The sequence below is a fragment of the Bernardetia sp. Wsw4-3y2 genome, from assembly GCF_037126295.1.
GTDB lineage: Bacteria > Bacteroidota > Bacteroidia > Cytophagales > Bernardetiaceae > Bernardetia.
The window spans coordinates 3281759-3397101 of record NZ_CP147017.1 but is presented as its reverse complement, the minus strand read 5'-3'; the positions used below and the strand labels follow the sequence as shown (position 1 = coordinate 3397101).

The 115343-nt window shown below is 31.9% G+C and carries 80 protein-coding genes, 1 tRNA gene and 1 riboswitch (2 of these 82 running past the window's edge); of the genes, 36 read left to right on the top strand and 45 right to left on the bottom strand.

The genetic code is table 11. From position 1 onward, the window contains the following. The 3 genes from V9L05_RS13775 to V9L05_RS13765 form a co-directional block, all read left to right on the top strand. Positions 1-581, top strand: partial view of an OmpA family protein gene (locus V9L05_RS13775; RefSeq protein ID WP_338792672.1) — the 3' portion only. Its footprint begins 112 nt before the window's first position; the window shows 581 of its 693 coding nt (coding positions 113-693); its start codon lies off the left edge, out of view; its stop codon occupies positions 579-581. A 146-nt stretch (positions 582-727) separates the two neighbouring features. Next, the gene (locus tag V9L05_RS13770) at positions 728-1252 is read left to right on the top strand and encodes a hypothetical protein (protein ID WP_338812477.1); all 525 of its coding nucleotides are present in this window, start codon (positions 728-730) and stop codon (positions 1250-1252) included. A 74-nt stretch (positions 1253-1326) separates the two neighbouring features. Further along, positions 1327-2436, top strand: coding sequence for a DUF6688 family protein (locus V9L05_RS13765; RefSeq protein ID WP_338812476.1), 1110 nt, complete (start codon positions 1327-1329; stop codon positions 2434-2436). Positions 2437-2520: 84 nt separating this feature from the next. Here V9L05_RS13765 and V9L05_RS13760 read toward each other — a convergent pair whose 3' ends face one another. From V9L05_RS13760 to V9L05_RS13750, 3 genes are all read right to left on the bottom strand, one after another. Next, positions 2521-4200, bottom strand: a complete 1680-nt coding sequence (locus tag V9L05_RS13760) for an AMP-binding protein (protein WP_338812475.1) — start codon at positions 4198-4200, stop codon at positions 2521-2523. A gap of 227 nt (positions 4201-4427) precedes the next feature. Continuing rightward, complete coding sequence (locus V9L05_RS13755; protein WP_338812474.1) at positions 4428-4955, bottom strand: phosphoribosyltransferase family protein; 528 nt, start codon at positions 4953-4955, stop codon at positions 4428-4430. Between the two features lie 63 nt (positions 4956-5018). Then, positions 5019-5342: a hypothetical protein gene (locus tag V9L05_RS13750; protein WP_338812472.1), complete on the bottom strand. Its 324-nt coding sequence runs from the start codon at positions 5340-5342 to the stop codon at positions 5019-5021. A gap of 333 nt (positions 5343-5675) precedes the next feature. Here V9L05_RS13750 and V9L05_RS13745 point away from each other — a divergent pair, with 333 nt between their 5' ends. Continuing rightward, on the top strand, positions 5676-6485 hold the full coding sequence (locus V9L05_RS13745) for a prohibitin family protein (RefSeq protein WP_338812470.1): 810 nt from the start codon (positions 5676-5678) through the stop codon (positions 6483-6485). A 208-nt stretch (positions 6486-6693) separates the two neighbouring features. On the opposite strand, the gene V9L05_RS13740 is transcribed toward V9L05_RS13745, so the two are convergent. From V9L05_RS13740 to V9L05_RS13720, 5 genes are all read right to left on the bottom strand, one after another. Next, complete coding sequence (locus tag V9L05_RS13740) at positions 6694-10644, bottom strand: DNA methyltransferase (RefSeq protein WP_338812469.1); 3951 nt, start codon at positions 10642-10644, stop codon at positions 6694-6696. A 416-nt stretch (positions 10645-11060) separates the two neighbouring features. Next, positions 11061-11621: a TerD family protein gene (locus V9L05_RS13735; protein ID WP_338812468.1), complete on the bottom strand. Its 561-nt coding sequence runs from the start codon at positions 11619-11621 to the stop codon at positions 11061-11063. A 100-nt stretch (positions 11622-11721) separates the two neighbouring features. Then, positions 11722-12357: a TerD family protein gene (locus tag V9L05_RS13730; protein WP_338812467.1), complete on the bottom strand. Its 636-nt coding sequence runs from the start codon at positions 12355-12357 to the stop codon at positions 11722-11724. 131 nt (positions 12358-12488) lie between these two features. After that, positions 12489-13049, bottom strand: a complete 561-nt coding sequence (locus V9L05_RS13725) for a TerD family protein (protein WP_338792682.1) — start codon at positions 13047-13049, stop codon at positions 12489-12491. A gap of 108 nt (positions 13050-13157) precedes the next feature. Continuing rightward, positions 13158-14261: a hypothetical protein gene (locus V9L05_RS13720; protein WP_338812466.1), complete on the bottom strand. Its 1104-nt coding sequence runs from the start codon at positions 14259-14261 to the stop codon at positions 13158-13160. 793 nt (positions 14262-15054) lie between these two features. Here V9L05_RS13720 and V9L05_RS13715 point away from each other — a divergent pair. Further along, the gene (locus V9L05_RS13715; RefSeq protein ID WP_338792684.1) at positions 15055-15333 is read left to right on the top strand and encodes a co-chaperone GroES; all 279 of its coding nucleotides are present in this window, start codon (positions 15055-15057) and stop codon (positions 15331-15333) included. 179 nt (positions 15334-15512) lie between these two features. Beyond that, positions 15513-17159 (top strand): chaperonin GroEL, encoded by a 1647-nt coding sequence (gene groL / locus V9L05_RS13710; protein WP_338792685.1) that lies wholly within the window; start codon positions 15513-15515, stop codon positions 17157-17159. 122 nt (positions 17160-17281) lie between these two features. Here the strand turns inward: groL and V9L05_RS13705 are convergent, their stop codons facing one another. The 3 genes from V9L05_RS13705 to dnaN form a co-directional block, all read right to left on the bottom strand. Next, entirely contained in the window at positions 17282-18613 is a 1332-nt protein-coding gene (locus V9L05_RS13705) for a DUF2254 domain-containing protein (protein WP_338812464.1), read from the bottom strand. A gap of 77 nt (positions 18614-18690) precedes the next feature. After that, complete coding sequence (locus V9L05_RS13700; RefSeq protein ID WP_338812462.1) at positions 18691-19638, bottom strand: hypothetical protein; 948 nt, start codon at positions 19636-19638, stop codon at positions 18691-18693. 321 nt (positions 19639-19959) lie between these two features. Next, positions 19960-21081, bottom strand: coding sequence for a DNA polymerase III subunit beta (dnaN, locus tag V9L05_RS13695; RefSeq protein ID WP_338812460.1), 1122 nt, complete (start codon positions 21079-21081; stop codon positions 19960-19962). Between the two features lie 253 nt (positions 21082-21334). Between dnaN and V9L05_RS13690 the strand changes: the two genes are divergently transcribed. After that, positions 21335-21715, top strand: a complete 381-nt coding sequence (locus tag V9L05_RS13690; RefSeq protein ID WP_338792690.1) for a hypothetical protein — start codon at positions 21335-21337, stop codon at positions 21713-21715. An 86-nt stretch (positions 21716-21801) separates the two neighbouring features. Further along, positions 21802-22683, top strand: coding sequence for an HAEPLYID family protein (locus tag V9L05_RS13685; protein WP_338792691.1), 882 nt, complete (start codon positions 21802-21804; stop codon positions 22681-22683). 94 nt (positions 22684-22777) lie between these two features. Here V9L05_RS13685 and V9L05_RS13680 read toward each other — a convergent pair whose 3' ends face one another. From V9L05_RS13680 to V9L05_RS13645, 8 genes are all read right to left on the bottom strand, one after another. Continuing rightward, entirely contained in the window at positions 22778-23299 is a 522-nt protein-coding gene (locus V9L05_RS13680) for a GNAT family N-acetyltransferase (protein WP_338812457.1), read from the bottom strand. Between the two features lie 81 nt (positions 23300-23380). Beyond that, a complete protein-coding gene (gene carA / locus V9L05_RS13675; RefSeq protein WP_338812455.1) occupies positions 23381-24490 on the bottom strand; it encodes a glutamine-hydrolyzing carbamoyl-phosphate synthase small subunit in 1110 nt (369 codons plus the stop codon). Between the two features lie 142 nt (positions 24491-24632). Next, positions 24633-25541: an alpha/beta hydrolase gene (locus V9L05_RS13670; RefSeq protein ID WP_338792694.1), complete on the bottom strand. Its 909-nt coding sequence runs from the start codon at positions 25539-25541 to the stop codon at positions 24633-24635. Positions 25542-25849: 308 nt separating this feature from the next. After that, positions 25850-27226, bottom strand: a complete 1377-nt coding sequence (locus V9L05_RS13665) for a cystathionine beta-synthase (RefSeq protein ID WP_338812453.1) — start codon at positions 27224-27226, stop codon at positions 25850-25852. 200 nt (positions 27227-27426) lie between these two features. Continuing rightward, positions 27427-27816 carry an acyl-CoA thioesterase gene (locus V9L05_RS13660; protein WP_338792697.1) on the bottom strand — a complete coding sequence of 130 codons (390 nt, stop codon included), beginning with the start codon at positions 27814-27816 and terminating at the stop codon, positions 27427-27429. Beyond that, entirely contained in the window at positions 27816-28169 is a 354-nt protein-coding gene (locus V9L05_RS13655; RefSeq protein ID WP_338812450.1) for a cysteine-rich CWC family protein, read from the bottom strand. The genes V9L05_RS13660 and V9L05_RS13655 overlap by 1 nt, the downstream gene beginning before the upstream one ends. A 61-nt stretch (positions 28170-28230) precedes the next feature. Further along, complete coding sequence (metE, locus tag V9L05_RS13650; protein ID WP_338812448.1) at positions 28231-30558, bottom strand: 5-methyltetrahydropteroyltriglutamate--homocysteine S-methyltransferase; 2328 nt, start codon at positions 30556-30558, stop codon at positions 28231-28233. A 202-nt stretch (positions 30559-30760) separates the two neighbouring features. Then, positions 30761-30942: riboswitch (cobalamin riboswitch) on the bottom strand. Between the two features lie 68 nt (positions 30943-31010). Beyond that, positions 31011-31604 carry a C40 family peptidase gene (locus V9L05_RS13645; RefSeq protein ID WP_338812447.1) on the bottom strand — a complete coding sequence of 198 codons (594 nt, stop codon included), beginning with the start codon at positions 31602-31604 and terminating at the stop codon, positions 31011-31013. Positions 31605-31871: 267 nt separating this feature from the next. On the opposite strand from V9L05_RS13645, the gene V9L05_RS13640 reads away from it, so the two are divergent. Further along, a complete protein-coding gene (locus V9L05_RS13640) occupies positions 31872-33197 on the top strand; it encodes an AarF/ABC1/UbiB kinase family protein (RefSeq protein WP_338792701.1) in 1326 nt (441 codons plus the stop codon). 230 nt (positions 33198-33427) lie between these two features. Here the strand turns inward: V9L05_RS13640 and V9L05_RS13635 are convergent, their stop codons facing one another. Next, a complete protein-coding gene (locus V9L05_RS13635; RefSeq protein WP_338812446.1) occupies positions 33428-36745 on the bottom strand; it encodes a leucine-rich repeat domain-containing protein in 3318 nt (1105 codons plus the stop codon). 544 nt (positions 36746-37289) lie between these two features. On the opposite strand from V9L05_RS13635, the gene hutU reads away from it, so the two are divergent. Together hutU and V9L05_RS13625 are read left to right on the top strand one after the other, a co-directional pair. Continuing rightward, on the top strand, positions 37290-38960 hold the full coding sequence (gene hutU, locus V9L05_RS13630; protein ID WP_338812445.1) for a urocanate hydratase: 1671 nt from the start codon (positions 37290-37292) through the stop codon (positions 38958-38960). Between the two features lie 59 nt (positions 38961-39019). Further along, on the top strand, positions 39020-39466 hold the full coding sequence (locus tag V9L05_RS13625) for a hypothetical protein (RefSeq protein ID WP_338812444.1): 447 nt from the start codon (positions 39020-39022) through the stop codon (positions 39464-39466). A gap of 195 nt (positions 39467-39661) precedes the next feature. On the opposite strand, the gene V9L05_RS13620 is transcribed toward V9L05_RS13625, so the two are convergent. The 8 genes from V9L05_RS13620 to crtI all read right to left on the bottom strand — a co-directional run bounded on the left by V9L05_RS13620 (position 39662) and on the right by crtI (position 48869). Continuing rightward, complete coding sequence (locus V9L05_RS13620) at positions 39662-40417, bottom strand: Uma2 family endonuclease (RefSeq protein WP_338812442.1); 756 nt, start codon at positions 40415-40417, stop codon at positions 39662-39664. 265 nt (positions 40418-40682) lie between these two features. After that, a complete protein-coding gene (gene alaS, locus V9L05_RS13615; RefSeq protein ID WP_338815424.1) occupies positions 40683-43613 on the bottom strand; it encodes an alanine--tRNA ligase in 2931 nt (976 codons plus the stop codon). Between the two features lie 103 nt (positions 43614-43716). After that, positions 43717-45255, bottom strand: a complete 1539-nt coding sequence (locus tag V9L05_RS13610) for a hypothetical protein (protein ID WP_338812440.1) — start codon at positions 45253-45255, stop codon at positions 43717-43719. Between the two features lie 11 nt (positions 45256-45266). Beyond that, positions 45267-45611, bottom strand: coding sequence for an STM3941 family protein (locus tag V9L05_RS13605; RefSeq protein ID WP_338812438.1), 345 nt, complete (start codon positions 45609-45611; stop codon positions 45267-45269). Next, on the bottom strand, positions 45581-45841 hold the full coding sequence (locus V9L05_RS13600; RefSeq protein ID WP_338812436.1) for a hypothetical protein: 261 nt from the start codon (positions 45839-45841) through the stop codon (positions 45581-45583). Before V9L05_RS13600 ends, V9L05_RS13605 begins: the two co-directional genes overlap by 31 nt. Before the next feature lie 28 nt (positions 45842-45869). After that, the gene (locus tag V9L05_RS13595) at positions 45870-46394 is read right to left on the bottom strand and encodes a hypothetical protein (protein ID WP_338792709.1); all 525 of its coding nucleotides are present in this window, start codon (positions 46392-46394) and stop codon (positions 45870-45872) included. 55 nt (positions 46395-46449) lie between these two features. Continuing rightward, positions 46450-47250 (bottom strand): IS5 family transposase, encoded by an 801-nt coding sequence (locus tag V9L05_RS13590; protein ID WP_338811837.1) that lies wholly within the window; start codon positions 47248-47250, stop codon positions 46450-46452. A 131-nt stretch (positions 47251-47381) separates the two neighbouring features. Then, a complete protein-coding gene (crtI, locus tag V9L05_RS13585; RefSeq protein ID WP_338792711.1) occupies positions 47382-48869 on the bottom strand; it encodes a phytoene desaturase family protein in 1488 nt (495 codons plus the stop codon). A gap of 209 nt (positions 48870-49078) precedes the next feature. On the opposite strand from crtI, the gene aroQ reads away from it, so the two are divergent. Genes aroQ through V9L05_RS13570 form a run of 3 tightly spaced genes read left to right on the top strand, consistent with a single transcriptional unit; the run spans position 49079 to position 50447 of the window. Next, on the top strand, positions 49079-49525 hold the full coding sequence (gene aroQ, locus V9L05_RS13580; RefSeq protein ID WP_338812433.1) for a type II 3-dehydroquinate dehydratase: 447 nt from the start codon (positions 49079-49081) through the stop codon (positions 49523-49525). Between the two features lie 52 nt (positions 49526-49577). After that, positions 49578-50015: a DoxX family membrane protein gene (locus V9L05_RS13575; RefSeq protein ID WP_338812432.1), complete on the top strand. Its 438-nt coding sequence runs from the start codon at positions 49578-49580 to the stop codon at positions 50013-50015. A gap of 18 nt (positions 50016-50033) precedes the next feature. After that, the gene (locus V9L05_RS13570; RefSeq protein ID WP_338812431.1) at positions 50034-50447 is read left to right on the top strand and encodes a DUF2752 domain-containing protein; all 414 of its coding nucleotides are present in this window, start codon (positions 50034-50036) and stop codon (positions 50445-50447) included. 2 nt (positions 50448-50449) lie between these two features. Here V9L05_RS13570 and V9L05_RS13565 read toward each other — a convergent pair whose 3' ends face one another. After that, a complete protein-coding gene (locus V9L05_RS13565; RefSeq protein ID WP_338812430.1) occupies positions 50450-51256 on the bottom strand; it encodes an SDR family oxidoreductase in 807 nt (268 codons plus the stop codon). A 207-nt stretch (positions 51257-51463) separates the two neighbouring features. Between V9L05_RS13565 and V9L05_RS13560 the strand changes: the two genes are divergently transcribed. From V9L05_RS13560 to V9L05_RS13540, 5 genes are all read left to right on the top strand, one after another. Beyond that, on the top strand, positions 51464-52819 hold the full coding sequence (locus V9L05_RS13560; RefSeq protein WP_338812428.1) for an NAD(P)/FAD-dependent oxidoreductase: 1356 nt from the start codon (positions 51464-51466) through the stop codon (positions 52817-52819). Between the two features lie 216 nt (positions 52820-53035). Next, positions 53036-53848, top strand: a complete 813-nt coding sequence (gene rsmA / locus V9L05_RS13555) for a 16S rRNA (adenine(1518)-N(6)/adenine(1519)-N(6))-dimethyltransferase RsmA (protein ID WP_338792716.1) — start codon at positions 53036-53038, stop codon at positions 53846-53848. Between the two features lie 232 nt (positions 53849-54080). Beyond that, a complete protein-coding gene (locus V9L05_RS13550) occupies positions 54081-54497 on the top strand; it encodes an START-like domain-containing protein (RefSeq protein ID WP_338812427.1) in 417 nt (138 codons plus the stop codon). Positions 54498-54900: 403 nt separating this feature from the next. Next, entirely contained in the window at positions 54901-55875 is a 975-nt protein-coding gene (locus V9L05_RS13545; RefSeq protein WP_338812426.1) for a hypothetical protein, read from the top strand. 121 nt (positions 55876-55996) lie between these two features. Beyond that, positions 55997-56773, top strand: coding sequence for a DUF4382 domain-containing protein (locus tag V9L05_RS13540; RefSeq protein ID WP_338812425.1), 777 nt, complete (start codon positions 55997-55999; stop codon positions 56771-56773). A gap of 92 nt (positions 56774-56865) precedes the next feature. On the opposite strand, the gene pfkA is transcribed toward V9L05_RS13540, so the two are convergent. The 4 genes from pfkA to mtaB form a co-directional block, all read right to left on the bottom strand. Further along, positions 56866-57834 (bottom strand): 6-phosphofructokinase, encoded by a 969-nt coding sequence (gene pfkA, locus V9L05_RS13535; RefSeq protein WP_338792720.1) that lies wholly within the window; start codon positions 57832-57834, stop codon positions 56866-56868. Between the two features lie 57 nt (positions 57835-57891). Continuing rightward, positions 57892-58797 (bottom strand): DUF2167 domain-containing protein, encoded by a 906-nt coding sequence (locus tag V9L05_RS13530; protein WP_338812424.1) that lies wholly within the window; start codon positions 58795-58797, stop codon positions 57892-57894. Between the two features lie 138 nt (positions 58798-58935). Further along, the gene (locus tag V9L05_RS13525) at positions 58936-62046 is read right to left on the bottom strand and encodes a hypothetical protein (protein ID WP_338812422.1); all 3111 of its coding nucleotides are present in this window, start codon (positions 62044-62046) and stop codon (positions 58936-58938) included. A gap of 479 nt (positions 62047-62525) precedes the next feature. Next, positions 62526-63845: a tRNA (N(6)-L-threonylcarbamoyladenosine(37)-C(2))-methylthiotransferase MtaB gene (gene mtaB / locus V9L05_RS13520; RefSeq protein WP_338812420.1), complete on the bottom strand. Its 1320-nt coding sequence runs from the start codon at positions 63843-63845 to the stop codon at positions 62526-62528. Positions 63846-64087: 242 nt separating this feature from the next. Here mtaB and V9L05_RS13515 point away from each other — a divergent pair. Continuing rightward, positions 64088-64161, top strand: a tRNA-Ala gene (locus V9L05_RS13515). A 118-nt stretch (positions 64162-64279) separates the two neighbouring features. On the opposite strand, the gene V9L05_RS13510 is transcribed toward V9L05_RS13515, so the two are convergent. Both V9L05_RS13510 and apaG read right to left on the bottom strand, forming a co-directional pair. Then, positions 64280-64738, bottom strand: coding sequence for a hypothetical protein (locus V9L05_RS13510; RefSeq protein ID WP_338812418.1), 459 nt, complete (start codon positions 64736-64738; stop codon positions 64280-64282). 57 nt (positions 64739-64795) lie between these two features. Next, the gene (gene apaG / locus V9L05_RS13505) at positions 64796-65200 is read right to left on the bottom strand and encodes a Co2+/Mg2+ efflux protein ApaG (RefSeq protein ID WP_338812416.1); all 405 of its coding nucleotides are present in this window, start codon (positions 65198-65200) and stop codon (positions 64796-64798) included. Between the two features lie 183 nt (positions 65201-65383). Between apaG and ung the strand changes: the two genes are divergently transcribed. From ung to V9L05_RS13465, 8 genes are all read left to right on the top strand, one after another. Beyond that, entirely contained in the window at positions 65384-66046 is a 663-nt protein-coding gene (ung, locus tag V9L05_RS13500; protein ID WP_338792726.1) for a uracil-DNA glycosylase, read from the top strand. A 92-nt stretch (positions 66047-66138) separates the two neighbouring features. Continuing rightward, positions 66139-67092: a hypothetical protein gene (locus tag V9L05_RS13495; RefSeq protein WP_338792727.1), complete on the top strand. Its 954-nt coding sequence runs from the start codon at positions 66139-66141 to the stop codon at positions 67090-67092. A 28-nt stretch (positions 67093-67120) separates the two neighbouring features. Further along, positions 67121-67807 (top strand): hypothetical protein, encoded by a 687-nt coding sequence (locus V9L05_RS13490; protein WP_338812414.1) that lies wholly within the window; start codon positions 67121-67123, stop codon positions 67805-67807. A 29-nt stretch (positions 67808-67836) separates the two neighbouring features. Further along, complete coding sequence (locus V9L05_RS13485; protein ID WP_338812412.1) at positions 67837-68541, top strand: hypothetical protein; 705 nt, start codon at positions 67837-67839, stop codon at positions 68539-68541. A 37-nt stretch (positions 68542-68578) separates the two neighbouring features. Beyond that, positions 68579-69157, top strand: a complete 579-nt coding sequence (locus V9L05_RS13480; protein ID WP_338812411.1) for a DUF1684 domain-containing protein — start codon at positions 68579-68581, stop codon at positions 69155-69157. Between the two features lie 396 nt (positions 69158-69553). After that, positions 69554-69994 (top strand): T9SS type A sorting domain-containing protein, encoded by a 441-nt coding sequence (locus V9L05_RS13475; protein WP_338792731.1) that lies wholly within the window; start codon positions 69554-69556, stop codon positions 69992-69994. A 227-nt stretch (positions 69995-70221) separates the two neighbouring features. Beyond that, positions 70222-71127, top strand: coding sequence for a PhzF family phenazine biosynthesis isomerase (locus V9L05_RS13470; RefSeq protein ID WP_338812410.1), 906 nt, complete (start codon positions 70222-70224; stop codon positions 71125-71127). 163 nt (positions 71128-71290) lie between these two features. Beyond that, on the top strand, positions 71291-71923 hold the full coding sequence (locus tag V9L05_RS13465) for a thymidine kinase (protein ID WP_338792733.1): 633 nt from the start codon (positions 71291-71293) through the stop codon (positions 71921-71923). 13 nt (positions 71924-71936) lie between these two features. On the opposite strand, the gene V9L05_RS13460 is transcribed toward V9L05_RS13465, so the two are convergent. Continuing rightward, positions 71937-72596, bottom strand: a complete 660-nt coding sequence (locus V9L05_RS13460) for a hypothetical protein (RefSeq protein ID WP_338812407.1) — start codon at positions 72594-72596, stop codon at positions 71937-71939. A gap of 93 nt (positions 72597-72689) precedes the next feature. Next, positions 72690-73151, bottom strand: coding sequence for a thioesterase family protein (locus V9L05_RS13455; RefSeq protein WP_338812406.1), 462 nt, complete (start codon positions 73149-73151; stop codon positions 72690-72692). A gap of 570 nt (positions 73152-73721) precedes the next feature. Here V9L05_RS13455 and V9L05_RS13450 point away from each other — a divergent pair. The 3 genes from V9L05_RS13450 (at position 73722) to V9L05_RS13440 (ending at position 79099) form a co-directional block, all read left to right on the top strand. After that, positions 73722-76436 carry a tetratricopeptide repeat protein gene (locus V9L05_RS13450; protein WP_338812405.1) on the top strand — a complete coding sequence of 905 codons (2715 nt, stop codon included), beginning with the start codon at positions 73722-73724 and terminating at the stop codon, positions 76434-76436. A 128-nt stretch (positions 76437-76564) separates the two neighbouring features. Then, positions 76565-78100, top strand: coding sequence for a bifunctional metallophosphatase/5'-nucleotidase (locus V9L05_RS13445; RefSeq protein ID WP_338812404.1), 1536 nt, complete (start codon positions 76565-76567; stop codon positions 78098-78100). A gap of 72 nt (positions 78101-78172) precedes the next feature. Then, a complete protein-coding gene (locus V9L05_RS13440) occupies positions 78173-79099 on the top strand; it encodes a diacylglycerol kinase family protein (protein WP_338792738.1) in 927 nt (308 codons plus the stop codon). A 159-nt stretch (positions 79100-79258) separates the two neighbouring features. Here V9L05_RS13440 and V9L05_RS13435 read toward each other — a convergent pair whose 3' ends face one another. The 3 genes from V9L05_RS13435 to V9L05_RS13425 all read right to left on the bottom strand — a co-directional run bounded on the left by V9L05_RS13435 (position 79259) and on the right by V9L05_RS13425 (position 84839). Further along, positions 79259-83338: a WG repeat-containing protein gene (locus tag V9L05_RS13435; RefSeq protein WP_338812403.1), complete on the bottom strand. Its 4080-nt coding sequence runs from the start codon at positions 83336-83338 to the stop codon at positions 79259-79261. 765 nt (positions 83339-84103) lie between these two features. After that, a complete protein-coding gene (locus V9L05_RS13430) occupies positions 84104-84580 on the bottom strand; it encodes an ISAs1 family transposase (protein WP_338815423.1) in 477 nt (158 codons plus the stop codon). A gap of 7 nt (positions 84581-84587) precedes the next feature. After that, on the bottom strand, positions 84588-84839 hold the full coding sequence (locus V9L05_RS13425; protein ID WP_338812402.1) for a transposase family protein: 252 nt from the start codon (positions 84837-84839) through the stop codon (positions 84588-84590). A 252-nt stretch (positions 84840-85091) separates the two neighbouring features. Between V9L05_RS13425 and V9L05_RS13420 the strand changes: the two genes are divergently transcribed. From V9L05_RS13420 to V9L05_RS13405, 4 genes are all read left to right on the top strand, one after another. Then, on the top strand, positions 85092-92147 hold the full coding sequence (locus V9L05_RS13420) for a T9SS type A sorting domain-containing protein (protein WP_338812401.1): 7056 nt from the start codon (positions 85092-85094) through the stop codon (positions 92145-92147). Between the two features lie 705 nt (positions 92148-92852). Then, positions 92853-96050: a two-component regulator propeller domain-containing protein gene (locus tag V9L05_RS13415; RefSeq protein WP_338812400.1), complete on the top strand. Its 3198-nt coding sequence runs from the start codon at positions 92853-92855 to the stop codon at positions 96048-96050. A 267-nt stretch (positions 96051-96317) separates the two neighbouring features. After that, positions 96318-97061, top strand: coding sequence for a response regulator (locus tag V9L05_RS13410; RefSeq protein WP_338812398.1), 744 nt, complete (start codon positions 96318-96320; stop codon positions 97059-97061). A gap of 146 nt (positions 97062-97207) precedes the next feature. Next, positions 97208-102892 carry an HYR domain-containing protein gene (locus V9L05_RS13405; protein WP_338812396.1) on the top strand — a complete coding sequence of 1895 codons (5685 nt, stop codon included), beginning with the start codon at positions 97208-97210 and terminating at the stop codon, positions 102890-102892. A 141-nt stretch (positions 102893-103033) separates the two neighbouring features. Here the strand turns inward: V9L05_RS13405 and V9L05_RS13400 are convergent, their stop codons facing one another. After that, the gene (locus tag V9L05_RS13400; RefSeq protein WP_338812395.1) at positions 103034-104110 is read right to left on the bottom strand and encodes a MoxR family ATPase; all 1077 of its coding nucleotides are present in this window, start codon (positions 104108-104110) and stop codon (positions 103034-103036) included. Positions 104111-104180: 70 nt separating this feature from the next. Next, on the bottom strand, positions 104181-105611 hold the full coding sequence (locus V9L05_RS13395) for a DUF4350 domain-containing protein (RefSeq protein ID WP_338812393.1): 1431 nt from the start codon (positions 105609-105611) through the stop codon (positions 104181-104183). Between the two features lie 244 nt (positions 105612-105855). Between V9L05_RS13395 and V9L05_RS13390 the strand changes: the two genes are divergently transcribed. Further along, positions 105856-106374, top strand: a complete 519-nt coding sequence (locus V9L05_RS13390) for a YqiA/YcfP family alpha/beta fold hydrolase (protein ID WP_338792747.1) — start codon at positions 105856-105858, stop codon at positions 106372-106374. A gap of 91 nt (positions 106375-106465) precedes the next feature. On the opposite strand, the gene V9L05_RS13385 is transcribed toward V9L05_RS13390, so the two are convergent. From V9L05_RS13385 to V9L05_RS13375, 3 genes are all read right to left on the bottom strand, one after another. Next, positions 106466-112354, bottom strand: coding sequence for an HYR domain-containing protein (locus V9L05_RS13385; RefSeq protein ID WP_338812391.1), 5889 nt, complete (start codon positions 112352-112354; stop codon positions 106466-106468). Between the two features lie 16 nt (positions 112355-112370). Further along, complete coding sequence (locus tag V9L05_RS13380; protein ID WP_338812389.1) at positions 112371-112805, bottom strand: hypothetical protein; 435 nt, start codon at positions 112803-112805, stop codon at positions 112371-112373. A 1335-nt stretch (positions 112806-114140) separates the two neighbouring features. Next, positions 114141-115343, bottom strand: the 3' portion of a protein-coding gene (locus V9L05_RS13375) for a SpoIIE family protein phosphatase (RefSeq protein ID WP_338812388.1). The gene runs 2658 nt beyond the window's last position; 1203 of the gene's 3861 nt are visible here — the last part of the coding sequence; the start codon falls outside the window, past its right edge; it ends in the stop codon at positions 114141-114143.

The window sequence follows — 115343 nt, the reverse complement described above, 5'->3', positions numbered from 1 at the left end:
TAGATTTCAAACAAAAAGTAAGACCTGGTGAAACTGTCATGTTTGTTAATACCCAAACTGGTGAAGTTTTCTCCAAAATTAGTGACAAAGAAGGAAAGTGTTTTTTTGTTTTGATAAAGGGCAGTGAATATCTTATCAAATATAAAAATTTTGGGAAAGATGTAGAATACCAAAAAGTTCAAATTCCTGATGTAGCACGTCTTAAGGAATTGAAAGTATTAGTGAAATTTCAACCAGCAACAGCTTATACACTTGATAATGTACTCTTCGAAACTGGAAAAGCAAATCTAAAAGGTTCTTCTTTTAAAGCTATTGACGAACTAGCATCAGCTATGACAGCTAAATCAACGATGGAAATAGAAATTGCAGGTCATACAGATAATGTAGGAGACAAAGATGCCAACCTAAAACTTTCACAAGAACGAGCTGAAGCAGTCCGTGATTATCTGATAAAAAAAGGAATTAATGCCAACCGTATTACAGCAAAAGGCTATGGAGACACCAAACCTGTTGCCGATAATAGTACAGACGCTGGGAAGCAGCAAAATCGCCGTACAGAAGTTAAAATAATTAAAGAATAAAATCATCTTCTAATTTTTATTTTAGAAAAATATATATTTAAACTGACTATTTTTTATTAAGTAGTCAGTTTTTTTGCTTATTTTATTTTTGATGATAACTTTGAATTTTATTTTCAATACTACCTTAAAAACAATTATTATTTTATATGAAATTAATCACACCTTTTACTCACTTTTATTCAATTCTATTTTTGCTCTCTTTCTCATTCTTGGCTTTTAGTTGTGAGAGTACAAAACAACCTGAAAATACGTATGCAGTACGGATAAAGCCTGCCTTTTTGAGTATTGATGAATCGCCTACAAATGCCAAAAATTGGGATCCTGTAAATATGTTTTCTTACGACCACAAACCAGATGTATATTATGAAATTTGGCTAGGGCAAGACCGTTTGTTTGAATCTGAATCTATAAAAGATGAATTTACACCAAAATGGGATAAAGTAAAACCTTTTTATATTCCAGATACCAAACCAAATGCAGAACTCACTATCAAATTCTATGATTTTGATAAAAAAATGGGTGTAAAAACAGGTCGTTTTTATAATAATGATGACCTTATTGGAGAGATTAAAATTTCAATTGATGAGATTCGAAAAAAAGCTCAAAGTTTTGATACACTTCGTTTTGGCAATGTAAAGGCTTGTGTTTTTGCAGAACCTGTTATGAAGTAAAATCAGTTATCAAAAATAAAATTGATTATGAATGGTTTGTTTTGAGTTTCTTACATTTTGTAATAACGAATCTAATGAAAATTATAATAATATTGCTAGTAGTAGGTTGCTTACTATCTGCTTTACTTGTCTGTATTGAGTTTTTAATTTATCTTTTCATAAATAAAAGAGTATTTAATAAAAACTTAGAAAAAACTATTGATGTTTTGGTAATTGTAGGATTACCTTTTTTGTATTTCATACTTCTAGAAAAAAGCACAAATGACTGTTGTAGTGAAAGTGCTACTTTTTCTCCAGAACACAGACTTACAATTTACGTTCTGATGGGTATTTCTATTTTAGCAGGTATTTATTCTATTTTTAAACAGAAAATACTAAGTCCTGTTTTAGAAGTTTTTGTCAATGCTACTTTATTGCTTGGATTTGTACTTAATATTTTTGTAGCCATTCAAGTAAAAGAAATAGCCATTTTAGGGAATCTACCAATAAGTATTGTATTTGTTTTCCAACTTATAAAAAGTCAAAATCAATTCCTAGAATCTAATTTTATTCAGCTTTCAGAAGTACAAAAATTGACTAATCCAATAGAAAAAATGGCTTGGAGAATCTTGCGTCTTGAGCCTATTATAAAATATCCTATTTTGCTGATTTTGGCTTTGCCTATCTTGGTAATTATTGTTTGTTTTCTATTGTTGTTCGGTCAAAAGCCAGATTCTATAATTCGTGCTTTTACAGATACCTATAAACACGGTTTTTCTCAGCTTGACTATATGTGCGATAATGTAAATTGTGGAGGACATTTCTTGTGTTCGGTAGCTGCAAATGGTCATTCAGACGTTGTAAAGCCTGTTAGATATGGAGAAAGAGGTGGAAACAAAATTATTTGTAATCGCCAGCTTTTGGTAGCAAATGCTTTTGAAGAATTGCTAGAAGAAAACTTTCCAAAACTACATCATCTAATAAGACGAAATTATAATAAAGTTGGAAATGTAGTCCACAAATATTATAGCATTTTTAATAATAAATTTGTAGCTGATTCTGTCTATTTTCTAATGAAACCTTTGGAGCTTATTTTTATTATTATGCTCTATACTTTTGATAGAAAACCTGAAAATAGAATTGCAAAACAGTATTTGAATAAGAATGATAGGAGGGAATTGCAGGGAATAGAGAATAGAGAGTAAAAATACATTAAGAAAAAAGGTTTCAAAAAGACATAATGCTTTTTGAAACCTTTTTTAGTTATGAAATATTTTTTTATCTAAAAACTATACTTTTTCTGTACCCAACTCTTGTTCTTTCAAAACACGTCTAAGAATTTTACCCACATTAGATTTTGGCAATTCATCTTTAAAAACTACGTGTTTTGGTACTTTGTAACCTGTCAAATGTTCTTTACAGAAAGCTCTTATTTCTTCTTTTGTAAGGCTGTCATCTTTCTTTACGATACAAGCCATAATTGCCTCATGTGACTTTTCATCTGGAATTCCGATTACTCCTACTTCCAAAACTTTATCATTAAGCGCAATTACACCTTCAATTTCGTTTGGATAAACATTGAATCCTGAGACCAAAATCATTTCTTTCTTTCTATCAACAATTTTGAAATAGCCTTCTTCATCCATTATTCCAATATCTCCAGTTTTGAAGTAATCACCTATCATTACATTTGCTGTTTCTTCAGGGCGTTGCCAATAACCTTTCATAATTTGAGGTCCTTTTCCACAAATCTCTCCTGGTTGTCCGAGTTCTACATCGTTGCCTGCATCATCCAAAATGCGTACTTCTGTACTTGGAAGAGGAAGCCCAATCCAACCAATACGAACATCTCCTGATAAAGGATTTACGATAAGTCCTGGTGAAGTTTCTGTCAAGCCATACGCTTCTGCAATTGGCTGTCCTGTTACCTCTTTCCAACGATTATTTACAGCTTCTTGTACTGCCATTCCACCACCTAGAGCTACTTTAAGATGAGAAAAATCTACATTTTTAAATTCTGGCTGATTCAAAAGACCATTGAAAAGTGTATTTACACCACTAATAAGACCCATTTTGTGTTTTTTGAGTTCTTCTACAAAACCTGCCATATCTCTAGGGTTTGTAATCAGAACATTTTTCACTCCGTAACGCAAAAATCCAAAGCAGTTGAAGGTAAGCGCAAAAATATGATAGAGTGGAAGTGCCGTAATTCCAGTTTCTACTCCTTCTTTAATCGGACTAGCATTTATCCAAGCAACAAGTTGTTGCATATTGGCTAAAATATTTCTGTGAGTTAGCATTGCTCCCTTCGAAACACCTGTCGTTCCTCCTGTATATTGCAAAAATGCTACATCGCCAGAATCAAATTTTGGTTTGCTATAATTATATTTTTTTCCTTCATAAAGCGCATCTTTAAAAGAAATTTCTTGTGGAAGAGAATAAGAAGGAACCATTTTCTTCAAATATTTAATAGCCATATTCATAGCCCAACCTTTCAAACCACCTACCATATCAGCTACTTCTGTAACAATTACATGCTCTATACTTGTATGCTTAATAATTTTTTCAAGATTAGAAGCAAAGTTTGCCAAAATCAAAATGCCTTTTGCACCAGAATCTTTAAACTGATGTTCCATTTCTTTTGGCGTATAAAGAGGATTTGTGTTTACGACAATCAATCCTGCACGCAATATGCCAAAAATAGCAATTGGATACTGAATTAAATTAGGCGATTGAATAACAAAACGGTCGCCTTTCTGTAATCCTTTTCTTTGTAGATAGGCTGCAAAGGCTGCACTTTTTTCATCTAATTCATTAAATGTAAGTGTTGCACCCATGTTTTCATAAGCGATTTTATCGCCATATTTTGCAATGCTTTCTTCGAATAATTCCAAAAGTGAAGAATATTCATCAGGATTTATTTCTGCTGGAATGCCTTCTGGGTATGATTTGAGCCAAATTTTGTCCATAATATATGTTGAAGAGTAAGAGTGAGTTAGGTTTTTTTGTGAGAATAGACTTTACAGTTTGCTATCAGAATCCTTGATTGAAACAAAGCAATTATAAATGTATCTACTAAACTATAGTAATGCTATTAGTGATACAAGATATTACTTTTACAGGTCATTTTCAAACTAATTCAGAATCAAAAATAGATTTATTTTGAAATATCCTTTAAAATCAGAATTTTTTTAGGCTAATGCAAATAAACACCATATTTTTTTTCATTATCTAAGATAACTTCAATTCGTTCCTGCAAAGTAGTAGATAATCGAAGCCCAGCAAAATCGGCTGCAATAGGAAAAGAATGATGTCCTCTATCTATCAAAACTGCTGTATGAAGTTCCTTAATTCTTACTTTTAAAAACGGACGAAGACTATAGGCAAGGGTTCTGCCTGTATTCAAAACATCATCTATCAAAACAATAGATTGGTTTTCGAAAACAGAAGTTTCGCAATCTAAGACTACTTCGCTTTGAGTAGGTTGAAGTTTATCCAATCGAATACAGATTTGTGTTATCTCTAATGGCGATATTTGTTCTAGTTCTTTGGCTAGTTCTTTTGTCAGAAGCATTCCCATTCCTTCAATTCCTGCCAAAATGAGCGTTTTTTCTTCAAAATTTTCTTCATAAATCTCAAAGGCTAGTCTGCGTATTTTTTGCTTTGTTTGTTCAGAATTAAGGATTTGACCTTCTGTTTGATTTAATTTAGTTGAGGATTGCAAAATCAGTTATTTTTTAATTGAGAATAGTTTTGATTTGGATAGACTAAGATACTATTTTTTTTATTACAACATTTTACCAAGCGCATCTAATTTGTCAAAAAAAGAGGATAAAATTTCAAACAAATAACCAACTGCTATTATAAGAGCTACAAAAGCTAAAAATGAAAGCACTAAAAACAAAATCAAAGAGAGTAATGAACCATAAAACAAAGCCCAAATAAAGATTCTATTTTTACTTTTTTTACTAGATATAGCAAAGGTAATTCCGAAGGCTAAAGTTGAGCAAACAAGTATTTCTACAATCAAGAAAAAATTGTGTACTGGTTCTATATAAGAAATCCACAAAGCATTGAAAACAATGACTAAAACTAATCTAAGATATTTCATTTTTTCTACGTCTTTAGTTACAAATACGGATTGACTAAAAGCTAAATGTAACAGAAAATGATTGCAAACAAGAATTCTGATAATTTTTACAAAAGTTGGTTTTAAAATCATAAAACACTTATTTAAGTCTATTTATTGATTAAATAAAAATTATTAAAAGTCAGTTTTTCAAAAATAAGTTATTCGTTGCACATACTTTTCTACGTTTTTGCCGTATTAGAAAATATAGAAAACTTAATTGTTCTGTTTATCTCTCAACCTTCAATGAGGTATAAAGCCGTTGTTGAGGAAACAAAAACTCTAATTCCATTTTACCAATAAAATTCTACTACAATGAACTATCACAAACTCAATTCAAAATTTATTTTATCTCTTTTATTTCTTATTATTTTTTCCTTTTCTCTTTCTTCTTGTGGCATTGTCCGACCGGGAGAAGTGGGAGTAAAACAGCGTTTTGGAAAAATAATTGGAGGAGTTCGACAACCTGGGATGTATTTGCATAATCCTTTTTTTAGTAAGATTGTTAAAGTTCCGACCCGAACAATAAATATGTATGCTTCTCTTACTTCCTTACCTACAAAAGAGGGTCTGAATATTAGTTGTGATTTGTCGGTATTGTTTCATATTGAAGAAAAATATGCCTTACAAGTAGTGCAAACAGTAGGAGTAAAAAATGGCGAAAATATAATTATGAGTGTACTTCGCTCATCAGTAGCTGATGTAACAGCACAGTTTGCAGCCAAAGATTTATATACTTCAGAACGCCACCAAATAGAAACTGCTATTGCTGAAAAAATGACAGAGCGTTTGGGAGATAGAGGTTTTAAGGTAGAGTCTATTCTTTTAAAAAGTATTATTTTACCTGCTCAACTTTCTAGAACCATAGAAGAGAAATTACAAGCCGAACAACAATCTCAAACTATGAAATTTGTTTTGGAACGTCAAAGGCAAGAAGCCGAACGAATGAAAATTGAAGCCGAAGGAATTCGTGATGCTCAAAAAATTATTAGTGAATCACTTAATGAAATAGCTCTAAAATATTTGAGTATAGAAGCATTTAAAGACCTTTCAAAATCTAATAATGCAAAAGTAATTATCACAAACGGAAAAACTCCTTTTTTGATAAATGAAGATGGAGATTAATCATTCTCAGTTTAATATACAATATTTCAAAAGTAAGTTATTTTTGAAATACTAAACGTTATCACGGTTAATTTAGTAATGTTTATTTTTCCATAACGACAGGTTTGCAAACCTGTCGTTATGGAAAAATAAGAGTGTTTTGCTTTTTTCTAACTAATTGATTATTAGACCTGTAAATAACCGTGATAACGTTTACTGTATTTAGTCTTTAAAACAACAAAGACAAATAAGACTTATTTTTATCATTCAGAATCTTGAAATAAGCTGGAGAAGTCAAATGTTTGATTTGTTCTTTTGTAAGTCCATAGAGTTCTGCAATTAGTAAATCATTTTCAGCTTGTAGCTTATCTTTTTGTTTTTGAGTAGTTGGAATTTCTGTTTTTTTGACTTCAAAATTTACTTTATCTTTTAGCTCTTCTAAGTTTGTAGTATTCGAAAGATTCAATAAAAGCGCATTTTTGATAAGTGTTTGATAGGTTTTATTTTCTGAAAGCTCGGCATCACTTGGCTGTGGAATAGGAAGACGCATTAAAATTGATTTTACCACATTAATATCAACCATAAAACGAATTATAAAATCAACAATTAGACTATTCAGAATAGCTTGAACAAATAAAACTCGCTCTAAAGGAATTTCATCAATTACTACTTTTTCATTTTTAAAAGCATACTTTTTTGCGATATGACCAAACATAGAGTGCCCAAAAGTATGATTTGATGGAATAATTCCTGTAATCAAAGTTCTTGAATCTGTATTTCTAGCTATTCCCCTATACATTAATCTAGGAAAATCTTTATCAAAAACTACAAACTGTTCTAATTCTTCTTCTTCATTCAATCCTAAGAACTTCAAAACACTGCTTTTCTTACTAGATTTATTACTCGTTTTGTTTGCACTTCCTACGCTCTGTTTTTCTACTGGAATAAACTCATAAATATCTTTTATCAGTCTATTGACTTCTGTTTTGATAAGTTTTGCTTCAAACTCGTCTTTCTTTATCCAATAATTGGGCTGCGCTAAATTATTGGTGTATTGATGAATCATTTTTCCTTCATACAAAATCATTTCGTCCTTTTGTTCTTGAAACAAATCCCTATCACTTGTCATATGAAGTTCATTTCTAAAATCAATATAATCTGGATTTATTACATCAAAACGCTTATAGGCATTTCGAATAATGTCCAAATCTTTTTGGTCTTTGATTTCGAAAAGAGCGTGATGCAATGATGAAAGCGTATAAATATCTTCGTACGGATATTCTAAAATTCCTTTTCTGCCATCGTAAGTTTCTGTTTTGTAGAGAATTTCTGTATCCGTTTGCATAAAACGAACAGGCAAAGTTTTTCGTTTTTCTTTACTTTTATCTAATTGCGTAATCTGAAAAACAGCAAATTTGTAACTACGATGAACGTCAGGAAAAATGGCTTTTTTATTTTCAAATTGATAGAAAAATTCTAATTGATAGTTTTCAAAAATATGCTTTCTGATATTGATAGAAGAGTCTTCATAAATCCAAGCTGACGGAGTAATATAAGTCAGTGTTCCGTCTTTGGTTAGCAAACCTAGATTTTGTTCGATGAAAAAACGAAATAAATTATTATCTCCCACACCTGCATTATGAGGATAATAATTTTTATAATATTCATTTGCAAAAACTACAAAATCCTTTTTTGTATCGTATTCGTTCTGAATTCCTTTATAATCCAAAACATTTTGGCGAGTGGCTGCCTTTTCTTTGTTTTTCATTGTTCTGTACGAACTTCTCCACATAGAGAAAAAATCAGCATCACTAAATTTTGTTTTGTCCCAAGGTGGATTTCCGATAATCAAATCAAAACCTCTATGTCCATTTTGGAACACTTCGGCAAAACTAATTTCATAATTGAAGAAACTAAATTTTTCGGCTGTTTTTTCGATGCGTTCTACTAAATCAGCATTCTTTTTATTGAATATTTTTTCTTCAAAATCAGTCAAAGTGGCATTTAGCAAATCCAATTCTTTTTGTGCTTCGGCTTTACTCTCAAAAATGAAAGGAACAAAACGCTTGTAGGTATGAAAATTCATAGCCAAATTGAGCTGTTGCAAAGAAGGTTCTAGCTTTTTATAAATTGCTTTGGATTGTGCTATTTCTTCGGCTGTCGTATCTTTTAGATTAGAAAGCTGCGATAAATCTTCAATAATTTTGGCTACTTTGTTTTTAAAAGAGTCTGCAAACAGATTATTGTCAGTCTGCAAACTTTTATATAATTCTTCTTTTCTTGCTCCAACAAGCGCATTTCCTTTCTTGATATGATGCTCAATAAAACTAAGAGGTGTTCCCAAAATAAATGTATCTAGCCAAAGTGAAAGGCGAGTAAGTTCGATAGCAAACTCATTCAAATCTACTCCAAAAATGATTTTTTTGAGCAGTATTCTTTTCAAAATTCTGAGTTCGTCTATTTGGTGATATTCAATTGGATTGAGCTGAGAAAGTGTTTGGAGAATAGTTACTTTCTCAGTTTCTATGGTTTGTTCTAGTTTTTTATCTGTTCCATTTTCTATTCGTTTGAGTGCTTCACTGGTCAGAACATCTAAAGAAGCAATCAAAAAATGTCCACTTCCACAAGCGTTATCCATCAAACGCAAATCTAAAATACTTTTCTTTTTTTCTTCATTTTCTTTTAGTAATTTTTGGATAGATTCTTCAGCCATAAAATGTGTAATATCTTGTGGCGTATAATAAGAAGCTGTCGTTTTTCGGTTTCCAGACTGATTGGAAAGATAGAGTTCATCGTTTTTATAAAAACGCTCTTCCAAAATCGTAATTTTCTTATTTTTCTTTTTTTCTTGATAATCATAACTATCAAAATAGCCTTCTTTTTCTGTTTTGCCATCTAAAAAAGTAAGGTAATATGTTCCTTCAAACGCCTGTCTAAATTCGGATTCTAAAAGCCCTTCATAAATATTTCCTAAATGTGTAACCGAAAGCGTTTTGTAATCTCTATATGCTTGAAACAATTCATCGCCTTTATGATACAAAAGTAAAGTCAGAATTTGTTCTATATCTTTATTGCTCAGTACCAAAGGAAGTTTGAGTAGTGGAGCTTTATGTTCTGCAAACAAACCACCATTTAGAAGAGGCATTTCCAGATCGATATTTCCATAATTGAGATAATCAAAAAAGTGTTTCATCATATTCCAACCATTGTGCTTTTCAGGCAAGTGTTTATCCATTTTGACAAACGCTAATAAATTTCGTAGAGGGTGAAACTCATCTACTGCCTCCATACCAAAGACAGGATTTCGAAACTGCCCTTCAAAATAAGCTACAAATAAAAGACGAAATCCAAAAGTGAGAGAGTTAGCATAAATTTCTTTGATAGAATACTCATTGCCATAACGAGCAAAAAGTCGCTGTCCAATCATTTCAATAATAGAATCTTTACCATAGATAAGCTCTTTGAGGTCTTTTTCTACTTCCAAGATGTATTCTTGATTTAGCTCTGAAAATGTTTTTTCTTTTGTAGCAATTCCTCTTTCTTTGTTGTAAAGTTTGAGTATTTGTTCTTTGTGAAAATTATAATAAAAATACTCAAAAGCTCTGTAATCGTCATTCTGAATAATCCATTCTAAGTCAATTTCGAAATAAATTTTGTCTTGTTTTGGATTTGTAATATCATAAAAACGCCATTTTTGTCCATTTGTAAGAAACCCATAATTGATTCTCAAATCAGATTGATAACGCAGAAGCTGAAAATGTGGATTTTTAGTTGTTGTTTCTCTGTTATCCAAATTCACTTTATAGGCTTTAGATTCACATAAAGCCAAAATATTTTCTATACTAGATTTGTCTTTTCCTCCACTTATTCGTTCTACTTCCTCACTTTCAAAAAGGGCAAAATCAGGTTTATGAATTTTTCCAAATACTTTTTTTGTGATTTGATAGGTATAACCATATCCAATTTCTATCAAAATCGCTTTTACAAATTTGTCTTCCAGTTGTGCTTCTGAAAGCTCTACAATATTTAATTTGTTGTAAAGAATTTTTATATTTTCAAATGCTTTTTGGCAGTCTTTTTTATAGTCTCTATCAAAATAATTCTTCATTTCGTATTCTAAAAAATACGCATTGAAATAGGTGTTATCTGTAAATTGTGCGAAATAAGTAGTATTATCCATTCTGTGTATAGCTCTATATATATCGGAAAATTCTTTTTTTTAATATAGATTCAAAGTGCATAATAAATTAGCTACGCTGCTCCTTCGCATAAACAGGGTTAAAACCCTGTTCAATTAAAAAAAGTAACAACAATTTGTTATGACCCGATTCAAAGATAGTGAATTTTGCTATTGGTCTTTTATTATAACAAAAAAAGTTGGAACAAATTTACAAAAACAATATAGTCTATTTTTAGTCTTTTTGTGGTTGTTGGTGTCGCTGTCGCTAAAACACCAACAACGGCATTTTGATATAAAAAAACAGCTTGAAGTAAAAACTTACTGAAGCTGTTTTGTGATTAATAAAAATCTTGCTGTTGTCGGTATCTCACCGACGAAACAGACATAAACTAAAAGACATTATTTCTAAACTTGCTCTAAGCATATTTATCTACATAGCCTTGCAAACCTTCTTTGCTTCCTATTCCAGAAGCTACAAAAGACCATTCATTATTTTGTTTTACAAGTCTTCCAAACTCTACATCAGTATCATTTGGAAATTCTTCGTCTAGGTCATAAATCAGTATTTGTCTATCCGTTTTGACATCTACAATACGAATATAAGCATCCTTTAAAAGTCCAAAATGATGACGACGGGTCGCAGCTTCGTGAATAGTGACAGCCAAAATAAGTTCTGTTACTTCAGGATTTATGGTAGCAAGATTGACCAAAATCATTTCATCATCTCCATCGCCGTCGCCTGTTCGATTGTCGCCCAAATGTTGAGCAGAGCCATCAGGAGATTTCAAATTATTATAAAAAACTAAATATTCATCCGAAATAAGTTTTCCATTTTTTCCAATCATAAACATAGATACATCCAAATCTAGTTTGTTAGATGTTTTCATATCCCAGCCTAATCCTATCATTATTTTTTCTAAGCTAGGTTCTTTTTTTGTTAAATTAAGTGTACTTCCTTTTGTGAGTTTGATTGACATATTTTAATAAATTTAGATTTTAGAAGTATGAATTTAGAATTCTAAATTGAAGGGTATTGAAATTAGTTCTACCTTCTAAATTCAGAACTCTAAATTGGTTTTATAAATATTCATCAGCAATAATATCTAATGTTTGGCTCATCTGAGGTGCAGCAATAGCTTCTCCAATGGCTTTAAACTCCCATTTTCCAGAAGCATGTCGTATCATTTTTCCCATAACCATTGAGGTATGCCCTGCAAATTTTGGTTCAGATGACAGATTAAATGTAGCTAAAACTTCTCTTACTTCTCTTCTATTTCCTTCAAAAATTCGAATCTTAGAATAAGGAATTTCTGCAAAATCTTGTCCTTTGTATGAGTTTAAAAAGAAGATAAGTTGGGTTGCTTCTACATTAATTTTGTTGAGTTCGATTTCAATGATTTCATTGTCAAAATCATCTGTTTTGCTATCACCTTCTCTATCATCGCCACTATGAACGATAGCTTTATCTTTAGAAACAAGTGAAGAATAATAAACTAAATCAATTCGGTTTCCGTCTTTATCAAAAATGGCAACACTTCCATCCAAATCTACACTTTCATTGCTAGAAACCAAACCAAAAAGTTGTTTTGTTTTTATCATTCCCCAGTTTACACCAATACAAATTCGGTCATAGGTTTTACCAGCTTTTTCTAAAGAAATAGAACTTCCTTTTTTGAGATTAATACCTGTTTTTTTATTTAATGAAATACTCATATATAAATTTAGATTTTAGAATTATGAATTTAGAATTAAATGCAATGATATAAAGTTAGATTTTAGAAGTCAGAATGAAATTAGAAATTTGTCATTAATTCTAAAATCTAATTTCTGACTTCTAAATTTATTTAAGCGTATTTGTCTAAAAATGCCTGTAAACCTCCATTTTCACCTACTCCAGAAGCTATAAACGACCATTCTCCGTTTTCTCTAACTAATCTTCCAAACTCTACATCTGTATTTGAAGAAAATTCTTCATCTAAATCATAACGTAAAATTTCTCTATCCGAACTCACATCAACAATTCTGATATAAGCATCTTTCAACATTCCATAATTATGACGACGAGCAGCAGCTTCATGAATAGAAGCCACAAAAATAAGTTCATTTACATCTGATGAAACAAGAGGCAAGTTTGCCAAAACCATTTCGTCATCACCCTCACCATCACCAGTTCGGTTATCGCCTGTGTGCTGAATAGAACCATCTGGCGATTTGAGGTTATTGTAAAAAACAAAATATTCGTCAGCAGGCACTTTACCAGAAGCTCCTACCATAAAAACAGATACATCAAGGTCTAATTTTACACCTGACTTCATTTCCCAGCCAAGTCCGACCATTACTTTTTCTAAACTAGGTTCGTTTTTAGAGAGGTTGAAACGTCCTCCTTTTTTTAGCGAAATTGCCATTTTTTGAGTTATTTTAAGTGTGAAATTGAATAAATAAATTTAGATTGTACGTTGTTAAAACATAGTAAATATTTTTCTATTATTACCGTTTTTCAACTGAATAGATAATTATTTACCAAAAAATTTTTTCATTTGTTCTTCTTTACTGAGTTGTTCTTGTGTTTTTTTTGATTCTTGTTTAGGCATTTCTTTCTTTTTTTCTACTTTCTCATCCTTTTCAAAAAAATCATTTATAACTGATTTTTTGACATCTTTGGTAGAATCATTTTCTACGTTTTTACTTTGAGAAAAAAAGTTATTTAGAATATCTGATTTGTTTTCTGTTGCTTTATTTTCCTTCTCAAAATGTGCCTTAATTTCGTCTTCTAGGTTTTTATTTTCTGTATTATTTACTGTTTTTGTATGTGTTGTCTTGAACTGTTCTAAAAGATTCTTTCGTTTTTCTTCTAACTGTTTTTTCTCATTTTGCTTTTGCTGCTGCGTTTTATTTTCGTTTCTACTAAAAAGCTGTTCAATTCTTTTTCTCTGTTTTTCTTGAATTTTCTCTTGTTCTTGTTGTTGATAGTTTTCGAATTTCTTATTTATTTTTTCATCTATATCTTGTAAAGAATTAGCTTCTAGTCCATCAATTTGATTTTCGATATCCAAAACACCATCTACCAAATCCACTTCAATTTGTGCCTGATTTACTTTATCTTCAAATAAATCTATTTCATTAGAAATCTCTAAATCATTAAGCACTAATTGTAGTTCTCGTTGATTTTTTGCGTTTTGAAGTTTGTTGATGAGTAAAACTTCTTTTGTTTTTAGTTCTTGTAGTTGTAAAGTCAGCTTTTGCTTTTGAAGTTGCATTTGCTGCCAAGTCTGTAACACATTATTATAAAGTGTTTCGAATTCTCTCTTTTGTTTTTCTAGATTTTCTTTTTGAAGAATATGCGAACTAGCAAGTGATTTATTTTTACTTCTTAGAGCATACTGCAAAGCCGTTTCTTCTTGCTGAATGGCATATTTTATCTGTTCTATTTTTTGATATAATTCTTCTTTATTTTTTCTTACGTTTTCCCAAATGACACTATTTTTTTGGATAGCTTGTTCAATTTGCACAATTGCCAATTTAAAGATTTGACTTGCATCTCCTCTTTCTGCTTTTTCTTGCTCTATACGAGCATGTTCTTCATTGGCTTGCAAAATTCTGCTGATTCTTTTCCACATAGTTTTTTTGAGAATAATGGCATACAAAAATTAAGTTTGTATCACATCAAAGTAGTTAAAATTTAATAGATGAATGATAATAAAGATAGAACTATTTAAAGAGGTTTATACATCTTGTATGTATGTTGTTATACGCAAAAATGTTAAAAAGGATAGGAAAAATCTAAAAAAAAACAAACTTAATGAACATCAAATTCATTAATCAACTGATTTACAGAAAGTTGTAATCACACATGACACTACTTTATTTTCTAACTAGAACAATACCTTTGCTTATTTATCTTGAAACAGAGTAAAAGAAATAGTTGTCTGATGATTTTTGTGGTAAGGTAAAAAATTTATTTGTCTTTCTGTTCTGTTAGGAACTACATATTGGTAGGGCTTCAAGATTTTTAATACAAAATGCGACCAATATACAACTCCTACGGAGTAAATGATTTTTAACTTTTCTGTTTTTATCTACTCCTAACGGAGTAAAAATCAAAATTTCTCAATAGCCTTACGGCTATGTTAAGAACACCGACGACTTCCACAAGAAATATCAGCCAAGCAAAAATGACATACTAAACATTGAAAACAAACCGACAAAATGGCAGTAAAACTAAAATCAAAACGACACAAAAAGACAAAATTTACACTCAAAAAATCATTTTTGGTATTGGCATATTGTATGTAAAGACTACAACGAAAGTGTCACATACAAAATCAAACAAACTCAAAATAGAGTTTAATAAGATAAGCGTGATGACATAAAAATTATGTATTCATTCACTATTAAATAAACTAGACAACTATGGCTGATGTAAATATTCGTCCTTTAGCAGACCGTGTATTGGTTGCTCCTGATGCAGCAGAAGAAAAAACGGCAAGTGGAATCATCATTCCTGATTCGGCAAAAGAAAAACCACAACGTGGAAAAGTAATCGCAATAGGAAATGGTAAAAAAGACGAACCAATTACTGTAAAGGTAGGTGATAACGTTCTTTATGGTAAATATTCAGGTACAGAAATCAATGTAGAAGGACAAGATTACCTTATCATGCGTGAATCTGACATTTATGCAGTTGTTTAATTAAACAATAAGTCATTGGTGGAGACACCAACAACGGCAAACAAAAATGTTAGATTTTTTTATGGATTTATTTTTTAGACAAGTAGCAATTTGATGTAATCAAATTCTATCTATTCAATTTCATAAAAACACATTTCTACAAAAAATTTTAATAGAACAAAAAAAACATTCAAAATATTATGGCTAAGATAGTAGTATTCGATACAGTAGCTCGTGAAAGACTTAAAAAAGGCGTTGATGCTTTGGCAAACGCAGTAAAAACAACTTTAGGACCTAAAGGTCGTAATGTAGTTATAGACAAAAAATTTGGCGCACCTTCAGTTACTAAAGATGGTGTAACAGTTGCCAAAGAAATTGATTTGAAAGACCCTATCGAAAATATGGGTGCACAGCTTGTAAAAGAAGTAGCTTCAAAAACGGCTGATATGGCTGGTGATGGTACTACAACTGCAACTGTTTTGGCTCAAGCTATCTTTAATGCAGGTATCAAAAATGTTGCTGCTGGTGCAAATCCAATGGATTTGAAACGTGGTATGGACAAAGCTGTAATTAAAGTAGTTGAGAGTTTGAAATCTCAATCTAATCCAATCAAATCGTCTTCAGAAGTTGCTCAAGTAGGTGCAATCTCTGCAAACAATGACATGGAAATCGGTAAAATGATTGCTGATGCTATGGATAAAGTGGGTAAAGATGGTGTAATCACAGTAGAAGAAGCTCGTGGTACTGAAACAGAAGTAAAAACTGTTGAAGGTATGCAGTTTGACCGTGGTTATTTGTCTCCTTATTTTGTTACTAATACAGAAACAATGGAAGTTGAATTAGAAGATGCTTATATTCTAATTTATGACAAAAAAATCTCTTCTATGAAAGAACTTCTTCCTATTTTGGAACAAGTTGCTCAAAGTGGTAAACCTTTGGTTATCATTTCAGAAGATGTTGATGGCGAAGCATTGGCTACTTTGGTAGTAAACAAAATTCGTGGTGCTCTCCGTATTGCTGCTGTTAAAGCTCCAGGTTTTGGTGACCGTCGTAAAGCTATGTTGGAAGATATTGCTACTCTTACAGGTGGTACACTTATCAGCGAAGAGCGTGGTTACAAATTAGAAAGTGCTGAAGTGTCTTACTTAGGACGTGCTGAAAAAATCACTATCGACAAAGACAATACTACAATTATCAATGGTGCTGGCGAAAGCGATAATATCAAACGTCGTATCAACGAAATCAAATCTCAAATTGAGAAAACAACTTCTGATTATGACCGTGAGAAATTGCAAGAGCGTTTGGCTAAATTAGCTGGTGGTGTTGCAATCCTTTATATCGGTGCAGCTACAGAAGTAGAAATGAAAGAGAAAAAAGACAGAGTAGATGACGCATTACACGCAACTCGTGCAGCCGTACAAGAAGGTGTAGTACCTGGTGGTGGTGTAGCATTTATCCGTTCTTTGGATTCTTTGAATGACTTTGTTGTTGGTAAAAATGGCATCGAAAACCAAGACCAAGAAACAGGTGTAAATATTATCCGTCAAGCTCTTGAAGCTCCTCTTCGTACTATCGTTTCGAATGCAGGTCTTGAAGGCTCTGTAATTGTACAGAAAGTAAGAGAAGGAAAAGGCGATTTTGGTTACAATGCTCGTGAAGATAAATACGAAAACTTAGTAGCTGCTGGTGTTCTTGACCCAACTAAAGTTTCTCGTTTAGCTCTTGAAAATGCTGCTTCTATTGCTTCTCTTTTACTCACTACTGAGTGTGTAATTGCAGACGATCCAGAAGAGAAAGAAGCTATGCCTTCTGCTCCTGGTATGGGTGGCATGGGTGGAATGATGTAAGAATCATTTCCTTAAAAACTTGCAGCGTATTTTTAGCATTCTCTTTTGAAATGTACGCTACAAAACTTAAAAAGTCATTTCTTCTTTGAAAAAAGAGGGAATGACTTTTTTGTATATAGCTTTCACTCAAAAAAAGGAACTTGAAAACCACTTGAGCTTAAGAGTAAATTGATACGTATAAGTGTTTTGTTGAGGTAATTTTTTTGCTCTCCTTCTATATTCCCTTTGATAGTAAAATGAAATTCTAAAAGAAGTGAATTAATTTTAGCAATATCTAATTTACCTTTGATTCTTTCAGCTGAAAGCAAACATTCTATCATAGCAAAAAGTCTATCCATTACCATGACATCAGCTTTTCCATAATAAAGAATAGGAGATATATAGCGATACATCAAATTATAAAGAGAATAAGTTTCTTCCCAAAGTCGTTGAGTTCCTTCTTTATCTGTGTAACAATATACTCCTTCACGCAGGGCTTTTTCTATAAAAATCAAAGTCATATAATTAATTGTACGGATAGCTGTTTCAGGGTCATTTATCCCTGGACTTAATGCTTTTGTTGCTATTTCACTTAATTGTTTGATTCCATAAACATAATTGTCTTGAATATATTCATTATCATAAAAAACAAACTCTTCCAAAATTTCATTCATTGCTTCTAATCCAATTTCTTTATTTACCTTCAATAAAGGAGTTCCGATAACAAGAAATGAACCTTCTTCTAAGTTGATAAATAACTCAATATCATATTTTTTAGCCAACTTAACTATTTTTTCTCTATTGCATTCTCTAAAATAGCCACTCTGATTACTAATAATGGTATGCCAGTCTGACACTTTATCAAAAACGGTTTGATAGTCTTGATAATTACTTACTTTCTTTGATTCTAACTCATTAAATGTCTTATTATAAACCATCAAAATAATATTATCTACCTGTACTGAACGAGAAATTGAATGAATAAAATAGATGAACAGAACAAGAGATAAAACCCCAAAACACATTCCTACAAAAATGCTTAGCTGGGGAATATAAATTCCTTCTTCAGTTTTTCCTATATTTACGATAAGCAAAAGGCAGTACAGAATTGTTGCTAGATATGTTCCCAATACAATTTGGTAAGATTTGTTTGTCAAAACCCCTGGAACAACACGAGGAGAAAAAGCTGTTGCTGCCTGATTTAGAACAACCATTACCATTGAAAAATTAAAGACCATCAATGAAATAATCCCTCCAATAAAGGCATTGAGTACAAAACGAGCATTGTCCGCACCTGTTACTAAAGCAAATTTCAGAACTTCTTTAGCTTCTTTACTTAGTTCAGAATTTTCAAAAGTCATCATAAATATAGAAAGTCCTACCGAAAAAATAGCCATCAAAGAAGGTAGAAAAATAATGCTATTTGTAAGAGCTAAATAGGTCTTACGAACATACTGATAAGGTCTTTTGAACATAAAATAAAAAAAACATACGATGGAAAAGAAATCATTTAGTAAAGCAACCTGACAAAGCACAAATAGTTAGTGAAATTTTATTTTAAAATAAAATAAGGCGAATTAGGATTTAGTTTATTCTGAATTCTTTTAAAAATAGAAGGTTTTCCAAACTGCTTTTGAAATGCTTTTTCAGTTTGTTTTTTTCCTTCATTTTCAATAAAAAATGGAATTTCATTTACTTCTACAAAATCTGTAACAGCAGTATTAAAAAACAAATCTTCTTCAGTACAGTGTGTTCCTGTTGCATCAAAACCTGTATTTTGAGCTAATGATTTTTTAGGAAATAAGAACCAACCTTTTTCTAAAAACATAGTTGACATAAAAAAAACTGCCCAAGAATCTATTTTATTCTCTTTTTGAGCTTCCAAAATCTGATAATAATAATAACTACCAAAGTTATATTCTTTTGGTGTAACTGAGTTTTGACTAAATTTTTGAAAAATACTCTCAATATCAAAATCTATTTTATCCCAAGTTCTTTTCCAAGTAGCCCAACCCCAAGAGCTATTTACAGGAAGAAAAAAGGTTTGTTGTTGTACCATTTTTTCATTATCTAAAGGAAAAGCAGAAGCAGAAATTCCCCAAATTTTATCTTCATTTTCATATTTTTCTAAGGCATCATTCATATATTTTAAAAAGCCTTTTTGTGGAACAATATCATCTTCCAAAACAATTATTTTTTCATATTTATTGATTTGTTTAGTAATTCCTTCTTTTACTGATTTGGCTAAACCTTTATTTGATTGAGCTTCATAAATTTCTATACTCAGAAAATCACTTTCTTTTTGTTCTTTGAAATCTCTCAAAACTTGCCTCGTTTGTTCAATTTCTTCTTTGTCTTTTGAAGTAACATTTGGTTTTGCTCCATCTGAATAAATAATAAGAGGAGTATCTTTTGAGTTTTGACACACTGCCAAAGCCTCCAAGACTTGCCTAGTATGATTGGAACGCTTATAAACGAATAAAATGACAGGAGAAAGCATATAAGGAATCGTAAATTATTAATTGTGAATGATAAATGACCTTGAGTGCTTGAATATCAATCATTTATAATTTTAAAATTAGTGTATTAGGAATAGAAATCAATTAAAGTACGAAGAACAAAACCCATAACTTTAGTTATGGAAAATAAAAGGAAGTTTTTTTTCACGACCACTTTTAGAACTAATAACAAAAAAATCCTTTATAAATCTAAATTTATAAAGGATTTTTGAGAAAATACTATTTATTTTACAAACTAGGAAGTCTGTGATATATATACACTTACCCTTGTTGCTGTACTCACCAACGACAATAAGCAATTATTAATAATAATTATTAAGCATTACTGGCATAACGAGCATTAATACATCCTCTTCGTTTGCTTCGTGTGGGTACATCAAAGCTGCACGATTTGGCTCAGAAAACTCAAAATGAACAGTATCACAATTTAAATTAGATAACATTTCCATCAAGAATTTGCCATTAAAACCAATTTCTAAAGAATCACCATCATAATCACAAGGTAAATTTTCTTTTGCTTCATTTGAAAAATCAACATCTTCTGCTGAAATAAGCAAGTTGTTATTTTCTAATTTGAAACGAATCTGTTGAGATGTTTTGTTAGCATAGATAGAAATACGCTTCAAAGAACTCAAAAGCTGCTGACGGTCAATATTTAAATTTTTGTCGTTACTTGTCGGAATTACGTTTTCATAATCAGGGAAACGCTCATCAATCAAACGACTTACCATTTTGATATTGCCAAAATTGAAAAATACATTTGTATCATTAAATTCCAACTGAATTTCTTGAGGAGAAGAAGGTAAGGCATTTTTGAGTTGCTCAAATGCTTTTCCAGGGATAATAATTGAAGAATTACTATTTCCTTCTGTTCCTTCATAACGATAACGCACCAAACGGTGTGAATCTGTCGCTACAAAATTTGTTTTTCCATCTGATAAATTAACAAAAATACCATTCATAGCAGGTTTCATTTCATCTGAACTAACAGCGAAAAGGGCATACGAAATAGCACTTGAAATAACATCAGACGAAAACATTAAGTTGGTCGTATTTTTTGGTTCAGCAGGACGAGGAAAATCGCCAGCATCTTCTCCAGCTAAAGTATATCGCCCATTATCTGACAAAATTTCGATGCCATGAGATTCTGTATCAATCGTAAAAGTGATTGGTTGTTCAGGCAAGTTGCGAAGTGTATCTAAGAGCATACGAGCAGGAACAGCTACATTTGCTTTTTCATCTGTTTCAACAGCCGTTTCTAAAGTCATTGCATTTTGTAAATCGGAAGCCGTTACACGCAAAAGACCATCACTAATCTCAAATAAAAAGTTTTCTAAAATTGGAATAACAGGATTGCTAGGAACAAGTCCTTTCAGCGAATTGAGTTGTTTGAGCAGCGCAGCCGACGAAACAATAAACTTCATATCGTATCAGTATTTAATGGTAACCTAAATGGTAAATTATTTTTTTGTAGGACTACAAAGATAAAAATTTGTAATGCCATACCATAACCTTTAATGAAATTTCTTTGACTTTTTTTGGAAAAAATCTATACAAGTCAGAATTCTGTATCAGAAAAGTAAAATATCATAGAGTTGATTTTTCTTTAGCTACTTTTTTTATTTATAAGTGCTATTTTTGTAATTTTGTAATTGAAAATAGTATCCTTCCTTAGTTATGAGTACCAGTATACGTATTATTACATTTTTTTTGGCTTTGCATATCTTAAACTTTAGTTTGGACATGCCTTCCTATAACTCATCAACTTACCTTACCCAAAATCAGAATACTAATTGGGAGAGTGAACAAGATGAGATAGAAAGTATTCTAGAACTTGTAATAGAAACAGTCTTAGAGCAAAATGACTTTTTTCCTGATACTGAAGAAGCTGATTCACAAACTGAGTCTTTTTCAAAAAAAGTAGATTGGATTACTCATTCTTTTCTACTCAAATTTTCTTTTTTTGAGAACCTATACACTTCTTCTAATTTTGTATTGTATAAGTTGCAAATCAGAGAAATAAGTCAAGATATTTTACCACCTCCTCCAAAAGCTTAGTTTAATTTTTTCTTAGAATATCTTTTTTCATTTAAAATAAATGAAATCTCTTTTCTATTTTTATTATTAAACTAAATTAAAAAATCATGACACTCTTTTTAAGATTTTCATTTGTGTATCTATGCCTTTTTATTTCATTTTCAACTCAAAGTCAGACACAAGCTCAAGATAGCTTATCTCAAATTATAGATAGTCTTTATATTGAAGAAGTCGAAAACGACAAAACACCTGACAAAGTTTTGCATGCCGAACCTTTATATATTGACCTAATAAGAGATTTGGGAGCTAGAAAAGGCGAGAAAGAATGGAATATAGGCTTAGGACTGACAGACAAACTTGACTATGATGAATATGAATTGCTTGTAGAGTATGAATTTGCACCTATTAATCGTTTAGGTTTTGAAATTGAAATACCATTGACTTTTTCTTTTAGAAATAATCCTCAAACAGATGATATTCGTCCTCCTTCGCACCGTGTAGAAAGCCTAAAAACAGCTGTTCAATGGTCGTTTTTTGTTTCTGAAAAACTCAAAACATCTATGGCATTAGGTTATCTCAATGAAATTGAATTTACTGATTTGAATGCAATAACGAGTAATAATATTCTTCAAGGTAATGTTTCAAATCCTTTTTTTGTGATAGCCAAACGTTGGGGGAATAATTTTCATACCTTACTTTATACAGGGAGTAAATTTACGCATCATTTTGAAGGAGGAAATATTGATTTTTCTTATCAAAATAATTTTAGTTTTCATTACATGATTCCAAGCACTAGAAATTTTATAGGATTAGAAACCAATCAAGTTTTTAAAAACCAGAATTCATACATTACACTGCGTCCTCAAATGCGTATCAGTTTGGCTGATAATCTGATTGTCGGAATTGTGGCTGGTATTCCAATTGAAAAACAAAATGAAAGGTTAAGTTCTTTTATTCGATTGATATATGAACCTTCTCATAAACATTAAAAATTAGGCTAAGTTATAAATCAAAAATGCTTGTCAGAGAATTATATTCTGACAAGCATTTTATTTTGCTATTGTTTAGCTTAAAAAAGCAGTTTTATGTTCGTTGTAGTTTCCATTTCCAAATAATTCCTTCGGCTTCATCTTCTAATTCCTCAATTTTCTGAAAGTTACACTTTGATAAGACTTTTGTCGAAGGGTTTTCTTGCCCTAATGTATGCGCTTGAATAGAATTTACGTGTTCAAAACTAAAAGCATTATCGATAAGAGTGTTTGCTAATTCTGTTGCAAGTCCTTTATTTCTGTATTCTGATTTAATTTCATATCCAATTTCAACGATTCCCTCTTCAGTAGGTTGCCCACTATATCCACAATTTCCAATAAGTTTATTATCAGATTTATGAATTACAAAATAGTTCCACCAACCCAATTCCTCTTTTGAAGATTTGATTTTATCTAAAGCATATTGTAGGGGATCTAAACCAAACTCTGTCCAATTTTCAGGAACGATGACACCCAATTGTTGTGATAATTTTTTGTCTCCTTCAATAGCAGATTCTAATAGATTTTGATTAGAAGCAATAAGAAGTAACCTTTTAGTTTCTAGGTTTTTGTTCATTTTAAGTTCCTAATTACATTTTGCACATAATTAATTGAATAAGGGAAAAGGCAAGCCTTTTCCCTACAAATACAATATAATTTAAGCCATCACTTTTTCCTTCTGCATCATCTCAACAAATTGGTCAAAAAGATAACGAGAATCGTGAGGTCCAGGAGAAGACTCTGGGTGATATTGAACTGAAAAGGCTTTTTTGTTTTTAAAACGAATTCCTGCCACACTTTTATCATTCAAGTTTTTGTGTGTCTCTACAATTTCGTTTTGTTGGTTTAATAATTCTCTGTCCACACCAAAACCGTGATTTTGAGAAGTGATTTCACAATTTCCTAATTCTAAATTCTTAACTGGGTGATTTAGTCCTCTATGTCCGTTAAACATTTTGTAAGTAGAAAGCCCACCAGCAAGAGCTAAAATTTGATGCCCTAAACAAATTCCAAAAATTGGTTTGTCAAGTTCTAAAAGTTCTTTTGTTGTCTTGACAGCATAATCCATTGCAGCAGGATCACCAGGACCATTAGAAAGGAAAAAGCCTGTTGAATTAAACTCTAAAAGTTCTTTTACAGAAGTTTTAGCAGGAAATACTTTACAAAAAACACCTCTTTGCGCTAAACTTCTCAATATATTTGTTTTGATTCCAAAATCTAAAACAGCAACTCGTATTTCTGAATTTTCATTGCCGACTGTATACGTTTCTTTTGTCGTAACTTTAGAAGAAAGTTCTAATCCATTCATATCAGGTACTTCTGAAAGTCTTTTTTGAAGTTCTTCTTGTGTCAAATCTTCTGACGAAATAATAGCATTCATTGCGCCTTTATCACGAATATGACGTACCAAAGCACGAGTATCAACTTCTGCAATTCCTGTAATATTAGCTTTTTCTAAGTAATTTTGAAGTGAACTATCAGCCGTAGAACGAGAATGAATGTCTGAAAAATTACGAACTACAAGACCATTTATTTTGACACTTGCAGATTCATTTTCTACATCTATTGTTCCATAATTACCGATATGAGAACTTGTATTGATTACAATTTGTCCAAAATAAGAAGGGTCGGTATAAATTTCTTGATAGCCTGTCATTCCTGTATTAAAACAGATTTCGCCACCTGTTGTGCCTATTTTTCCAATAGCGATACCTTCATATTTTGTTCCGTCTGCAAGAAGTAAGACTGCTTTTTTGTGATTTTCCATAAAAATAACTTCGTTCTTTTGTGAGTTTGTACGATGATTAAGATTTCATGAGATTCAAATACGCAAAAGTACAAAAAAAATCCATTACCATTTTGAAAAATCAAAAAAGTAATGGATTAAATCAACTATTAAGGTTTTATTTTTAAAAATCTTCTCTCAAAAATTTAGAAACTGCTTTAACCGTTTTTTGAGGAGCTTCTTCCATCGGAACGTGTCCTACACCCTCATAAATCAACATTCTGTTGTTGGGTAATAAGTCTCTAAAACGACGAGCATTTTCAGCAGGCAGCCAAGCATCATCTTTTCCCCAAATAATAAGTGTTGGTGTATAAAGATTTTTGAGTTGTTCGGTATTATCGTGTAAATCTTGATTGATGATATTAAAAAAGGCTTTCATGTTACAATCACGAGTAAAAAAGTCAAAATAACGGTCTATAGTTTCTTGACAAATTAAAGATTGATCACAATAAACTTCTTTTACAAATTTCTCAAAAATAGGTTTCTGAAGTGCATATTTGAATATTTTACCAAACATAGGAAGTTTGGCAAGTTTGAAAGGTGCTGGAATGCTTCCCTCATCTATAAATCCTGCTGATGAAATCAAAACTAATTTTTCTACTTGTTTTTGGTGTCTGAGGGCATATTCCCAAGCAATCCAACCTCCTAAAGAATTTCCACCTAGATAACATTTCTTAATATCTAATCTATCCATAAATACTTCTAAGTAGTTCATATAATTCTCTAAGCAATAATCTTCTTCAGAAATTGCTCCTGTAAGTCCAAAACCTGGTAAATCTAATGAGATAACTCTATATTTTTTGGAAAGTGTTTTTGTCCAGTCTTCAAAAGTATGAAGTGAAGAAAAAGCTCCATGAATCAAAATTAAAGGTTCGCCTGTTCCTTCTTCTCTATAATGAATTAGAGAACCATTGATAGAAACAAAACGAGAACGATTATCAGTATATTTTTTTAGTAATTGCTGTTCGCTGCTTTTTGGGTCTTCAAAAAGAGGTTTTAAAGAGGCAATTTTTTCAAAAGAAATAGGAATCATAATAAATTAAATAGTCAAAAAAATGAGGTTGAAAGTTTAAAAAATGTTCTACTGTGTGTTAGATGTAGAAGAGATAGAATGGGCTTGAATTTTAAAAAATTGATTGTCATCAAATTCAATATTCTATTGTTAATTTGTCATAGCTAATTTATAATACGCATTTTTGGCTAAAATTGTTTTGCATGCAGAGTATTTTGTTTAATTATTTTGATACCTAGTTGATTTTGAGAGGTTTATTTTTAAACAAAAAACCGTAATTCTACTGATAAAAATAGAATTACGGTTTAGTTTTTTATAAAAAGTCTTTCTTATTTAGCTAAAGCCATTAATAAATCTTGTTGTGTTATGATATGTACATTTTGGTTTGCATCACGAACCAAAAGTGCAGGATTGTCTTTATTGATAAGTGAAGAAAGTACATCCACAGTATTGTTCATGGAGACAAAAGTAAATGGACTATCCATAATTTCTTTGACAGGCATGTCTTTCAAAGCAGGATTATCAATAAGTTTGGCAAGTGTTTTTGAATCTACCAGACTTCCAACAATATTTTCTTTAGTTGCATCACTTACAGGAAGTTGAGAAATTCCCTCTTTGTTCATCATCTTAACAGCATCTCCTACTTTCATATCTTCATCGATAACGAAAAGCTCTGAATGACCATTTTTGCTTTGAATAATATCGGCAGCTGTTGCAAATTCTCTTTCCAAGAATCCGTGGTCTTTCATCCAATTATCATTGTAGATTTTACCCAAATAACGAGTTCCATGGTCAGGCAAAATAATTACCATTACATCTTCTTCTTTTAGGTTTTCTCTAGCATATTCTAAAGCTCCAAAAACAGCAGAACCACACGACCAGCCTACAAAAAGACCTTCTTCACGAGCCAATCTTCTTGTCATAATAGCACTATCTTTATCAGTTACTTTCACAAAATGGTCTATCAAGTCCATATTTACATTTTCTGGCAAAATGTCTTCTCCAATTCCTTCTGTAAGATAAGGATATACTTCTTTCTCATCAAAAATACCAGTTTCTTTTAGTTTTTTGAAGATAGAACCATACGAATCTACTCCAACTGTAACAATATTTGGATTTTGTTCTTTCAAATATCTTGATGTTCCACACATAGAACCACCTGTTCCTACGCCTGCTACATAATGCGTAATTTTTCCATCTGTATCATTCCAAATTTCAGGTGCAGTGCTTTCATAATGCGCTTGCTGATTTGATTTGTTATCGTACTGATTTGGATAAAATGAATTTTCTATTTCTTGATTTTTGCGTTTTGCAATCGAATAATACGAACGAGGATCTTCAGGAGAAACATTAGTAGGACAAACAATAACTTCTGCACCCAAAGCACGTAGGATATCAATTTTCTCTTGTGATTGCTTATCTGAAACCGTAAAAATACACTTATATCCTTTTGCAATGGCTGTAAGTGCAAGTCCCATTCCTGTATTTCCAGATGTTCCTTCAATGACAGTTCCACCTGGTTTAAGAAGTCCTGCTTTTTCAGCATCTTCAATCATTTTTAGTCCAATACGGTCTTTCATAGAATTACCTGGATTAAGGTATTCTACTTTTACCAAAATTGTTCCTTTGATTCCTTTGTTTACGCTGTTGAGCTTTACAAGTGGCGTATTGCCTACTGTGTCGATGATGTGATTGTAATAACGCATAGTTATTTTTTGTGTTTTTTGAGTATTTTTGCTGTGTTGTTTATACAGAGATTTAAATGTTACAAAGGTAGGAAAAAAACAGTAAATAGGAATTCGGAAACTGTTTTTCGTACCACAAAAAAATAGCTCTAGAATTTTTTTGTAATTCTAAAGCTATTCTGAAATGAAAATAATTTTAAGATAGAGCAAACACAGTGTATTTAGTTTATAGGAGTTGGTTTTTTGTTTTCATCTATTGCTACCAACGTAAACTCACCTGTTATTGCTTTTTCTCTAGTCTCTGAATACATTTGTTCAATATAAATCTCTACACTTATTTTCAAACTGGTATTACCAATTTTACTGATTTTGCCAATCAGTTCTATAATTGTACCTGCAGGAATAGGATGTGTAAAATCAATTCTATCACTACTTACAGTTACCATTTTTTGTCTAGTAAAACGAGTAGCTGTAATAAAAGCAACCTCATCCATCAAGTACATGGCTGTTCCTCCAAATAAAGTATCATAATGATTTGTAGTATTAGGAAAGACAGCTTTAAAAATATGTGTTTGAGCAGCTTTTATTTTTTCTTCTATTTCTTGTGTCATTATTTTATTTTTTTAAATCCATAAACACAATGCCTACAACCACTTTTGCAACAAGAATTTCTTAATAAATGGTAGAGTTCAGTAAATACCCAATAGCCATTTTCTTTGTAATAATGTACATTTTCTATCAACGATTCTCTAGCAGGAAAAAAATAATTTTGAGAGTTATTTACAAGTGTGTTTAAGTAAATCAAACAGTCTTTACAAAGGCAATCAAATTGAGTTTTACTCAAAAAATCTATAGTTTTTTTGCTAATAGTTACTTGATTACACTGACAATTACTAATATCATCTGTTTTACAAATAAATTCTATATTACATCTAGGACAAGTTTTAGGTGAGTATTGTGTCATTTTTTTGAAAGAAATACAGACAGAAAAAATATATTACTTTTCTGTCTGTATAATTTTAGGGTTATAAAATTTCTGTTTCAACTGCTGTACGCAATTCTTTAGCAGCACTTACCATTTCGGTCATGGCTTTTTTGGTTTCTTCCCAATGGCGAGTTTTGAGTCCACAATCTGGATTTATCCAAAGCTGGTCTATTGGAATATATACTTTTGCTTTTTCCATTAAAGCGACCATCTCGGTTTTTGAAGGAACTCTAGGCGAGTGAATATCATATACACCAGGTCCAATTTCATTTGGATACTTAAACTCTGAAAAAGCATCTAATAATTCCATTTGTGAACGGCTACATTCTATCGTAATTACATCAGCATCCATAGAAGCAATATTTTGGATGATGTCATTAAATTCAGAATAACACATGTGAGTATGAATTTGTGTATCATTTTCTACACCACTTGATGCAATTCGGAAAGCACCAACTGCCCATTCTAAATAGGCTGCCCAATCTTTTTTACGCAAAGGCAATCCTTCACGAATAGCAGGTTCATCAATCTGAATAATTTTGATATTCGCTTTTTCCAAATCTGCAACTTCATCTCGGATAGCTAAAGCAATTTGATTACATGTTTGGCTTCTAGGTTGGTCATTTCTTACAAAACTCCATTGTAAAATTGTAACAGGACCTGTTAGCATTCCCTTAACCCATTTTTTAGTTAAAGATTGTGCATAAGCTGTCCAACGTAATGTCATGGGATTTGGTCGGAATACATCTCCATAAATAATAGGAGGTTTGACACAGCGAGAACCATAACTCTGTACCCAGCCATTTTGTGAAAACTCAAATCCTTCTAATTGTTCACCAAAATACTCTACCATATCATTGCGTTCAAATTCTCCATGAACTAATACATCAATTTCGGTTTCTTCTTGCCAACGAATAGTTTGTTCGGTTTCTTTGGCTATCAAATCATCATATTGTTGTTGAGTGAGTTCGCCCTTTTTAAATTTTGCTCTCCAACTCCTTACTTCACTCGTTTGAGGAAATGAGCCAATAGTTGTGGTAGGAAACAATGGTAATTTCAATGATTCTCTTTGGACTAACTTTCGTACTTGAAAATCAGATTTTCGCTGTGTATCTTTTTGTTTAATAGTAGCTACACGCTCTTTTACAGCTTTATTATGAATTAGTGTAGAGGTTTTACGTTTTTGATTAGTCTCTTTATTTTCTTGAAGTTTGTTTTGGGTTACTTCCAAATTGTCGCCATTGGCTAATTCTTTGAGTGTAACTACTTCTTCGATTTTCTGTTTGGCAAATGCAAGCCAATTTTTCACTTCTGGTCTTAGTGATTTTTCATTGTTTTCGAAGCTCAAATCACAAGGACAATGTATCAAAGAACAAGAAGGAGCAATCCAAACTCTTTCTTTACCAATTTTATCAATAGTCTTTTGGATAATAGACAGTGAATTTTGAAAATCATTTTTCCAAATATTTCTGCCATCAACAATACCTAAGGAAAGATTGGTTTCAGTTTTTATAAAATTGGTAGTCAGAATATCTTCTAGTTGAGAGGGACAACGCACCAAATCTACATGCAAAGTCTGAATAGGCAAATCTAATACAGTACCCAAATTGTCACCATAGCAATCAAAATAATTAGCTAAGATAATGTGCAATTGAGGAAACTTTTTTGCAATTAAATTATAGGTTGTTGTTATGGCAGCCTGTTCTTTTGATGTTAAATCTAAGGAAAGATAAGGTTCATCAAATTGAATATGTGTTGCTCCATTAGCTATTAATTCTTCTATTACCTCTATATAAACAGCCAATAAATTAGGTAATAAATCTATTTTATCAAATCCAGTTTCTTTTTCTTTTCCCAATAGCAAATAAGAAACACAGCCAATCAAAACAGGTTTAGGAGTAAAACCCATTTTTTTTGCTTCTAAAAACTCATTAACTACTTTTTTGCTAAACCAAGAAAATTTTTGATTCGCTACAAATTCGGGTACAATATAATGGTAGTTGGTATCAAACCATTTTGTCATTTCCATTGCTGTTACATCAAACCCATTTTTTTGATGTCCTCTTGCCATAGCAAAAAGCAAATCTATTTCAGCAACTTGATTGTCTTGTGCTAATTCTTGATACCTTGGAGGAATTGCTCCGACCATTAAAGTAGTATCAAGTACTTGGTCATAAAAAGAAAAATCGTTACAAGGGATTAAATCAATTTTGGCATCAAGTTGAATTTGCCAATTGTGTTGGCGAATGGTTGTGCCTGCTTCCAAGAGTTGCTCTTGGTTGATTTTAGCTGACCAATACTGCTCAGTCGCTTTTTTGAGTTCACGCTGACTACCTATCCTCGGATAGCCTAAATTTTGTGTACGCATGGTATTACTTTTAAATAAATGAATAATTTAAAAGTTCTTATTGCTTACAAATTCACAATGTTTTGGCAGATAGAAAAGACAAATGTAGATAGTAAAAAGGCACACTTATCCCATTAAATAGAAATAAATAGGTAAAACTATTTATCACACTATTTTGAGATAAAATATACCAACTCAACAAACTGCTTCATTCCACGAAAGCATTGTCAAATACGAAGAAGGCAGGTCTCCTGACTTGTATCATTTTTACCGTCCTTCCCGTTTTTGACAGTGGACAACAAGGATAAAAACTATTGAGATACTTACAGTTGCGGGACAGCTTGTGATTTGCACACAATTCCCTATTAATTTACGTAACGTAAAACCTTTTTCGCTTGATAAAGAAATTATAACAAAGAACTATAATTCAGTATCAAAGGTAGTAATAAAATTTAATTCTACATCTATTTTATTTAAGCCAATGGACTAATCACTCGTCTAGCATGTCGATACGCTTTTTGCCAATATTCGTATCTAAACAAAGGCTCTTCGACAACTCCTCTTGATGTAGAAGTATGAATAAATTCCAAATCATCTCTACTATCACCTGTTTTGGTAATAATTCCGACATGGCTAATACGATTTGGGTCGCTTCCTGTGGCAAAAAAAACCAAATCTCCTGCTTCTACATTATCTATAGAAACGTCTACTCCACTTACAGCCTGCGAACGTGAATCTCTTGAAAGCTCTATACCTGCTTCTTTGAAAGCCAAATGAGTAAGTCCAGAACAATCCAAACCATTGCTAGAAACTCCTCCCATCACATGCTGTGTTCCTAAATAAGTACGAGCTGCTTCAATTGCTTTTTGTGCGATAGCATCATGATTTCCAGAAACATTATCTGAAATATGTCCCTCTGAATGTGTATGAACAGTAGAGTTTGGATTCGCTAAAGTTTCAGCTTGATAACGAGTAAAAATTTCATCAAAAAGTTCTTTATGAACTCGCAAATCAATGACTGCTTTTACTGTCTTTCCATTTTCTTGAATAAATTCGATTCCTTTCATAATTGAGATTCTCTAAGATTTTAGCCTACGAATGTATAGTTTATTTAATTTTGAAAGATACTAATTTACAAATTGAATTGATATAAATCAAACTTTTAAAAAGGTAGTCCTGATATGGTAGAAATAGAAATAAGAAGCTATAATAAAGAAAAAAGATAATTGTATACAAATTTCAAAACTATTGCTTTTAATCAACCGTTAGTGAATTGATAGTAAAGATATTATCAAAACTAAATTATAAAAAACGATAGCTATATATAAAATTTTATGGAACGCAAATCACAAGACAACATACCCACTAGCAAAGTACAAAGAGCTGCCAAGTTTGCTAAAACAGGAGTAAAATTAGGTGCAAATTACGTAAAACACTATGCTAAGAAAACAATAAACCCAAATCTTAGTCGTCAAGAATTAGATGATGCTAATGCTAGTGATGTATATGATACATTGAGTGAATTAAAAGGAAGTGCTTTGAAGGTAGCACAAATGATGTCGATGAGTGAAGGAATGCTTCCAAGCGCATATAGTGAAAAATTTAAAATGGCTCAATATACTGCGCCCCCTTTATCCTTTCCATTGGTTGTCAAGACATTTAAGCAGTATTTGGGGAAAAGTCCGAATGATATTTTTGAGCAGTTTGACAAAGAGGCAATGAATGCAGCCTCTATTGGACAGGTTCATAAAGCAAAAATTGGAGACAAAACTTTTGCTGTCAAAATTCAATATCCAGGAGTGGCTGAAAGTATAGATTCTGATTTGAGGATGGTAAAACCATTTGCCATGCAGATTTTAGGACTTAGCGAGCGTGATTTGGAGATTTATATGAAAGAAGTAGGCGACATGCTAAAGTCTGAAACCGATTACAATTTAGAATTAGCACGCTCACAAAAATTAGCTAAACTTACAAAAGAAGCAGTTCCAAATGCTATTTTTCCTGAATACTACCCTGAATATTCATCAGAAAGAATTCTGACAATGGATTTTTTGGAAGGAATGCACCTAAAAGAGTTTTTGGCTACCAATCCGACACAAGAAGTAAAAAATAAAGCTGCTCAAACGCTTTGGGATTTTTATGATTATCAAATGCATGTCTTGAAAGAAGTTCATGCAGATCCACACCCAGGTAACTTCTTGATGAAAGAAGATGGCAGAGTTGGTTTTATTGATTTTGGAGCAGTAAAAGTTATTCCAGAAGAATATTATTTGCAGCATTTTAGTATTATGGAAAAAAATATATTGGAAGATGATGCTCAATTAGAAACGGCTTTTGAAGGATTAGGATTTTTGATGGAAGACGATACACCACAACAGCGAGAATTTTTTAAAGGTGTTTTCAAAGAATTATTGTCACTTTCTATGAGACCTTTTCATAGTGATACATTTTATTTTGGAGATAAAAAATACTTCAATGATTTGAATGAGTTTGGAGAGCGTCTTTCTAAAATGCCTGAGCTTCGTAACTCAAAACAAGCAAGAGGTTCACAACACTCACTTTATTTAAATAGAACTTATTTTGGTCTATATTTCTTATTACACGAACTTAATGCTACCGTAAATACAGATTCATATTGGTATAAAAATAAAGAAGCATAATTTTATTTTGAAATAACAGAACATAGAAGTTGTTTAAGAATGGGATTTGTGGATATATTTGTTGGTGTCGCTAAGCTAAAACACCAACAAAGGCTTTGGAATAATTTTATTTTGAAATAGCAGGACATATTTAAGCCTATCAAACTCAAAAGAATTTGATAGGCTTTTTTTGTGTAGTTGGCGAATTCAGCTCTTAAAAACTGAATGGAATTAAAACAATAAAAAATATTCTAGCGCACAATAGATATATATCCTGTAATTGGTTTTAAAGAATCACTAATTCTGATTCTATAATAATATGTTCCTTCAGCGAGTTTCATTCCATTGAGAAGTCCATTCCATTCTGTTTTATAGCCATTTTTTTGAGTGAAAAGTATCTTACCTGTTCTATCAAAAATTTCTATATCAGCATTTGGATAACGCTCTAAAAACGGAACTTGCCAAGTATCATTTGTACCATCGTTGTTAGGAGTAAATGTATTAGGAATTCCTGCAAAACAATCTCCATTTATTTCTACAAAAACGGTGTCAGCCGAACATTCATCAGCTTGGTAGATTATTTTATACATTCCTTGTGCAGATGTATTCAGATAAATTTCTCCACTCAAAGAGTCTAATTCAATTCCTGTATCATTTGTAAAGAAAAAGCCATTTTTTACTCCTAAAATTGTAGGTTTTGGATTAATTTCTAGCTTACAATAACTATCATAATCGTAATTAAAACGAGAATCAACAGGTTGTTGGCGAGTTAAAAAGTTTGATACAGTAAACTCACAACCATTTGCATCTGTGATTCTGACCTCATATTTTTCGTTTTCATTTGGTTCTAAAGCCGAAATTTCATTTGTATTGATGGCAAGAGTATCTCTTTGATATGTCCAAACAGTTTGATAAGGTTCTGTCCCTCCTGTAATTAGTAAAGAAATTGCTCCATTATTCAACTCTGAATTACAGGTTGGTTCTTTAATAATAAAATTACCTTCTAATTTTTGAGGTTCTGCAATTTCAATAAGTAATGAATCCTGACAGCCCAAACCATCAATTACTTTTACTTTATAATTCCCCTTTTTGAGATTTTCTAAAGAACTATTTGTACTTCCATTTTCCCACAGAATTTGATAATCATCAAAAGCTCCTGTGATTTCTAGTTCAATTTTGCCATCATTTCCACCAAAACAAGATACATTGGTAGTTTGGGCTTCCACTTTTAGATTTGAAACTTCAATCAAAACTACATTGCTATACTTTGCATCACAGTTGTAGAATGAATTAGGAGTTACTTTTCTTCTAAAGTAAGTAGAAGTAAATAACTCTTGAGGTTGATAATTGAGTGTGGTGTCTAAATCTGTCCAATTCAAACTATCTATAGAAGATTGCCACAAATACGTGTGTCCAACCAAGGAAGAATCCCCTGTCAAAAGACTAGGATTTTCCTCTCTACAAACTCGTTGAGAAGAAGAAATAATATTATTTTTCACTCCTGCAAAATTTATTCTGACAGTATCCATCACTGTACAAAATCCATTATCTACCCAAACAGTATAAACACCTTCTTCTGAAATGGTTATGCTTTGAGTCGAATCTCCTGTACTCCATAGGTAATCAATTCCTGTTTCGGTAGCAATAAGTTGATATTCAAATGGTTCACAAAAAGTAGTATCTTTAAAATTTTCGTTTGGAAAATTATTATCAGGAACAGTAAATTCTGTAACAATTGCTTTTTCAGAAGTTAGAATTAATCTAGGAACACTATCATTTTTTACTTTTACATAATATGTACCTATTCGTTTGGCAGCAAAAACAGAATCTGTTGCATTTTTGATAGAGTCTCCATTAAAAAACCATTGATATTGATTAAATTCTCCTCTTGTTTGCACTTGCAAATAACAAGGTTGAATAATTGGAATATTTTGTTGAGGAGAGTAAGTAAAATTAGGAATTTTCTTTATATGACCTTCCAAATCTCCAAAAGTCAGGTTATTATTACTAACATTGATGACTTGTAAGCGTGTCAAAGAATCTATATTTTCTATTGATGAGAACTTATTTCTACTCAAATCTAATGTTCTGAGAGTAGAAGAAGGAGTAAAGAAAGAACGTGGTATTTCTCCTTCCAAACTATTTGTAGAAGCTCTAAAAGTTTGAATTTTGCTCATATTTCCTATTTGAGCAGGCAGAGTTCCTTCAAATTTATTGGCAGAAATATCAAAAGAAATAAGAGAAACAATAGAAGCTACCTTTATGGGAATTTGTCCTTTGAGTTTATTATTATTTAATTTTATTGTAGCTAAATTTTTCAATGTATAAAATTCTATTTTATCAAAATCTTCTAAATTATTATATGATACATCTAAATAAGTTAGATTAGGAAAATAATCGAAAGAACCTACAGAGGTTTCTGCACTATTGAGAAGCTTGGTTTGAAAAAGATTGTACGACAAATCCAAATAGCTAAGTTTGCTAGGTAAATTTAAGCCAACAGGCAAAACATCTTTAAATTTATTACGAGAAAGAATTAATGTTTTTAAAGAAGGAGAATAATAAAATCGTATAGGTATTGTGCCTGAGAATGAATTATTTGATAAGTTGCAAGTTACTAATTTAGGTAAATTAGTGATAGGCAGAGGAAGTTCTCCTGAAAGTTTATTATTTTGTAGTAAAAGTGTTTGTAGGTTTTTTAAGTTTGAAATCAGCGCACTAATATAGAGTTTGTATTCATTGTTTGATAAATCTAAATAAGTCAGTTTGCTCAACTCATACAACAAACGTGGTAATACTCTATTTCTTCCTAGTCTATTTGAAGCAGCTGACAAAACTCTTAAATTTGGCATAGCTGAAACAATAAGCCCCAAATCGGAATCAAACGCATTAGAAGCTAAATAAAATTCTTCTAAGAGCGTTAAGTTTGTCAATGAAGCTGGTAAAGCACCCGAAAAACGACAACTTGAAATATTAAATGTTTTAAGTTTTTTGAATTCTCCAAATTCGTTTTGCATTCTTCCATTAAAACTATTGGAGTTTATATATAACTCTTGCAAATTAGTCAATAAGAAGAAACCTGTTGTATCTGAAATAGGTGCAGTAAATCCATTTTGAGACATATCAAGATAGGTAAGTTGGCGCATTTGTCCAAATATAGAAGGTACATTTCCATAGCTTTCTTTGTATTTAGTTCCTGCCATACTAAAGACTTTTAACTTATAAAGCATAGTAAGCATTTCCAAAGAACCTGTCAGATTGTTAAAAGAAATATTCAAACTTCTTAATTCAGAAAGATTGCCTAATGAACTTGGAAGACTGTCAGTAAGATTACGTCTACTAAAATTAAGACCAACCACACGCTGATTCTGTACTGTTACACCATTCCAAGTCGTGATTTTTTGATCTAACTTCCAAGTATTAATCCAACCAGAACCATTAGTAGATTGATAAATATCTACCAAAACTAAAGAATCGTTTTCTATAACAGTCATTTGTGCAAAACCACATATAGAAAAAGAGAGATAAAAAAATAGAACAAATAAAAGAGTAAATAAATATTTTTTCATTTTACATTTTGTAGAAAAGGGGAAAAAAAATAATTAGTTGATAGAATTTAAATAGAGGAAAATATATTTTGATATATTTTGAAACAATATGATAATTTCAAATAAAATAAACTTAAAATCAATGCTACTAGCACGGCTGTAACTTTTAAGTGTATATTACAAAATTCCCACCAATATTTATGTTTTTTTATAAAGACAAAATTCTTTCTAAAAAATAATAAAGACTTTATGTCTGCTGCGTTTTTTAGAGTGTAAAACTAAAAAATTCTTTTTTTGTTAAAATGCTCATTTATTATTTAAATGAATTTGGGATTAAAAATACTATATGTCACCATTGAGACATCGCAAACAGGAAAAAAGAATTATTTTATAACGAAACCATTCTCATTGTCGCAAAGAAGATTTATTAGAAAGATTGAAAAGCGATTAGTATCAAAAGTTTTCTCTACAACTTGAAATATTGTAATTTATCAGTAAAACAAGTAATTTAGCTTTATTGAATAATAAGCTATACTGATTTTGTAAATCGTAATTTTTAATTGATATGACCATACACAACGCAACCGAAAAAGGTGCAACACCCACAGGAACAAAATTAAATACAAAAGGCTGGCAACAAGAAGCCGTTTTGAGAATGCTCTACAATAATCTTGACCCAGATGTAGCCGAAAGACCAGAAGACTTAGTTGTTTATGGTGGAATTGGAAAAGCTGCTAGAAACTGGGAATCTTTTGATTTGATTGTAAAAGCTCTCAAAAATATGTCTGACGAACAAACCCTTTTGATTCAGTCGGGAAAACCTATTGCCATTTTGCCAACTCATAAAGATGCTCCTCGTGTCTTGATTTCTAATTCAATGCTTGTTCCTCGTTGGGCAACTTGGGATCACTTCAACGAATTAGACAAAAAAGGTTTGATGATGTACGGACAAATGACAGCAGGTTCGTGGATTTATATCGGAACACAAGGAATTGTACAAGGAACGTATGAAACCTACGCCGAATTAGCAAGACAACATTACAACGGAACACTAAAAGGAACTTTGAACGTTACGGCAGGACTTGGTGGAATGGGTGGAGCGCAACCACTTGCAATCACAATGAACGAAGGAGTTTGTTTGGCTGCTGAAATGGAAGAATGGAGAATCGACAAACGCTTAGAAACTCGTTATTTAGATGAAAAATATTTTGACATTGATAAAGCCATTGATGCAGCTTTAGAATACAAAAAAGAAGGCAAAAACAAATCTATCGGTGTCGTTTGTAATATCATTGATTTACTTCAAAGATTGATTGATAGAAATATCACTCCTGACACGCTTACCGACCAAACATCTGCTCACGATGCTTTAAACGGCTATTTTCCTGAAAATATGAGTGTTGAAGAAGCCAATACATTAAGAGATGCAAACCCAAAAGATTATACCGAACGCTCACTAGATACAATGGCGCACCACGTAAAACAAATGTTAGAGCTTCAAAAACGAGGTGCAATTACGTTTGATTATGGAAATAACCTAAGAGGACAAGCACTAGACCAACGAAATGTAAAAAATGCTTTTGATTTCCCTGGATTTGTTCCTGCTTATATTCGCCCTTTGTTTTGTGAGGGAAAAGGACCTTTCCGTTTTGTGGCTCTTTCGGGCGATGAACAAGATATTTTTGAATGTGATAAAGTTTTGTTAGAATTATTCCCTGAAAATGAATCGTTGCATCGTTGGATAAAAATGGCACAAGAGCGCATTGCTTTTCAAGGTTTGCCAGCTCGTATTTGTTGGTTGAGTTTGGGAGAAAGACAAAAAGCTGCTTTAGCATTTAATGAGCTTGTCAAAAATGGAACACTAAAAGCTCCTATCGTAATTGGAAGAGACCATTTGGATAGTGGTTCGGTGGCTTCTCCAAACCGAGAAACCGAAGCGATGCTAGACGGTTCGGATGCTGTGGCAGATTGGCCTGTCTTGAATGCGCTTATCAATACGGCTGGTGGTGCGACGTGGGTTTCGCTGCATCACGGAGGAGGCGTAGGAATGGGTTATTCTATTCACTCTGGAATGGTTATTTTGGCAGACGGAACAAAAGAAGCACACGAAAGACTCAAACGAGTTTTGCATAATGACCCTGCTATGGGTGTGCTTCGTCATGCTGATGCAGGTTATCAAAAAGCCTTAGAATGGGCAGAAGAATTTAATCTGAATTTGAAGAAGAATTTGGGATAATTTTTTTTATTTTGTAGGGGGAAGATAATTCTTTTCCCTACTTTTTTATTTTTTTGTTTATGAAGAAAAGAAATATAGATTATCTATCAATAGAAGATGTAGAAGAAATAATTGATTTTTGGTGGAAAAGGATTCAAAATGAGAAAGATAGGATAAAAAATAATATAAATAGAGTCTATGATTTGCTAACGAAAACTTATTTACCTATTTCAGCAGATACATATTTCGTTGAAAATGACAATCCACTTGATATCTTTAGAGATGATAACGAAGATATTATCTACATAAATGGTCAATTTTTTCTACTACAACAAGAACATTCAAAGTATGTAACTTTAGAAAACTCTGAAGAAATAAAAAAACTTAATGAAGAATCTCATGAGAGCATGAAAAAAAATATATTTCGATACAAAGAATGGATAGTAATGTCTTTAGAATCAATAGAGAGAAATAGAGAAAGAATTAAAAACTTGGAATACGAAATAGCGAAAAAGAAAAAAAAATGAACATTAATCAAATATACTTCTCAAAAGGCTTTACAAATTTCTCAATCCTATTTTCGGCTCTTCTTTTGGCTTGCGTAATAAAATGTTTGAGATATTCTTTTGACTACTCTTCTTGATTTCTATTAAAGTTCTATTCTATTTTTTTTACTTCAAAGGATTTGATAGGTTAATTTTTAAATTCTCTTTAGAAATAGATTACTTGTCTACTTCCTCAAAAAGCGTTTCAATCTCTATCTCAAAACCATTCAAAACTTTAGATTGTACTTTTCCAACTTTCTTAGCTTCTGAAAAAAGTTTGTACTTTCCTTCTTCATTCAAAACCTCTACTTTTACTTCACGTTTCTTAGGGAAAATCTGCCAATATTCTGTTACTCCTTGTGTTTCATAGATTTTGTGTTTCATTTCTCTTTCCTTTTTTGCATTAGAAGGCGACCAAATTTCTACTACCAAATTAGGAGCTTCTTGTACTTTTTTATTTTCTATGATATGATAACGACTGACAGCAATAAAAATAATATCAGGTTGAAACAAATTATCTTCATCAAATTGAACATCAATAGGCGCATAAATAATTTTTCCTGCTTTATGTTGGCGCACAAAAGTACCCATTTGAAAACCTAATTCTTCAGAAATAGCTTGATGGTTGAAATTTGGAGAAGGCATAATAAAAAGTTGATTTTGAATAATTTGTACGCTTACTTTTAAATCTTGAGGAAAATAGGTTTCAATATCAGAACTTTTCCAAATGTGTTTTTTTGGAAATAAAGCTGCATATTCTTCAATCTCCTCAACTGTATAATCCGATTTTTGAGTAAGTGGAGAAGGTAAAGGTTGTGTACTTCCGTTTTTATTATTTACTACTTCTTTTCTAAAATCTATTTTTAATGCTTCTAAAAGAGGAATTAATAGTTTTTCCTGTTCTTCGGTAAGCTCAAGTTGGTAATTATTCATTTTTCTCTATTTTTAATCAGGCTGATTAATTTCTATATTTTCTTTTAATAAAGATAAGGAAAATATAAAACTTTGTCAGTAGTTTTTCGGTAATCCGAAGCAACTCTGACAATAGTTGAAAATTAAACTATTGACAGCCTTCTGAAATGACTGTCAAAGTTTACAAAGTTTGATTCAAAAAAAAAAGCAACATTTCTAGTTAGACTAAAAATGTTGCTTCCTACATGTAACCGTCGTTGAGGCGTTGCCGTCAACGAGGTTTTAATTACTTATACAAGACCTCAAAAGCCTCTTCGATTACTTTATCTAGTCCAGATAAATCTTTTCCTCCTGCCGTAGCAAAGAAAGGCTGTCCACCTCCTCCACCTTTGATATTTTTGGCTAAATCTTTTACAATCTTTCCAGCATTCAAGCCTTTTTCATCTACTAATTCTTGAGAAATAGTAACAGCTATTTGTGGTTTGCCTTCAATATCAGCAGCCAAAACAGCAAAGAGATTTTCTACTTCGTTTTTGAGTTCGAAACTAAGATTTTTGAGCGCATCAGCAGACGGAATAGAAATTTTTTGAATTAAAATATTTATTCCATTTTCATTCTTTATTTCATTCAAAAGATTTTTCTTGATATTTTTAGCTTCTTTCTCTTGAAATTCTTGAATTTGTCTTAAAAGAACTGCATTTTGTTCTACTAAAGAATTTACATCCTCTTTTAGGTTTTTGTTTCCTTTTACTATCGAACGAATTTCTTTGACAAGTTTGTTTTGTTCTTGAATCCAATTATAGGCTTTTTCTCCTGTCAGAGCTTCCAAACGACGAACACCAGAAGCTACCGAACTTTCAGAAATAATCTTGAAGAAACCAATTTTTCCAGTTGCCGAAACGTGCGTTCCTCCACAAAGCTCAACTGAATATTTTTTATCAAACATAACTACACGAACCGAATTACCATACTTTTCACCAAAAAGAGCCATTGCACCCATTTCTTTGGCTTCTTCTATTGGCATGTTTCTCATTTCTTGAAGCTCAATATTTTCTCTAATTTTTTGATTGACAATAGTTTCTACTTTTTCAATTTCTTCGTCAGTCATTTTAGAAAAATGAGAAAAATCAAAACGCAAAATATCTTCAGAAACTAATGAACCTCGCTGCTGAACATGAGTTCCCAAAACAGAGCGTAAAGCTGCATGTAAAAGGTGAGTAGCAGAGTGATTATTTTCAGTCGAACGTCTTAGCGTTTCACTTACAATCGCTTTATAATCTGCTTTAAAATTAGAAGGTAATTTTTTTGTGATATGAACAATCATATCATTTTCTTTCTGTGTATCAACAATACTAATTTTTTCTCCATTATTTTCATTATCTGAATCAATGGCTTGAATATAACCTCTATCTCCAACCTGTCCACCACTTTCTGCATAAAAAGGAGTTTGGTCAAGCACAATTTGATAGAGTGTTTTCCCTTTTTGAGTAATTTCTCTCCATTTTACAATTTTTGCCTTTGCTTGAAGTGTATCGTAACCCAAAAAATCAACCTTTACACTTTTGTCTTCTTGGATTTCGTGCCAATCCGATTTTTCAGAAGAAGCATCTTTTTGAGAACGTTTTCTTTGTTCATCTAGTGCTTTTTCAAAACCAACTGTGTCTATTTTCATTCCTGCTTCTCTTGCCATCAAATCTGTTAAATCATCAGGAAAACCGAATGTATCATATAATTCAAATACTTCTTTTCCTTGAATTACTTTTTCAAATTTAGGAGCTTTAATATTCTTTTTAAATATATTAAACCAATTAACATTATTATTCACAACATCTTCATTAGATACAATATTAAAATCTAATTCTGAGTTCTTCAAGATTTCTTCGTATTTCTTTTGTGCTTTTAAAAGCTGCCTTCCTGCTTTTAATTCTATTACTTTTTTGTATTTAGGTAAGTAAAAATCAGCTCTAAAGGATTTACTGTTGTCTATCTGATATTCCCTTTCAAACTTTATATCATTTTCTTTTAATACTTTTTCGAAATAATCCTCTACCATCTTGCCTCCTAGCATGTTGAAACGCTTAATTCCACCCTCTAAAGTACGTAAAAACGAATTTTCTTCTTCTTTTACAACTCTTGCAACAAAATCTTTTTGAGCATCTAGTTCTGGGAATGTATCGTCAAACTGTTCTGCCAAAATATGCACTAACTCAAACAAAAATGGCTCTTTCAAATCCAAATAAGTATAGCCATAACGAACAGCACGACGCAAAATACGACGAACGACATAACCTTGTTTGTTGTTTGATGGAAGTTGTCCGTCTGCAATCACAAATGAAATAGCACGAATATGGTCAGAAATAACACGAATGGCAATATCTGTTTTTTCATCTACACCATACGAAATGCCACTAATCGCCTCAACCGTTTTGATAAGAGGAGTAAAAACATCAGTATCATAATTGGATTGTTTGCCTTCGATGGCACGCACCAAACGCTCAAACCCCATTCCTGTATCTACGTGTTGCGAAGGAAGTTTTACAAGAGATTTGTCAGCCTTGCGCTCAAATTCCATAAAAACGTTATTCCAAATTTCGATAACTTGTGGGTGGTCTGCATTTACTAGCGTTTTTCCATCTACATCAAAACGTTCTGCATCAGTACGCAAATCAATATGAATTTCTGAACAAGGACCACAAGGACCTACATCGCCCATTTCCCAAAAATTATCTTTTTTATTTCCGTACAAAATACGGTCTTCTCCTCCTAAAATCTGTTTCCAAATTTCGAAAGACTCTGTATCTAAAGCTAATTTATCGTCTTTATCACCTTCAAAAACAGTTACATACAAACGTTCTTTTGGTAATTTATAGACTTCTGTCAAGAGTTCCCACGCCCAAGGCAAGGCTTCTTTTTTGAAATAATCGCCAAACGACCAGTTTCCTAGCATTTCGAAAAATGTATGGTGGTAGGTATCAATTCCTACATCGTCCAAATCGTTGTGCTTACCAGAAACACGAAGACATTTTTGAGTATCCGTAATTCGTTTGGAAGGAGGATTTCCATTTCCCAAAAAATAATCTTTAAACTGTGCCATTCCAGAATTGATAAACATCAGCGTAGTATCGCCTTTTGGAATAAGTGGCGCAGAATCAACAATTAAATGCTGTTTTTCATTGAAAAAATTGAGAAAGGTTTGGCGTACTTCTTTAGCTGTCATGTTTATATTTTTGAGGTCGCTCGTAGGGATACAAGCCACGGTAGATTTGATTTTTCTTTAAGACGCAAAGATAAGAAAAGATAAAAAGAATTAGAATAAAAATCTATTCAATTTGATTTTTTAGTTTTTGTACTACATTCAAACTTTTAGTGAAAGTTTCTTCATCTTCCTTATCTAAAGTATTTTCTATCATTTTTATAAAAATATCTTCAGCTTCCTTGAATAACTGTAATGCTTTTTGATTTTGTTTCATGGATTTATAGCATTTTCCTAGTTTTACAGTTCCAATAGCCAAACTATTTTGAAAATAATCTATTTCAGTTTGTTTTATTTCCTCTGTCTCTTCTACTTCATCAATGAGAAGTTTATAAGTATCTATTTGGTCTTGGTAATAATCTATGGCTATTTTGGAATTTCCTTTTTTATAATAAAAATCCCCTATCTTTTGATTTGTTTCTCCTAAAGAAATTCCATAATCTAACTCTTGTTCTTTTGTCAGTTCTTCTGAAAAATTAAGCTGTAAGTCTTCCAAATACTCTAAATTCTCCCTATACTTTTCTATTGCTATTACTGGATAACCCCTCAAATCATTTATTTCTGCTAACTTATTGGTTGCTTCATTTAATAAATGCAAAAAATCTACATCTTCCATAAGACCTTCTGTATTTTTTATATATTCTGCTTGTTGTTCGTACCATTTCATTGATTTTTTATATTCTTCTCGCTCAAAGTCTAGTTTTCCCAAACCTCCATATAAAGAAGCCAAATCAAAAATAAAATCATCATTATCAGGAAAAAGAGAAGCCAACTTTTCTGCTATTCCAATCTTTAGATTATAAAAAGTAAAAGCTGTTTTGATATGTCCTGATTTATAAAGAATATCACCCCACTTTTCATAAATAGTTCCTAACTCTTCTTCATATTCTATATTATTAGGAAATTTTTCTGTAAGTTTCTTTTGAAGGAAAGCTGATTTTTCGATAAAGAAAAATGAATCTTTTTGTTTATCATTATCAAAAGCATATAAAGCAATTTCTTTACAAATCTTGGCAATAGAATCTTGAATAATCCCCTCTTCTACATCCAAAAAAGGAAATTGTTTTTCATTAAGCTCTAAAAAATGCTTTGTGTAATTTGTGTACTCTTCATAATTTTTGTTTAGCAATGTATCTGATTGCATTTTGTATTCCCAACTTTGCAAAAATGGATGAGTTAGTTTCCAAATTTGTTCTTTTTGAGTTTCTAAAAGTTGTGTTCGGTTTGTTTGTGATAGGAAATAATAGACTATTTCATCTGTTTCGTTCTTGGCTATTTTCTCAATCCAATTTTGATTAATAAATTCTTGTATAGATTCTTCAATATACTTTCTGCCTTTTTCTAATCTCACTTTTTCAATATGGCTATCTACATACTCTTCACTTGGATTGCCGATAGACATCAACATAGATTTTATATAATCTTCTCCACTATTTTCTCCTAAAATCGGACTAAGTAAGTCTATATTTTGTTCACCTTCATCAAAAGAAAAATGTAGTTCTATAAAAGAACTAGCAATTTCTTTACTCGGCAAGACTGACAAAACAGAAAGTAAACTTTGTGCTTGTTGAGGTAAATTTTCAAAAGGTTTTTGAGTAAAATTCATAAGTGTAATTTTTAAAGTTTAAACTTAGATTTTAGTTTAGAGAAAAAAGAGGAAGGCAGAGGAACGATGAAATTTTGGATAAGATATTCTCTTTGTGAATCATTAGAAACTACCATTGAACCCAAAAAATCAACAAGTTTATTAGCATCTATTTTTATCATTGCCAAAGGGATATTAGTTTCTTCAAAACCCATTGCTTTATTTAATTTGCCTAAGTTTTTCTGAATAGAATTCTGCTTTTTAGGTTTTGAAGAAGCAGTATTCAGACAGATAAATTTTTGATTATTTACAGAAGACCAATGAATGTTTTTTATAGTTTCCCATTCTATAATATCCTCATAATTACGTTTTTCCAAACTGCTTTCTTATACCAAATTCCTTTCTGATTGATAATAATTTGAGGAGTTTTGTCAAAAAGCATAATCAAACTAGCTAAAGCCCACAAACCACAAAAAATAAGGGCAAACCAAGCCATAAAAGAACCTTCTTTCATAACCATAAAAATTCCACCTAATACAAAAATAAAACCACCTAAAAATAGATAAAAGGCAGATAGAGGCGATTTGTATAATTTAATTTCCTTCATAACTAAACGGATTTGATATATTTAAAAATTACCCTGCTGCTGCCTGTTGTCGAATTTTCATAATAAAAATACCACCCAAAATAAGTGCATTGAGATTACTTTCTCCTGTATTTCCAAAATTAAATTCTCCTTTACCAGTCAAAAAATTGGAAATAGAGCTATTAATAAGTTTTTCGCTAGGTAGTGAAGTATCAATTTGATGGTTCTCTAGTTGTGATTGTGTGTATTTTCTCTCCCACCACCAACTTCCTACACTCCACATATTTTGCTTAAAAATGAAGGTTTCATGGTCTTTTTCTACATAGAGTTCTGTTTTGTTAGTCCACATATTTGTAGTAAGAGTTGCAATTATTTGCTCATCAATTTTATCGACAATAACTATTTTTGTTCCCCAAAAATTAATTGGTTTTATTTCAAATTCTCTATCCAAAAGCATTCCTTTAGCTCTTTTGTGTTTCCAAAAGTTCATTTTGAAAAAACCGATTTCCCTTTCATTGTATAAAATAGAAGTTTTTTGTTGCCAAAAATCAGTTTTCCACGTAATTCCGTTCATATTTTAATTGATTTTTTGAGTAAAATAGTTTCTAGTTCAGAGCCTGTTCGAGTTTTTATTTTTTCTTTCTTCTAGCCCCTTTATTTATGAGGTTTAAAATCATAGCTAAATACACAAATGCTTTAGCAGAATCTACAGTTTTCTCATAATCTACTTTTAGTCTTCTGTTTTGATTAAGCCAAGCAAAAGTTCTTTCTACTACCCACCTTTTGGGTTGAGGTACAAATGCTTTATCCTCTTTTTTTTCTCTTCTTGGACTATTGACAATCTCAATTTGTACTCCTGTTTGACTAAATATTTCAGCAGCCAAACTAGCACTTCTATAGCCTGCATCAGCAAGAATTTTAAAGAATTTTCTTCCTCTAAATTGAGCTAAATAAGCTAGATAAGCAAGTTGATTCACGTCAGCTTCATTGGCTGGACTAATCTCTAATTCTAGTAAATTTCCTTGCGTATCTACCAGTATATGCCGTTTACGTCCTTTTTTGAGCTTGTAACCATCTACACCTATAGCTTCCCCTCCATATACACTTTGTACACTTTGAGAGTCTATAGAACCCAAAGAGGGTTTAGCATTTCTACCTTGAGCCAACCGTTCTCTTGTGACCAACTTGTCCAAAAGTTTTTTGTACCAACCCATCTTCTGCCATTTGCTAAAGTAGTCATACAAACTACTCCAAGGAATACCATAACTACTGGGAAGTAAACGCCAACTACTGCCAGAACGAGTGATGTAAAATAGTCCTGAAAAGATATTATACAAACTGTGTTTGCGTTTTCTTTCCAAGTACGAAAAAGGTATAAATTTTTTCATATATTGCCAAAGAGCATCAGATAAATATTCATTAGTAAACATAGTCATTGATATTTTAATTAGTAACTGAAAATCAATAACTTAACTAATAAAAAAATCTGATGTTCTTTTTTATGTATCTAAACTCGAACAGGCTCTAAAGCGTCGACGCTTGAACTAGAAACTAAAAAAAGTTATACTTTCTCAAAAATCTTCTTCGCTTCCTTCGCCACTTCATCAGCCACCACACGACCCGAAATAATAGAAGGAGGAACACCAGGACCTGGAACGGTCAGTTGTCCTGTAAAGAACAAATTACTTACCTTTTTAGATTTCATTTTAGGTTTGAAAAATGCTGTTTGTGCAAGTGTATTTGCTAATCCATAAGCATTGCCTTTGAAAGAATTGTAATCTGCTTTAAAATCATCTAAGGCATAACTACGCTTCAAAATGACATGTTCTCTAATTTTTTGTTCCGTCAGATTTTCCAATCTATCCATTACAAGATTGTAATATTTTTCTCTAATCGTTTCACCATCTGGCAAACCAGGGGCAATAGGAACTAACAAAAATAGATTTTCTTTACCTTCTGGCGCAACTTCATCATCAGTTTGAGAAGGACAACACGCATAAAAAAGAGGCTTTGAAGGCCAACGAGGATTAGTATAAATTTCCTCTGCATGTTTATTAAAATCTTCATCAAAAAATAAATTGTGATGTTCTAAGTTATTAAGTTTCTTATCTATTCCTAAATAAAATAATAAACTTGAGGGCGACATAGTTCTGTCATCCCAATATTTTTCTGTATAATTTTGATCTGCTTTGTCTAGTAATTTTTGGTCGGTATTGTGATAATCATTTCCTGCCACAATCCAATCAGCATGAAATTCTCCTTTTGAAGTTAAGACTGACCCAGCTTTTCCATTTTTAGTAACAATTTTATGAACTTCGGTTTCAGTTTCGAATTTTACACCTTGTTCTTCTGCTACTTTTACCATCGCTTCAATGATTTTATTCATTCCTCCCATTGGATACCAAGTTCCGAGTGATAAATCTGCATAATTCATCATACTGTACAATGCAGGCGTATTTTGTGGAGTTGCACCGAGAAAAAGCACAGGGAATTCTAATAATTTTATCAGTTTTTCATGGGTAAAGAATTTTCTGACGTGTTTGCTCATCGAAGTTAGCATCTGAATACGCAAACTTTCTTTCATCAAGCGATAATCTATAAATTCAGTAATCGAATGCGAAGGACGAAAAACATATTCGCTCATTCCGACTTCATATTTATATTTTGCTTGAGCCAAAAATTCACGTAATTTCAAGCTACTTCCTTCTTCATAACTCTCAAAAAGGTTTTCCAATTCTTCCATAGAAGCAGGAATATCGACAAAATCATCTTTGCCAAAACAAACTCTATATCCAGGGTCAAGGCGATGAAGGTCGTAATAATCACTTACTTTTTTTCCAAAAAGAGCAAAATACTCTTCAAAAACATCAGGCATCCAGTACCAACTTGGTCCCATATCAAAAGTAAATCCTTCAGTTATCCATTGCCTAGCACGACCTCCTAAAGAATCATTTTTTTCCAACACAGTTACATCAAAACCCTTCTGTGCCAAACAAGCAGCAGCCGAAAGACCAGCGAAACCAGAACCAATTACTATTACTTTTTTCATAATGTTGTAAATTGTCGTTGGTGAGGACACCAACAACGGCGAGAATATATTTTTTCCGACACTAAAGTGTACGATACATTTTCGCACCTTAAAAGGTACGCTACATTTGATTACATTTTTTTTCAAAATAAGTTTGAAAAAATCAATTAAAATATGCTTTTTGCAGAACAAATATAGAAATAAACCTATAAGGTTTGAATAAATAAACTATGAAAAAACAGTTGTGGATAATAAATGGTGCAAATCTTAATCTTTTGGGAAAACGAGAACCATCTATTTATGGAAACCAGTCTTTTGAAGATTATTTTGAAGAGTTGAAAAAAGTTTTTTCTGATAAATTGGTAGAATTACATTATTTTCAGTCTAATCATGAAGGCGAAATTATAGACAAATTACATCAGATTGGTTTTAGTACCAACGGAATTATCTTGAATGCAGGAGCTTTTACACATACTTCTGTTGCCATTGCTGATGCTATTTCAAGTATTTCTACGCCTGTTATTGAAGTTCATATTTCGAATACTTTTGCTCGTGAAGAGTTTCGTCATAAAAGCTATTTGAGTAAAAACTGTATCGGTGTAATTGTAGGTTTTGGAATGGAAAGCTACCGTTTAGCACTAGATTTTTTTGAAAGAAAATTTAATAGTCAATCTTAAAGAAATATTCATTTCATTTATAATTTATCACTTACAATTTACCATTTCATTTATGTTACTAGATATACTTTCATTTTTCACCAATCCATCAGAAGCAGGATTTTTTTTAAAGATAATCTGTACTCTTTTTTTAGCCATTTTATTTATTCAATCTGGCTTTAATAAGGTTTTTCGTTGGGATGAAAATTCGGCTTGGCTTATAGACCACTTCAAAGGCTCTTATTTAGAAAAATTAGTAACTGTACTTTTGGTTATTGTTACTATTTTTGAAGTCGCAGCAGGGGTTTTTAGTGCTATTGGATTCGTAACACTTTTACTTACAGGAGATATAAAATTTGCTTATATAGGTTCTGTTTTGGCAACTATTAATATTACGATGCTCTTTTTTGGGCAAAGGGTAGTCAAAGATTATGTGGGAGCTGCTAATTTGGTAGCTTATTTTATCTTATGTGTTATAGCAACTTATATTTTGGGTGGACTAGCTCAGTAATTTTTAGTATTGATAGATGTGATAAATCGTTTTTTTGCTGTACTTATTCCCTTATTTTTTCTTTTAGGAATTATTTTTCTTTGGTTTAATAATCCAATCATCACAACTGAAGACTCATTTTACCCAAAATGTCCTACCTATATTTTTTTTGATATTCATTGTGTTTTTTGTGGTGCTACTCGCTGTATTTATTCACTCTTACACTTTGATTTTTTATCGGCTTTTCGGCAAAATGCCTTCTTAATTCTAATTTCTCCTTTATTGATATACGAATTTTTGAGATTTTATTTCAAGACTTTTTTTGAGATAGAATTAAAGGCAATTCATTATTCAAATCTGTTTTGGGTAATAATTTTTATACTAGGATTTTTATTTATGATTTTGAGAAATATAGATTCTTTTCCCTTTAATTATTTTACTCCTTTTGTGTAGTTTTATTCAGGAGCTTGTTTTGTAGCAATTTTGAAAAATAGATTCGGAAAAAATCGTCTTACATATAATCCTAATCTTTCTTTACCGAAAGGTTTGCCTACATAAGTTTCCTTTTTTTGATTTTTGATAGCCTTCAAAATTTGATTTGCACATTTGTCAGCAGGATAACCTTCGCCTGTGTTTTTACCCATTTTGGCAAATGTTTCTCCTGTTTCTGTGAGTGCATTGATGGCAACATTGGTATGAATAAATCCAGGGGCAATCATTGAAACCTTAATATTATCGTTGTAAAACTCAGCTCTAAGTCCATCAAAAAAGCCATACAAAGCGTGTTTTGAGCTTGAGTAAGCACCACGCATAGGAGTTGATAATTTCCCCAAAACACTCGTAATTACTACAAAATGTCCCGTTTGATTTTCTACAAAGTGAGGTAAAATTGCTTGTGTAAGCCCCACATATCCAAAATAATTGACTTCCATTATTTTACGATAGACTTCCATTTTGGTATCTTTTATATATGAACGCTGACTAATTCCTCCATTATGAACCAAAATATCAACCTTTCCAAAAAATGAAATTGCTTCTTTTGTTTTTTCTTCAAAATCTGATTTTGTCAAATCTAAAGGAAGAATAGCTATATTTTCTCTGTTTTGGCTTATTTCTTTTACTCTTTCTAATTCCTCCGTTCTTCTTGCTGAAATAATAATTTTCGTATCAAGATTGAGATTTGATAGAGCATAAACAAGCTCTTCTCCAATTCCAGAAGATGCACCTGTAATCCAAACTGTTTTATTTTTAAAGTAATTCATTTTGCAGGAGGTTATGTTTTAAGATATGTTTTATTCTTCAATCAAATTTAGCCAAACTATTACATAAAAAAGCAAAAAACAAGGTTTCATTTTACAATATCCTAAACTTACTAAGCTAGTTTACGTTCAAGTAAGCGACTTTAGTTAGTCAATAGTCAAACTTAAAAATAAGAATACTAAAACGTCTTTTCAAAAAAACAACTTATTATGTTAGTGCCTGCCACGAACTCGGAACTCAATTTTACATCAGAATTACATATTCCTGCTGCCAACAAACCACGTATCGTGATTATTGGAGGAGGTTTTGCAGGGTTGGAGCTTTCCAAAAAACTGCGTTCTGTCGATGCTCAAATTGTGATGATTGATAGGTATAATTTTCATACATTTCAACCTCTTTTGTATCAAGTAGCGACGGCAGGTTTAGAGGCTGATGCCATTGCAGGTCCTTTGCGTAAAGTTTTGAAGAGTAGTAATAGTAAGTCTGATTTTTATTTTAGGGTAGCAACAGTTACAGAAATTCATCACGACAAAAACATAGTTGATACTAATTTGGGAACACTGCGATACGATTATTTAGTGATTGCAAACGGCTCAAAGACTAATTTTTATGGTAATAAATCGATTGAAGAAAGAGCATTTGCTTTAAAGCAAGTTCCTCAAGCATTGGCTATTCGCAATCATTTATTAAAGAACTTTGAAAAGGCTCAACTTGCCCAAACGATTGAAGAGCAACAGTCTCTTATGAATATAGTTATTGTGGGTGGAGGACCAACAGGTGTAGAAGTAGCAGGAGCTTTAGGAGAATTGAAATTACATGTTTTGCCAAAGGATTACCCTGAACTAGATTTTAGAAGAATGCAGATACATTTGGTAGAAGCAGGAAAAAGTCTTTTGAATGGAATGACAAATAATGCAAGCCGAAAAGCAGAAGAATATTTAAAAGATTTTACAGTTCAGATTTGGAAAGAAGTTAGTGTAAAAGCATTTGATGGTAGTCATGTAGAGCTTTCGAATGGAATGGTTTTGCCTTCTACTACGCTCGTTTGGGCAGCAGGAGTTACAGGAAATCTAATAAAAGGACTTCCTGAAAAAGCTATTTTGCAAGGAAATCGAATTATTGTAGATGAGTTTAATAGAGTCAAAGGAATAGAAAATATTTTTGCACTTGGTGATATCGCAGCAATGGTTTCAGAAGATCATCCAAAAGGCTTTCCTATGCTAGCACCTGTGGCAATGCAACAAGGAAAAACACTAGGCGATAATTTAAAACGAATGCTCAATAAAAAAGAAATGAAACCGTTTAAATATTTTGATAAGGGAAGTATGGCGACAGTTGGAAGAAATCGTGCTGTGGTGGATTTGCCTAACAAAATGAGTTTTCAAGGTTTTTTTGCTTGGTTTGTATGGCTTTTTGTTCATTTAATGTTTATAATTGGCTTTAAAAATCGTTTTATTATACTTACAAGCTGGATTTGGAATTATTTTACATACGACCGTAGCAACCGTTTGATTATTCCTACTCAAATAAAATCTAAGAAAGAAAAAGAAGAATTATATGTTTAGATAGATTAGAATTTATCGAATATCAAAAACTTCCCTTTTAATAGTCTCAACTAAAAGGGAAGTTTTTTTTGAAATATTACTCCATTTTTTAATGTCCAAAAATACATCAAAACTATGCTTCTGTTTATAGTGAGAAGAAGTTTATTATATTTGTTGTAAAATTAGAAAAATCCTTGGCTGTTATTAAACTCTACTTAATAACAATAAATAAAAGTTATGTCAAAAAAGTCTCCTGTAAAACCAAAAAAACATTTAGGACAACATTTCCTAAAAGATGAAAATATTGCTCGTAAGATTGTTAATCAGATGCAAGATGATAGTTATAAAGACCTCTTAGAAATTGGAGCAGGTACAGGTGTTCTGACAAAATTTATTTTAAATGATAAAAAATATAATCTGACAGTTGTAGAAATTGATGACGAATCAGTAGAATATTTGAAAGAAAACTTAGGTTTTACAGATGAAACGCTTCTAAATGAAGATTTTTTGAAAATGGATTTAGAAACTGTTTTTGAAGGAAAATTCGGAATTATTGGCAATTTTCCTTACAATATTTCTTCACAGATTTTTTTTAAAGTATTAGAATATAAAAATCAAATTCCAGAAGTAGTTGGAATGATTCAAAAAGAAGTGGCTGAACGTATTGCTTCACCACACGGAAACAAAACGTATGGTATTTTGAGTGTTTTGTTACAGGCTTATTACGATATCGAATATTGTTTTACAGTAAGTGAAAAGGTATTTAATCCACCTCCAAGAGTCAAATCTGCTGTTATTCGCCTAAAGAGAAATGAAGTAGAACAATTAGATTGTAATGAGAAATTATTTTTTCAACTTGTCAAATTTGGTTTCAATCAGCGAAGAAAAATGCTTCGTAGTGCTTTAAAACCATTAGGAATTCCGAATGCTTTCAAAGAAAAAGAAGAACTAAATGAAATGCTCAGCAAAAGAGCCGAACAGCTTTCTGTACAAGATTTTATTGAGCTGGCACAAATTTTTGAAAGAGAAAGAGAAACTGAAAAAGAGTAAATATATGATTATTAAATCTTTAGAAAGGTTGAATTGTGTAGTAGATTGATTTTCTAAATTAGAATCCTATAAAAAAAATAAAAAAAAACTCATACAAAAGCTAGTATGCTTCTCAAGTTAAAATAAATCTATTATATTAGGCACTTATTGACTATTATATTTCTAGTCCAAAAAATGAATTTATGCTTTTGAATGACATAACTAAAATAATAACACATATAATCTATCAAAAATGAGTAAATACGAATATAATGCTGAGTACGAAATACGTGCTGCTGTCAAGATGGTTTATCCTTTTATTTCCACTCCACAAGGGCTTGAAGAATGGTTTGCTGACAGAGTAGAGGTTTTGAATGATAAATTTTTGAATATTCATTGGGACAACGAACAGCATATTGCAAAAATAGTTTCACAGAGAAATAATTCTATGATTCGCTATCAGTTTGTCGATAATATAGAAGAAGAAAAAACTAAAACTAGAGGAAAGAAAAAAGATGTAAACTTCTTAGAACTCAAACTAAATTATAGCGAACTAACTGACACTACCTACTTAGTAATAAAAGATTATTCAGAAATGAATGATGAAGAAGTATTGGAAGAACTTTGGGATGGACTTGTCGAAACGCTGAGAGAGAAATTAGGTGCTTAGTCAGACATGTAGTTTTTAGTAGTTTAATTCTGTTGAATATAATGTAAAATTGGAACTAAACAGATTAATTATCAAATGGTTAACTTAAATTTGAGTTTATATTTTGCCGTTGTCGGTGTCTCACTGACGACACAGAAGATTAATGATACTGATTTTGCTAGAAACTCATTATTTCGATAAAAACCCATTATTCATCTATAAAAAAAATCCTACTGGCTAACTATTTGAAGTAAATACCATTACAATAAAAAATCCTATTCTATAAATAATTCGATAAAAGAAATCAAGATAAATCTATAAACTACTCTTAATAAAATAAGAAAAGGTTGTTTATAATTTTTTAATTGGCTTAATCTGCCTGTCTTATACTTTTCTATTCTATTTACTTTGTAGCAATACGGATATGAACATAAATAATAATATAAATACGAATACAGGAAATTCTTCTTTAAGACCTGTTTTTCCTTCTGTCAAACGTCCTGTTGTTGAGCAACCTCTAGCTCAAACCATTCATAAAAATTTTATAGATACACCTACTCATTTCGAAACGGATTATATCTCTATGAAATGGATTCCAGAGAAACGTCGCATAGATGTAATTTGGAAACAGTTTGTTAGTGAGGAAAAAGTACGAGAGGTTTTGTTGAAAGAAGTAGCTATGATTCGTCATACAAAAGTAAAATGTCTTTTTTTAGATGCTCAAAAATTTAAAGGTACAAATCCGAATATTCCACGTTGGGCAAATGAAGTGTGGTCTCAAATGGTACACGACGCAGGTCTAAAGCATTTTGCAACTGTTGTTTCTGATAAAGATATTTTTGCTGTTTTTTCTTTAAAGTATGGAATGGGAGAAAAACTCACTTCACTGGTTAATTGTGCTGTTTTCAAAACAGTAGAAGAAGGAGAAGTTTGGTTACGACAATATACGCATCCTGAAAGCCCAGTCTATAGTGATGATGAGCTAGAAGAAATAATGGAAGAATATGAAAATCCTACTGCTACGACTAATTTTGAGACTATTTTAAAAGAGGAAGAAGAAAAAAAATATAATCAAGAAGATAGTGTAGAGCTGTCAATGAATCCAATGCACGAAGTTCAGAAAGAAGAAACTGTAAAAGAAGGAGAAGACATCTTAGGAGAAATAGCAGAAAAAAAACTGGAAAAATTTGATTTGAAAAATGAAATAGTATCAGAAAAAGAAGAGCTAAAAGATAATTTTGAAGATATAGAAGAACTAGATGAAGTAGAAGATGAAAATAGACTTTCACAAATTCAAGTCTTTTCAAATTTTGAAGATTTAGAAAACCATATTCAAACTATAGAAGCCAAATATAAAATTAATGAAGAAAAAGCAGATACATCTGAAAATGAAATCTGATTTCATTGTTTTTAAATTAAAATAGCTCGTTTTTTGCTAAATAACCTTTACGTATTTATCTTAAACATAACAGTTTTTCTAAAAGAAGAACTATATTTTTTCACCTTTTAATTTTTAAAAAATGAAATTTTACTATTTATTTTTTCTGCTATTTTCGCTTTCTCTTTTTTCTTGTGATAAAGAGAGTAAAAATGGCAATGCCAAACTAGAAGTTCGTCTTGTAGATGCACCTGCTGAGTATGATGCTGTTTATATTGATGTAAGAGAAATTAGAATTCATACTTCTGAAACGGCTGCTGATGAAGACCAAGGTTGGACAACACTTTCCACGAATGCAGGAATTTATAACCTTTTAGAACTCACTAACGGCATTGATGCTCTTTTGGCAAGTGATGAACTTCCTGCTGGTAAAGTATCTCAAATTCGTTTGATTTTAGGAGAAAATAATACACTTGTTGAAAATGGAGAAACATACACTCTCAAAACGCCTAGCGCACAACAATCAGGTCTGAAATTGAAAATCAATACAACTTTAGAAGCTGATCTGAAATATGTAATTATGCTAGATTTTGATGCTGCTCGTTCTATTGTAAAAGCAGGAAACTCTGGAAAATATAATCTAAAACCTGTCATTCGTACTTTCGTAGAAAGTGATGGAGGTTCTCTAAAAGGCTGTACCTCTCCTGCCACTATTCAGTCTTTAGTGACTGTTTCTCAAAATGGTGTATTTGTAGCAAGTGCTTATACAAATGATGGCTGTTTTTTAATCAAAGGACTTCCAGCAGGAACATATCAAGTAAAGGTTGAGCCTCCTTTGGCATATTCTCCTGTTACCATTTCTGATGTAGTTATTAGTAATGGAGAAGTGAATACATTAAGTACAATTACAATTCAGTAATCGCTTTTAGATGTTTTTATAAAAAATATCAAAAACTCATTTTGCAGTAATGTAAAATGAGTTTTTTATTTTTATAGAAATTCTAATAAAATTTAAGTACTCAAAATACGAAGCATTCTCACAAGGTCATTATCAATAACTCTAGGCTTTAAGCATTCTTCTATAGAAGTATAAATCATTTTTCGCTTTAACTGTCCAACCATAACATTTGATTTTCCAGATAAAAGACCTTCTACTGCGCCCAAACCTAATTGACTAGCCAAAACTCGGTCTGCTGCTGTTGGCGAACCTCCACGCTGAATGTGTCCTAGATTAGTAACTCTAAACTTAAATTTGGGAATTTGTTCTCTTACTTTTTTTCCTAGTTCTTCAGCATTTCCAAGTTCATCGCCTTCTGCTACTACGACTATTAGAGAGGTTTTTTTGTTAGCTAACATTTCCTTTATAGACTCCACAATCTCATCTAAAGAATCGACAATTTCGGGAAGCATGACAATTTCTGCTCCCCCTCCAATTCCAGTCAGAAGGGCAATATCTCCACAATGTCTTCCCATTACTTCAATAAAAAATCCTCTTTCAAGTGAGTCGGCTGTATCTCTAATTTTATCGATGGCTTCTAATGCTGTGTTGATAGCTGTATCAAATCCGATGGTATAATCAGTTCCGTTAAGGTCGTTATCGATTGTCCCCGGTGCGCCTACAAAAGGCATTTTATGTTCTTCCCAAAAGGTTTGCATTCCTGCTAAAGTTCCGTTTCCACCGATGGCTATAAGTCCGTCAATTTCTAAATTTTTGAGATTTTGATAAGCTCTTTCTCGTCCCTCTTTTGTCAGAAACCGTTGGCTACGAGCTGTTTTCAGAACTGTTCCTCCACGCTGAATAATATTACTGACATCTCTAGAAGTCATCATGTGAATATCATTTTCTATCATTCCACGATAGCCTCTATGAATTCCATATACTTCAACACCGTAATATAATGCACCTCTTACAACAGCTCTCAAGCAGGCATTCATACCAGGGGAATCCCCTCCAGAAGTAAAAACTCCGATTCGTTTCACGTCTTATTTAGTGATTAATGGTTAATTATTGTTTTTTTTAGATTAGAAAGTGACTATTTATTCTTCACTTTCTAATTCTGTTTCAAGATAGTGTATTTCTAAATCTCTTTCCAAGTCTCTTTTAATTAATTTTCTTTTAAAGAATGTAAAAGCTCCTAATAGAGCAATAATTACCCATTTTAGCCATTTAAAAATAAAAGGTACAACTTTTACTTTTGTCAGAACTTTTCCTGCCAAAAGACCAGCGAAACCAAATGCTGCTAAATTATCAAAGTTGGGATCAAAATCTTCGTGTCTGAATCCTTTATAAAACTCTACACTAGAAGTAAGTAGAGGAATTTGGGAATTAACCTCTAAAAGATGTGTAGGTGAAGTGCTAATATTCATCTCCAAAACTCCATATCTACCCAATTTATGTGTACTATGACGAATGTAGTCTTTATTTTTGGAAGTACAAGAAACAGCCCACTGCAATTGATGTTCATTTTCTAAAAAATAAGGTTTCATTGCCCAAGCCTGAATGGCTAAGGTATCACAACCCTTTTCTTTTATATATTTATTTTTTCTATAATTGGTATGAAGAATATCATTCCAAAAAAAATGTTCAGGTGTCTTGAAAATAGTAGTATCAGGAATGTAACCTGTTTCTATATACACTAATTCTATTATAAAAGGAGGTTCTGTAATAGAATCAGGAGCATTTTGAGTTGGAATAGCTACCAAACAACCTAAATATTCGATACTATCACACGCTATTCGATAAGGAGATTGTGCCGAATTTCCTTCCATAAAAATAAAGCCTTTGGGTACAGAAAGTAAAGCTACCCCTGCCAAATCAATTTGCCCAATTTGTCCAACTATTTTATCTTTTTCATTTTTTTGAGCAAAAACAATAGAAAAAGATGAGTTATAGAGAAGAAAAGCTATACATAAATAGGTTGAAAATCTAAAAAATGTTTTCATAGCTCAATAATTAAAATCAGTAGTATGTTGTTATAATATTTAAGATACAAAATTATTTTCTATTTTGATATAAAAACAAACCACAAAAAAAAGCATTGCCAGAAGACAATGCTTTTTAGTTTATTGAAACATTTTTTTCTAGAAACCTTCTACAGTAATTTCTGCAAAGATAATCCCTGTTTCATTTTCACTTGTATCTTTAAATTTGGCATATACTCTTTTATATCCTTCTCCACCTGTAAGAACCCAATCTAATTTATCAGTATATTCTTGCCAGTACGCTCCATCATCAAATTTAGCAGAATTTGAAACCATTATATAATTTGCCTGACGAGCATTAAAGAGAAGTGTTACTTGGTTATCTTTAACACGAGTTTGTCCTCCTTCAATTCTGATAATTCCAGGCTGTGGTGGTTGTGTATCTAGCAAGATTTGAGAACTAGCTACAAAAGATTGATTTCCAGCTTCATCTCTAAATTTTATATAGACTGTCTTATAACCGTCTGCTCCTGATAAAGTCCAGTTAGAAGAGGTACTGTATTCTTCCCAACGTGCAGGAGGTGGAAATCCTCTTAGATTAGTAATCATCATGTGAGAAGCTTCTTCTGCCATTATGCTCAATTTTACTTGATGTTTGTTGGTATAAGGCTCACTATTGTTGATAATAATTTCTTCCCCAAAAGGAGCTTGTCTATCCAAAATGATACTTGCACTAATTGGTTCAGTTTGGTTTCCTGACTTATCTCCAAATTGTACCCATACTTTATTTTCACCATCTTCTCCTGCTAAAATATGATTCATTATAATAGGTCGGAAAGGTTGCCAAGAAGCACTGTCCATAGATTGAGATTTTCCAATACGCATTTCACTTGCTCCTTTAGCACGAAGTTGAAGTGTTACATATTTATTTATATTGGTTGTATATTTTGCGTTTTTATTAATAGTAATTTCTCCTCCAGTTGGTGCTGTACGGTCAAGACCAATTCTGTCATAAGCAATTTCAGAAATATTACCTACTCCATCTCTATAACGAACAAAAACAAACTTAATCCCATCTTCTCCTACTAGAGTAAACTGTTTAGAAGTGTTATAAGACTCCCATTTTGCTTCTGGAAAATCAATACGATTAGATATCATCATGTGTGTTGCTCCTTGTGCATTTAGGGTAAGATTTACCGTCTGAACATTTGTTCCATTATCTCCTTCATTAATTTTGACTTCTCCAACAATAGGAGGGGTACGATCAAGTAGGATTTTTTGAGAAACTACTTCTGAAACATTCCCTGCTTCATCTCTGAAGCGAGCAAAAATTTCTTTCATTCCATCGTCCCCTGGTAAAGCAAAAGGAACATTTTTTCCTGCTTGATAATTAATCCAACGACTACCACTAAAGGTTGCATCCATTCCAATTTGCATCATAATTGCTCCATCAGCTTTTGCTTGTAATAAAACCACTTTATTTGGGTTATTGGTAACACTGTCTCCTTTATTTATTCTGATTTGTGGGTCTTGGGGAGCTACTCTATCCAAAATAATTTCTGTACTGATAGGAGGAGTTATATTGCCTGCTGCATCTTTAAATTTCACATACACTGTTTTTTTACCGTCTGCTCCTTCTAGTTGCCATCCTTTTATTTCGTCTTCATATTTTTGCCATTCTCCACCTGTAAATTGTTCTGATTTTCCGAGCATTACTTCACTTGCTCCACGAGCAAATAAATTAACAGCTACAGAAGTGCTTCGAACATATTTTGAGTTTTTCTCAACAGCTATACGTGTGTCGATAGGAGGAGTAAGGTCTAGTACGACTCTATCAGAAACAGGACTAGAAACATTTCCTGCTCTATCTCTAAATTTGACATACACAGCTTTTTCTCCGTCTCCTACTGCAAGTTTCCAGTCTTCTACTTTGTTTCGATAAATCTCCCAACGTCCTTCAAAGAAATTTTCAGTATTACTAACCATCATATAACGAGCATCATCATTATCTACTGAAAGCTCAAGATTTACTAATCCTTCTTTGTTATTTGTTGTTCCTTGATTTCCTTCTTTAGAAACTATCTTTATTGTTCCTCCTGTTGGTTTTCCTTGGTCAAGGATAATTTTATCTGATTTTATTTCTGTTTCGTTTCCAGCTTCATCTCTGAATTTTACATATACTACTTTTTCTCCATCAGCGACATCAAATGTCCAGCTAGGAAGTAGATAACGATAAGATTGCCATTCTGCGCCACGCAAATTAGGATCGTTGCTGACCATCATTTCAGATGCTCCAATAGCAGAAAGGCGAATATTTACATTATGACTGTTAGTATAACGATTTCCTCCATTCACTAATATTCTAGGCATAGAAGGAGGTTCTAAGTCTAAAATAATACGAGCGAAGGCAGGTTTAGATTGGTTACCCATTTTATCTCTAAACTTTACTGCTACTACTTGAGGACCTTGTTCGGCAGGTAATTGAAAATCCATCTCTTTTTGATAAGCAACCCAAGTACCTAAAGACTGTATGGAAACATCACTTGCGCCTTCTGCATTAAATTGTAATTTGACATCACGAGAAGTAGTAAATTTTGCCCCATTATTTATTTCAAATTTACCTTTAGGAGGTGTTTGATCAACAATTATTGTGTCAATGGCTGTTTCTGAAATATTTCCTGCATAATCTCTATAACGAGCATATACATGTTTAGTACCTTCTCCTCCAGTAAGTGGCCAGCCTTGTATGGTTTCTTTGTAAGGATACCAGCGAGGAGCATCTTGAAAATCACTACGATTACTGATTTGCATTTCGTATGCTTCATTACAATACAATTGCAAATAAACTTTTCTGTCTCTAGCATTGGTATATTCTGCTCCTGAGTTAATATTGATAGAAGGGTCGGTAGGAGGACTACGATCAAGTTCTAATTGGGCAACAGTTGGGTCAGAAACAAGTGAGCCAGAACCATCTCTAAACTGTACATAAACTGTTTTTATACCATCTTCACGAGCATCTAAACGCCAGTTTTTTTGTCCTTCAAACGATTCCCAACGTGCGCCAATAAAACTGGCATTATTACTAACACGCATTTCACTAGCTCCTTTAGCAAAAATCTTCAAAATAACACGTCCTTCGGGGTCATTACTGATTGAAGCACCATTATTTACTGTAACAATACCTTGAAGAAGCTGTCCATAGGAAGAATGACTAATCAGAAGAACACTAAAAATGAAAAGCGCAAGGAGTAAAGTTTTTATGTTGTGCATAATATATAATTAAATTATATTTCATTTAATATTTTAGCTTATTTATTAAATTCAGTATTACAAAGGTTTTTTTACTTCAATATAGAATTGCAAAAAATAATAGGATATTTGATAAAACAAGAAAAATAATAATCATTTCAATTAAAAAAAACTCCTACAAAAGGAGAGAAAGAAATAATAAAATCTGTAACTACTTCAAATTAATTTCTTTTATTCTAAACAATTAACGATTCTATTGAATAGCATATTGAATAGTATCTTGAAAATACAGAAAAAAATAATAAAATCTACTTTCTATCCATCAGAAATCGACTAAATGAAATAAGTAGTCATTCAATGTGGAAACTAAAGTTTGTTTTATTAGTAGTTTCTTTTTTTACGTAAAGATAGGATTTTTTTAGGAATTGTTTGTTTGAAAAGTAGATTTTAAATAAGATATAGACATTTAATATAATTCTATGTTATTAATTTAAAAATTTTTAAACCAATTCAGAAATAGGTGTTGCAATTACTGTTCCCTTCGAATCTGATTTATCGAAATCCTTTAACTCCACTTCTTGAAGTGTATTAGGCAATGAAACATTATACAACTGATTTACACGAACATAATTCTCTGTAAAGCCAAATATTTTATTTTCTTTGACTTCATTTTCCCACAAAACGGTTTTTGTTTTTCCTAATTGTGATTCGTAAAACTGACGACGTTTTTTATCAGACAAATTATGTAACATTTTCGAACGCTCTGCACGAACTGATTTTGGAACAGGATTTCCCATATCAGCAGCCTTTGTATTTTGGCGTTCTGAATAAGTAAAGACATGCAAGTATGAAATATCTAGGCTATGCAAAAAATTATACGTTTCCATGAAATGGGCATCACTTTCATTAGGAAATCCAACAATTACATCAACACCAATACAAGCATCAGGCATTAAATTTTTTATTTTTTCTATTCTTTCAGTATATAAACTTGTTTTGTAACGACGACGCATATAACGCAAAATTTCATCGCTACCCGACTGTAAAGGAATATGAAAATGAGGAACAAACTTTTTAGATTTAGCTACAAATTCGATAATCTCATCTGATAATAAATTGGGTTCGATAGATGAAATACGAAAACGCTCAATTCCTTCTACTTTATCTAATTCTTGAATTAGCTCATAGAAAGTATGAACACGCTCATTATTTATCAAACCATAATCGCCTGTATTTACACCTGTCAAGACAATTTCTTTTACATCAGTTGCTGCAATTTCTTTAGCTGCCTTCAAGATATTTTCTACTGTATCACTTCGGCTATTTCCCCTTGCAAGTGGAATTGTACAGAAAGCACAGTTATAATCACAACCATCTTGAACTTTTAAAAATGTGCGTGTACGGTCACCATACGAATAGGCAGTATTAAAATCAGTAGCTTGTGAAATTTCGGAAGCACAAAGTTGAACAGTATCTTTTTGCTCAAAATCATTCAAAACTTCAAACAAACGAAATTTTTCGGCAGCTCCCAAAACAGCATCTACACCTTTTATGGTTGCAATTTCTTGAGGCTTGAGCTGTGCATAACAACCAATAATAATTACAAAAGAATTAGGCGAAGTTTTTTTAGCTTGCTTTACAATTTGTTTGCATTTTTTATCTGCATTTTCTGTAACCGAACAGGTATTAATAACAAAAATATCTGGAGTTTCAGAAAACTCTACACGCTGATAACCACGCTGCTCAAACTGGCGTGCAATGGTTGAAGTTTCTGAAAAATTGAGTTTGCAACCCAAGGTGTAAAAAGCTACTTTACGCATGACTTTTGATTTCTTTATATATTGGAATTCAGGCGATACCACTTAGACTAGATAAGAAGTTAAGCTACGCAATGAAATTTTTGAATGAAGTTTCTAGAACAGTCCACAAAGGTACGAAATAAAATAAAATTTGTATTTATGAAAAAATACGCTTTTATTTGCTAGACTAAAATATAAACTAGAAAGATTCTGAAAAATGAACTTATCTTTTAAAGAATTAGTTTAAATTTTAAACCAAAAATGGGGATTTAGCTCAGTTGGCTAGAGCACTTCGCTGGCAGTGAAGGGGTCATCAGTTCGAATCTGATACTCTCCACAGGATAGAAACTAAACCTTCTTAATTTTATTATTAGGAAGGTTTATTTTTTAAACTGAAATAGGATTTCTTTCAAGAAAATTTTTACACAAAAATTTATTCTTCATCATTTATAAGATTAAAAAAAATCAATACCTGTTTCTTTTTCAATTTCTAATAAAAGTATTCCTATTCTTGATGATGGATCTGGACACCATTTTTCACCTATTTTTATTTCTCCCTCAATGTTAGTTATAAAATAATAGCTTGTTCCATCTAAGCCCCCAAAGTGGGTTTCTTTAGCCTCCTCAACCAATAATATGATTTTGCTACAAAAATTATTTAAGACAATTCCTTCAATGTTTTTGTTTTTCTCTCTTAAAATTTCTTTTTCAAAAATCTGATTCTTAGTTATCTTACTTTGTTCTATTATTATCTGCTTTGTTATTTTTGTATCATCTATTTTCAATACAAAGCAATTTTCAAAAGAAGGCATAACCAAAATTATTACTTCATTTTCTTTTGGAAAAGAAACATTCATTCTGTGAAATAACATATTAAATCTTTGAATAGGAATATGCTTTAAATAATTTATCATCAAAAACTAATTTTATACTTTTCATCTGTAAAGAAATTTACCACTTACAATTTATCACTAATTAAACCTCACAGGATCAATCAAAGAAAAGTCAGGAATTTTGACTTCAAAAAGTATATTATCTTCTATTCTTTTCATTAGATATGTTCCAGACATTTTTCCAATGTCGCTTTTGAGATGACAACCTGAAACATATTTGTGTGATTGTCCAGATTTCAAAATAGGTTGTTGTCCGATTACTCCTTCGCCCTCTACTTCTTGGTATGTTCCTTTTGAGTCATAAATATGCCAATGACGACGCATAAGCTGCACAGTGTGGTTGCCAGTATTTGTAATTGTGATATAATAAGTAAAAACAAAATTCCCATTTTGGGAATGTTTTTTATGAAATTCAGTACGAACACGCACCAAAATACCTTCTGTAATTGCACTAAAGAGTTCTCCCAACATTTTATGAAACATTTGGTAAAGGAAATGATTTACTACTAAAATGATAATTTTTTTTAATTAATACAAATTTTAGATTATAAATAGTTGCATCACAAAGAAAAAATTTACTTTTTAACTTTTTATTTTAGTATAGAAATCAATAAAAGTATTTTTTCATTGTCAATTATTTAATACCAAATTACCAATTACAATTTTATGGACGTAAAAATCGCAGACTCTTGGAAATCACATTTGGAAGAAGAATTTTCAAAACCTTATTTCGAAAAACTTGGACTTTTTTTGAGAGAAGAAGTACAACAAGAAAAAGTATATCCTCCTGGAAAACTTATTTTTAATGCCTTTGAAAAATGTAGTTTTGAAGATACAAAGGTCGTTATTTTAGGACAAGATCCTTATCACGGTGCAGGACAAGCCAATGGACTTAGTTTTTCGGTGAGTGATGGTGTTCGTGTTCCTCCGTCACTCAAAAATATTTTTCAAGAAATAAAAGATGATTTGGGGAAAGAAATTCCAAAAAGTGGAAACCTTGAACGTTGGGCATCTCAAGGCGTTTTGATGCTCAATGCAGTCTTGACAGTACAGGCTTCAAAACCTGCATCACATCGAAAAAAAGGTTGGGAAGAATTTACTTCAGCAGTTTTGAAACTTGTTTCTGATGAAAAAGAAAATCTAGTCTTTTTGCTTTGGGGAAAAGATGCCCAAAAAAGAGGCGAAATTATAGACCGAGAAAAACATTTAGTTTTAGAATCGGCTCACCCTTCGCCTTATTCTGTGCATACTGGTTTTTTCGGAAATAAGCACTTTAGCCAAGCGAATAATTATCTAAAAGAACATGGAAAAGACGAAATAGATTGGTAACTTTGCGCTCTTAAAACTAACAGCATTTTAAACCCTAAGGGTCTTCGAAGACTCTTAGGGTTTTGCATTCAAAATAACTGATAACTGAAAAAATGATAATTTTATTTATTCTTTGGATTCTAGCTAATGTAGCTATTTTCATCAACTTCCGTGCTTTTTCAAGCTACAATGTACCCACTTTTCCTGCCATTGTTATCAATTATGTGGTCTGTGTCCTGACAGGGAGTTTATTTATTTCGATGGGTTGGATAAATAGTCCTCCAGTTTTTGAAACTTTAGCAAGTCCAGAATTTTCAACAGCTTTGTATATTGCTATGGGAATGGGAGCTTTTTTTATTGGTTCTTTTTATTTGATGGGACTTACTACACAACTTTCAGGGGTTGCTGTGGCTTCTCTTTCGGCTCGTATTTCGTTTGTAATTCCTGTTTTGGTTAATCTTTTTATTTGGAAGTCGGGTGGAAAGGAATATGATTTTATCAATTATTTAGGTCTTTTTTTAGCAATTACGGCTGTGGGTTTGGTTTCTTATAAACCTTCAAAAATAACTGACCCAACAGAATATAAAGATGATAAGAAAAAATATTTGGCGATTGTCCTTCCTATTTTGGTTTTTTTGGTGAGTGGAACAATAGACACAACTTTCAATTATACAGTTAGAGAAGATGTACAGATAGTTTTACCAAATCAACAAGGCATTTTTAGTATTTTGCTTTTCGGAATTGCAGGACTTACAGGAATTACTGTTTTTACAATTCTGTTTTTGAAAAAGAAAGTAACCATGACAAAGAGAAGTATTATCGGTGGAATTTGCCTAGGAATTCCTAACTTTTTCTCTATCTTTTTATTATTAAAGGTATTGAGTGGCTTTAAAGGTGATGGCGCACTTGTTTTTCCTGTCTTTAATATTTCTGTAATACTTATTGCTGCCATAGCTTCTTATTTCTTCTTTAAAGAAAAATTATCGCTTATCAATAAATTAGGTTTGGCACTTGCTATTTTTGCTATTTTGCTGATTTCGTATCAAGAAGTTCAGAATGCTTTTTAATTTTTGATTCAACAAAATCATTTCAAAAATGAAATTTATATATAAACTCTCATTTCTGTTATTTTCTGTTTTTATCGTTTCTTCTTGTAATTTTGAGACTAATATACTCCTTGGAGAAATAGACCCTTTTCCCACACTAGAAGAAAATCAACAATTTGTCAATGATGTTTTGGCGTATGACCATGCTACTATGATGAAAGAAAAATTGAACTTAACAGATTCTACTGTTTTAGATGGCATTCAATATGAAACAGAAAGCACAGAAAAAGGTATAAAATTAAAACTCAATCTTACTGGTTCTGCAATATCTCATACCAAAGAAATAAGTGATTACTTTACGAGTTTTTTTGAGCAGAAAGCACAACAATATAAAGAAAATGGAAAGAAATTAAGAGATGCAACATTGAAAGCAGCCTATTTTATTGATTCGATGGAAGAAGATAATTACGACAATATGTGGAGTGAGTTTTCTCCCAAAGCGAAAGAAGCAGCCACTAAAGAACAGTTTATAAAATCATTTGAGCCGTATAGCGATAAAGTAAAACAAGGAAAAAAACAGCTTTATAGTAGATTGATACAAAATAAAATAAGAGATTTTGAAGGTGAATTTTATATCATAAACTATATTTATGCAGAAAAATATCACATACAAGTTATTTTGCAACCCATAGAAAATGAGTTGTTTGTTTCTAATTGTGTAGTAACAGCTCTTTAAAATTTAACTCAATCAAACCCATTTCAAAAATGAAATTTATATACAAACTTTTGCTTCTTTTGCTTTTTGGTATTAGTATTTTTGCTTGTAGCTATAATCGTTTTGAGAAGTCTGTAATAAAAGGTATAAATTTGTATTCTACTTTGGAGGAAAATGAAAGGTTTATAAAAGAAATATTTTACAATTATAATCCAAAAAACTTGGAAAAGGAATTATCTATTACTGATACTACAATACTGAGTAAAATAGAAATTAACCCTATCAATGATGGTAAAAGTGTGAGTTTAGAGATTACGTTTCATAACGAAGCTATTCAATATAAAGAAAAGACAAAAGAGTATTTGACCAAATTGGTAAATGCAAAAATTGAGCAGTACAAGTACAATGCTTACTTTTTAGATCAAGCAGAACAAAGATCAGAGTTTGTTTTTAAAATGATTAATCAAGGACGATATGATGTAATCTGGAATGAAATGTCATCCAAACATCTTCGTTGGAGAAATACAGAGCAAGAGTTTTATAATGGATTAGATGATATTAAATCCAATATGAATTTATCTTTGAAAAGAAAATTGACTGAAAGAGTAATTTTGGATAAAGTAGAAGGAATTGAAAATACTCTTGTAAGTCTACATTATTTATATGAAGATGGAAGCTATTTGGAAATGATTTTAGAAGACGCAGCAGACAATATTAAATTGGTTGCTTTGGGTGGAAACTCTAAAAACAAGTGATTTTAGAAGTATATTATAAAATTCAAAAATAAAAAAAATGAAAAAATCAATCACACTATTTCTTCTTTCTATATTTATTCTAGCTTCTTGCGCCCCAAAATATGAGGTAGAAGTTCAGACAGAAAGAAACAAAAAAAACAAGCAATTTAAGGAAGGTGCTGGTTCGCCTATTCCTTACGATGACAGAAAGACTTTTGAAGGATTGGATTATTATCCGATAGATTCTTCTTACTATGCTGTTGCTATGCTGACACTTACACAAGATGTAAAAGAGGTAAAACTCAAAACTTCACAAGGTAAAGACCGAAGATTTAAAATGTATGCAAAGGCTGATTTTAAGCTAAAAGGCAAACCTCTATCTTTGAATATTTATAAAGCAATTGAAGATGGCGATGGCTTTTCTGTTTTATTTACAGACCAAACAAGTGGTAAAACTACATACGAAGTTGGGCGTTATATCGAACCTGAAATAAATGGACTTAGAGCCATTTTAGACTTTAATCGTGCTTATAATCCATATTGTATTTACGATAAAAAGTATGATTGTCCAATTCCACCAGAAGGAAGTCATTTGGATATTGAGGTATTAGCAGGAGAGAAAATTTACAAAAAATAAAAAACACATTAAAAATCAGCTTAGCTTTTACATAAAATTGTACAGTTTTAAGAAAGAATTACTTTTTTCTTACAATAATAATTAAGACTTTTGTAGCAGCTAGTAAGAAGTAATGAAATTATTTTGTAAATTAGCTAGACAGATATAATTAATTATCAGAAATAGATAAAGTGGTGGTGAGATATTGATTTATTCTAATTTATTAGAAAGTTCTATCAAAATGCTCAAAAAACACTATTCTTTATGAAAATTATGTAACCTAACTTATATAAATTCAGTTCTAATAATTAAATACAAATTCAATCAGAATAGAAAACTATTCAATACTCTGTATTTTTACCCTTTTATAAAAACACCCTAAAATTCCGAATGGCAAAACTCTAACTAATTATTTTTATGAAATCAAATCCGTTTTTATCTTTTTCTAAAAAACCACCTCAACAGTCTAACTCATCTACTAAATTATCTTTTGTAATATTTGCAAAATCTATTTTGGTAGCTCTAGTATTTTTTATGACTGTTTCGTTTTCGTATGCTCAAAATCTTCAAACTATTGCTTCTACTACACATGAAGCTGATAGAATTGAAATTTCAGAAGCCTATCCTAATCCAGCAACACATTATATTCAGTTTGATTATCGTCTTACTGATAGAATGTCAGAAGGAAAAATTACAGTTTTTAATCTTTTAGGAAGTGTAGTTGGAGAGCATATTTTGAATAAATATGATAACCGTCTTCAGATTCCTGTGGATAACCTAAAGGCAGGTATTTATTTTTATACGATTTCAGTAAATAATAAAAGCCTAATAACTAAGAAATTTGTAGTAAAACATTAATTTATGATACAATTATCTTACTGTTAAAAACACTTTTGCAATTTTGTAAAAGTGTTTTTTTTATGCTTTAAATTAGCTTCTTTGATTTTTAGTTCGGAATTCTCATAAAATAATCGTTTTTTTGTACCCACTTTCAAAATTTATCTTCGTGTTATGAAAACACTTTGCTTAGAGCATCGTTTGTAGTGCTTTAATTGTGTGTGATTTACTTATCTTTAGTCTTTGTTATGAATTCTGTTTCTCCTCAAAAAATTCCTTTTTATCAAGTTGATGCTTTTGCTCCAAAATCTTTTAGTGGCAATCCTGCTGCTGTTTTTTTATGTGATGAAGCCTTAACAGATGAGCAGTACTTGAACATTGCTAGAGAAATGTATCTTCCAGAAACTACTTTTTTGCGTCCTTTATTTGATGATTCGTCTGAAAAAATAACTACAAACGAAGGTAAAAACTGGAAAACAGCGACACTTTTTGAGGTTCGTTGGTTTATGATAAATGAAGAAACAAATCTTTGTGGACATGCCACCCTTGCAGCAGCACACGTAATTTTTGAAGAAATACAAAGTATTCACACAGAAGTAAGTTTTCGTACAAGAAGTGGGGATTTGCTTATCAAAAAAGAGAATTTTGAAGGCAAAGAAAATTATATCAAAATGCAATTTCCAGTAGAAGAGAAATTTGAGGAAAAAACACCTGATACTGATTTATTAAAGTATTTAGGAATTGAAAATCAAAAAATCAATTCTTGTATTTATTTTCCTATCAAACAAACCTTAATTTTAGAGTTTGAAAATAAAATCGAATTGGAAAATCTACAACCAAATTTTGAAAAATTAGTAAAAAATAAATATGAAATTCCTATCAAAAAAGTAGGAGTTACTACAAAAGGAGATTCCAAATATGATTTTATTTCTCGTTTGTTTTGTCCTTGGATTGGAATAGATGAAGATGCACTCTCAGCAGTTTCACACGGACTTTTTGCAAAATACTGGCAATCTAAATTAAATAAAACTTCTTTCTTTGCATATCAAGCCTCAAAAAGAGGTGGAGAAATTCATTTGGAATTATTAAAAGATAATCAAGTCTTGTTAATTGGAAAAGGAATTACTACTTTAGAAGGAAACGGAAGAATATAAATTTAGAAGTTAGATTTATGAATTTAGAATGGAATAAAAATAACTCTTTTCTTGTATCGCAAAATCAAATTCTCTAAATCTAACTTTTATACTTATTATTACTACTGAATTCCTTATTTCATTTTTACTTCTAACTTCTAAAATCTGACTTCTAAATTTATTCATGCACATCGAACCTACCATACATCATTTAGACCACCCTGTTGAGGGAGGTTGGATAGAAGTCGTCTGTGGCTCTATGTTTTCTGGAAAGACAGAAGAACTTATCCGTCGCCTTACTCGTGCCAAAATTGCACGTCAGTCAGTTCAGATTTTCAAACCTGCAATTGATACTCGTTATGATGACCAAAAAGTTGTTTCTCATAATCAAAATGAAATTGATTCGATAGCCGTCAAAAAGGCTACAGATATTCTGACTATTTTAGAAGAGAAAAAATGTCAAGTTATCGGTATTGATGAAGCTCAATTTTTTGATAAAGAATTAGTAAATGTTTGTCAAATCTTAGCTAATCAAGGAAAACGAATTGTAATAGCTGGTTTGGATATGGACTTTGCAGGCAAACCTTTCGGAATTATGCCTCAGCTTTTATCTATGGCAGAATATGTGACTAAAGTTCACGCTATTTGTATGTGTTGTGGCAAAGTGGCTGCGTATTCTTTCCGTCTTACTCCGTCTAAACAAAAGATTTTATTGGGTGAAAAAACAGAGTACGAAGCTCGTTGTAGAAAATGTTTTGTAAAAGGAAATCTCAATCAAGAAACAGATTGTGAAAAGATATTGAAAAATGAGGTCTGATGCTAGTAAAAAACTATCTATTTCGTTTAGCTAATTCATCAATTGCTTGTAATTCTATCAAAATGACTTCTTTTTTTAGTGCGCTAAGAAAAGCAAAGGCTGCCTCTGGAAAAGTTTTTTGGAAGTGTGCTTCCACTAGGTCTTCGTTTTGATGATGTAATAGTTCTACATCATTTTGAGAAACAAAAGGAGAGTTAAAATTCCATTTGTTATCAATTTTATTCATTTCAGTTACATATTCTGTCAATTTTTTTTCTAATTTATAGCCCCTTCCTTTTTTATCTTTTCCTATAAAAAATAAAGTTGTAGCCTCTTTATACGTTTTATCGGCAGGAATATTATCTAAAAAATGATTGAGGTCGTCATAAGTTTGGTCTATGTGTTGCAAAATAGTTTCGGTACGCTGACGAAGCAAGTTTCCTTTTCTTTTCATAGTAGAGTCTCCTTCTAAAGCTCGGTAGTGTATGTCATATAAAGCCTCTAAACTATCAGCAGCTTCTCTATTTTGTTTCTCTAATTTTTCAAAATGCAGAGCAGGCGAAAAATCAGACATTTCTGTTTCTTCATTTTTATTTGCTTGATTTTCTGAGCTACAAGCAAGACAAAACAAACTCAATATTCCTATTTTAGAATAAAAAAAGAATTGAAAACTAAAAGAAGATAAAATTTTCATACTGAATAATGAGTTTGTTTTCTTTTACAAAATTTACAAGGAATTGAAATTCATTAACAATTCATAATTTACCATTAATTAATAAATACAAAATTACTCATTGCTAATTAAACGACTTTCTGGGTGTGGTAGTTGCCAACGCTTTTTGAGTTCTTCAGGCAAAGCTGCAATTTTTCTATTTTTATAATCAAAAAGAACCATTCCTGTCTTTACTTTCAAAATTTCTCTTCTTGATTCTTGGTCAATAAACTTATAATATAAATCAAAACCTGAAGAAGAAAGTCCTCCCACAGTTACATAAACTTCAAAAATATTTCCATAAAATCCTTCACCCTTAAACTGCATGGCTACATCTGCCATAATGCCCCCTAAACCCATAATATCAAGCTCACTTTTAAAGCCTTCACTCATAAAAAATTGAACTCTAGCTTCGTGTACAAGACTAAGCATAGCATCATTTCCGATGTGACCACCATAATTTAGGTCTGTAATTCGAACAGGAATTTCTGTCTTAAATAAAAACTGATCTGGTAACTCTACTTTTACTCTATTCATTATCTGTATAGTTTTGAGGTTAAAAAATGGTTTGACAATCTAAACAAATTTAAACAAAAAAGTTCTATATTTATAAATACAATGTAAAACAGGGAAGTAAATACACTGTTCAATAAATTGTCTTGTGTTTTGGATTATTTTATTCCTATCAGACACTTTCAGATAAAATTAACTGTACGACTTCGTTAATATCCTCATCAAGAATAAATAGAAAAGTAACATAGCTTTTATTGGTATTTTAGCATAGCGACACCAACAAACCTACTTATGAAATCTATTCTTAAACAGCGTTGTTGATTTTGTGTAGATTTTATAAAAAAAATCATTTGAAATTAGCTGTTTTTAACTTTATTCACAGATTATTTAGACTTGATGTACATTATACAAGACAGATTATGCAAACTAAAGAATTAGTTCTAAATATATTTTACTAAAAGAAGACTAATTAATTCTTGCATTTTAATAAAAAAATCATCAAATTGATACATTGATTAAATCCCTTACTAGAAATAATCAGAAATCAATTAAAATTGAATCCAAACTTCCCCTTTACATTCTTATAAAACTCAAATGAGAGTAGCATTTTATTATATAAAAACAAAAAGTAATGTTATTTATTCCCCTATAAATAATTGCTTGTCTTTGTTTTTTATAAATGTTTTTATATTTATTTCTTTGTCAGTTATTGCACAAGTAGATGAGACTTCTCCTTTTTATCAATTAGAAAAAGGAAATTATAATCAGGCTATTCGACACGCAAAAGCTGCACTAGAAGGCAGTAATAATGCACTTCAACGTGGGCAACTTCTTACCGTTATTTCTCAGGCATATCGTTATCAAGACGATTATTCTACAGCTCTTAATTATGCTGTTCAGGCAAATACACAATTTGATAGAGTCGAAAAGGAAAAAGAAAAAGCTGTTTTAGGTAAAGCTGAAATTTTTACAGAAATAGGACTTTTGTATCAAAACTGGCTTTCTTATGATAAGGCAATAGAAAATTTTGAGAAAGCAAAACAGCTTTATAAAGCCAACCAAAATCAAAAAGAAATAATAGAATTAAACAGAAAAATAGCTCATAATCAGTTTTTAAATGGAGAGTATGAAGAGTCTGAAAAAAACTATATAAAATTACTAGAAGAAGATAAAAAGACAGGAGACAAAGGGCTGATTTCTTTTTCGCTAGGAAAGCTGGCAATTGTAAGCAGAATTAATAATCCTGAAAATTCCCTAAAATACTCCATTGAAAAGTATAATTTAGAAGTAGAGAAAAACAATAACTTAGAGCAGGTCGCTTTTGCAGCAAATAGTATTGGTTATTTATACAGACAGTTAGGACAAGAAAAAGAAGCTGTTTCTTATTTTGAAAAAGCACTTGAAGCTTTAAATAAAATTGATAGAAAAGACGAAATTGTACTCAATAATTTGGGGGTGACTTATACAGCTCTAAAAAAATATCCTGCTGCACAAGAACAATATCAAGAGGCTTTAAAAATAAATCAAGAAAAAAATAACATTGCAGCTATTGCAGATTCATATAACTATTTAGGTGCAAATGAATATCTAGCAGCACATGCACAAGAAGCTAGAGTATATGTAGGAAAAGCAATTACGATTGCTGAAAAAAATAATCAACAACAGGCTTTGGCAGATTCATATTTGCTTTTATCTAAAATATGGGAATACGAAGGCGATTTTAGACAGTCTCAAGAAGCATTTAAGAAATATACAGATATAAAAAATAAGTTAGAAAAAGAAGCTTCCAAACAAAAAGAAGAGCTACAAAGACAACGTACAGAAGCTGAAAGACAAGAAAGTCAGCTCGTACAGTATGAAAATGAGAGAGAACAAGAACGTTTGAGATTGGAAAAAGTGAAAAGTGAAGCTGAAAAACAAGCAAAAGAAAATGAGCTTTTAAAAAGTGAAAATGAACTTCGCCAAAGTGAAACAAAAAATGCAGTTTTAAAAAATCAACAAACTCAACAAGCTCTTTTACTTGCCAAAAGTGAGCTTGATGCAGCCAAAAGAAAAGAAGATATTCAGCTCTTAGAGATAGAGAGACAAAAAAATAATGCAAAACTAAGAGAACAAGCTCTTGAAGCCGAACAACAGAAAAAAGAAAAAGAAATTCTTGAACAACAAAACAAACTTCAAGAACTGGAAACAGAAAAGGAACGCTTAGAAGCATCAAAACAAAAATCTTCTAAATATATTGCTTATTTAATTGCTGTAGCTGCAATTATTCTTTTTGCTTTTGCTTTAATAGCCTTTATTCAAAATAAAAAGAAAAACAAAAAAATTGAAGCTCAAAACAAACTTTTAGAAAACCAAAAACAGGAAATAACACAGAAACATGAAGAACTTCAAGCATCAGAAGAAGAACTGAGACAAAATTCGGAAGAACTTCAGACTACAAATGAACAACTTACTTTAGTCAAGATGAGTATTGAAGAAAAAAATCTTGCTTTAGGAGCTTCTTTAGTAGAATTAGAAAATCAGAAAGAAATTATTGAGAAAAAAAATCAAGATATTACTTCTAGTATCAATTATGCCAAAAGAATTCAGACAGCAATGTTACCTGATTTGGCTAAAGTAAAAAAAGCGTTGCCCGAATCATTTATCTTTTTTCAGCCTAGAGATATTGTAAGTGGAGATTTTTATTGGTTTAGTCAAGTGTCCGAACAAAAATGTGTGATTGCAGCCTGTGATTGTACAGGACATGGCGTTCCAGGAGCATTTATGTCCTTGATTGGAAATGATGTTTTGAATGAAACTGTCAATGCTAGAAATATACATGAAGCAGACCAAATCCTTCATGATTTACATTCTGGAGTTGTAAATGCACTCAACCAACGTGCTACTGATAACAGAGATGGAATGGACATGACTCTTTGTGTTATTGATAAAGAAAACAAACAAGTCCATTTTGCAGGTGCAAAAAATGAAGTGGTTTATATTCAGAATGGAAATGTAGAACAACTTAAAGGAGATAAAATGCCGATTGGTGGAGAAAGACTTGATATAGAACGCTTTTTTCACAAACAGACTGTTGATATAACAACTCCCACTATATTTTATATGTTTTCTGATGGTTTTCAAGATCAATTTGGAGGCGACAGAGGACGAAAATATATGAAAAAACGATTTAGAGAATTTTTAGTCGAAATCTGTAATCAACCTTTTGCAGAACAAGAACAGATTTTAAAACTAGAGTTTCAGTCGTGGTTAGCAGGAGAGTATCAACAAATAGATGATGTACTCGTAATTGGCTTTAAGGTAAGTTGATTTATTACATCAAAGTAAATCACAATTATTTTTTTCATAAATTTATAGCATCAAAAAAAATATAAGAAGCGAACAAAAACTTGTTCGCTTTCTCTTTTTGCTTAGCAATCAAAAATATAATTAATACAATGAAACATTTTTTTTCTTCTGCTTTTTGGTTTGTCATTCTTCTTCTTGCTTTTACAAGTTGCCGTTCTTCTCAGCCTAATTCTTCAGACTCAGAAGAAATAGTCAAACTAACTTTTCTTCACATCAATGATGTGTATGAAATTGGAGGAGTGAGTGGTGGAAAATATGGAAACTTAGCACGAGTAGCACAGCTCAAAAAAGAATTATTAGAAGAAAATCCGAATACATATCTTGTTTTATCTGGTGATTTTCTCAATCCTTCTGTGCTAGGAACATTAAAAATAGATGGAAAACGTATCTCTGGAGCGCAAATGGTCGATGTTATGAATGCTGCAAAAGTAGATTTTGTAACCTTTGGAAATCATGAATTTGACTTAAAAGAAGATGAAGTTTTGGAAAGAATTAATGAGTCTGATTTTGAATGGATTGCTTCAAATACATTCTATTATGCTAATGAAAAAATTCAACCCTTTACTAGAGATGGAAACAAACTTCCTATTTATCTAACCATAGAACCACAAAACTCGGCAGGAGAAAGTATAAAAGTTGGTATTTTGGGAATTACTACAAAATATAATCAACCTGAATTTGTCAGATATACAGATGAGTATGAAACTGCTAAAAATGTGCAGCAAGAAATAGAATCAAAAACAGATTTTACAGTTGCGCTGACACATCTTTTAGAAAGTGAAGATGAAAAACTAGCAGGCATTGTTCCTGAGCTTAAACTTCTGATGGGAGGACACGACCATGAAAATATGAAGTTTACCTATGGACAAACAATTATGGCAAAAGCTGATGCAAATGCAAGAACAGCCTATATCCATAGACTAACTTACAACAAAAAAACAAAGGGGTTACAAATAGATTCAGAACTTAAATCAATAGACAATTCTATTGGTTATGAACCTGTTACTAAGGTAGCTATTGAAAAATGGGATAATATTGCTGATTCTGCTTTTGAAGCACAAGGATTCGATCCAAACCGAGAAATTTATAAGTTAAAAGAAGCATTAGAAGCACGAGAAGCACTCATAAGAACAACACAAACAAATGCAGGAACTCTAATTGTTGATGCAATGGCAGATGTTTTTCCAGAAGCAGAGTTAGCTGTTTTAGGGAGTGGGTCGGTACGCTTAGATGATCAACTTTCAGGAGTTGTTACCGAATATGATATTTTGAGAATGTTACCTTTTGGTGGTAAAATATATCAATTCAATACTTCTGGAGAAGTTCTGATACAATTTTTAGATGCAGGAATAAAAAATAAAGGAAGTGGAGGATACCTACAATATCAAGAAAAATTGAAATTTGATGCACAAAAAGGTTGGCTATTAAACGGAAAAACAATAGAAAAAGAAAAACAATATACACTTGTTACAAATGATTATAACCTGACAGGAAAGGAAAATAATATGGAATTTATGAATGCTGAAACAAATCCAGAAATTAAAAATGTGATTTCTTCAGATGATATAGAAAGTCCTCAATCAGATATTAGAAAGGCAGTAATTGTATATTTAGAAAAATTATAAAATGTAGCACACTCTTTAGAGTGTGATTGTATAAATACACCAAAAATTTTAAGGTGTAAAGAATAAACAGCCATGCAATCAGAACAAACGCCAAAAGTTCAGAATACTTTAAAGGCACTAGAAGAAAAAGCAACCAAGATTGTTTTTGTAATTAATCCTGTTTCAGGAACAGAAAGAAAAGAACATATAGTTACCCTTATCCATGAAACGCTGAAACTTTCAGGGATTCATTACGATATTGTGTATACTACTTTTGCAGGACATGCTACTCAGCTTACTCAGCAAGCCATCGAACAAAAGTATGATGTTGTGGTGGCTGTTGGTGGCGATGGAACAATTAATGAAGTTGCGCAAGCTCTTATCAAAACAAAGACAGCTTTAGCCATTATTCCACAAGGTTCGGGCAATGGTTTGGCACGTCATCTAGGAATTCCTCTTGGAACAGAAGATGCCATAAAAAGACTATTAGAACCTAAAAAGATGTTGATTGATGCAGCTACTGCCAATGGAAATCATTTTTTTTGTACGTCTGGAATAGGCTTTGATGCCCATGTGAGTGCTTCTTTTGCTGCCCGTACTTTTCGTGGTTTGGGTGGATATGCTTATTTTACAATCAAAGAATTATTTTCTTACAAACCTCTCACTTATACACTTGAGTTTGATGGACAGCAACTAAAAAGAGAAGCATTTTTGGTAGCTTTTGCAAATGCAACTCAATATGGAAATAATGCTTATATCGCACCACAAGCAGATATACAAGATGGAAAGTTAGATATTTGTATCATTAAACCCTTTTCAAAACTACAACTACCAAAACTAGTTTGGCAATTATTTAAAAGAACTCTTCCCCAAAATCAGTATGTAGAAACATATAAAGCTGATGCAATAAAAATCACTTTTGATACTGCTATTCCTGCACACATAGATGGAGAATCAAGAGGATTAGGAACAAGTATAGAATACAAATCTATATCAAAGGCTTTACATGTTTGGGTGTAGACTTGTTTTTGATTGTCTGACTGGTAAAATCAGTATCATAATAAAAAAGCCATGCCTTCATTACGAAGAAATGACTTTTACTGGCGCAAGATTCTATATTGTGTCTATCTATGAAAAAACATAATTTTCAAAACCTTTTTTACTTTGTAAATCAAAATATTACTCTTTCCAAATAATATTTCCATCTAAACTAAGATAAGTAATTTTTCCTGCTCTTTCTAAGCGAATAACATAACCTTGTACGTATTGACGAGCATCAAAAGAAGGTTTCAAAATCCACTTTCCATCTAAATTTGCATAACCATAAACACCACTTGTAATTAAAAGGGTAGAAGTTGGCAAAACAGAAACGACTTCATAACGTGTAGGTGAAACAAAATTTCCACTTTCATTAATCATCAACCAGTAGCCATCATCAACTTTCTCAAAACCCAAATCGACAATTGTTTCTCCATATTTAGTCTTGATTTTTCTATTTTTTTTGAATTTGAGTTGATAATTTCGCATTGCTGTTGCTGAAAAATTCAAACGAACAGTATCAGGACTTTCAGTAGAGCGTCGTAACAGTTGGTATTTTTCACCTGTTTTGACAAAAGCAATTCCGTTTCTAAATTGTGTTAAGCTATCAAAATATGAGGGATAAAGGGCTGTTCCATCTTTTTTAATATGAATAAAGCCTCTTTCAGTTTCTAGTCCAATTACTCCATTTTCAAAATTGCCTATTGGATTTACATTTTGATAAGACAGTCTCTTAATTCTTTTTCCTGTTTTGTCTATCAAAAAATTCTCTCCAATTGCCATTCCTTCACCAAAATTACTTCCAGAAGTGTAAGCTGATTTAATGACAACTTCGCCTTTTTCATTGATATACGACCATTTTGTACCAGCTCTTGACAAATCTACTTTTGCCATATTATCTGAAAATGGAAAGGCTTTGTAATAAGCAAAATCGATTACTTTTTTACCGTTTTCATCCAAATAACCAAAAAGCTGTTTATCTCTTGATTTGTTGTTTTGCTGAACAGCTATTTTTCCTTCTGACAAAATTCCAATTTCTAAATATTCAGGTTTTAAAACAACGTTTCCTTGATTATCAATGATTCCATAAAGTAGTTGCTTCGGATTTTTTGGGTCTTTAATTCCTACTTTTGCCCAAGAAGTTTTGCCTACTTTTCCAAACTCTTCTATAAAATCATAAGAAGGATTTACTAAAAACGTTTCTGAATTTATATCTGTTTTGATTCCAAATTTCCCTCCTTGTTCTACAATAATTAAATTTTGGTTTGGATTTTCTTCAAGAAAATCTCCTTTTTCATCTAAATAAGAAACAACAGCAGAATCCAAAAATACTTCAATCAAAGCCTGTTTCGTATTTGGCTTCTGTAAATATTTTACTGACGAATAACGAATCGGAATAACTGTTTTGCCAAAAGGATTGATTACGCCCCAGTTGTTGTTTTGTTTGACAAAAGAAAGTGTATCATTTCTCTCGTCCATTCCTATAAAATCGTATTCGAAGGGAATGATTGTATTATTGTGTCTATCTATTGTTCCATACTTTTTGTTTTGTTTTTGGGCAACTGTTACGGCATCTTTGACATCATAAATTCCATAAAAACCAGCTACTTTTGAAAATTCTAAAGGCAAGATTTGTTTTCCTTCGTGATTGATATAACCAATTAGATTATTCTTTTTCACTTCTGAAATTCCTTTTTTAGCAAAATAAATTTCCGAAAAATTGCTTTCAATCGCATCATATAAAGGCTCAACAATTATTTTTCCTGTTTTATCAGCATAACCTACTTTATTATTCTCTTCTATTAAAACAAGTTCTTGCCCTGCCTCAAAAATATCATCTTCAATAAAACTATAGTTGAGTTCTAAAACCCAATCTCCATTAGTTTTGATGATTCCATTTTTTTTATAAAAAGCATTTTTTGTTCCGTATCCATCTTCTTCAATATAGCGTTCCGAACTCACTTTTGCCATTCCATTTCTGATTTCATTGATAAAATCAGCTTTGATAGAAGGTTCTAAAATGATTTTGGGAACATTGTTTTGATTCGATAAAAATCCCCACAAATTATTTTTTCTAATAATGGCTACATTTTCAGAAAACGTACTGATATATTGATACTCAAAAGGCAAAATAGGTTTGTTTTGCGTGTCTATAATTCCCCATTTTCCGTCTTTTCTAGCTCTGATAACTCCATTTTCTATACTTAATCTTTCATATTGAGGTTCTATGATTATTTTGCCTTTATTAGTGGTTACACCTACTTTTTGACCTTTTACAACTAAAGCCATATTGTTTTCAAAACTACCAATGTATTCATATTCTAGTGGCAAAATGACTTTTCCTGTGTTATCAATTATTCCAAAACTTTGCCCTAACTGAACCTTTGCCACTCCATTTTCGAAAGGCATAATCATTGAATAGGTTGGAGGCAAAATTACCTGTCCTTTTTCGTCCATCAGTCCATATTTTCCACCTGCTTTTATTGGCAATCGTTTTTCAGAAAAATAGGTCATTGAATCGATTGTAGCTCCTGCAATTTGAGTAACTAATAGTCCTGCTTTTGTCAGAATGGCATTTTCTTTTGTGCTATCTGCATAAGCTCGTGCTACATCTGCTGTTCTGAAATCTTCTAACTCAGCATAAAAAAGTTTGTTTTGGCTAATGAGTTTGCCATTTTTGTGGTCAATCAGCGCAGCAGCCGAAAGACTTCCATTTACATTATTTCTACCTAGTGTAAAACCTGCAATTGGCTCTACTGAAATTACATCAAAACCTTCTTTAAAAGCTGGTTCACGTTGTTTATTTAATAAATGCCATTTTTTGGTATTTGGATTCTGAAACCAACGGTAATCTGTCGAAAGGCGATTGGCTAGTTGTGCCGTAAAAACTTCTGGTTTATCTAATTTTGAATAATTGGAAGGCAAAGTTTGGAAAGAAGGAAAAACGGTTTCTTTCTTTTTATTGTTTGATTTATCAAATTCTAAGACAGTAATTTTTTCATTTTGATAAGCAAAAACAATCGTTTCATTTTTCTTAGGAGTAAAAATATCAATTCCTGTATAAATTGGATTCAAGATTAGCTTTCCACTTTTATCAATAATTCCGTCGCCTTGTGGTGTAGTTACTTTTGTGAAAGGAGAATATTCTGTAAAATCATAAACAAGGTCAAAATTTTGACTAAGAATTTTCTTTCCATTTGTATCTAAAATTGACCATTTATTAAGTTCGTTCTTTCCTACAAAAAGAACATTTTGAAGGTTATAAATTTGAGAATAGATGGGCTGTAAAATAAACTTTGCGTCTTTCTCCATTACGCCACAAGCTCCATTTTTACAGGCTATAATTCGTATTTCTTTTTCATTATTTTTATCTGTATTGTCAATTTCTACCACTTCAAAAAATGAATATTCGGCTGTCGTAATTTCTTTTTTTGCCTTCAAATCGTACAAAGACCATTCTGCTGTCGGAGATTTCAATGCCAAATAATCCATTGAAAGCGCAACAATAGAAGCATATTTTGGCTCAATAACTACGTGTCCATTTTCATCTGCAACTCCCAACGGACGACCAGCACCAAAACTAGTATAACCATTTGGCAGTAGTGTAATGTTGTAAAGTGATTTTTGAGCTAGAGTTTCATTTTTTAGATTGGGCAAATACTCCTCTTTTCCTTTTTTGGCAAGAATGACATTACTCTGAACTTTGATAGTTGGACTATTTAAAAAATAAGCTGTATCAATACTTTCAATCAACACTTTTGCATTCGGATTTATTAAATCATATTTCTTTGTTTCGTTCTTATACCCTAAAGCATAAGAATTTCTCATTTTATGGATTCTATCAAAATTACTTTCTGTTTTTTCACCCTTTTTACTCAAAAAAACATATTTATTTTCTTGATTTTTATAGGCAATCAGTAGAGAATCGATTACTTTTATTTCAGTAGCATTTTCTGTAAAAGATAACAGAGGTTTTCCATTTTGGTCGGCTGCAATCCATTTACTTTCTGTTCCATTATCTTTTTTAAGAAGTAAATAATTAAACTCTGCTACTTCTACAAAATCGTACTCAATGGGAACAATCGTTTTTGAATTTTGGTCAATTACTCCCCACTTTCCATCTTTCCGAACAGGCAAACGAGTAGTTTCTGAATTATTATTTTGAGAAAAGGAGGGAATAGAAAAAGCAAATAAAAAAATAATCAGTAGTAGAAAACGCATATTTTGATAGAATTAAGTTGATAAATTTTCAGATGATTTATGGAAAGTGAACGAGTGAATATACAATAAATTGCCTGAAAACTCATCAGGGTTATAATTTTATTATCTTTGATAAGCAACATTTAACTAATAGAATTAAAACCTAAATCATTTAATTTTTAAGTAAAAAAACTAATTTTATATTTTTTTTCATACTTTGTTACTTTCAACTTATTACAAATAGGGTTGTGAAAATTTAATCTGTTTCTTGAAGATAATAAAGGTTTTACGTGGTTTGGCACAAAAGACGGACTTTGTAGGTATGATGGTCATGATTACAAAACATACACAATAAATGAAAAACAAACTCACTTACTCTATTCTAATCATATCAATTCATTAGCTTTATGTTAATGATTCATTGATTTATGTAGGTACAGAAGCAGGATTAAATCTACTTAATATTAATCAAAATACAATTCTGCCAATTAAACAGTTTAACAAACTACCTATCTCTCAAATATTTATCAATAGTAAAAAGAACATTTGAGTAATAAGTATGAAACAGATTTTTCATAAAAATGAAATCAGATAAAATATGAAGTTTATTTCTAGAGAATAATAGTAGTTTCAGTAACAAAAAACGGTTGAGTATTATAATACAAAAAGTAGATAATCAATCAAAAATTTTTGTTGTCTGACAATTTTTGTGGTGTAAATAACGTGAACTCGGTAGTAGAATTTATGTATTTATCAGTCTATGCTTAAGGTAAACGCACGAAAGATTTATGAGAAAATCAGTTTTTCTAAGTAGTCTTTATTTAAGCTTGCTTTAAATCTTCTTTTTTTTAGACTTAATTTTTCATCCGAACGCTTTACTTTATTTAAAGCTATTTTTCTTAAAATATTTAGATTCACTTGTGAATGAGCTGTTCTGCTTCTATTTTTATCTTCCTCAAAAGTCATATCTAAATGCCGATGAAGTTGATTCTCAATACCCCAATGTCCTCTAATAGCCGTATTAAAATAGTCAGCAGAAGCTAATTTACTGCTTACATAATACCTTGTATTACAAAATGTTATGTTATTTTCTATACGTTCATAATCTATTCTGATAATTGTTTTCAAATGTGTCCACTTTTCTATAAAGTGAGTCACTAAAAGTTCTTCTGCTTTCATTATTTTACATTTCCTTATTTCTATTCTACCATGCGTTGTTTCTCTTGTAGTATCTGTATTTTCTTCTTTTACTTGCGTCCAAATGAAAGCATCATTTACTTCTCCGAAAATTTTTTTTTGAGTTGAAAGTATCGTGAGAAGGAATACCGTTAGGAAGTTCTATAAATTGTAAGAGCCATTCAAAGCATTCTTTTCCCAAAGATTCCATATCTTCGAAGTCTTTACCATTAGATATCAAGGTGCAAAGAGCTATAAAAAGTATATCACAAAGTTTATGTAGAACTTTCCAAGGTTGTCTGAAATCTTTAATATCAGAAAACAAAAAATTAATAGAGTCTTGCATTAAATAGAAAATAAACCAATAAAGATAAGTTTTTTTCGTGCGTTTATCCTACATATTTTTTATAAAAATTTACTTTCATATTTTAAAAAGAAGTTTTTTTGTAACTAAAAAAAAAATGTTGATTTTATGTTGAATTGACGTTATAAAATTTCATAGCAAAATTATTTTTACTTAAATTATACATCATTGCTACTCAAGTTATTGAGCAGTTATTTTATTGAGCTTATCCATTTTATAAAAATAATATTTAATATGAAAAAAAGACAAATACTACAAACTTTTGGTTTTTTGATTCTACTTATTTTTAATGGAGGAATATCGATTCCTTTATTAAAAGCTCAACTTTCTCTTATTCCTAGTCCTAGTGGTTATAATTCTGATAATAGAGGTTACAGAGATTCTCCAATTGTATATAATAATGTTTTATATATGAGGTATTTAGGAGATGATGGAAATTATGATTTAGGCAAATATGACGGCACAACTCTTTCTATTATTCCTAGCCCTAGTGGTTATGATGCTAGTAACTATGGACATAATAAAGAACCGATTATCTATAATGGAAATCTTTATATGCGTTACCGTGATAACGGTAATAATGACGACTTAATGAAATATAATGGAACAACTCTTACTCCTGTTCCGAGTCCTAGTGGTTATGATGGAGCTACACATGGATACAGAGGAGAAGCCATTGTTTTTGATAATAAACTTTATCTAAGATATAGAACCAATGCAGGAGAATTTATTTTGGTAAGCTATGACGGAACTACATTAACACCTATTCCCAATCCTGTTGGTTACGAATATTCTAGTCAGCCTATTGTATATGATAATGCACTTTATTTAAAATATGTAAACACAACAACATCTGCTTATCATTTATTCAAGTATGATGGAACTACTTTTTCACATATAACTAACCCAAGTGGTTATGAAAATGTAGGATATGCAGGTAATCCTATTGTATTCAATGGAAAATTATATGGACAATATATAGCTAACACAGGTAATAATGTCCTTATGGAGTGCAATATAACTACTCTTACTCCTATTTTTCCTAGTGTACAATCTAATTATACTAATTCGGCAAGAGGATACAGGGCTGAAGGAATTATCTATAATAGTAATTTGTATATAAAATATAGAAATAATGCTGGAGCATACGAACTATATAAATTTAATGGAACTAATCTTACTTTAATATCCAATCCTTCAGGTTATGAAAATTCAGCAAGAGGGTATGAAGGAGAAAGTTTTGTTTATGCAGGAAAATTACATGTGAGTTATAGACATAATACGAGTTATTATACTTTATTTACTTATAATGGAACAACTTTAACAGAAGTGCCTAATCCTGTTGGTTATACAAGTAGTGCAACTGGTTATAATTCATCCTTAAACTTAAATCAGCACGGAATTGAATACAATGGAAAAGCCTACATGTATTATACTACCTCTACTTTTGCAGGAGTATTATTTAGCTATGATGGAACTACACTAACTGAAATTTCTAACCCATCAAATTATACGAATGAAGGAGTTGATGATGTCAGTCCTTTTATTTTATTTAACGATAGGCTCTATTTAAGTTATGAACACGATGATGGGAGTTATGATTTAGGAGCTTTTTTCTCTGCTAGTGTTGCTACACTTTCTACCATAACTCAATCAAACGTAACATCCACCACAGCCGATTTAGGAGGAAATGTAACCAATGATGGAGGTGCAACAGTAACAGAAAATGGCATTGTTTGGGGAACATCATCAACTCCTACAACATCAGATAATAAAGTACAAATAGGAACTGGAACAGGAATTTTCAATCAAACTATAACAGGATTACCTTCTGCTACTACTGTTTTTGTTCGTGCTTATGCAATCAATAGTGAAGGAACTTCTTATGGAAATCAGATTAGTTTTACTACATTATCAGCAGGACAATGTACTATATCTAATACCAGTTCAACTGTTACACAAGCTAATGGCTCTGATATTGGACAAAGTTTTACGACGTGCCAAGATGGAAAATTAGATAAAATAAGATTTTTGGCAGGAAATTCTATGACAGGAGTTACACTCAATATCAAATCTGGAAATGGAACTGGAGGAGCAACATTAGGCACATTATCAGGATTAGGTTTTACAGCTTCTGGTACAGCTACAGATTTTAAAGAAGTCGATGTAAGTAGTCTGAACATTTTAGTAACTAACTCTAGTAACTATACATTTTATTTTACTTCTGCATCTCTTCTTGTAGAAAATTCAGGTGCTAGTACATATAATGGAGGAACTTTTTATTTTAATGGAAGTCCAAATGCTAATTTTGATTTAGTTTTTGAAGTAGATATTATAACTCCTACAAATACAGCACCTACAGTAACAACAGCCACTCAATCAAACGTAACAGCTACCACAGCCGATTTAGGAGGAAACGTAACTTCTGATGGAGGTGCAACTGTAACAGAAAGAGGAATAGTTTGGGGAACAAGTACAACACCTACTACTTCAAATAATAAAGTACAAATAGGAACTGGAACAGGAGTTTTCAATCAAACTATAACAGGATTGCCTTCTGCTACTACTATTTTCGTTCGTTCGTATGCTATCAATAGTGAAGGAACTGCTTATGGAAATGAGATTAGTTTTACGACACTCAATAGTGCTACTGAAATAATTACGACAGTAGCAGGAGATGGAACAAATAACACTACAGGAAATGGTACTGGTGCTACAAGTTCAGTAGCAATTGATGAGACTGGAAATATTTATGTAACTACTTCTGGCTTTGGGCACAGTGTTCGCAAAATTACTCCTGCTGGTATACACTCTACTTTTGCAGGAACAGGAACTAATTCTTCTACTGGTGATGGTGGATTAGCTATAAATGCCACACTAAATTCTCCTACTGATTTGTACATTAGTAATGGAGCTTTATATGTTGCAGAAGGAGTGGGCAGGTATATTAGAAAAATAGATTTATCTACAAATATAATTACGACAGTAGCAGGAGATGGAACAAATAACACTACAGGAAATGGTACTGGTGCTACAAGTTCAGTAGCAATTGATGAGGCTGGAAATATTTATGTAACTACTTCTGGCTTTGGACACAGTGTTCGTAAAATTACTTCTGCTGGTGTACACTCTACTTTTGCAGGAACAGGAACTAATTCTTCTACTGGTGATGGTGGATTAGCTATAAATGCTACACTAAATTCTCCTACCGATTTGTACATTAGTAATGGAGCTTTATATGTTGCAGAAGGAGTGGGCAGGTATATTAGAAAAATAGATTTATCTACAAATATAATTACGACAGTAGCAGGAGATGGAACAACTAACACTACAGGAAATGGTACAGGAGCTACCAGTAGTGTAACTGTCGATGCTTTAGGAAATATTTATGTGACTACTTCTGGTTTTGGACATAGTGTTCGTAAAATTACTCCTACAGGTATATACTCTACTTTTGCAGGAACAGGAACTAATTCTTCTACTGGTGATGGTGGATTAGCTATAAATGCTACACTAAATTCTCCTACCGATTTGTACGTTAATAATGGAGCTTTATATGTTGCAGAAGGAGTGGGCAGGTATATTAGAAAGGTAACTACATTACCTACTATTAATACAGCTAATGCTTTAAATATAACAACAAATACTGCTGATTTAGGTGGAATAATAAATAGTGGAGATGCTACTTTATCTATTTCAGAAAGAGGAATTGTTTGGGCAATTACTCCAAATCCTACTACTTCAAATAATAAAGCACAAATAGGTACAGGAGTAGGAAGTTTTTCACAAACAATAAGTAGCTTACCTTCTAACACTATAATTTATTCAAAAGCCTATACTATTAATGAGGGTCTTACAGTTTATGGAAATGAGATTAGTTTTACTACGCTTTCTGCCTGTTCTGCTCCCACAGCTCAAGTAACCAATCTATTAGCAGGAAATAACCCAACAGTTAGTACATTAGATGTTGTAAGTTATGATGCGCCAGCAGGAGGAGCAACAGGTTATGTCATTAAAATAAATAGTACGAATGGTTTTACAGCTCCTACTAATTCAGCAACTCTTCCAACAGCAGATTTGAGTTGGAATGATGCAGGAGAACAGGTAATTTATGCAGGTACTTCCACGAATCCAAATATTGTAGTTACAGGATTAGATCCTAGTACACAGTATTTCTTTAGAGTCTATTCCTATAATGATTGTGCAGGAACAAATACATTTGAAACTATAGGTACTGGAGAAGCAGGAACTACCCTTACACTTCCATTACTTGCTGCCACTATTACAAGCATAAGTTGTTCAGGAGGAAGTACAGGAGCAATTGATTTAGATGTTTCTGAGTTTAGTGGTAGCCAAACGTATGCTTGGTCAGATGGTGGAGTTACTACTCAAAACCGTACTGGACTTTCAGCAGGGGAGTATGAAGTTACTATTACTGATGGAGGAACAGATTATACAGCTACTTATGAAGTAGGCTATGATTTAACGTGGACAGATTTGACGGAGTTTACAGTTGTTAATAAAAGACTTACTAAATCTACAGCTACAACTGGCTGGACAAGCAAAGCCTTTTCTGAAGAAAAAATAATTGCTAATGGAGGAATTGCCTTTACAGCAGAAGAAAAAGATGCTTATAACTATATGATCGGACTCTCTTACTACAAAGGAGCTGTCGGATATGCTAGTATTCGTTATGCTATTTATCTTACAAATGCTGGAAGTATCGTGGTTTATGAAAATGGTGTTGTATATGGTGTTGGAGGTACTTTTGGTACCTATCAAAATGGCGATATTTTCAGAATAGAGCGTACAGGAACAACCCTTGTATATTCTAAAAATGGCACTCCATTTAGAACAGTTGGGGGCGTTGCAGCAGGTGATTTAATTGCTGATGCCACTATGTACACACCCAATGGACGTGTTCCTCAAGTTCAGTTTACAAGTTGTCCTATTGCTTTAGAAATTACCTCATTTACTTCTAATACTTGTCCTACCGATGGAGCTGGTGCTGCAACAGCAACTCTACTTGGTGAAGCACTTGCTACTACTTATGCTTGGTCTAGTGGAGAAAATACAGCAAGTATTTCAAATAAAAACACAGGCATTTATTCAGTAACAACAACAGGTGTGTATGGAACTCGTACAAAACACGTAGCTATCGGATATGAAGTAGATTTTGAGAACCAAGCAAACGTAAGTAGTGCAGGTAATGTTCTTACAAAAACAAATGCTACAGGCTGGACAAGTGGAGCAAACTCTGCTTCGACACAACAATTAGCTGCTACTGCCAATGGTTGGGTAAGTAATACTATCACCAGCAATACAAGTTCTTATATGATAGGTTTAGCAAAACCAAATACAGCTGCCTCTTATACTTCTATTGATTATGCGTGGTACTTTGTAGGAAACTCTAATGCTGTTCCAAGCTATAATAAAAATCCTGGTACAGCAGTAGCCTACCAAAAAGGAGATGTATTTACAGTAGCAAGAGAAGGAAGTCAAATGAAATTCTATAAAAATGGAACTGTAGTACACCAATATACTATTAATGCTACTGAAACATTAGTCGCTGATGTAGCTATTAATTCAGGCAGTACAGGAGAAGTACAAGTTTCATTTTGTGGAGCAACAGGTGGAAGTCAAACTTATACAGCAGCCGTTACAGGAATCGACTGTGGAACTGGAGGAACTGCTGGTACTATTGATATTACAGCAACAGGTGCAACTTATGTATGGTCAAACGGAGCTAATACAGCAAATATTACTGGACTTAGTGCAGGAACTTACCAATTAGAATTGACCAAAGATGGAATCACCTATAACGCTTCTTATCTCATTGGCGCACCTCTAACGTGGACAAACCTAACAAATCTAGCCCTAAATGCAAATGGACAATTAGATCATACAAGCACAACAGGATGGAACACTAATGCAAACTCTACTCAGAAAGTAATCGGAAATGGTGGAATTGTATTCAATGTAGATAATGCAACTACTTCTTCTTTGATTGGACTGTCCAAAAAAGAGAATGGAAATGCATTTAATTCTATAGAATATGCGATCTACACTACTTCTAGTGGAAAAGTATATGTAGTTGAAAAAGGAGTTAATAAATGGGATTTTGGAAGCTATCAAACAGGAGATGGATTCAAAATTGAACGAGTAGGTACAGAAATACGATATAGTAAAAATGGCTCTGTATTTTATACTAGCACAAGCGTAACAACACAAGATTTAGTCGTAGATGCTGGTTTATACACAGTAAATACAACACTTCCTAAAGTTTTATTTATCAATTGTGCTTTAGACCTAAGTATTTCAGCTCCTTTATTGGATTGTGGAGTTTCTACTGGCTCAGCTACTGCTACAGTGACAGGAGGAACGTTTGCTACTACCTATATATGGAAAAATGATGCCAATACCACTCTAAGTACAACAAATACACTGAGCAACCAACCTGCTGGATATTATACAGTTACAGCAAGTGGAGCATTTAGTAGTATTACAAAAAATGTAGTACTGAGTTACCCTGTTGATTTTGTAGTGGAAGCAGATGTAACAACAAGTGGGGCAACAGTAAACAAAACCACAGGCACTACTGCTTGGGATGCAGGAGTACATACAACCAATACCTTGGCTGCAAATCAAGACGGATTTGTAGAAAATACAGTAGCTGAAAACATATCCTATATGTTTGGATTAACGACTCAGAATACAACTCCTTATTTCAGTTCTATTAAATACAGATGGTATGTACTTGCAAATGGAAAGGCAATTGCAGGATATACGCCTTCTTCTGGGGTAATTATTGACTATCAAGTAGGAGATAAATTACGTGTAGAGAGAGTAGCCAGTGTAATAAAATATTTCCATAACAATGTAGAAATAACACAACAAAGTATAGATGCAAGTGAAGAATTGATTGCTGATATAGCTATTTATACACCAAATGGAAATGCAGGGAGTTACAAAGTATCATTCTGTCCTAATCCTGCTACTAGAATTGCAACAAAAGTACAAGCAACTACTCAAGTAGAAGTGGAAGAAAATACATTTAGTGTTTATCCAAATCCGAGTACAGGAATAGTGAATGTACGTTTTGGAACTGCTTTAGTAGCAGATACACAAGTAACTGTTTTTGATGGAATTGGTAGAAAAGTAAGCTCTCAAACCTTTCAAAAAGGAAAAAATGAGTTGAAGATAAATCTTACCAATCAACCGAAAGGAATGTATCTCATTCACTTCAATCAAAATGGTGCTACCTACTCAAAATCAATTATTATTCAATAGATGGTTTGTTTTAAATATAAAGTAATTATACAAAACCTTTGCTCTTTGAGTGAAGGTTTTTTGTTTTTCTTGTGTCGTCCTAACACAGCGTGACCCAACCAATTTGATTATAGAAAGCCTACCTTGCCTCTTGAATTTAGAAAAATTCCACTAAAAAAGTTATCTATGAGATAGAGTTGGTTTTTTGTGTATCCTCAAGGTAGTGCGAAAAGCTAAGCAGAAGATTTTAAAAAAGTGTCTTCCCTACCATTTGAATATGGAAAGGACGCTTTTCTAGGTTTGCTACTCAATCTCCAAATCATTTACAAGAAAAAAAACAAATCCTATAAGCCTACTTACTTACAGATGGAAAAACTAACCTCAAAGATTAATAAGACTAACTTTACTTGGATTAAAGGGGAAGAATAGATTTTGTTATAAATTAGAAATAAATCAAATATAGAGTTAGCTATTACTCATAAAGCAAGAAAAAACAAAATTCTATTTAATTAAAAAATAAAGTATCTTGTTCATTAAAATACTGGATATGGGAAATATTGTTGTTAGTGGGGATGCCAACAACCACAAAAAAATGCTTTTATACTAAAATAATTACCATTTTTTGTGAAGACACCTACAATTTTACCACTCATGTCTACTACTGTACTTGTACATATTTTTAAATCACTTATTTCATAAATAACTCTACTTAACTATCAAGCATCAATGACTTTTTGGTTAAAAATATTTCTAGTTTTCCTGTTTTATTTATCTTTTTCTTATTCTAGTTTTTCTCAAAATTATGTCCTTAATTACCAACACCTCCAAACAAAAGATGGTCTAGCAAATGCCTTTGTAAATTGCGCTCTGCAAGATAAAGAGGGTTTTATGTGGTTGGGAACAAATGATGGATTATGTAGATATGATGGCAAAAATTTTCTAACTTTTCGTAATAACGAAGAAGATAGTATTTTTTTGGGTTCGAATGAAATTCAAGCTATTGTTCAGTTAAATGAGCGTTTTCTTTTGCTGGGTACAACAGCAGGACTTAGTAAGATAGATTTATATACTCAAAAAATTTCTACAATTGTTTTTTTTAATCAGAAAAATATTCTATCTATTTTGATTGATTCTGAAAAAACAATATGGATTATTGCTAACGAGCAACTATTTTTCAAGAAAGTAAATCATCACAAGTGGCAAAATTATTCAGATGAATTCCCAAGTTTTTCCCCAAAAAAAATAACAGGTATTTATGAACGTATTTTAAAAAATAAAAATCAAGAAGAAGAAAAATATCTACTTATTACTGAGGAATTAATTGATAAAAATATCACATTAACAAAAATTTCATACAAAAAAAAGACAAATCAAGAGTGGAAAGATATAGCATTATTCCCCTTTTATAGCGACTATTTTGGTAAAAAAAATGAGTTATGGTTTTCGTATAATTTATATACTAAAAATTATAGTCACTTATATAAAGTCTATGATACAACAGTATTCAAAATAAATATTTTGCCTAATTTTTTTAATACTTGTGACAAACTAGGACTTCCCTTTTCTTCTCAAATTCAAGAAGATGATAATTTGTATAGTTACAACTCACAAGGTATTTTGATAATTGATAAAAGTCAAAAAAAAATCTCAAACTATATTGATTTTACAAATTCTTCTCTCAACACAAGCAAATATTCCATTGTATTTATCTACAAAGACAGAACCGATAATTTATGGATTTGCACCTATGGGGCTGGTATTGCAGTTGTTCCTCTGTATACCCTTTTTAGTTTGAGAGAGTATAAATTAGGAGAAAGTGTACGCACTATTTTTCAAGAACCCACTACTAAAAATATGTGGATTGGAACATATAATGAAGAAAATAATATAGATATTTTCTTGGGAGATTCAATCAAAAAAACGTGGGCTTATAACTCATATCCAAATTTATTGAAACAACAAATCTATACAAAATATACTTTTCCACCTCCTCTATGGTTTGCAACAAATCAAGGAATTATAAAAATCAATCTAACCACATTTCAAAATTCCACTGAGTACAACACTAAAGAAAATTGTACGGCTCTTTTACCACTCAATGACTCTATAGTTTGGTTTGCGGAAGGAAATATACTTCAAAAATATAATCCCATTACAAAACAAATACTTTCTTCTACAAAATATGGAAAAGTAACTTGTTTGTATTATACAAAACAAAATGAAATTTGGGTAGGAACTCAAAATAATGGCATTGCTTTACTTAAAAATACACACAACAAACCCATTTTTTATAATCCAAACTCAAAATCTAAAAATACAACTTGCTATGTTTTATCTATTCATCAAGATAAAAAAGGAATAATTTGGTTAGGCACTAAAGATGGATTTTATCGTTTTGATACTCTAGCTAAAATTTTCAAAAAATATACTATTAGTGATGGATTGCCTAATGAGGTTATTTATGCTGTTTTGGAAGATGAGCAAAATAATCTTTGGCTAAGTACAAATTATGGCATTTCAAAATTTAATAAAAAAACAGAAATATTTGAAAATTATGATGAGTCAGATGGATTACAAAACAATGAATTTAATACGAAAGCCTATTTCAAAAATGAAGAAGGAGAACTTTTTTTTGGTGGAATAAATGGACTCAATGCTTTTTTTCCTAATCAAATGAAACGAAATAATTTTATACCTCCTTTATATTTTACTAAAATCACTAAGCAAGATTCTATAATTAAATTTGATAAACCATTACATCAAATAAAAAAATTAGAATTACCGATTGAAGAAGCTCAAATTTTGAGTTTTGATTTTGTAACTCTCAATTATTACCGTCCAGAAAAAAATCAATATGCCTACAAAATAGATGAACTTCAAGACGATTGGGTAAGTTTAGGAAATGAAGGTAAACTGACTCTTACAGGACTTGCACACGGAAAATATACTCTCCGAATAAAAGCTGCTAATAATCATGGCATCTGGAATAACAAAGGAATTACTCTAAAACTAATTCTTGTTGCACCTTTTTATCTTCAACCTTGGTTTTTATTTAGTTTACTTATCTTATTTTTAGTGTTGGTTTATCTTATCTATAAATGGAGATTATATCAAATCGGATTAGGCAAAAAACTTTTAGAAGAACAAATCCAAAAAGCTACTCAAGCATTAGCCAACAAAAATATTCTTTTTGAGAAGCAAAATAAAGCCTTAGAAAAGGCAAACTTCACTCAAAATCAGCTTTTTGCTATTATTGCCCACGATTTACGGAGTCCTTTAATAGCTTTTCAAGATATTTCCAAACAAATAGATTATTTTTTAAAAAAGAATAATTCTGAAGGGTTGCACCAATTAGGGGAATACATTGATAATTCAGTTCAAAATCTGAATACATTACTTAATAATTTATTGAATTGGGCTTTAACTCAACAACATCAAATAAAACACAGCCCACAAATTATTGATTTACAAGATATTACAAAAGAAACAGTCAGTATTTATCATAATCTTGCTCAAAGTCTGCACATAGAAATTGATGTACAAATCAATACAGATTTATTTATCTATGTAGATAAAAATTCGTTTCAGACCATTATCAGAAATCTTATATCTAATGCTTTAAAATTTACACCCAAAGAAGGTAAAATCAGCATTTTGGCATATCAAGAAGAAAATCAAAATGAAATTATCTTGCAACTAACAGATACAGGAATTGGAATGAGTAATGATGCTCAAAAAGAAATATTTGAGCTTAATTTGGCTCATACTAGAAAAGGATTACGAGGAGAAAAAAGTACAGGTTTAGGACTGGTTTTGTGTTATGAGTTTGCCAAAATGAACGGTATTACTATTGATATAAAAAGCAAAAAAAATGAAGGAACTACTTTTACTCTTGGTATTCCAACCATTTCTCCGACGGAGTAAAAACCATTCATTCATCAAAAACAACCATTTAATTTAAAAAATCTACCTTTTAGAATTATTTCCCTCAATGCTTGATTTGTAATTTTTATATTTACTTAGGAATGATTGCGACCTGCAAAAGCAGCGAAGCTAATTAAATATTACGGATGTAATACATTGAATATCAATAATTTATTACTTAAAAATAAGTATCTTATTTAATTTTTATTACCTAAAAACCTCTGCCGTTGTCGGTGTCCCATCGATGACATAAAATACACAACATATATGAGAATTATTGCAGTAGAAGATGAGCCTATTTTTGCCAACACTATTAAAAGAATTGTTGAAGATGATTTGGGTTATGAATTGGTCGGAATAACAGATAATTCAGAAGAAATGCTTCGTTTTTTTGTGAGTATGAAACCTGATTTGGCTCTGATGGATATTCATATCAATGGTTCGATGAATGGAATTGAGGTTGCCAAAAAAATTTCTAATTCAGAGTTTTCTGTGCCTATTATTTTTATTACTTCGTATGAAGATAAAGCTATTTTTGATTCTGCCAAAGAAGCAAATCCTTATGCTTATATCACAAAACCTATTGATGCTGACTTATTGCAACGCACTATTGAATTAGCTATTTCTCGTTATGCAAAGTCCAATCATATTGAAGATGGAAAGCAATGGAAAAGTGATATTTTGATTCGTGACCATTTTTTTATCAAAACAGAAACTAATCAACTACAAAAAGTAGCCATTAAAGATATTTTGGTTGTTGAAATAATAGAAAAAACCTGTCAGATTACTACAAAAGAAAAAACATTTACTGTCAAGATGCCTCTCAAAGAAATTGAAGAGCGTTTGCCAATTACTGATTTTGTACAAATACACAGAAATACCATTGTTAATGCTTATTTTATAGATAATATTGATTTGCAAGACAATGTACTTACCATAGGTAAAAATCATTATGATATTAGCCGAAGGCACAAAGAAAACTTACTTAGTAGGCTCAATATGCTCAAATAGATAAAAATTAACAAAAAGTTAAAAACGCTTAACTCTTAAAATCAACCACTCAACACCAAATTTTAACCACTGAAGTACCTTGTTAAGTTTCACATATAGAGAATGAGTATTTTTGAAGTAAAATTTACTAAAAAAACTTTTACCTCATGAAAAAGCTACTACTTCTACTTAAAAATAGCATTTTACTTTTTATACTACTTGCAATTTCCTATCAAATAAAAGCACAAGATACCACTCCCCCTGTTTTTGCAATGCCTCAAAATGCCTCTTTTGATTGTGTACAAAGTGGACAAACTAGAGTATTGAATTATCAAGTGGCTGCTGGAGATAAGGTTGATGATGCACCTATTATAACAGCTACTAATACTACGGATGGAGCTGCAATTGCTCTAAGGCTTGATGGATCAGGAGTAATTTTTGACATTACACCTACTAATTCAATGGTTATTACTTCTCTTGATGTTTCACCTTATACAAATGGAGTGGCAGCAAACCCTTATTTTGTTGAAGTATATTATAAAAGAGGCACAAGGTCTGGCTTCGAAAACAATGCTGCTGCTTGGACATTGGCAGCTAATACAACTATTTCATTTACTGGAGCTAATCTATCCTATTATAATGTAGAAGTTGGAAATTTAGCTCTTCTAGCAGGGGAAACATATTCTATTTGGGTTAGAGGTTATTCACCTACTGTACCTTCTATACTTGCATCTTCAGTAACAGCAAATGCAAATATAGGAGATGCTAACTTTACTACTTCTAATCATATTCTTGCAAGGGGTCTTTTTAGTGGAACTGTATCTCTTACTCAAGATGCTTTTTTCTTAGGTAAGATAAATTATGTTTTGGCTACTTCTACTATAACACAAATAGCAGGTTTACCTTCTGGGAGTGCCTTTCCTATTGGTGTTACTACCAATACTTTTAGAGCTACTGATGTAGCAGGAAATATAGCTACAAAATCATTTACAGTTACAGTAAATGAAGATACACAAAAGCCAACACTGACAGCAAAACCAAATTATACAAGAAATGCAGATGCAGGAAATTGTACTTTTACAAATACAAATATTCCAAATGGAATAGCAGCAGATAATTGTACAGTTGCTTCTTATTCTTATGTTCTGACAGGTGCAACAACTGGAACAGTTACAACTTTACTAAATCAAGTTTTTAATGTTGGAACTACAACAGTTACTTGGACAGCAACTGATACAAATGGAAATATTTCCAATTCTGATGATTTTACAGTTACTATTTCAGATAATCAAAAACCTATTCTAATAAGAAGACCAAGCTATGGAGTAACTACAAATGTAGGAAATTGTAGTTACATAAACTCAGGGGTATTAGCTTTTCCAAATGGAACAGCTACAGATAATTGTTCTGTTGCTTCGTATTCATATATTTTGACTGGGGTAACAACTGGAACAATTACAACATTAGCAAATCAAGTTTTCAACGTAGGAATTACGACAGTTACTTGGACAGCAACTGATACAAATGGAAATATTTCTCTAAGTGACAGTTTTACAGTTACTGTTTATGATAATCAATTACCAACTCTGACAGCTAAAACAGACTTTACAAGAAATGCAGATGTAGGAAATTGTAATTTTACAAATACAGATATTCCAAACGGAATAGCAACAGATAATTGTTCTGTGGCTTCCTATTCTTACACTTTAACTGGTGCAACAACTGGAACAGTTGCAGATTTAACAAATCAAGTATTCAATGTAGGAATTACGACAATTACTTGGACAGCAACAGATGTAAATGGAAAAATTTCTTTAAGTGATGAATTTACAGTTACTGTAAATGATAATCAATTACCAACACTGACAGCTAAAACAGACTTTACAAGAAATGCAGATGTAGGAAACTGTTCGTTCATAAATACAGATATTCCAAACGGAATAGCAACAGATAATTGTTCTGTGGCTTCCTATTCTTACACTTTAACTGGTGCAACAACTGGAACAGTTGCAGATTTAACAAATCAAGTTTTCAATGTGGGAATTACGACAATTACTTGGACTGCAACAGATGTAAATGGAAATATTTCTCTAAGTGATGATTTTACAGTTACTGTAAATGATAATCAATTACCACTTCTAACAGCACAGACAGACTTTACAAGAAATGCAGATGTAGGAAATTGTAGTTTTGTAAATACCGATATTCCAAACGGAATTGCAACAGATAATTGTTCCGTTGCTTCTTACTCTTATGTTCTGACTGGTGCAACAACTGGAACAGTTACAACTTTAGCAAATCAAGTTTTCAATTTGGGAATTACGACAATTACTTGGACAGCAACAGATATAAATGGAAATATTTCTACAAGTGATGAATTTACAGTTACTGTAAATGATAATCAATTACCACTTCTAACAGCACAGACAGACTTTACAAGAAATGCAGATGTAGGAAATTGTAGTTTTGTAAATACCGATATTCCAAACGGAATTGCAACAGATAATTGTTCTGTTACTTCCTATTCTTACACTTTAACTGGTGCAACAACTGGAACAGTTGCAGATTTAACAAATCAAGTTTTCAATGTGGGAACTACAACAGTTACTTGGACTGCAAATGATGCAAATGGTAATGTTTCTTTGAGTGATGATTTTACAGTTACTGTAAATGATAATCAATTACCACTTCTAACAGCACAGACAGACTTTACAAGAAATGCAGATATAGGAAATTGTAGTTTTGTAAATCCAGCAGGAATAGGAAATATTCCAAATGGAAGTGCTACTGATAACTGTTCTGTTGCTTCCTATTCTTATGTTCTGACTGGCGCAACAACTGGAACAGTTACAACTCTAGTAAATCAAGTATTCAACGTAGGAACTACAACAGTTACTTGGACTGCAACTGATGCAAATGGTAATGTTTCTTTGAGTGATGATTTTACAGTTACAGTTTCTGATAATCAACTACCAATTCTAACAGCAAAGTCAAATTACACAAGAAATGCAAATAATGGAGTTTGTAATTTTACTAATACAGACATCCCCAACGGAGTAGCTTCTGATAATTGTTCCGTTGCTTCTTATTCTTATGTTCTGACTGGTGCAACAACTGGAACAGTTACAACTTTAGCAAATCAAGTTTTCAATGTGGGAACAACAACTGTAACTTGGACAGCAACAGATACAAATGGAAATATTTCCAACTCTGATAATTTTACTGTAACAGTAAATGATATTCAATTACCAATTCTGACAGCACAAGCAAATTTCACAAGAAATGCAGATGTAGGAAATTGTAATTTCACAAATCTAATAGGTGCAACCAATATTCCAAATGGAAGTGCAGCAGATAATTGTTCTGTTGCTTCCTATTCTTATGTTCTGACTGGTGCAACAACTGGAACAGTTTCAGATTTAATAAATCAAGTTTTCAACGTAGGAATTACAACAATTACTTGGACTGCAAATGATATAAATGGAAATACTTCTGCAAATGATGATTTTACTGTTACCGTTTCTGATACGCAAAACCCAGTCATTACTTGTCCGACAAATATAATTGTCAATAATGACCCTAATGTTTGTGGCGCAGTGGTAAATTTTGCCTTGCCTATTGTTTCTGATAACTGTGGAATTGCTTCACTCAATCAAACAGCAGGAATTGCTTCTGGAGATTTATATCCTGTTGGAACAACTACAAATACATTTATTGTAACTGATAATAGTGGAAATACAGCCACTTGTTCCTTTGATGTTACAGTCAATCAGCGTTATGAACTTCTATATTCATCAGCAAGTTTTTCTGAAATTTATCCAACCACTTCAGGCGTTTTGGGAAATACAATTTCTATAAAAAGTTATGCCTGTGATATTTTTACAGGAACAAACGGAGAAGATTTTGTAACCACTGGAAAAGTAAATGTTTCAAATATTCCTGCTGGACTGACAGCTTCAATTATTAAAATTTCTGATACAGAATTAGCTTTCAAACTCAATGGTTCGGCTATAAATAATGCAGTTATCGATGAAATTGAAAACTTAACAGTAATTTTCAATGATGCTGCTTTTGTGGGTGTTACGGCTGCAAATGTAATCACTTCTACCAAAACAGATTTAGTGATTCGTTTCTTAGATTTCATTCCTTTGAATCTTCGTGCAAATTCAGTTTCTACTTCTCAAATAAATCTGACATGGGAAACAAATGCTATCCATAGAGCTTATAGATTATATAGAAATGAACATTTTATAAGAGAGTTTTCGACTACAACAACAAGTTTTGAAGATCAAAATCTGAATGCAGATACCTATTACAGTTACAAATTAGTAGGGATTGTAAGTCAAAACATAGAAACTGACCCTTCTGCTGATAATGAATGGACGTTCCCAGAAAACCCTATTTTGATTTCAGTTTCTACTATCTGTGGAAATGGAAATGCAACTCTAAAAGTAAGAGGTTCAGGAGCTATATTCAGGGTGTACAACCAAGAGACAAATGGAGATTTACTTCTAGAAAGTTACAACACAGACTTTGAATTACCTTCTGTTTCTCAAAATACCACGTTCTATGTTTCTGTTATCGGAATTGGAGGAAAAGAAAGTGCAAGAACAGCTATAAATGTAGAAGTTCAGCCAATTTTTGAAGCCAAAATACTTGGAGAAAATAGTCAAATAAGCTGTGAAAATACGACTGAACTAACAGCTCAAGAAGTAGAAAATGCAACTTATACATGGTATTTGAATGGAAATAATTTGGGATTAACTGACCAAACAATTACAGCAAACCATTTTGGCGATTATCAAGTTCGCATTTCAAAGGGAGCTTGTAGTTTTATATCTGAAAAAGTAAGAGTCAGATTAAATCAAAATCCAGTTGCAAAAATCCAACAGCAAAATGGCATAAAATTCTGTCAAAATGGAACTATTAATGCCGTTGAAACAGGACAAAATTTGGTTTACAGATGGCTTTTAAATAATATGGTCATTGGAAATAATCAAAGTCAAGAAGTTACTCAGTCTGGAATTTATACACTTCAAGTGACTACCGAAAATAATTGTCAAGCAAGCACAAGTATTGAGGTTGTGGTAACAGATAGTCCTCAAACTCCTGTTTTAGAAACCACTCAAAACACAATTTGTCCCAACTTTGAAACTACAATTTCTATTCAAAATGTAGAGAATGGAGTAAATTATCACTGGTTTAGAAGTGGAAAACTATTGACTCAAACAGGAAATTCAATTTCTACCTCTATACAAGGAAAATATCAAGTAGAAGCAATCTCTCATCAGAATAATAGGTGTAGTGTAGTTTCAAATGAGATAGAAATCAATCACTTTACAACTTCTCCTATTTACTTGAGGCTCAGTGAAGATCAAAAATCTCTTTTCTTAGAAGATGTAAATACTTCTCAAGCTGAAATTGCAAATGTAGAATGGTATTTTAATGGCGAATTGAAAGCTAATTTAGGAACAGAGTTTGAAATTATTCCAACAGAAAAAGGATATTATTCTGCCAAAATAATAAATCAAAATGGCTGTATAATTCAGACTAGAACAGCGTATTTTTCTACTCAAGATATTATTACAGGAGAAGAAAATTCAAAAACTGATGTGTTCAAAATCTATCCTAATCCAAGTACAGGAATATTTACTATTCACTTTGGAACTGTTCTCTTAGAAAACATTGAAATTACTATTCTTGATGGAATCGGTAGAAAAATATATACCACCACTTTTGAAAAAGGCAATCAAGATTTCAAAATAAATCTTGAAAAAATGCCTAGTGGAATGTATATGATTCATTTCAATAAAAATAACTCAACTCAATCAAAACAACTTATTATCGAATAGAAAAAAATAATCAAAAAAATCAATGGATTAAAGTAACATATAGAAAAAGCCATTCTTCATTGAGGAATGGTTTTTTTGTGCAAAAAAGTGCATAAAAAAACGCCAAATTCTAAAATAAAAATGGCGTTTTGTTATTTTTAATTATCTAGGCACATCTAATTTCTGTATCATTTCTTTTACCAAATCTTCGCCTGTCAGTCCTTCCATTTCTCGCTCTGGTGTTATCATAATACGATGTCCCAAAACTGGATAAGATACTTCTTGAATATCTTCTGGTGTTACAAACATACGACCACGCAAAACTGCCATCGCCTTCGAAGCACGCATAATAGCAAGTGAGGCACGAGGCGAAGCTCCCAAATAAAGCGAACCATGATTTCTAGTTTGGTAGGTAATTTCGGCAATATAATCTAAGAGTTCGTCTTTAATATGAACTTCTTCTACAATCTTGCGACACGCCAAAATATCTTCACCTTTCAAAACAGGATTTACAATCGAAATATCATTTTGAAGTTGATTTTTAAAACGATAAAGAATTTGTTTTTCTTCGCTAAGTGTTGGATAATCTAAGCTAATACGAAACAAGAAACGGTCTAATTGTGCCTCAGGCAGACGATATGTTCCCTCTTGTTCGATAGGGTTTTGAGTAGCAATTACAAAAAATGGAAGTTTCATTTTGTGTGTTGTTCCATCAATTGTTACTTGGCGTTCTTCCATTACCTCAAAAAGTGCTGCTTGAGTTTTGGCTGGCGCACGATTTATCTCATCAATCAAAACGATTTGAGAAAAAATAGGACCTGGTGTAAAATTAAACTCTGCCTCTTGAAGACTATAGATAGTTGTACCCAAAATATCAGTTGGCATCATATCAGGCGTAAACTGAATTCTTGAAAAATCAATTGACAAGGTACGAGCTAATAATTTGGCTGTAATTGTTTTGGCAACCCCTGGAACACCTTCTAAAAGTACATGTCCGTCAGCAAACAAACTTACTAAAAGCAAATCTATCATTTCATCTTGACCAATGATTATTTTATGAATTTCAGATTTTACTCTTGAAACAGATTGATAAATAAAATCTAGTTGAGCATTGGAAGAAGATGTAAAAGTAGATTCTTGATGCGAATTTTCATTCTGATTTATCTCTCCTGACTGAAAATCATTTTGATATTGATTTTCGGATGAATTATCTGACATATTATCTGAATAATCTTGCATAAATAAAGTTAGAAGTTAGATTTTTTAAACTAAGAATTGACTACTCTGAATTTCAGTTGGTAATTAATTTTTATTTACAATGTGTATAAAATTCTTGAATTTGAGTATGTATTTTTCGTAAAAGCCATTCAGATACCTCGTGCTGTCCGTTTACTTTCTGAATATCAGCCAAAAGCAAATCTATCAGTTCTCTATTTATATCTGAACGCTCAGAGAGTTTTTTTCTAAAATCTTCATCTATATGTTGTGTATTCATATGATATTTGGTACGAATAAAATCAAAGAAAAGACGGATTTTGAGTTGTGAAAGTCGTTTATGGTCTTTTTGTAAATAATAAAGTTGCCCTACTGTTTTTGTAAACTCTAATGATGTATTTTGTTCTTTTCTTAAAATTGGAATGATACGTTGCATTCTTTTTCCTCTAAAAATAACAAATAAAAGCGCACTAATTAATAAAGTATAATATCCCCAAGCCAATGAAGGTTGTGAAAGGATATAACTTAATGGGCTAGGACTTCTACCTTGCTTCTTATATTCGCCTTTTATTTGTTTGTAATAATGTGAACGTTCGTCCCACAAAATATCCCCTTCTGAAAGATAAGATAAAGCTCTTTCAGCATATTTTTTTCCGTTTTCCTGAATAAGATAATAGTTGGTAAAAAGAACTGGGTTTTTATGAAAATAGAAATATCCTTTTCCATATTTGACACGAATGAAATTAGTATGATTACTAAATTCGTCTGTCATATAATTTTCTTCACTCTCTTCTATATCTGAGTCTGTATATTGGTCATTATAATTTTCATCCTCATAATTTTCATTATACTCTTCATACTCTTCGTTTTGGTAATTATCGTTGTTTTTATTTCGATAAGTATCTGCCTTATTCATTTTAGTCTTTTTATGAAGAAAGCCTAATGCTTTATTTGTTTTCTTTTTCTCTAAAAGATAATCATTGAAATAATTCCACGAATGAGCTACTGATTCATTTCTTTTTGAGTGATTAAATACAAAGTCTTTTTCTTCTAAAAGAGCTGAGTTTGTAAAGTTTGTAGCAACCAATGAATCATATACATATTGATATACTTGATTGTCTAATTCTAATAGTGTAAATAAAGTATCAGGAAAGGTATTAGCAGCAAAAAAAGCAGTATTTCCACCCTCTACAAAATTCAGTAAAGAATCTATCTCCTCATCTAATAAGTAAGGAAAATCACCTAAAAAAACATAAGATATTGGTTCTTTTGCATTTTTGATTTCTTCTTCTGCAAGTTTTTCAGTCAATAGGTCATCTACAACAACAAATTCTTTTTCTGTCTTATAATTCTTCAACAAATTAAAAACCATATAATTATTATAGGGTTCTTTGCTTTTTGTTATGTAAGTTTCACTCCAATCTACATGTTGATTTTGCAGATAAGCAAAAAGCCAAAAACCAATCGGAATTAGTGCCAAAACACCTAAAGTGATAAGAATATTTGTAAAAGTTCTTTTTTCCATGAATCTATTTCTTTTGATTTTCTGACTTGATTTTTATGTAGAAGTCTACTAAAACTATCTTTTTTTCTAAAATTTTATTTTATTTCGTATTTCATTCTCTTTTTTAATTTGAAAACTAAATTTACTAAAAATAACGTAATTAATTCGATATTGACTTACCTTTATAAAAATCTTTACCATTTTTTGCTATAAAATCGTATTTTTTATTTCTAGTGAATTATCTTACTCATAACTTTACATAAAAATGAAGACACTTTATTTACACGGTTTAGACAGCTTTTTGTCTGATGAAAAGCGAGTTATTTTAGAAAAATATACAAATAACCTTATTGCTCCTTCGATAGATTATCGTCAAGACCCTTATACGATTCAGACTTTATTAGAGCGTTATCAGAATCAAAAAATAGAGCTTGTCATTGGTAGCAGTATGGGAGGTTTAACGGCTTATTATCTATCTTGGTTTTGGCAAATTCCGTGTTTGGCATTCAATCCTGCCCTGCCTTACAGAAGCACTATTCAAGAATTGCCTGCTTTGCCCATTACCATAAATAAAATAAAAAACCTTCGTAAAGAATATTTACGTGTAATTTTGGGAAGACACGACGATATAATAAATCCTTTTGACACTTTGCCTATTTTGATGAATGATATGAATGAAGACGAACCTTTATCTATTCACCTTCGCAATGATTTAGCTCACCAAATTCCATTTGATATTTTTGATGATGAATTGAATTTCTTTTTTGAAAAAATAAAAAATTAGGATAGAAAAACTATTAGATTTACAAACCCAATTTCATAAAAAAACCATTCTTCAGTGAAGAATGGTTTTTACTATTTTAATACATTTGATTTTAGTTAATAATAATTTGTTTTGTATATGTTGATTGATTCTGATTGAAATGAATCATATACATTCCACTTGAATTATTTTTAAGATTTAGGTTGAAGTCTTGACTTCCTTTTTGGAAAGTAGTTGAATAAATAATTCTTCCAATTCCATCAAAAACAGTAATTTGTATATCTTCCAAAAGAACAGTTCCAAAATGAATATTAAATAGTCCTGTACTTGGATTTGGATAAATCTTAAAAAGACTACTTTCTTCTGTTTCTTCTCCTGTAACTACTGGTAAAGCAAAGTAAGCGACTCTAGTTTCTGTAATACAACCATTTTGATTAGTTATTTTTGCAGAATAATGACCATTTTCTGTTGGAATAACTTCTGAGTTTGTACCTAAAGACGCATCTAATTCTCCATTTAAATACCATTCTACACTCGCAATATCAGATTGAGAGCCATTTGCATCTTCTAAGAAAAGAGATTTTTTGTCTTGACTTACTCTTAAATATATTGGCAGTACATCAAAACGACTAACTTTTAGTTTTTCTGAGGCAATAGAACAAACATTATTTTGAGAATAAACTTGATAATCACCTTGTATTGAAGTAGTGAGAGAGTTTCCTATCTGTCCTATATTTCTACCATTTCTGAACCACTGATAAACAACACCATTTTCAACGTTTTGTACAGAAATTGTAGTTGCAGTAGTTGGACAAATAGCATTTTCAGTAGCTGTCAATATAGGTAATTGTGGAGATGAAGAAATTACTACTTCCACTTGTGCTGACACTTGACAGTCATTTTTAGTTACCTTAAGCGTATAAATACCAGATTGCGAAACTGAAACATTCGTACCTTCTCCAACTACTATATCGTTTAATAGCCATTGATAGTTGGATTCCGAACTGATATTACTTGCACTTAAAACTCCTTCATTACAAAATTTCACACCATTTGGCTGTTCTATTTGAGCTATTGGAGTTTGATTAAGTTTGACTACTACCTTTTCTGAAGTAAATGCACAGTTGCTTCTTTGAATCTTAACTTGGTAATTACCCGAATTCTCAACTATTATGTTTCTTCCAGTACGACCTAGGCTTCTTCCATTCAAAAGCCAAGTATAAGTAGCTCCTTGTACTTCCTGAGCAATTAATTCTATTGAATTTTCACAACTCAACTGAATACTTTCTCCTTCAATACTAGCATCAAATCCTATTTCTGGCTCTACTCTTACAGGTATTCTAGTGCTTTCTTTTAAAATAAGAGGATCTTGACCAATTACACTTACATAAAAAGTAGTGGTTTGGCTGATAAAAGGAAGTAGAAAAGCATCATTTCCATCACTCATCATAAGTGCTGTTTGGCTTATAGAATCTGCATATACATTATAGAAAAATGCACTACTAGTCAATGTAAGCTGTGCTTGTCCACTTTCACAAATGTTACTTAAAGATATGAATGTTGGAGCAAGAGGATATGTCCAATTATTTGTTCTAGAAATTTCCATTTCTGTTCCATTTACAAGTCCAAATATATGGTATTGATAAAAGGTATCAGCATCTAGATTTTCATCTATGTAATAAGTTGCGTTACCTGGCAAATCAGCAATTCTAGTAATTCCTCTATACAAACGAAAAGCTTCGTAGCCTGTATCTTCATTCCAATATAATCTTATCTGTGAGGTAGAAAGACCAGTTGATCTTAAATTTATTGGTAAATGATTTTCAAAAATTACTTGTAGATCTGTACGGACGGAATTATTCACATCAGTTGCTACAACTCCATTAAAAGCATTGTCATTAAAAGCAACAGATAAATCGTTTATGCTCTCTGCTCGTGTATTTGGGTTTGCAGCTCCTTGCAATGAAAAGCGAAGTTCTGTATCTGATATTTTTATTATTGATGCTGTAAGACCATTAGGTACATTAGAAACATTTACTTTTCCTGTGGTTACGTAATCTTCTCCAACCAAACCAGCAAAAATATCGCAAGAATAACTTTCAATAGTGATGACATTCTCTATTCTACCAGAATTAGTAGCATAAGTCTCTTCTGTAAAGATAGTTCCAGAATAAATCAATTCATAAACTTGATTTATAGTAACATCAAATGAACAAGTTGTACTATTTCCATTTACATCAGTTATTTGAAATGTGTTCGTTGTTGTGTTGGGAGGGAATGAGCTACCAGATGGCAATCCTGCTGTTTGAACGATAGAAGCAATACCACAATTATCTGTTGCTGTTGGAAGATTGTAAGTTACAATACTACTACAACTACCTGTATTTGAAACTACAATATCAGCAGGACAAGTAACGATTGGTAATTGATTGTCCAAAACAATAACTGTAAACTCATCACTTGTAGAAACATTTCCATTTACATCGGTTGCTGTCCAAGTAATTGTTGTAGTTCCAACATTGAATACTTGATTTACTAAAGTAGTGACTGTTCCTGTGGTTGCGCCTGCCAAAACATACTGATAAGAAGCGACAGCACAGTTGTCAGAAGCTACTCCATTTGGAATGTCTATATTAACAAAACTGCAAGTTCCATTATCTGTATTTCTTGTAAAGTCTGCTTGAGCTGTTAGCATTGGATTTTGTGCATCATTTACTGTAATTGTAAATACATCATTTACAGAAATATTTCCACTTACATCCGTTACTGTCCAAGTAACAGTCGTAACTCCAACATTAAATACTTGATTTGTAAGTGTAGTTACTGTTCCTGTTGTTGCACCTGTAAAGACATACGAATAAGAAGCGATTGTACAGTCATCTGTTGCTACTCCGTTTGGAATATCAGTATTAGTAAAAGTACAAACTGCTGCATCAACATTTCTTATAAAATCGGCTTGAGGTGTTAGTGTTGGAATTTGCGTCTCGCTTACTGTAACTGTAAACTCATCACTTACAGAAATATTTCCACTTGCATCGGTTGCTGTCCAAGTAACTGTCGTAACACCGACATTAAATATTTGATTTACTAAAGTGGTAACTGTTCCCGTTGTTGCGCCTGTCAGAACATACTGATAAGAAGTGATAGAACAGTTGTCAGAAGCTACTCCATCTGGAATGTCTATATTAACAAAACTGCAAGTTCCAATATCTGTATTTCTTGTAAAATCTGCTTGTGCTGTCAGAACTGGAAGTTGGTTATCTTCTACTATAACTGTTGCTGTACAAGTAGATGTATTTCCACTAGCATCAGTAACAGTCAGAATTACATTATTCGTACCCACATTTGCACAAGTAAAACTACTTGGACTTACAGAAATTGATGCGATACTACAATTATCTATGCTTCCATTGTCTATTTGTGATGCTGTGATACTTGCATTATTTGTTGCATCTAGTTGAATAGTTAGGCTCTGACAAACTACTGTAGGAGCTTGTGTATCATTTACTGTTACATCAAAAGAACAAGCACTTGTATTACCTGCTGCATCTGTTGCAGTATATTCTATAGTCGTAGTACCTATAGGGAAGGTTGATCCAGAAGAGAAACCTGTTAAGTCAGTCTGTGCAACTATTGCCCCACCTCCATTAATCAAATTGATATTTACCTGCCCATGTCCTGTGTTTGTAGCACCTACTAGGTTGTTTGAAATAGCTGTTGGACTAACAAAAGATCCACCACCACCACCTGCATAATTGAAGGAGTAGTCTCTACCACCACCACCACCAGAGTAGCCACCACCACCACCTGCACCCATGTTATCAGAGCCGCCACCGCCGCCACCGCCAAAACCACCATCGCCTCCTTCATCACCTCCTGTATCAATCCAACGAACACCTCCAAGTCCTCCATTTAGAGGACGACGCCCACCTTGAGCACCTTGAAAACCTGTATTAAAGTCATAATTAGTTCCGTTGTTTCCTCCTGTTCCATCAGTGAACCAACCTGCACCAGCTCCAGCCCAATAACTATTACCTCCAACATTATTTGTTCCTCCATTTCCTAATGTTCCTCCATTACCTAATAAGTCAGCAGATTGATTCCCTTGAGTTGTTAAGTTAGCGTTTGCCCCAGCATGAGTTTGGCGTCCACCACCACCACCACCACCAGCAGCAACAAGTAGTTCTCCTGTAGTAACGTTCCAAATAAAGCTACCACCCCCACCACCAGGTGAAGCATTATCTTGATTCATTGCACGAGTATCTTCTCCTTTTTGACCGACAAGAATGCGTATGACATCACCTGCTGTTAAATTAAATTCTCCCTCAACCTGAGCACCCTTTCCACCAAGAAAACCAGGAGCATATCTTTGTTTCCCTCCAGCTGCCCCAACAGCATTAATCAAATATACACCTGTTGTAGGTACAACAAACTCTTGAATACCTCCAACTGAAGTTACTATTCCATCTAGATAGTCACCTGTATAAGCAGCATCAAGCTGAGCTTGTGTTGGACCTGATTTGCCTGTAGCACCTGCATTAGTAAAGCTAAGTGGTGGTATAATTACACCCTCACAATTATCAGTTGCTCTTAATGCTGTCCAGTTTATAATAGCTCCACATACACCACTGTCATTATCTACTGAAATATCAGATGGGCAGTTTGTAATAACAGGAGCTACATTATCAGTAACAACAACATCAAAATAACAAGACGTAGAATTTAGAGCTGCATCTGTAAAAGTGTATGTTACTCTAGTAGTTCCTACACTAAAAAGATCACCTGGACTATGTGAACGCACCACTGTGGGTGTACTACAATTATCTGTAGCTGTAGGTTCTGTCCAACTTACAGAAGCCTCACAGGTTGTAGCTCCTACTGCTGTCGTACCAGTTATTGTTCCTAAAGCACATCCTGAAATTACAGGTGCTTCCGTATCAATGACTGTGACAGTTTGTGTTGCTGTTGCAGTATATCCATTAGAAAATACAGCCGTCCAAGTAATTACTGTTGATCCAATAGGCAGTGGATCTGGAGCATCATTAGTCAAGCTAACAATAGTACAAGTAGCTGTAGTTGTAGGTGTACCTAAAGTAACACTACTAAGTGCTGCAGCACAACCAGATGTAGTAGCTATATTGGTTATATCTGCAGGTGCTATAAGAGTTGGGTTTTCCACCACAACTGTAGTTGTAGTAGAATTAGTACATCCACCTAATACTGTGGCAGTATAAGTTACTGTATAAACACCAGTTGCAGTGTAAGCATGTGAAACTGTGCCTCCACTTGTATCTAAAGGGCTTCCATCACCAAAGTTCCATGAATGAGCAATCACAGGAACAGTTTGGTTGGCTGAAATATTATCCAATCCCCAGTTATCATAACCTGTTCCTGAGTGATTCGGTTGTATCCAACGAAACATTGTAGAAACTGTATATGCAGCAGGAGGAATTGGAATATTCTGTAGTATCCATTCGTAGCCTATTGCTCCACCAGAAGGGTCTATAGGATCAAAATATTGAATATCTACCCAGTTAGTTCCTGCATCAATAGAGTATTGTAGAAAGACTCCTTCATTAGCATCCACTTCTTCACAACCTGGTTGAGGGTCATCTCTTCCAAAGTCCATCTCAAAAATCAGGCTTCCACCTGCAGATGCATCTATAGCACTCGTCTGTACAAAACGAGGAACTCCAGCTCCACCTGCAGCAGACCAAAAGTAGTTTGTGCCATCAGGTGCTGGATTAAAGCAAGGCTGACCAAGTGTAAAAGCAGATGCTACCCAACCTGTAGGGAAGGTAGCACCATTGAAGTCAAAAGCTGTAGCCACACCCTGGCCTGTACCTACAAAAGTAAGAGCCTCATTGGGACAAACTGTACCTGTAGGAGTTCTAGAAGTGATTTGTGCGTAACATTGTGCGTGTACTTTTTGTATAGCAAGATTACACCAAAGTAGAATAAAGCTAGTAAGAAATATAAAAAGCTTATTTGTAGAGTACATATTTACAAAAGTATTTTTAGAGAGTGAAAATTTTAAGTAGTTCAAGCTTAATGTCTGTTAAAACAGTAGGAACAATTTTACCACGCTGTCCTGTGAAGCGATAATGAAGTGTAAGAAGATTTTCTTCCTCTGTACTTGGAAGATTTCCCTCAATGCTCTGTCCTGCTTTGAGTGTAAGCCCTACATGATGTTCTCCACTCTTGGGATTGTAAACCTCTTGTCCATTGCTATAATTGAGACGATAATCCCAGTTAATAGCGACATCATGAGAGTTGTTATTTTTTACACGAAGTATATAATACTGAGAGTTATTGGGTGCGTAGTCACGTACTTGATACTCTACACGGATACCTTCTGCTTCCTTGAGTAGCTTCCAACCCAACTCTTGGGCATGGGTTTGAGTAATGAAAGCCAAAAGTAGCAGTATGCTACAAGCTAATATTTTTTTCATTATAAGATTGATATTAAAAGATCTAGTCGTTAAAAATTATTACAAAGGTTATCCAGTGGGTTATCTCTATCTACAATAGAAACTAAAGGACTTTCGCTTTATTAGATTGATTCTATTTGAGGTGTCAGTATAGTTCTATTTACCTCTAACAAGAGTTTGAGTTAGCTATTCTGTACTACTCTTATACAGAGCAGTAGTAGTAGTGCACTACATTTTAAAATTGTAAATGTTTCACAAATAAGAATAAAGGTTAGTAAATAAAATAGTAATTGATAAATACATAAATTAAATCATATTAAAACAGAAAGCTTTAATGTATAACCAATTTAGTAGTGGAAATAATTTGAATACTTATATAGGTATATTATTTAATAGTTTTTAGAAGTTATCACAAAGATAGTTAAGTAAGTAGCTTATTTGCAAATTTTTGAAACAAAAACAACATGTAATAAAACCAAAAATATTATACCATATAGTTTGATATTAGTTCATGTTTATTGTTTTTGGCAACTTTTAAAAAAAAAACATAAACATACTTATTAAGTAATTTATTTTATTACAAACTTAAATAAAGCAATTTTGAAAAGCAGATTAATAAAGTAAAATAGTATAAAGCTCCATTTTTTGTCATCAACTATATCTAAGTTGGGCAAAAAAAGATAATAAAGTATAAATAGAGAGAATAATCACTACTTTAAAAACAAGTAGCTTTATAAACCTTTGAGAAGTCAAATCATTTTTTTGAAACTATTCACAATAATATGGATTGGTAGAAACAGTTTTTATTGAGTAAATAATTATGAAATACTACTATTTTTATTTTATAGTCTCTATTTAAAACTACAAGTAACACAGGATTGCTTTGACCTAAAAAAAGCATAAATTATACTTTATGCTCATAAATATTACAAAGCAACTTATTTATTAGAAATATGTGATATAAAAATAAAACATGAAAGGATAAAAAAGCAAGTTTTTATTTATAAGTTAAGAACACTACCTCATTACTCAAAATATACCTAAGTAATTAAAAAGAGTAGAGAAATCATGTCTTCTTACCCTAATGATGATACACTTTTGGTTAAACTCCCTATTCTAGGAGCTTTAAATTGTGAGATAGGCATTTGCAGAAACAAAAAGAAGAGCTAGAAAAAGCTAGAGATTTGATAATTTCTTATAGGGCAACCCTACCAAAATTTTCACCCTTCGTTATTGAGCTATAAACTAGATTTTTAACTTTGATAATTAATTCAACTTTCAATAAAAAAGTTTATTTGTATTGATTAAACAGCTTTTACTAATTTAGGTACAACTGCGCTAAATCAAGAGAAAATTTTACACTTCTATTCCTATAAAAGTAATATCATCACGTTGTTCTGCATTTTGTTGATGTTTTACTAGTTCATTTTCTACCTCTTTTATTTGCTCTTTAATAGACAAGTGTGATGATTGTTCTATCAAATAGATAAGTTTTGAAGTGCCTATTTTCTCTCCTTGTGGATTGTTTTGATCAGGTAGTCCATCTGTGCTGAGATAAATTCTTGATTTTTTATTTAGTAATAAAATATGCTGTTCAAAATTATTTTGGTTGCGTTGTTTTCCTCCTACTGATTTGCGTGTGCCCTGCAAACGTTGTATTTTATTTTCTTGATTTTCATTATAATCTGTATAAAATAAAGGACGTTTTGCACCTGCAAACACAATTTCTGTCTTTTTATTATCAAAATTTACTCTACACAAACAAACATCCATTCCATCACTATTGGCATTTTCATCCTGACGCAACGCTTCCACAAATTGCTCATTGAATTTGTCTAAAATAAGGGAAGGCTCATAGATTTTTTGTATTTCTACAATTTCTGTTAAAAGTGTATTTCCTATCATAGACATAAATGCACCTGGTACGCCATGTCCTGTACAATCAACGGCAGCCACAAAGAAATAATCTGTAGTTTGACTTGTCCAATAAAAGTCTCCACTTACAATATCTTTTGGTCTGAAAATAATTTGATAATCCTCATTTGAAAGACGAAATGGTTTTTCTATTTTTTTCTCACTTGGTAAAATAGCTTGCTGAATAGTTTGGGCATATCGGATTGAATCAGTAATTTTTTGATTTTTTTCATTAATAAGTTGATAAGCAGAGGAGTTATCTAAAGCAATCGAAACATAAGAAGCCAATGAACGTAAGAAAGTCAGTTCACGTTCTGAGTATGAATTTTTCTTAAAAGATTGTACTGTAATTACACCTAACGGCTTGTTTTCTAATTGAAGAGGAAGATAAACTAATGACAAAGGAATTTCGCCTTGTTGTTCTTCTGCAAGTTGAAAATCATATTTTTCTCCTTCCGTCTCCAAATCATTAATAATTATCTCTTCCAATTTTTTGAAACACCTAATAGCTAACGTATTTTCTTGTAAAGAATCAAAATGATAAGGTAATTTTTCTCCTTTTTCTATAAATCCTTGAAAACCAATTTTATTTTGAGAGCCATCAAAAATTCCAATACCAAAACCATCAGCTGGCATAAGTGCATT

Coding starts and splice junctions, on each gene's coding strand:
- V9L05_RS13575 (WP_338812432.1), top strand. CDS start 49,578: ATGTTACTAGATATACTTTCATTTTTCACCAATCCATCAGAAGCAGGA.
- V9L05_RS13690 (WP_338792690.1), top strand. CDS start 21,335: ATGAGTACCAGTATACGTATTATTACATTTTTTTTGGCTTTGCATATC.
- alaS (WP_338815424.1), bottom strand. CDS start 43,613: ATGACAGCTAAAGAAGTACGCCAAACCTTTCTCAATTTTTTCAATGAA.
- V9L05_RS13455 (WP_338812406.1), bottom strand. CDS start 73,151: ATGAATAGAGTAAAAGTAGAGTTACCAGATCAGTTTTTATTTAAGACA.
- hutU (WP_338812445.1), top strand. CDS start 37,290: ATGACCATACACAACGCAACCGAAAAAGGTGCAACACCCACAGGAACA.
- V9L05_RS13665 (WP_338812453.1), bottom strand. CDS start 27,226: ATGCGTTATTACAATCACATCATCGACACAGTAGGCAATACGCCACTT.
- V9L05_RS13550 (WP_338812427.1), top strand. CDS start 54,081: ATGAGTAAATACGAATATAATGCTGAGTACGAAATACGTGCTGCTGTC.
- V9L05_RS13595 (WP_338792709.1), bottom strand. CDS start 46,394: ATGAACGGAATTACGTGGAAAACTGATTTTTGGCAACAAAAAACTTCT.
- V9L05_RS13720 (WP_338812466.1), bottom strand. CDS start 14,261: ATGTGGAAAAGAATCAGCAGAATTTTGCAAGCCAATGAAGAACATGCT.
- V9L05_RS13640 (WP_338792701.1), top strand. CDS start 31,872: ATGGAACGCAAATCACAAGACAACATACCCACTAGCAAAGTACAAAGA.
- V9L05_RS13745 (WP_338812470.1), top strand. CDS start 5,676: ATGAACTATCACAAACTCAATTCAAAATTTATTTTATCTCTTTTATTT.
- V9L05_RS13725 (WP_338792682.1), bottom strand. CDS start 13,049: ATGGCAATTTCGCTAAAAAAAGGAGGACGTTTCAACCTCTCTAAAAAC.
- V9L05_RS13395 (WP_338812393.1), bottom strand. CDS start 105,611: ATGGAAAAAAGAACTTTTACAAATATTCTTATCACTTTAGGTGTTTTG.
- V9L05_RS13645 (WP_338812447.1), bottom strand. CDS start 31,604: ATGAAAGGAATCGAATTTATTCAAGAAAATGGAAAGACAGTAAAAGCA.
- V9L05_RS13420 (WP_338812401.1), top strand. CDS start 85,092: ATGAAAAAAAGACAAATACTACAAACTTTTGGTTTTTTGATTCTACTT.
- V9L05_RS13475 (WP_338792731.1), top strand. CDS start 69,554: ATGAAATCAAATCCGTTTTTATCTTTTTCTAAAAAACCACCTCAACAG.
- V9L05_RS13545 (WP_338812426.1), top strand. CDS start 54,901: ATGAACATAAATAATAATATAAATACGAATACAGGAAATTCTTCTTTA.
- V9L05_RS13625 (WP_338812444.1), top strand. CDS start 39,020: ATGAAGAAAAGAAATATAGATTATCTATCAATAGAAGATGTAGAAGAA.
- dnaN (WP_338812460.1), bottom strand. CDS start 21,081: ATGAAGTTTATTGTTTCGTCGGCTGCGCTGCTCAAACAACTCAATTCG.
- V9L05_RS13600 (WP_338812436.1), bottom strand. CDS start 45,841: ATGAAGGAAATTAAATTATACAAATCGCCTCTATCTGCCTTTTATCTA.
- V9L05_RS13670 (WP_338792694.1), bottom strand. CDS start 25,541: ATGATTCCTATTTCTTTTGAAAAAATTGCCTCTTTAAAACCTCTTTTT.
- V9L05_RS13445 (WP_338812404.1), top strand. CDS start 76,565: ATGAAACATTTTTTTTCTTCTGCTTTTTGGTTTGTCATTCTTCTTCTT.
- V9L05_RS13450 (WP_338812405.1), top strand. CDS start 73,722: ATGAGAGTAGCATTTTATTATATAAAAACAAAAAGTAATGTTATTTAT.
- V9L05_RS13565 (WP_338812430.1), bottom strand. CDS start 51,256: ATGAATTACTTTAAAAATAAAACAGTTTGGATTACAGGTGCATCTTCT.
- crtI (WP_338792711.1), bottom strand. CDS start 48,869: ATGAAAAAAGTAATAGTAATTGGTTCTGGTTTCGCTGGTCTTTCGGCT.
- V9L05_RS13380 (WP_338812389.1), bottom strand. CDS start 112,805: ATGAAAAAAATATTAGCTTGTAGCATACTGCTACTTTTGGCTTTCATT.
- V9L05_RS13415 (WP_338812400.1), top strand. CDS start 92,853: ATGACTTTTTGGTTAAAAATATTTCTAGTTTTCCTGTTTTATTTATCT.
- V9L05_RS13590 (WP_338811837.1), bottom strand. CDS start 47,250: ATGTTTACTAATGAATATTTATCTGATGCTCTTTGGCAATATATGAAA.
- V9L05_RS13750 (WP_338812472.1), bottom strand. CDS start 5,342: ATGAAATATCTTAGATTAGTTTTAGTCATTGTTTTCAATGCTTTGTGG.
- aroQ (WP_338812433.1), top strand. CDS start 49,079: ATGAAAAAACAGTTGTGGATAATAAATGGTGCAAATCTTAATCTTTTG.
- V9L05_RS13770 (WP_338812477.1), top strand. CDS start 728: ATGAAATTAATCACACCTTTTACTCACTTTTATTCAATTCTATTTTTG.
- V9L05_RS13410 (WP_338812398.1), top strand. CDS start 96,318: ATGAGAATTATTGCAGTAGAAGATGAGCCTATTTTTGCCAACACTATT.
- V9L05_RS13715 (WP_338792684.1), top strand. CDS start 15,055: ATGGCTGATGTAAATATTCGTCCTTTAGCAGACCGTGTATTGGTTGCT.
- V9L05_RS13700 (WP_338812462.1), bottom strand. CDS start 19,638: ATGCTTTCTCCTGTCATTTTATTCGTTTATAAGCGTTCCAATCATACT.
- V9L05_RS13460 (WP_338812407.1), bottom strand. CDS start 72,596: ATGAAAATTTTATCTTCTTTTAGTTTTCAATTCTTTTTTTATTCTAAA.
- V9L05_RS13405 (WP_338812396.1), top strand. CDS start 97,208: ATGAAAAAGCTACTACTTCTACTTAAAAATAGCATTTTACTTTTTATA.
- V9L05_RS13525 (WP_338812422.1), bottom strand. CDS start 62,046: ATGCACAACATAAAAACTTTACTCCTTGCGCTTTTCATTTTTAGTGTT.
- V9L05_RS13730 (WP_338812467.1), bottom strand. CDS start 12,357: ATGAGTATTTCATTAAATAAAAAAACAGGTATTAATCTCAAAAAAGGA.
- V9L05_RS13440 (WP_338792738.1), top strand. CDS start 78,173: ATGCAATCAGAACAAACGCCAAAAGTTCAGAATACTTTAAAGGCACTA.
- V9L05_RS13635 (WP_338812446.1), bottom strand. CDS start 36,745: ATGAAAAAATATTTATTTACTCTTTTATTTGTTCTATTTTTTTATCTC.
- V9L05_RS13655 (WP_338812450.1), bottom strand. CDS start 28,169: ATGACACAATACTCACCTAAAACTTGTCCTAGATGTAATATAGAATTT.
- V9L05_RS13465 (WP_338792733.1), top strand. CDS start 71,291: ATGCACATCGAACCTACCATACATCATTTAGACCACCCTGTTGAGGGA.
- V9L05_RS13685 (WP_338792691.1), top strand. CDS start 21,802: ATGACACTCTTTTTAAGATTTTCATTTGTGTATCTATGCCTTTTTATT.
- V9L05_RS13490 (WP_338812414.1), top strand. CDS start 67,121: ATGAAATTTATATATAAACTCTCATTTCTGTTATTTTCTGTTTTTATC.
- V9L05_RS13425 (WP_338812402.1), bottom strand. CDS start 84,839: ATGCAAGACTCTATTAATTTTTTGTTTTCTGATATTAAAGATTTCAGA.
- V9L05_RS13435 (WP_338812403.1), bottom strand. CDS start 83,338: ATGCGTTTTCTACTACTGATTATTTTTTTATTTGCTTTTTCTATTCCC.
- V9L05_RS13540 (WP_338812425.1), top strand. CDS start 55,997: ATGAAATTTTACTATTTATTTTTTCTGCTATTTTCGCTTTCTCTTTTT.
- groL (WP_338792685.1), top strand. CDS start 15,513: ATGGCTAAGATAGTAGTATTCGATACAGTAGCTCGTGAAAGACTTAAA.
- V9L05_RS13560 (WP_338812428.1), top strand. CDS start 51,464: ATGTTAGTGCCTGCCACGAACTCGGAACTCAATTTTACATCAGAATTA.
- V9L05_RS13530 (WP_338812424.1), bottom strand. CDS start 58,797: ATGAAAACATTTTTTAGATTTTCAACCTATTTATGTATAGCTTTTCTT.
- V9L05_RS13760 (WP_338812475.1), bottom strand. CDS start 4,200: ATGGACAAAATTTGGCTCAAATCATACCCAGAAGGCATTCCAGCAGAA.
- apaG (WP_338812416.1), bottom strand. CDS start 65,200: ATGTTTCATAAAATGTTGGGAGAACTCTTTAGTGCAATTACAGAAGGT.
- V9L05_RS13495 (WP_338792727.1), top strand. CDS start 66,139: ATGATAATTTTATTTATTCTTTGGATTCTAGCTAATGTAGCTATTTTC.
- V9L05_RS13510 (WP_338812418.1), bottom strand. CDS start 64,738: ATGATAAATTATTTAAAGCATATTCCTATTCAAAGATTTAATATGTTA.
- V9L05_RS13480 (WP_338812411.1), top strand. CDS start 68,579: ATGAAAAAATCAATCACACTATTTCTTCTTTCTATATTTATTCTAGCT.
- ung (WP_338792726.1), top strand. CDS start 65,384: ATGGACGTAAAAATCGCAGACTCTTGGAAATCACATTTGGAAGAAGAA.
- V9L05_RS13610 (WP_338812440.1), bottom strand. CDS start 45,255: ATGAATTTTACTCAAAAACCTTTTGAAAATTTACCTCAACAAGCACAA.
- V9L05_RS13740 (WP_338812469.1), bottom strand. CDS start 10,644: ATGGATAATACTACTTATTTCGCACAATTTACAGATAACACCTATTTC.
- V9L05_RS13485 (WP_338812412.1), top strand. CDS start 67,837: ATGAAATTTATATACAAACTTTTGCTTCTTTTGCTTTTTGGTATTAGT.
- V9L05_RS13400 (WP_338812395.1), bottom strand. CDS start 104,110: ATGCAAGATTATTCAGATAATATGTCAGATAATTCATCCGAAAATCAA.
- carA (WP_338812455.1), bottom strand. CDS start 24,490: ATGGAAAATCACAAAAAAGCAGTCTTACTTCTTGCAGACGGAACAAAA.
- V9L05_RS13660 (WP_338792697.1), bottom strand. CDS start 27,816: ATGACACAAGAAATAGAAGAAAAAATAAAAGCTGCTCAAACACATATT.
- V9L05_RS13620 (WP_338812442.1), bottom strand. CDS start 40,417: ATGAATAATTACCAACTTGAGCTTACCGAAGAACAGGAAAAACTATTA.
- V9L05_RS13705 (WP_338812464.1), bottom strand. CDS start 18,613: ATGTTCAAAAGACCTTATCAGTATGTTCGTAAGACCTATTTAGCTCTT.
- V9L05_RS13390 (WP_338792747.1), top strand. CDS start 105,856: ATGAAGACACTTTATTTACACGGTTTAGACAGCTTTTTGTCTGATGAA.
- metE (WP_338812448.1), bottom strand. CDS start 30,558: ATGCGTACACAAAATTTAGGCTATCCGAGGATAGGTAGTCAGCGTGAA.
- V9L05_RS13470 (WP_338812410.1), top strand. CDS start 70,222: ATGAATTCTGTTTCTCCTCAAAAAATTCCTTTTTATCAAGTTGATGCT.
- V9L05_RS13680 (WP_338812457.1), bottom strand. CDS start 23,299: ATGAACAAAAACCTAGAAACTAAAAGGTTACTTCTTATTGCTTCTAAT.
- mtaB (WP_338812420.1), bottom strand. CDS start 63,845: ATGCGTAAAGTAGCTTTTTACACCTTGGGTTGCAAACTCAATTTTTCA.
- V9L05_RS13385 (WP_338812391.1), bottom strand. CDS start 112,354: ATGTACTCTACAAATAAGCTTTTTATATTTCTTACTAGCTTTATTCTA.
- V9L05_RS13735 (WP_338812468.1), bottom strand. CDS start 11,621: ATGTCAATCAAACTCACAAAAGGAAGTACACTTAATTTAACAAAAAAA.
- V9L05_RS13765 (WP_338812476.1), top strand. CDS start 1,327: ATGAAAATTATAATAATATTGCTAGTAGTAGGTTGCTTACTATCTGCT.
- rsmA (WP_338792716.1), top strand. CDS start 53,036: ATGTCAAAAAAGTCTCCTGTAAAACCAAAAAAACATTTAGGACAACAT.